113 protein-coding genes and 1 tRNA gene (1 of these 114 running past the window's edge) are annotated in these 115343 nt (G+C 37.0%); 66 read left to right on the forward strand and 48 right to left on the reverse strand.

What is annotated here, in order from left to right; translation table 11 throughout:
- Nucleotides 1-9 precede the first annotated feature (9 nt).
- The 4 genes from nusA (at nt 10) to rbfA (ending at nt 5533) form a co-directional block, all read left to right on the forward strand.
- Nucleotides 10-1542 carry a transcription termination factor NusA gene (gene nusA, locus QMN76_RS06315; RefSeq protein WP_034339532.1) on the forward strand — a complete coding sequence of 511 codons (1533 nt, stop codon included), beginning with the start codon at nt 10-12 and terminating at the stop codon, nt 1540-1542.
- A gap of 73 nt (nt 1543-1615) precedes the next feature.
- Nucleotides 1616-2194: an RNA-binding protein gene (locus tag QMN76_RS06320; RefSeq protein WP_282024040.1), complete on the forward strand. Its 579-nt coding sequence runs from the start codon at nt 1616-1618 to the stop codon at nt 2192-2194.
- A 52-nt stretch (nt 2195-2246) separates the two neighbouring features.
- A complete protein-coding gene (gene infB, locus QMN76_RS06325) occupies nt 2247-5114 on the forward strand; it encodes a translation initiation factor IF-2 (protein WP_282024039.1) in 2868 nt (955 codons plus the stop codon).
- Entirely contained in the window at nt 5114-5533 is a 420-nt protein-coding gene (gene rbfA, locus QMN76_RS06330) for a 30S ribosome-binding factor RbfA (RefSeq protein ID WP_282065860.1), read from the forward strand. Before infB ends, rbfA begins: the two co-directional genes overlap by 1 nt.
- A 4-nt stretch (nt 5534-5537) precedes the next feature.
- Here the strand turns inward: rbfA and QMN76_RS06335 are convergent, their stop codons facing one another.
- Genes QMN76_RS06335 through QMN76_RS06350 form a run of 4 tightly spaced genes read right to left on the reverse strand, consistent with a single transcriptional unit; the run spans nt 5538 to nt 9026 of the window.
- The gene (locus tag QMN76_RS06335; RefSeq protein ID WP_051462016.1) at nt 5538-6134 is read right to left on the reverse strand and encodes a PqiC family protein; all 597 of its coding nucleotides are present in this window, start codon (nt 6132-6134) and stop codon (nt 5538-5540) included.
- Nucleotides 6131-7081 carry an MlaD family protein gene (locus QMN76_RS06340; RefSeq protein WP_034339519.1) on the reverse strand — a complete coding sequence of 317 codons (951 nt, stop codon included), beginning with the start codon at nt 7079-7081 and terminating at the stop codon, nt 6131-6133. Before QMN76_RS06340 ends, QMN76_RS06335 begins: the two co-directional genes overlap by 4 nt.
- Before the next feature lie 14 nt (nt 7082-7095).
- Nucleotides 7096-7872, reverse strand: coding sequence for an ABC transporter ATP-binding protein (locus QMN76_RS06345; protein ID WP_034339517.1), 777 nt, complete (start codon nt 7870-7872; stop codon nt 7096-7098).
- A gap of 2 nt (nt 7873-7874) precedes the next feature.
- On the reverse strand, nt 7875-9026 hold the full coding sequence (locus tag QMN76_RS06350; protein ID WP_282024034.1) for an MlaE family ABC transporter permease: 1152 nt from the start codon (nt 9024-9026) through the stop codon (nt 7875-7877).
- Nucleotides 9027-9254: 228 nt separating this feature from the next.
- On the opposite strand from QMN76_RS06350, the gene truB reads away from it, so the two are divergent.
- The 5 genes from truB to QMN76_RS06375 all read left to right on the forward strand — a co-directional run bounded on the left by truB (nt 9255) and on the right by QMN76_RS06375 (nt 15076).
- Complete coding sequence (gene truB / locus QMN76_RS06355) at nt 9255-10175, forward strand: tRNA pseudouridine(55) synthase TruB (RefSeq protein ID WP_034339513.1); 921 nt, start codon at nt 9255-9257, stop codon at nt 10173-10175.
- 23 nt (nt 10176-10198) lie between these two features.
- Entirely contained in the window at nt 10199-10468 is a 270-nt protein-coding gene (gene rpsO / locus QMN76_RS06360; protein ID WP_034339510.1) for a 30S ribosomal protein S15, read from the forward strand.
- Nucleotides 10469-10714: 246 nt separating this feature from the next.
- On the forward strand, nt 10715-12883 hold the full coding sequence (pnp, locus tag QMN76_RS06365) for a polyribonucleotide nucleotidyltransferase (RefSeq protein WP_282024029.1): 2169 nt from the start codon (nt 10715-10717) through the stop codon (nt 12881-12883).
- A gap of 129 nt (nt 12884-13012) precedes the next feature.
- On the forward strand, nt 13013-14431 hold the full coding sequence (locus tag QMN76_RS06370; protein WP_282024027.1) for an NAD(P)H-dependent flavin oxidoreductase: 1419 nt from the start codon (nt 13013-13015) through the stop codon (nt 14429-14431).
- A gap of 129 nt (nt 14432-14560) precedes the next feature.
- Nucleotides 14561-15076, forward strand: coding sequence for a hypothetical protein (locus QMN76_RS06375; protein WP_282024025.1), 516 nt, complete (start codon nt 14561-14563; stop codon nt 15074-15076).
- Nucleotides 15077-15136: 60 nt separating this feature from the next.
- Here QMN76_RS06375 and purD read toward each other — a convergent pair whose 3' ends face one another.
- Nucleotides 15137-16408: a phosphoribosylamine--glycine ligase gene (gene purD / locus QMN76_RS06380; protein WP_282024023.1), complete on the reverse strand. Its 1272-nt coding sequence runs from the start codon at nt 16406-16408 to the stop codon at nt 15137-15139.
- 60 nt (nt 16409-16468) lie between these two features.
- Here purD and xseA point away from each other — a divergent pair, with 60 nt between their 5' ends.
- The 3 genes from xseA (at nt 16469) to QMN76_RS06395 (ending at nt 18795) form a co-directional block, all read left to right on the forward strand.
- Nucleotides 16469-17914, forward strand: coding sequence for an exodeoxyribonuclease VII large subunit (gene xseA, locus QMN76_RS06385; RefSeq protein ID WP_408869461.1), 1446 nt, complete (start codon nt 16469-16471; stop codon nt 17912-17914).
- 209 nt (nt 17915-18123) lie between these two features.
- Nucleotides 18124-18564 (forward strand): YcgN family cysteine cluster protein, encoded by a 441-nt coding sequence (locus QMN76_RS06390; protein ID WP_084051562.1) that lies wholly within the window; start codon nt 18124-18126, stop codon nt 18562-18564.
- 145 nt (nt 18565-18709) lie between these two features.
- Nucleotides 18710-18795 (forward strand) — tRNA-Leu (locus tag QMN76_RS06395).
- 574 nt (nt 18796-19369) lie between these two features.
- On the opposite strand, the gene QMN76_RS06400 is transcribed toward QMN76_RS06395, so the two are convergent.
- Nucleotides 19370-21058 (reverse strand): alginate export family protein, encoded by a 1689-nt coding sequence (locus QMN76_RS06400; protein ID WP_034339496.1) that lies wholly within the window; start codon nt 21056-21058, stop codon nt 19370-19372.
- Between the two features lie 208 nt (nt 21059-21266).
- Between QMN76_RS06400 and QMN76_RS06405 the strand changes: the two genes are divergently transcribed.
- Complete coding sequence (locus tag QMN76_RS06405; RefSeq protein WP_034339494.1) at nt 21267-22010, forward strand: HesA/MoeB/ThiF family protein; 744 nt, start codon at nt 21267-21269, stop codon at nt 22008-22010.
- Between the two features lies 1 nt (nt 22011).
- On the opposite strand, the gene QMN76_RS06410 is transcribed toward QMN76_RS06405, so the two are convergent.
- A complete protein-coding gene (locus QMN76_RS06410) occupies nt 22012-22674 on the reverse strand; it encodes a response regulator (protein WP_034339492.1) in 663 nt (220 codons plus the stop codon).
- Nucleotides 22675-22685: 11 nt separating this feature from the next.
- A complete protein-coding gene (locus QMN76_RS06415; protein WP_034339489.1) occupies nt 22686-24632 on the reverse strand; it encodes a histidine kinase in 1947 nt (648 codons plus the stop codon).
- Nucleotides 24633-25122: 490 nt separating this feature from the next.
- On the opposite strand from QMN76_RS06415, the gene QMN76_RS06420 reads away from it, so the two are divergent.
- The 9 genes from QMN76_RS06420 (at nt 25123) to moaA (ending at nt 36332) form a co-directional block, all read left to right on the forward strand.
- Nucleotides 25123-26502 (forward strand): NarK family nitrate/nitrite MFS transporter, encoded by a 1380-nt coding sequence (locus tag QMN76_RS06420; RefSeq protein WP_282024014.1) that lies wholly within the window; start codon nt 25123-25125, stop codon nt 26500-26502.
- Between the two features lie 32 nt (nt 26503-26534).
- Nucleotides 26535-30233: a nitrate reductase subunit alpha gene (locus tag QMN76_RS06425; protein WP_282024012.1), complete on the forward strand. Its 3699-nt coding sequence runs from the start codon at nt 26535-26537 to the stop codon at nt 30231-30233.
- 15 nt (nt 30234-30248) lie between these two features.
- The gene (gene narH / locus QMN76_RS06430) at nt 30249-31805 is read left to right on the forward strand and encodes a nitrate reductase subunit beta (protein ID WP_282024010.1); all 1557 of its coding nucleotides are present in this window, start codon (nt 30249-30251) and stop codon (nt 31803-31805) included.
- A complete protein-coding gene (narJ, locus tag QMN76_RS06435) occupies nt 31805-32461 on the forward strand; it encodes a nitrate reductase molybdenum cofactor assembly chaperone (RefSeq protein WP_034339478.1) in 657 nt (218 codons plus the stop codon). Before narH ends, narJ begins: the two co-directional genes overlap by 1 nt.
- A complete protein-coding gene (narI, locus tag QMN76_RS06440) occupies nt 32445-33128 on the forward strand; it encodes a respiratory nitrate reductase subunit gamma (protein ID WP_034339475.1) in 684 nt (227 codons plus the stop codon). The genes narJ and narI overlap by 17 nt, the downstream gene beginning before the upstream one ends.
- A 21-nt stretch (nt 33129-33149) precedes the next feature.
- Nucleotides 33150-33932, forward strand: a complete 783-nt coding sequence (gene modA, locus QMN76_RS06445; protein WP_034340155.1) for a molybdate ABC transporter substrate-binding protein — start codon at nt 33150-33152, stop codon at nt 33930-33932.
- Between the two features lie 9 nt (nt 33933-33941).
- Nucleotides 33942-34610, forward strand: a complete 669-nt coding sequence (modB, locus tag QMN76_RS06450) for a molybdate ABC transporter permease subunit (protein WP_282024007.1) — start codon at nt 33942-33944, stop codon at nt 34608-34610.
- A 9-nt stretch (nt 34611-34619) separates the two neighbouring features.
- On the forward strand, nt 34620-35285 hold the full coding sequence (locus QMN76_RS06455) for an ABC transporter ATP-binding protein (RefSeq protein WP_282024005.1): 666 nt from the start codon (nt 34620-34622) through the stop codon (nt 35283-35285).
- Between the two features lie 69 nt (nt 35286-35354).
- Nucleotides 35355-36332: a GTP 3',8-cyclase MoaA gene (gene moaA, locus QMN76_RS06460; RefSeq protein WP_282024003.1), complete on the forward strand. Its 978-nt coding sequence runs from the start codon at nt 35355-35357 to the stop codon at nt 36330-36332.
- Nucleotide 36333: 1 nt separating this feature from the next.
- Here moaA and mog read toward each other — a convergent pair whose 3' ends face one another.
- Genes mog through QMN76_RS06485 form a run of 5 tightly spaced genes read right to left on the reverse strand, consistent with a single transcriptional unit; the run spans nt 36334 to nt 39443 of the window.
- Nucleotides 36334-36900: a molybdopterin adenylyltransferase gene (gene mog / locus QMN76_RS06465; RefSeq protein WP_034339464.1), complete on the reverse strand. Its 567-nt coding sequence runs from the start codon at nt 36898-36900 to the stop codon at nt 36334-36336.
- Between the two features lie 19 nt (nt 36901-36919).
- The gene (locus QMN76_RS06470) at nt 36920-38131 is read right to left on the reverse strand and encodes a molybdopterin molybdotransferase MoeA (protein ID WP_282024001.1); all 1212 of its coding nucleotides are present in this window, start codon (nt 38129-38131) and stop codon (nt 36920-36922) included.
- A gap of 9 nt (nt 38132-38140) precedes the next feature.
- Complete coding sequence (gene mobA / locus QMN76_RS06475) at nt 38141-38731, reverse strand: molybdenum cofactor guanylyltransferase MobA (protein ID WP_282023999.1); 591 nt, start codon at nt 38729-38731, stop codon at nt 38141-38143.
- Entirely contained in the window at nt 38728-39192 is a 465-nt protein-coding gene (locus QMN76_RS06480; protein WP_282023997.1) for a molybdenum cofactor biosynthesis protein MoaE, read from the reverse strand. The genes mobA and QMN76_RS06480 overlap by 4 nt, the downstream gene beginning before the upstream one ends.
- 2 nt (nt 39193-39194) lie before the next feature.
- Nucleotides 39195-39443, reverse strand: coding sequence for a MoaD/ThiS family protein (locus QMN76_RS06485; protein ID WP_034339456.1), 249 nt, complete (start codon nt 39441-39443; stop codon nt 39195-39197).
- A 58-nt stretch (nt 39444-39501) separates the two neighbouring features.
- Between QMN76_RS06485 and moaC the strand changes: the two genes are divergently transcribed.
- Complete coding sequence (moaC, locus tag QMN76_RS06490) at nt 39502-39975, forward strand: cyclic pyranopterin monophosphate synthase MoaC (protein ID WP_034339453.1); 474 nt, start codon at nt 39502-39504, stop codon at nt 39973-39975.
- Nucleotides 39976-39990: 15 nt separating this feature from the next.
- Here the strand turns inward: moaC and QMN76_RS06495 are convergent, their stop codons facing one another.
- Nucleotides 39991-42129 (reverse strand): TonB-dependent receptor plug domain-containing protein, encoded by a 2139-nt coding sequence (locus tag QMN76_RS06495; RefSeq protein WP_282023994.1) that lies wholly within the window; start codon nt 42127-42129, stop codon nt 39991-39993.
- A gap of 165 nt (nt 42130-42294) precedes the next feature.
- On the opposite strand from QMN76_RS06495, the gene QMN76_RS06500 reads away from it, so the two are divergent.
- Nucleotides 42295-42822: a hypothetical protein gene (locus QMN76_RS06500; protein ID WP_051462012.1), complete on the forward strand. Its 528-nt coding sequence runs from the start codon at nt 42295-42297 to the stop codon at nt 42820-42822.
- A 26-nt stretch (nt 42823-42848) separates the two neighbouring features.
- Nucleotides 42849-43805 (forward strand): cytochrome-c peroxidase, encoded by a 957-nt coding sequence (locus QMN76_RS06505; protein WP_282023992.1) that lies wholly within the window; start codon nt 42849-42851, stop codon nt 43803-43805.
- Nucleotides 43806-43925: 120 nt separating this feature from the next.
- Here QMN76_RS06505 and QMN76_RS06510 read toward each other — a convergent pair whose 3' ends face one another.
- Entirely contained in the window at nt 43926-44957 is a 1032-nt protein-coding gene (locus QMN76_RS06510; protein ID WP_034339450.1) for a DUF475 domain-containing protein, read from the reverse strand.
- 200 nt (nt 44958-45157) lie between these two features.
- On the opposite strand from QMN76_RS06510, the gene QMN76_RS06515 reads away from it, so the two are divergent.
- On the forward strand, nt 45158-45376 hold the full coding sequence (locus tag QMN76_RS06515) for a hypothetical protein (RefSeq protein WP_034339447.1): 219 nt from the start codon (nt 45158-45160) through the stop codon (nt 45374-45376).
- A gap of 15 nt (nt 45377-45391) precedes the next feature.
- Here QMN76_RS06515 and QMN76_RS06520 read toward each other — a convergent pair whose 3' ends face one another.
- From QMN76_RS06520 to QMN76_RS06535, 4 genes are all read right to left on the reverse strand, one after another.
- Nucleotides 45392-46900 carry an efflux transporter outer membrane subunit gene (locus QMN76_RS06520; RefSeq protein ID WP_282023988.1) on the reverse strand — a complete coding sequence of 503 codons (1509 nt, stop codon included), beginning with the start codon at nt 46898-46900 and terminating at the stop codon, nt 45392-45394.
- Between the two features lie 11 nt (nt 46901-46911).
- On the reverse strand, nt 46912-47823 hold the full coding sequence (locus QMN76_RS06525; protein ID WP_034339445.1) for an efflux RND transporter periplasmic adaptor subunit: 912 nt from the start codon (nt 47821-47823) through the stop codon (nt 46912-46914).
- Nucleotides 47824-47856: 33 nt separating this feature from the next.
- Complete coding sequence (locus tag QMN76_RS06530) at nt 47857-48051, reverse strand: DUF1656 domain-containing protein (RefSeq protein WP_034339443.1); 195 nt, start codon at nt 48049-48051, stop codon at nt 47857-47859.
- 344 nt (nt 48052-48395) lie between these two features.
- The gene (locus QMN76_RS06535; protein WP_282023986.1) at nt 48396-49334 is read right to left on the reverse strand and encodes an extracellular solute-binding protein; all 939 of its coding nucleotides are present in this window, start codon (nt 49332-49334) and stop codon (nt 48396-48398) included.
- A gap of 211 nt (nt 49335-49545) precedes the next feature.
- Between QMN76_RS06535 and QMN76_RS06540 the strand changes: the two genes are divergently transcribed.
- From QMN76_RS06540 to QMN76_RS06550, 3 genes are all read left to right on the forward strand, one after another.
- A complete protein-coding gene (locus QMN76_RS06540; protein WP_051462009.1) occupies nt 49546-49827 on the forward strand; it encodes a hypothetical protein in 282 nt (93 codons plus the stop codon).
- A 33-nt stretch (nt 49828-49860) separates the two neighbouring features.
- Nucleotides 49861-50292: a hypothetical protein gene (locus QMN76_RS06545; RefSeq protein WP_034339440.1), complete on the forward strand. Its 432-nt coding sequence runs from the start codon at nt 49861-49863 to the stop codon at nt 50290-50292.
- 152 nt (nt 50293-50444) lie between these two features.
- Nucleotides 50445-51155 (forward strand): response regulator transcription factor, encoded by a 711-nt coding sequence (locus tag QMN76_RS06550; RefSeq protein WP_282023982.1) that lies wholly within the window; start codon nt 50445-50447, stop codon nt 51153-51155.
- 3 nt (nt 51156-51158) lie between these two features.
- Here QMN76_RS06550 and QMN76_RS06555 read toward each other — a convergent pair whose 3' ends face one another.
- Complete coding sequence (locus QMN76_RS06555; protein WP_034339435.1) at nt 51159-51947, reverse strand: NAD kinase; 789 nt, start codon at nt 51945-51947, stop codon at nt 51159-51161.
- Nucleotides 51948-52424: 477 nt separating this feature from the next.
- Here QMN76_RS06555 and QMN76_RS06560 point away from each other — a divergent pair, with 477 nt between their 5' ends.
- Nucleotides 52425-52937, forward strand: coding sequence for a helix-turn-helix domain-containing protein (locus QMN76_RS06560; RefSeq protein WP_051462008.1), 513 nt, complete (start codon nt 52425-52427; stop codon nt 52935-52937).
- 6 nt (nt 52938-52943) lie between these two features.
- Here the strand turns inward: QMN76_RS06560 and QMN76_RS06565 are convergent, their stop codons facing one another.
- The 6 genes from QMN76_RS06565 to QMN76_RS06590 form a co-directional block, all read right to left on the reverse strand.
- Nucleotides 52944-53621, reverse strand: a complete 678-nt coding sequence (locus QMN76_RS06565) for a fused DSP-PTPase phosphatase/NAD kinase-like protein (RefSeq protein WP_282023978.1) — start codon at nt 53619-53621, stop codon at nt 52944-52946.
- Nucleotides 53622-53639: 18 nt separating this feature from the next.
- Complete coding sequence (locus QMN76_RS06570) at nt 53640-54422, reverse strand: succinate dehydrogenase iron-sulfur subunit (RefSeq protein ID WP_034339433.1); 783 nt, start codon at nt 54420-54422, stop codon at nt 53640-53642.
- A 22-nt stretch (nt 54423-54444) separates the two neighbouring features.
- Nucleotides 54445-56256 carry a succinate dehydrogenase flavoprotein subunit gene (sdhA, locus tag QMN76_RS06575; RefSeq protein ID WP_034339430.1) on the reverse strand — a complete coding sequence of 604 codons (1812 nt, stop codon included), beginning with the start codon at nt 56254-56256 and terminating at the stop codon, nt 54445-54447.
- Between the two features lie 34 nt (nt 56257-56290).
- A complete protein-coding gene (sdhD, locus tag QMN76_RS06580; RefSeq protein WP_034339427.1) occupies nt 56291-56701 on the reverse strand; it encodes a succinate dehydrogenase, hydrophobic membrane anchor protein in 411 nt (136 codons plus the stop codon).
- A gap of 77 nt (nt 56702-56778) precedes the next feature.
- Nucleotides 56779-57231 (reverse strand): succinate dehydrogenase, cytochrome b556 subunit, encoded by a 453-nt coding sequence (gene sdhC / locus QMN76_RS06585; RefSeq protein ID WP_282065863.1) that lies wholly within the window; start codon nt 57229-57231, stop codon nt 56779-56781.
- 432 nt (nt 57232-57663) lie between these two features.
- The gene (locus QMN76_RS06590; RefSeq protein ID WP_034339421.1) at nt 57664-58686 is read right to left on the reverse strand and encodes an aspartate-semialdehyde dehydrogenase; all 1023 of its coding nucleotides are present in this window, start codon (nt 58684-58686) and stop codon (nt 57664-57666) included.
- A gap of 216 nt (nt 58687-58902) precedes the next feature.
- On the opposite strand from QMN76_RS06590, the gene zapE reads away from it, so the two are divergent.
- The 5 genes from zapE to QMN76_RS06615 all read left to right on the forward strand — a co-directional run bounded on the left by zapE (nt 58903) and on the right by QMN76_RS06615 (nt 67083).
- Complete coding sequence (zapE, locus tag QMN76_RS06595; RefSeq protein WP_282023974.1) at nt 58903-60021, forward strand: cell division protein ZapE; 1119 nt, start codon at nt 58903-58905, stop codon at nt 60019-60021.
- Between the two features lie 72 nt (nt 60022-60093).
- Nucleotides 60094-62976: a 2-oxoglutarate dehydrogenase E1 component gene (locus QMN76_RS06600; RefSeq protein ID WP_282023972.1), complete on the forward strand. Its 2883-nt coding sequence runs from the start codon at nt 60094-60096 to the stop codon at nt 62974-62976.
- Nucleotides 62977-63027: 51 nt separating this feature from the next.
- The gene (gene odhB, locus QMN76_RS06605) at nt 63028-64236 is read left to right on the forward strand and encodes a 2-oxoglutarate dehydrogenase complex dihydrolipoyllysine-residue succinyltransferase (protein WP_282023970.1); all 1209 of its coding nucleotides are present in this window, start codon (nt 63028-63030) and stop codon (nt 64234-64236) included.
- A gap of 53 nt (nt 64237-64289) precedes the next feature.
- Nucleotides 64290-66005: a dihydrolipoyl dehydrogenase gene (gene lpdA, locus QMN76_RS06610; RefSeq protein WP_282065870.1), complete on the forward strand. Its 1716-nt coding sequence runs from the start codon at nt 64290-64292 to the stop codon at nt 66003-66005.
- A gap of 88 nt (nt 66006-66093) precedes the next feature.
- Nucleotides 66094-67083, forward strand: coding sequence for a L,D-transpeptidase (locus tag QMN76_RS06615; protein WP_282065871.1), 990 nt, complete (start codon nt 66094-66096; stop codon nt 67081-67083).
- Nucleotides 67084-67088: 5 nt separating this feature from the next.
- Here the strand turns inward: QMN76_RS06615 and QMN76_RS06620 are convergent, their stop codons facing one another.
- Entirely contained in the window at nt 67089-67631 is a 543-nt protein-coding gene (locus QMN76_RS06620) for a hypothetical protein (RefSeq protein ID WP_152534194.1), read from the reverse strand.
- Nucleotides 67632-67818: 187 nt separating this feature from the next.
- Between QMN76_RS06620 and QMN76_RS06625 the strand changes: the two genes are divergently transcribed.
- Entirely contained in the window at nt 67819-68046 is a 228-nt protein-coding gene (locus tag QMN76_RS06625) for a DUF3126 family protein (protein WP_034339400.1), read from the forward strand.
- Nucleotides 68047-68058: 12 nt separating this feature from the next.
- Here QMN76_RS06625 and QMN76_RS06630 read toward each other — a convergent pair whose 3' ends face one another.
- On the reverse strand, nt 68059-68622 hold the full coding sequence (locus QMN76_RS06630) for a DUF2939 domain-containing protein (protein ID WP_282023966.1): 564 nt from the start codon (nt 68620-68622) through the stop codon (nt 68059-68061).
- A gap of 322 nt (nt 68623-68944) precedes the next feature.
- On the opposite strand from QMN76_RS06630, the gene QMN76_RS06635 reads away from it, so the two are divergent.
- Nucleotides 68945-69766: an SH3 domain-containing protein gene (locus QMN76_RS06635; RefSeq protein WP_051462005.1), complete on the forward strand. Its 822-nt coding sequence runs from the start codon at nt 68945-68947 to the stop codon at nt 69764-69766.
- A gap of 92 nt (nt 69767-69858) precedes the next feature.
- Complete coding sequence (pyk, locus tag QMN76_RS06640) at nt 69859-71304, forward strand: pyruvate kinase (protein WP_034339396.1); 1446 nt, start codon at nt 69859-69861, stop codon at nt 71302-71304.
- 25 nt (nt 71305-71329) lie between these two features.
- On the opposite strand, the gene QMN76_RS06645 is transcribed toward pyk, so the two are convergent.
- The 3 genes from QMN76_RS06645 to QMN76_RS06655 form a co-directional block, all read right to left on the reverse strand.
- Complete coding sequence (locus QMN76_RS06645; protein WP_282023962.1) at nt 71330-72964, reverse strand: PAS domain-containing sensor histidine kinase; 1635 nt, start codon at nt 72962-72964, stop codon at nt 71330-71332.
- A gap of 90 nt (nt 72965-73054) precedes the next feature.
- Nucleotides 73055-73945, reverse strand: a complete 891-nt coding sequence (locus QMN76_RS06650) for a prephenate/arogenate dehydrogenase family protein (protein ID WP_282023960.1) — start codon at nt 73943-73945, stop codon at nt 73055-73057.
- A gap of 41 nt (nt 73946-73986) precedes the next feature.
- Complete coding sequence (locus tag QMN76_RS06655; RefSeq protein ID WP_282023959.1) at nt 73987-75054, reverse strand: lysylphosphatidylglycerol synthase domain-containing protein; 1068 nt, start codon at nt 75052-75054, stop codon at nt 73987-73989.
- A gap of 144 nt (nt 75055-75198) precedes the next feature.
- On the opposite strand from QMN76_RS06655, the gene hpnA reads away from it, so the two are divergent.
- The 7 genes from hpnA to QMN76_RS06690 all read left to right on the forward strand — a co-directional run bounded on the left by hpnA (nt 75199) and on the right by QMN76_RS06690 (nt 83466).
- On the forward strand, nt 75199-76188 hold the full coding sequence (gene hpnA, locus QMN76_RS06660) for a hopanoid-associated sugar epimerase (protein ID WP_282023958.1): 990 nt from the start codon (nt 75199-75201) through the stop codon (nt 76186-76188).
- A 68-nt stretch (nt 76189-76256) separates the two neighbouring features.
- The gene (locus QMN76_RS06665; protein ID WP_282023956.1) at nt 76257-77522 is read left to right on the forward strand and encodes a glycosyltransferase; all 1266 of its coding nucleotides are present in this window, start codon (nt 76257-76259) and stop codon (nt 77520-77522) included.
- The gene (locus tag QMN76_RS06670; protein WP_282065872.1) at nt 77519-78406 is read left to right on the forward strand and encodes a squalene/phytoene synthase family protein; all 888 of its coding nucleotides are present in this window, start codon (nt 77519-77521) and stop codon (nt 78404-78406) included. Before QMN76_RS06665 ends, QMN76_RS06670 begins: the two co-directional genes overlap by 4 nt.
- Before the next feature lie 138 nt (nt 78407-78544).
- Nucleotides 78545-79441, forward strand: a complete 897-nt coding sequence (gene hpnD, locus QMN76_RS06675; RefSeq protein WP_282023952.1) for a presqualene diphosphate synthase HpnD — start codon at nt 78545-78547, stop codon at nt 79439-79441.
- A gap of 9 nt (nt 79442-79450) precedes the next feature.
- Nucleotides 79451-80755, forward strand: coding sequence for a hydroxysqualene dehydroxylase HpnE (hpnE, locus tag QMN76_RS06680; RefSeq protein WP_034339378.1), 1305 nt, complete (start codon nt 79451-79453; stop codon nt 80753-80755).
- A gap of 84 nt (nt 80756-80839) precedes the next feature.
- Nucleotides 80840-82804 carry a squalene--hopene cyclase gene (shc, locus tag QMN76_RS06685; RefSeq protein ID WP_282023951.1) on the forward strand — a complete coding sequence of 655 codons (1965 nt, stop codon included), beginning with the start codon at nt 80840-80842 and terminating at the stop codon, nt 82802-82804.
- A complete protein-coding gene (locus tag QMN76_RS06690; protein WP_282065874.1) occupies nt 82804-83466 on the forward strand; it encodes a phosphorylase family protein in 663 nt (220 codons plus the stop codon). The genes shc and QMN76_RS06690 overlap by 1 nt, the downstream gene beginning before the upstream one ends.
- A gap of 116 nt (nt 83467-83582) precedes the next feature.
- On the opposite strand, the gene QMN76_RS06695 is transcribed toward QMN76_RS06690, so the two are convergent.
- Together QMN76_RS06695 and QMN76_RS06700 are read right to left on the reverse strand one after the other, a co-directional pair.
- Nucleotides 83583-84143 (reverse strand): LOG family protein, encoded by a 561-nt coding sequence (locus QMN76_RS06695; RefSeq protein WP_034339368.1) that lies wholly within the window; start codon nt 84141-84143, stop codon nt 83583-83585.
- Nucleotides 84144-84168: 25 nt separating this feature from the next.
- Nucleotides 84169-85386, reverse strand: coding sequence for an MFS transporter (locus QMN76_RS06700; protein ID WP_282023948.1), 1218 nt, complete (start codon nt 85384-85386; stop codon nt 84169-84171).
- 132 nt (nt 85387-85518) lie between these two features.
- On the opposite strand from QMN76_RS06700, the gene QMN76_RS06705 reads away from it, so the two are divergent.
- Nucleotides 85519-86904 carry a M20/M25/M40 family metallo-hydrolase gene (locus QMN76_RS06705; RefSeq protein ID WP_282023946.1) on the forward strand — a complete coding sequence of 462 codons (1386 nt, stop codon included), beginning with the start codon at nt 85519-85521 and terminating at the stop codon, nt 86902-86904.
- Here QMN76_RS06705 and QMN76_RS06710 read toward each other — a convergent pair.
- Nucleotides 86899-87642 (reverse strand): methylenetetrahydrofolate reductase, encoded by a 744-nt coding sequence (locus tag QMN76_RS06710; protein WP_034339358.1) that lies wholly within the window; start codon nt 87640-87642, stop codon nt 86899-86901. The genes QMN76_RS06705 and QMN76_RS06710 overlap by 6 nt on opposite strands.
- A gap of 119 nt (nt 87643-87761) precedes the next feature.
- On the opposite strand from QMN76_RS06710, the gene QMN76_RS06715 reads away from it, so the two are divergent.
- Nucleotides 87762-88265, forward strand: a complete 504-nt coding sequence (locus tag QMN76_RS06715) for a lytic transglycosylase domain-containing protein (protein WP_084051557.1) — start codon at nt 87762-87764, stop codon at nt 88263-88265.
- 23 nt (nt 88266-88288) lie between these two features.
- On the opposite strand, the gene QMN76_RS06720 is transcribed toward QMN76_RS06715, so the two are convergent.
- The 6 genes from QMN76_RS06720 to QMN76_RS06745 all read right to left on the reverse strand — a co-directional run bounded on the left by QMN76_RS06720 (nt 88289) and on the right by QMN76_RS06745 (nt 92944).
- Entirely contained in the window at nt 88289-88825 is a 537-nt protein-coding gene (locus tag QMN76_RS06720; RefSeq protein WP_051462003.1) for a hypothetical protein, read from the reverse strand.
- A 121-nt stretch (nt 88826-88946) separates the two neighbouring features.
- Complete coding sequence (gene folD / locus QMN76_RS06725; protein WP_282023942.1) at nt 88947-89837, reverse strand: bifunctional methylenetetrahydrofolate dehydrogenase/methenyltetrahydrofolate cyclohydrolase FolD; 891 nt, start codon at nt 89835-89837, stop codon at nt 88947-88949.
- A gap of 230 nt (nt 89838-90067) precedes the next feature.
- Nucleotides 90068-91378, reverse strand: coding sequence for a dicarboxylate/amino acid:cation symporter (locus QMN76_RS06730; RefSeq protein ID WP_235176827.1), 1311 nt, complete (start codon nt 91376-91378; stop codon nt 90068-90070).
- A 60-nt stretch (nt 91379-91438) separates the two neighbouring features.
- Nucleotides 91439-92023 (reverse strand): NUDIX domain-containing protein, encoded by a 585-nt coding sequence (locus tag QMN76_RS06735; RefSeq protein WP_034339353.1) that lies wholly within the window; start codon nt 92021-92023, stop codon nt 91439-91441.
- Nucleotides 92024-92078: 55 nt separating this feature from the next.
- Complete coding sequence (locus tag QMN76_RS06740) at nt 92079-92558, reverse strand: protein-export chaperone SecB (RefSeq protein WP_282065875.1); 480 nt, start codon at nt 92556-92558, stop codon at nt 92079-92081.
- 95 nt (nt 92559-92653) lie between these two features.
- Nucleotides 92654-92944, reverse strand: a complete 291-nt coding sequence (locus tag QMN76_RS06745; RefSeq protein ID WP_282023939.1) for a hypothetical protein — start codon at nt 92942-92944, stop codon at nt 92654-92656.
- Between the two features lie 172 nt (nt 92945-93116).
- Between QMN76_RS06745 and QMN76_RS06750 the strand changes: the two genes are divergently transcribed.
- The 5 genes from QMN76_RS06750 (at nt 93117) to QMN76_RS06770 (ending at nt 96075) form a co-directional block, all read left to right on the forward strand.
- Entirely contained in the window at nt 93117-93503 is a 387-nt protein-coding gene (locus tag QMN76_RS06750) for a lipopolysaccharide assembly protein LapA domain-containing protein (protein WP_282023938.1), read from the forward strand.
- Between the two features lie 7 nt (nt 93504-93510).
- Nucleotides 93511-94215 (forward strand): orotidine-5'-phosphate decarboxylase, encoded by a 705-nt coding sequence (gene pyrF, locus QMN76_RS06755; protein WP_034339346.1) that lies wholly within the window; start codon nt 93511-93513, stop codon nt 94213-94215.
- Between the two features lie 4 nt (nt 94216-94219).
- Complete coding sequence (locus QMN76_RS06760; RefSeq protein ID WP_282023936.1) at nt 94220-94846, forward strand: phosphoribosylanthranilate isomerase; 627 nt, start codon at nt 94220-94222, stop codon at nt 94844-94846.
- Nucleotides 94847-94860: 14 nt separating this feature from the next.
- Complete coding sequence (locus QMN76_RS06765; protein WP_282023934.1) at nt 94861-95220, forward strand: hypothetical protein; 360 nt, start codon at nt 94861-94863, stop codon at nt 95218-95220.
- A 258-nt stretch (nt 95221-95478) separates the two neighbouring features.
- Nucleotides 95479-96075, forward strand: a complete 597-nt coding sequence (locus tag QMN76_RS06770) for a GNAT family N-acetyltransferase (RefSeq protein ID WP_034340118.1) — start codon at nt 95479-95481, stop codon at nt 96073-96075.
- A gap of 76 nt (nt 96076-96151) precedes the next feature.
- Here QMN76_RS06770 and QMN76_RS06775 read toward each other — a convergent pair whose 3' ends face one another.
- A complete protein-coding gene (locus QMN76_RS06775; protein WP_282023929.1) occupies nt 96152-96343 on the reverse strand; it encodes a heavy-metal-associated domain-containing protein in 192 nt (63 codons plus the stop codon).
- An 82-nt stretch (nt 96344-96425) separates the two neighbouring features.
- On the opposite strand from QMN76_RS06775, the gene QMN76_RS06780 reads away from it, so the two are divergent.
- Entirely contained in the window at nt 96426-98651 is a 2226-nt protein-coding gene (locus QMN76_RS06780) for a heavy metal translocating P-type ATPase (protein ID WP_282023928.1), read from the forward strand.
- A 111-nt stretch (nt 98652-98762) separates the two neighbouring features.
- Nucleotides 98763-99239, forward strand: coding sequence for a hypothetical protein (locus tag QMN76_RS06785; RefSeq protein WP_051462001.1), 477 nt, complete (start codon nt 98763-98765; stop codon nt 99237-99239).
- Between the two features lie 7 nt (nt 99240-99246).
- Here QMN76_RS06785 and QMN76_RS06790 read toward each other — a convergent pair whose 3' ends face one another.
- A complete protein-coding gene (locus QMN76_RS06790) occupies nt 99247-99633 on the reverse strand; it encodes a hypothetical protein (RefSeq protein WP_282023926.1) in 387 nt (128 codons plus the stop codon).
- Between the two features lie 197 nt (nt 99634-99830).
- The gene (gene bioB, locus QMN76_RS06795) at nt 99831-100844 is read right to left on the reverse strand and encodes a biotin synthase BioB (RefSeq protein ID WP_034339330.1); all 1014 of its coding nucleotides are present in this window, start codon (nt 100842-100844) and stop codon (nt 99831-99833) included.
- 229 nt (nt 100845-101073) lie between these two features.
- Between bioB and QMN76_RS06800 the strand changes: the two genes are divergently transcribed.
- From QMN76_RS06800 to mltG, 10 genes are all read left to right on the forward strand, one after another.
- Nucleotides 101074-102081: an enoyl-CoA hydratase/isomerase family protein gene (locus tag QMN76_RS06800; RefSeq protein ID WP_282065876.1), complete on the forward strand. Its 1008-nt coding sequence runs from the start codon at nt 101074-101076 to the stop codon at nt 102079-102081.
- Nucleotides 102082-102170: 89 nt separating this feature from the next.
- Nucleotides 102171-102998 (forward strand): acyl-ACP desaturase, encoded by an 828-nt coding sequence (locus QMN76_RS06805; protein WP_282023924.1) that lies wholly within the window; start codon nt 102171-102173, stop codon nt 102996-102998.
- Nucleotides 102999-103038: 40 nt separating this feature from the next.
- A complete protein-coding gene (locus tag QMN76_RS06810; protein ID WP_034339324.1) occupies nt 103039-103806 on the forward strand; it encodes a glycine betaine ABC transporter substrate-binding protein in 768 nt (255 codons plus the stop codon).
- A complete protein-coding gene (locus QMN76_RS06815; protein WP_282023923.1) occupies nt 103806-105059 on the forward strand; it encodes a class I SAM-dependent methyltransferase in 1254 nt (417 codons plus the stop codon). Before QMN76_RS06810 ends, QMN76_RS06815 begins: the two co-directional genes overlap by 1 nt.
- Nucleotides 105056-105553, forward strand: coding sequence for a YdcF family protein (locus QMN76_RS06820; RefSeq protein ID WP_034339319.1), 498 nt, complete (start codon nt 105056-105058; stop codon nt 105551-105553). The genes QMN76_RS06815 and QMN76_RS06820 overlap by 4 nt, the downstream gene beginning before the upstream one ends.
- Nucleotides 105554-105603: 50 nt before the next feature.
- Entirely contained in the window at nt 105604-106566 is a 963-nt protein-coding gene (fabD, locus tag QMN76_RS06825) for an ACP S-malonyltransferase (RefSeq protein WP_282023922.1), read from the forward strand.
- A gap of 14 nt (nt 106567-106580) precedes the next feature.
- On the forward strand, nt 106581-107327 hold the full coding sequence (gene fabG, locus QMN76_RS06830; RefSeq protein WP_282023921.1) for a 3-oxoacyl-[acyl-carrier-protein] reductase: 747 nt from the start codon (nt 106581-106583) through the stop codon (nt 107325-107327).
- A gap of 238 nt (nt 107328-107565) precedes the next feature.
- Nucleotides 107566-107808 carry an acyl carrier protein gene (locus tag QMN76_RS06835; protein ID WP_008854809.1) on the forward strand — a complete coding sequence of 81 codons (243 nt, stop codon included), beginning with the start codon at nt 107566-107568 and terminating at the stop codon, nt 107806-107808.
- Nucleotides 107809-107856: 48 nt separating this feature from the next.
- Complete coding sequence (gene fabF / locus QMN76_RS06840; protein ID WP_034339308.1) at nt 107857-109137, forward strand: beta-ketoacyl-ACP synthase II; 1281 nt, start codon at nt 107857-107859, stop codon at nt 109135-109137.
- A gap of 27 nt (nt 109138-109164) precedes the next feature.
- A complete protein-coding gene (gene mltG, locus QMN76_RS06845) occupies nt 109165-110127 on the forward strand; it encodes an endolytic transglycosylase MltG (protein WP_282023915.1) in 963 nt (320 codons plus the stop codon).
- A gap of 27 nt (nt 110128-110154) precedes the next feature.
- Here the strand turns inward: mltG and QMN76_RS06850 are convergent, their stop codons facing one another.
- Both QMN76_RS06850 and QMN76_RS06855 read right to left on the reverse strand, forming a co-directional pair.
- Nucleotides 110155-111000, reverse strand: coding sequence for a lipid-binding SYLF domain-containing protein (locus QMN76_RS06850; RefSeq protein WP_084051556.1), 846 nt, complete (start codon nt 110998-111000; stop codon nt 110155-110157).
- Between the two features lie 39 nt (nt 111001-111039).
- On the reverse strand, nt 111040-111834 hold the full coding sequence (locus QMN76_RS06855) for an inositol monophosphatase family protein (protein ID WP_034339303.1): 795 nt from the start codon (nt 111832-111834) through the stop codon (nt 111040-111042).
- A gap of 245 nt (nt 111835-112079) precedes the next feature.
- Here QMN76_RS06855 and QMN76_RS06860 point away from each other — a divergent pair, with 245 nt between their 5' ends.
- Both QMN76_RS06860 and QMN76_RS06865 read left to right on the forward strand, forming a co-directional pair.
- Nucleotides 112080-112379 (forward strand): putative quinol monooxygenase, encoded by a 300-nt coding sequence (locus QMN76_RS06860; protein ID WP_282023912.1) that lies wholly within the window; start codon nt 112080-112082, stop codon nt 112377-112379.
- A gap of 14 nt (nt 112380-112393) precedes the next feature.
- Nucleotides 112394-113305, forward strand: coding sequence for a glucosamine inositolphosphorylceramide transferase family protein (locus QMN76_RS06865; RefSeq protein WP_282023910.1), 912 nt, complete (start codon nt 112394-112396; stop codon nt 113303-113305).
- 42 nt (nt 113306-113347) lie between these two features.
- Here the strand turns inward: QMN76_RS06865 and QMN76_RS06870 are convergent, their stop codons facing one another.
- The 3 genes in view from QMN76_RS06870 to QMN76_RS06880 are tightly spaced (at most 8 nt apart) and all read right to left on the reverse strand, a layout consistent with a single transcriptional unit that may run on beyond the window.
- Entirely contained in the window at nt 113348-114436 is a 1089-nt protein-coding gene (locus QMN76_RS06870; RefSeq protein ID WP_282023909.1) for a glycosyltransferase, read from the reverse strand.
- Nucleotides 114437-114444: 8 nt separating this feature from the next.
- Nucleotides 114445-115209: a nucleotidyltransferase family protein gene (locus tag QMN76_RS06875; RefSeq protein WP_034339297.1), complete on the reverse strand. Its 765-nt coding sequence runs from the start codon at nt 115207-115209 to the stop codon at nt 114445-114447.
- A gap of 8 nt (nt 115210-115217) precedes the next feature.
- On the reverse strand, nt 115218-115343 hold the 3' portion of the coding sequence (locus QMN76_RS06880; protein ID WP_235176825.1) for a sterol desaturase family protein. It continues 699 nt past the right edge of the window; 126 of the gene's 825 nt are visible here — the last part of the coding sequence; the start codon falls outside the window, past its right edge; it ends in the stop codon at nt 115218-115220.

The following is a 115343-nucleotide window of genomic DNA, read 5'->3' on the forward strand; positions in this document are numbered from 1 at the left end:
GAGGTTTCAATGGATACGTCTGTTTCTCGTCCTGAGTTATTATTAGTTGCGGATGCGGTTGCTCGTGAAAAAGCAATCAGTCGAGATGAAGTGCTTGAGGCCATGGAACAGGCCATTCAAAAGGCTGGTCGTGCGAAATATGGTCATGAAAAAGATATTCGTGCAGTTATTGATCGTAAAACAGGTGAGGTGCGCCTTTCTCGTTGGACCGAAGTTGTCGAAGAAGTTGAGCACGAAGATTCTCAAATCCCTCATTATATTGCGATTAAAATTCAACCTAATATCCAAATTGGTGAATTTATTATTGATCCATTACCGCCTATTGATTTTGGACGAATCGCTGCGCAAACAGCTAAGCAAGTTATTGTGCAACGTGTTCGCGAATTTGAGCGTAATCGCCAATATGAAGATTTCAAAGATCGTGTAGGTGAAATTGTTAATGGTACCATTAAGCGTACTGAGTATGGTAATCTGTTGGTTGAAATTGGCAGTTCAGAGGCATTGTTACGTCGTGATGAGCTTATTCCTCGTGAAAATTTCCGCAACTCTGAACGGGTACGTGCTTATATTTATGATGTGCGTAAAGAGCCTCGTGGTCCACAAATTTTCTTATCTCGCTCTCATCCAGCATTTTTGGCAAAACTATTTGCTCAAGAAGTACCTGAAATTTATGATGGTATTATAGAGATTAAAGCAGTTGCTAGAGATCCAGGCTCTCGCGCTAAAATGGCTGTGACTTCTAAAGATGCTACTATTGATCCAGTGGGTGCATGCGTAGGTGTCAGAGGTTCTCGCGTTCAAGCTGTTGTGCAAGAGTTGCAAGGTGAAAAAATTGATATCGTTCCTTGGAGTGGTCAGGCAGCAACCTTTGTTGTGAACGCACTTGCTCCAGCTGAAGTAACTAAAGTGGTTATGGATGAGGAGGCTGGTCGAGTTGAAGTGGTTGTTCCAGATGATCAACTTAGTTTAGCGATTGGTCGCCGTGGTCAAAATGTCCGCTTAGCAAGTCAATTAACCCGTTGGGATATTGATATTCTAACGGAAACCGAAGAATCAGAACGCAGACAAGAAGAGTTCAAAACAAGAACGTCAGCACTTGTTAATGATTTAGATGTTGATGATGTTATTGCGGGTCTATTAGTTACAGAAGGTTTCCAAAATATTGACGAGCTCGCTTTTGCAGCACCAGAAGAAATTGCTGAGATTGATGGGTTTGATGAAAATATTGCTCAAGAGTTAGTGCAACGTGCAGAAGAGTTCTTGGTTAAACAGCAAGATTCTTTGGATCAACAACGTCAAGAGCTTGGTGTAACAGATGATATTGTTGAGCTTGATTGTTTTACTCCACAAATGTTAATATTATTAGGTGAAAAGGGTGTGAAAACACTTGATGACCTTGCTGACCTTGCTAGTGATGAGCTGATTGAGATCTTGGGTGCAGATTCTTTGGATGAAGAAACTGCAAATGCGATTATTATGAGTGCCAGAGAGCATTGGTTTGAAGATGAAGAAGTCGATAAAACACAGGAAGAAGAAAAGTAATTAAGTATATTGTCGTAATATTTAGTGCTGTTTTGATTAAACCTCTTTTAATTCTTGATGAACTGCGGTATTGATGAAGAAATCTGAAGCACCAAAAGAGCAACGATGTTGTTTGGTCACAAGAGAGAAAGGTCGTCCAGAAGAATTGATTCGTTTTGTTGTCTCACCCGATGAAATGGTGGTTCCTGATTTGACAGAACGTCTTCCTGGGCGTGGAATGTGGTTGCAAGCAAGTCAAAATGTGCTACATACGGCTATACAGCGTCGCGTGTTTTCTAGAGCAGCACAGTGCCAAGTAAAAATTCCTGATAATTTGTTATCGATGATCGTTGATGGGTTAAAGTTCAGGATAAAAGATGGCTTAGGTCTTGCAAGACGTGCTGGACAGATTACATATGGTTTTGTAAAAGTAAGGGAAAAGATTTCTCAAAATAATGTTGGGTTAATCATACAAGCCACAGATGGTAGTGAAGACGAAAAAAAACGTTTACTCTCTGGGGCTAAACATTTGCCAGTAGTAACAATTTTTACGAGTGAAGAATTAGGCAAGTTCTTTGGTCGTGATCATATAGTTCATGCGGCAATTCACGCAGGCCCGTTTACTGATCGTCTTTTAAATGACAGTAAACGTTTGGCAGGGTTTATTAATTAAGGGTTGGATTTAACGAGATTACTCGTTAATGGGATAAAGAACAGGCAGGTATATGAGCGAAGGCAACGATCAAGAACAAGGACAAGGTAAAAAACGTCTATCTTTACGTTCGTCAGTAAGGCAAGATTCAGGACATACTGTCGATGCCGGGTCAATTAGACAAAGTTTTAGTCACGGGCGGACTAAAGTTGTACAAGTTGAAGTGCGAAAAAAACGTGGTGCGTCTGGTGGTAATGAAAAAGCTCCAGGAAGCACAACTGGGGTTGCACGTAAACCCGCAGCAAAGAAAACGGCAGGTAGTGTTTCTGGTAAACGCGCATTAACAGCGTCTGAATTAGCAACACGTCAACGCGTATTAGATGAACAACGCCTTGATATACAACGCAAAGAAGTAGAGCGCAGAGAGCAAGAAAAAATTGCGATTCTATCTGCTGCTGAAGAAGCAAAGCGTCGTGAAGAAGAGAAGTTACAGCAAGAAACAGAAGCTGCTTTAGCTGCAAAAGAAGCCGAAAAAGCCCGTCTGGAAGCTGCAGCCGTAGCGGTGAAAGCCGAAGTTGAAAAAAGAAGTATAGCTAAAGAAGCAGCTACAAAGCAACAAACAGCACCTGAGGTAAGAAAACCTCAAGGTCAATCTTTGACAGCTCGCAGAACAAAAGTTTCACATACACCGATTCCTGGTGAGGTAACGCTTGCTCCGACTCCAAGAAGAGTTGAGCCGCTTGCAAAACGTGCTGTTATGTCAAGTAGGCCTGTTGCGAAAACAACCCCTGTTATTCCTGGTATGGAAAACGAGAAAAACGCAGGATATGGCGGACGCAATAAGGCGGATAAAGATGATAAAGTTGTAAAAAAATCTAACGACTTTGTGCGTGCCCGTCCTGAATTGCGTGGTGATGCAGAAGGTGAAGATAGTGATGGTCGTCGTGGAGCTCGCCGTGGCGCTGGCGCCGGGGCTGGTCCAGGTGCTGGTGTTGGTGCTGGACGTAAAGCAGGTAGTGGACGTGGAAAAAGCGGTGATAACCGCCGTTCAGGAAAAATTGATATTCAAGCAGCAATAGAGGGCGAAGATGATAAAGTTCGTTCTTTAGCATCTGTTCGTCGTCAAAGAGAACGTGAACGTCGTCAAGCTGAGCTTGAAAAGTTGCGTGCAGACCAAGTTAAAGTGGTTCGAGATGTAACATTGCCTGAAACAATTACTGTGCAAGAACTTGCTAACCGTATGGCTGCTCGTCAAGGGGATGTTATCAAAGCCTTGATGAAAATGGGCGTGATGGCTACAGTTAACCAGTCTTTGGATGCCGATACCGCTGAATTAGTGATTGAAGAATTTGGTCATCGTGTTCATAGGGTTGCAGATAGTGATGTTGAACTCGGTATTGAAAAATTTGCAGATACTGATGAAAATCAAGTTTCACGACCACCTGTAGTTACGGTCATGGGGCATGTTGATCATGGTAAAACGTCGCTATTAGATGCATTACGTACAACCGATACAGCCAGAGGCGAAGCAGGGGGAATTACCCAGCATATTGGTGCATACCAAATAAAATTACCTTCTGGTGCAAGAATTACATTCCTTGATACACCAGGTCACGAAGCCTTTACGGCAATGCGTTCTCGTGGTGCATCTGTGACGGATATTGTTGTGTTGGTTGTTGCTGCGGATGATGGTGTAATGCCCCAAACAATTGAAGCAATTAAACATGCTAAAGCTGCTGGGGTTCCAATTATTGTTGCAATCAACAAATGTGATCTTCCTGGTGCTAATCCTGATCGTGTTCGACAAGAATTATTGCAACATGAAATTGTTGTCGAGCAAATGGGTGGTGATACTCAGGATGTTGAAGTTTCAGCTAAAAAACGTATTGGTTTAGATAAACTTGAGGAAGCTATTATTTTATTAGCAGAATTGCAAGAGTTGAAGGCCAATCCAAATCGTATCGCCGAAGGTGCTGTTATTGAAAGTCGTTTGGACAAAGGACGTGGACCTGTTGCAACATTATTAGTACAAAAAGGAACCTTGAATAAAGGGGATGTGGTTGTTGCTGGTGCTGAATGGGGTCGTGTTCGTGCGATGCTTGACGATAAAAACGTTAATATGAAGCACGCGGGTCCATCTGCTCCTGTTGAGTTACTTGGGTTGACCGGGGTGCCTCGTGCAGGTGAGCCTTTTGTTGTCGTTGATAGTGAAAGTAAAGCCAGAGAGATTTCTGAGTTTAGACAACGCAAAGTTCGTGAAAAGCAAGCTGCTGTTCGTCTAGCTGCGCGTGGAACTTTGGATCAAATGTTAGAGCGTATTCAAGCTGGTGAACAAAAAGAAGTTGCTGTCTTGATTAAAGCTGACGTTCAAGGTTCTGCTGAAGCTATTCAAACAACTGTAATTAAATTAGAGCATGAAGAAATTAAGGTAAATGTAATTTCTGCAACAGTTGGGCAAATCACAGAAAGTGATGTTCAATTGGCAAAGGCTTCTAATGCAATTATTGTTGCCTTTAACGTTCGTGCGACTGTTCAAGCAAGAGAGCTTGCCCAACAAGAAAATGTTGGTATTCATTATTATTCTATTATTTATCAAGTTATTGATGATATCGAAAAAATAATTAAAGGACGTATTGCGCCTAAACAGCGTGAAAAATTCTTGGGTTATGCTGAAATCCGCAAAGTATTCTCTATTGGCAAGACTGTTAAGGTTGCAGGTTGTTATGTAACACAAGGCGTCGTCCGTCGTGGATGTGGTGTACGTTTGTTACGTGATAATGTGGTTATCCATGCAGGTAACTTAAGTCAATTGAAACGCTTTAAAGATGACGTTAAAGAAGTAACGCATGAATATGAATGCGGTCTTTCTTTCGCAGGATTTAATGATTTACGCGAAGGCGATGTTGTTGAGTGTTACGAAATGGAAACTATTGAAGCGTAATGAGTAAGCCTTTATTTACAGGAAAAGGTTCCTTAGGCAATATGCCTAAGGGGCCATCCCAAAGACAATTACGTGTTGCAGAAGAAGTGAGGCATGTGCTTTCTGATCTCTTTGCACGTACGGAGTTCCGAGATCCTGAGTTGCGCGATAAGCGTCTAACGGTAACCGAAGTAAGAATGACTCCTGATCTACGTAATGCAATTATTTATGTGGTTCGTTTGGGGCAAAGTAATGTAGAAGAATTACTACCTGCTTTGAAAAGAGTAGCACCTTTTCTTCGTACACAATTAAGTCAAAAATTACGAATGAAATTTTCCCCTGAGCTTCGTTTTCAAGCGGATACAGGGTTGGACTATGCTGCAAAAATCGATATTTTGTTACATAGCCCTGAAGTTTTAAGAGACTTAGATAAAGAATAAAGTTCTAACGTAGTTGCTGGATAGTATTATTAATATTACCTGCTAACTGCGTTAGCGCATTTTGTTCTAATTTCACAATATCATTATCAGTTTGTATTGTTCCTTGATTAACAAAGCTTATCCTTTGTTTTTGTACAGGGGCTTGTGCGTCTTGTGGAATAATAGACCACGATGCTTCTACGGTTAAAATTCCCGTTTGATTTGCTTGGGCTTGTAAATCAAAACGTCTGATGTTGATTCTGATTTGATAAGTAGGTGGGCTGACCGGAGCTTGATCTGTAATCCACAAATTAGGATTTTTATCGGTTAGAAGGTTTGTAATTAATCCTGTAGCACCAATGGATAAAATGCTGCTCATTCTTCCATTTACACTATGGTTTAATGCCGTTCCATTACGTGTCGTAATATCAGCTGTATTGAGATAGTCAGGTACCGTTACACGTGAGATATAAATCACAGATGTATTGTTTGTATTATATACCTGAGCAGGTTTTGGTGCTGTGACACCTTCTGTTAATGTATAATATTGTAACGCAGGAGCCGCACACCCAATCAATAAAGAAAAGGTGGCGATAGCACAGCAAGGTATTAATTTATTCATTGGCGACGACCTGTCAGTAAGATTTTAGGATTGCGTTCAATTTGAGTAGAAAATCCACGTAATGAGGTAGCGGCATCTGCTAGATTTTGCAAAATAATTTCTAAATTATTACGAGCTGTAGAACGAACAGATGTCATAGATTTTAAATTTTGTAAAACATCAGAAGCATTGGATAAAGTTTTATTGGTATTTATTAATACCTTGTGGATTTCAGCACCTTTACTCTTGATTTGTTGGTCTCCATCAATAAGTAATGTATTTAAATTAACAAATAATTTATCAAGTTTATGATCTACATTTGCAATTAATTTATTACTACTTTCTGATGTTTTGGTAACATTATTTAACAAAGGTGGGATTTGTTCATTTAATGTGTCTGCAAGTTTTCCAACTTTTAGAATTGTTTCATTTAAATCGTTAGACAATTTTTCTAATTGTAGATTCATCAATTCAGATTTGATTTGTTGAATCGTCGATGGATGAGATGGAATCTCAATTAATCCATTGATTAATTGCGGATGAAAAATAGGTTTATCATTCGGATAAAAATCTAAAAATATATTAGATGATCCAGTTACAAAACTTTCAGTGCTAATTTCAGCACGCAAGCCGTTTGCTATCATCGTATCCATAAAGTCTTTATAATTTTTATAGTGTGTATCAAGACGTATTTTTTTTGGATCAATACTGACGACAACAGGGATATAGGCTTGGTGATCTTTGGGATCAAATTGCAACGTAATAGAATTGACTGTTCCGACTTGCACCCCTCTAAAATTAACTGGAGCACCGATAGATAGCCCTGTCACAGACCCCGGAAATACAACAATTGCTTGTTTTTTAGAAGAAAATAAGTTGAAATTTCCAAAAAGGATAATCGCCGCCAAAGCAAGAATAATCCCTCCTAGAACAAATGCTCCAATAGATGTTTGTTTAGTGATTGCCATAATGGATAGTCTTTCTATTTCGGATTTTGAACGGTTTGGCGATGCATGAAATCATTGACCAATTCACAGGGTGGATTATCTCGTAATGCTCTGGGGGAACCATGAGCAATAGGTCTTTTCGTTTCTGCATCAAGGAATATCCCATCATCAGCAATGGTGAAAAGACTGGGTAATTCATGACTGACAATAATAATTGTTGTTCCCAACCCATCGCGCAGATTTAAAATTAGATCATCCAGCCGTTTTGAGGTAATAGGGTCTAATCCCGCAGAAGGTTCGTCAAAAAATAATATTTCTGGGTCTAATGCTAGTGCTCGAGCCAAGCCACATCGTTTTTTCATTCCGCCACTCAGTTCGGAGGGATATAAATTAACTGCATGGCTCATTCCAACAAGACCCAATTTCATTTCAACCAAGCGTTGTATCATAGTCGAAGAAAGTTTTGTGAATAGTTGTAGTGGTAAAGCAATATTTTCACCGACGGTCATGGAGCTCCATAAGGCAGCACTTTGAAATAAAACCCCAAATTTGCGCCCGATTTCAACACGATGATTTTTGTTTGCTCGCCAGTAATTTTCACCTTTAACTAAAAAATCACCGTTTTTGGGTGGTAGCAGACCAATCATGGATTTTAATAATGTGCTTTTACCACACCCGCTGCCGCCCATTAAAGCAAATATGCTGCCTTTTTTTACAGTGAAAGTAAGATCTTGTTGAATAATACGTTCGCCATAACCAACAGTTAGATTTTCAACCGATAATAAGATATTTTGAGGAGATGTTGCGTTCATAATTATATACCAATAATGTCGGCTAGAACTGCAAAAACAGCATCCAAAGCAATCACCCCAACAATACCCGCCACAACGGCTTTTGTTGCAGCAACACCCACATCAGCGGCACTGCGTCCAGATTTCATTCCTATGTAACAGCTACTAACCCCAATGAACATTGCAAAAGCAATAGTTTTAGTTCCACCAAAGATAAATTGGTTAAATGGAACGGCGCCAAATGTTTGGTATAAAAAGCCAATAACTGAGACTTTTAACATTAAAATAGAGACTATTAATCCACCGAAAATGCTCATCAAACATGCATATAAATACATGAATGGCATTGTGATGACTAATGATAACATAGAAGGTAAAATTAAATATTCAGTTACTGGAATACCAAATACTTTCAATGCATCAATCTCTTCATTCCCTTGCATAGTTGCAATACGAGCAGCATAAGCGCCACCTGTTCGACCAGAAATGACGATAGCCGTCATCACAGCAGCCAGTTCTCTGACCGTTGCAATCCCGACAAGGTTTGCCACATAAGCATCAGCCGAGAATTTGCGTAATTGCACTGCACCAACAAAGGCTAGAATAGAACCCATCAAGAAATTAACTACACTGATAATGATTAAAGCAGAAGGCCCAGCAGCTTTAATATCTCTGAGTAAATCATTGAGGCGCATATAAGAACGCCCCATAAAGAATTTAAAAACGCCTTTTAAAGCAAAAATAAAAAGTTGAAACGTCATGCCTAGACTATTTAAAGAGTTAATAGTCCATTCCCCTAGATCGTATATAGGACGGAATCTAGATTTTGGAGGTGATGTTGGTTCTGGCTTTCTGTCATTAAGAAGACCAACCAATTGCTGTGCGGCAACGGGTAAACTGTCTTTATCAATAGAAATTTCTTTGAGGGTTGCAAGATTTTTTACATCCCACAAAAAAACTACTAAACCGCTGTCCCATGATCCCAGTTGATCTGTATTCATTTGAACAGATACATTTACAGAACAGTTCTTGAAAATATCATCTGGTAATTGTGGTATGTTATTGTTTTTTGCCAGCCAATCCCCACTTATAACAAGTATTGGTTTATTATTTTCGAACTTTAACGTCCATTGAGGTGGTTGAGATGGAGAACTTGATTTATTATTAATCGTCAAGTGAAAACCTTACTGATATATATAATCCCATTGTAATAAATATGTTTATTATTAGAATAAACACAATCATTTGGTATTGCTTTTTCTGATTTCCCGTTACCATATTATAAAATTCTTGCTTTGTATAGAATATATCATTTTATTTTCATCGCTTACCGTGGTAATGAATACAAAAGATTAAGATGTTCTTGATTATTGAGTCAGGATATTAGGAGAGATATCGTATTCATGCGTAATAGGCGTGGACAAACTGTTGATGGTTGGTTGTTAATTGATAAGCCACTAGAGAAAACATCAGCTTTTATTGTAAATAAGGTAAAATATGCTTTTGATGCACGTAAAGTTGGACATAGTGGTACTCTTGACCCTTTGGCAACAGGGCTATTACCGATTGCTTTTGGAAAAGCGACTAAAACTATTCCTTATATTTTAGACAAAGAAAAAAAATATCATTTTACACTGACCTTTGGGGAATCACGGACAACGGATGATGCCGAGGGTGAAGTGCTTGCACGTTCTGATATCAGACCTAGTGATGAAGAAATCAATAAAGCCCTTGAGTTGTTTCAAGGTGAAATTTTACAAGTGCCTCCTATCTTTTCTGCGATAAAAGTAGAAGGGAAACGTTCTTATGATCTTGCCCGACAAGGGGAAATTCCAGAGCTTAAGAAACGTCCAGCGCGTATTGATTCTTTTCGTTTAATCAAGCGTTTGGACAAAGATCGTGCTAAATTTGAAGTTATTTCTGGAAAAGGCGTCTATATGCGCTCTTTAGCCAGAGATTTAGCGGTTGCATGTCGATCTGTTGGATATATATCCGAGTTGCGCCGTCTAAAAGTTGGTCCTTTTGATGTAGCAGATGCATTTTTACTGGACAAAATTGTCGGAAACGACAACAAAGGAGAAGCTTCTTTGGATTTGATTCTGCCTGTTGAGACTGCGCTGGACGACATCCCGGCTCTAGCCCTAACGTCAGATGAAGCCACAGAGCTTGGTTTTGGCCGTGTTCTAGAACGGGGTCAAATCGAGGATCGCGTTTCACAATTTACGAATATTCCTGATGGAATTGTTCGTGCTGTGGATGGGAAGCGTTTTGTTGGATTATGCCGTTTAGATAATGAATGTCTACGTCCAATTCGTATATTTTAATTTTTAGAAAAAAGGATATCACGATGTCGATTACAGCAGTACGTCGTACAGAGTTAATGAAAGAATACCAAACCAAAGAGAACGATACAGGTTCTCCAGAAGTTCAAGTGGCTTTATTAACTGAGAGAATTGTTAACTTAACCGAACATATGAAAGAACATGCAAAAGACTTTCATTCACGTCGTGGTTTGTTAAAATTGGTTGGACAACGTCGCCGTTTATTAAGCTATTTGCGTAATAAAGACCAAGGTCGTTATGAAAACTTAATCAAACGTCTAGGTTTACGCCGTTAGTTATTATTAGGGGCTGGCTTGATATATAATTAAGTCAGCTCCTATTTTGAAATTATACAAAGAGGATAGATAAAGGTTAAAGAGAAATATTTAGATCCCGTTTACAGCGTTTCAGGCCACATGGTGCGATTAATTAATAAATGCAAAATAAAGTTCCATGCCGTCCGAGACGCTGTCATTTGCAGCCTAAGGTGTAAGAGTGATTTAAATTTTTCCTATAATTTATCTTAAAATAGGACATAATTAATGTTTAAATATTATCGTAAAGAAATTGAATGGGGCGGTCGCCCTCTTATCCTGGAAACAGGAAAAATTGCTCGTCAGGCTGATGGTGCTGTTGTTGTGACTTATGGTGGAACGGTTGTTTTATGTACAGCTGTTGGGGATAAAAAAGCTAAACCAGGTCAGGATTTTTTTCCATTAACAGTGCACTATCAAGAAAAAGCATTTGCTGTTGGTAAAATTCCAGGTGGGTTCTTCAAACGCGAAGGACGTGCTTCTGAGGCAGAAACGTTAAACTCTCGTTTAATTGACCGTCCTATTCGTCCATTATTTCCTGAAAATTTCAAGAATGAAGTGCAAGTTATTGCAACCGTATTAAGTCATGACCTTGAAAATGATCCAGCGATTGTTGCTTTGATTGGTTGTTCTGCTGCATTGACTTTATCAGGTATTCCTTTCTTGGGTCCAATTGCAGGTTGTCGCGTTGGTTATAAAAATGGCGAGTACATTTTAAACCCAACGTTATCCGAAGTTGAAGATAGTGAACTTGATTTGGTGGTTGCTGGTACAACTGAAGGCGTTTTGATGGTTGAATCAGAAGCTAAAGAATTAAGTGAAGAAGTGATGTTGGGTGCGGTTAATTTCGGTCACCAAGCAGGACAAGCTGTGATTGACGCGATTATTGCATTGGCTGAACATGCAGCGCGTCAACCTTGGGATTTAATTGAACCTACTGCTGAAGAGAAAAAATTAAAAACACGTGTTGATAAAGTCGGTCGTAAGATTTTGGCAGATGCGTATAAAGAAAAAGAAAAACAAAAACGATATGCTGCCCTTGGTGAAGCTCGTGCTAAAATTATTGAGAAGATCACAGAAGAAGAGTTGGATGCAGAAAAAGCTGTTTCTGTGATTGATAATCTTGAAGCAGATATCGTTCGTACATCAGTGTTAAAAACAGGTATTCGTATTGATGGCCGTGATTTAACAACGGTTCGCCCTATTATTGGTGAAGTTGGTATTTTACCAAGAACACATGGTTCTGCACTATTTACTCGTGGTGAAACGCAAGCATTGGTGGTCACAACATTGGGTACTGCTCAAGATGAGCAAATTGTTGATGCATTAGAGGGTGAACATCGTTCTAACTTTATGTTGCACTATAATTTCCCTCCATACTCTGTTGGTGAATGTGGCCGTATGGGTGCGCCTGGTCGCCGTGAAATTGGCCATGGCAAGCTTGCTTGGCGTGCAATTCGCCCTTTACTCCCTAATAAAGAGCAATTCCCATATACAATGCGTGTTGTTTCAGAAATTACCGAAAGTAATGGCTCATCTTCTATGGCAACCGTTTGCGGTACATCCTTATCCTTGATGGATGCTGGGGTTCCTATGGCTCGTCCAGTTGCAGGGATTGCAATGGGGCTGATCAAAGAAGATAAAGGCGTTGCAGTCTTAACCGATATTCTTGGGGATGAAGATCATCTTGGGGATATGGATTTTAAAGTTGCAGGAACAGACCAGGGTATCACCGCGTTACAGATGGATATTAAAATTACGTCTATTACGCCTGATATTATGAAACAAGCATTGGCACAGGCCAAAGACGGTCGTATGCATATTCTTGGTGAAATGGCTAAAGCATTAACGGAAAGCCGTGCTGAAATTTCTGAAAATGCACCTCATGTTATTATTATGAATATTCCAAAAGAAAAAATCAGAGATCTGATTGGCGCTGGCGGAAAAACTATTCGTGAGATTGTTGAATATGCGGGTTGTAAGATCGATATTGAAGATGATGGTACGATAAAAATTGCGGTTACTTCAAGTGATCAAGAAGCAAGAGCAAGAGAACGTATCGAAGCTATTGTTGTTGAGCCAGAAGTGGGCCGTGTTTACTCTGGTAAAGTTGTAAAAGTTGCTGATTTTGGTGCCTTTGTAAACTTTATGGGTGCACGTGACGGATTGGTTCATATTTCTGAGCTTGCAGAAGGTCGTGTTGCCCGTACCAGCGATATTGTTAAAGTTGATGATATTGTTAAAGTTAAAGTGGTTGGTTTTGATGATCGTGGTAAGATTAAACTTTCTATGCGAGAAGTTGATCAAGAAACTGGAGCTGATATCAGCGAAAGTCTCCCTCCACGCGCGCCATCACCAAGCCGTAATAGAACAGATCGTCCTCAAAGAAGGTCATAAAATAAAAAAACTGGTGGGAAAAGGAATGAAAGTTTTTCTTTTTTCCACTAGAAAAAAATATTTTATATGAGTAAAAGACTTTACTTTAAGAATTTATGTTAGGTATTTGCATTGTGAGCTGGAGCAGTAATGAAATCAGTTAATCCAATTCTCATGGGTGGTAAAGAAGTTTTACCATTAATTGAAGGGGGCAAAGGGGTCGCAATTTCCACAGGAGTCTCTGCAGGACATTGGTCTGCTGCTGGTGGTGTTGGTACTGTTTCTATTGTGAATGCAGATAGCTATGATGTTCATGGACATATTATTCCCCAAGTTTATCATAAAAAAACACGACGCGAACGTCATGAGGAATTGATACAATACGCAATTTCTGGTGGTATTAACCAAGCTAAGATAGCACGTGAGATTGCAGGCCCTGATGCTCCTATTCATGCCAATGTAATGTGGGAAATGGGTGGGTGTGAGCCTGTTATTTCAGCAGTATTAGAGCAAGCCAAAGGAACGATTACGGGTGTTACCTGTGGTGCTGGTATGCCGTTCAGATTATCTGAAATTGCATCTCAATATGGTGTATATTATTACCCGATTATTTCTTCTGGCCGTGCGTTTAATGCGTTATGGCGCAGATCTTATAAAAAAAATCCTGAATGGTTGGGTGGGGTTGTGTATGAAGATCCTTGGCGGGCTGGCGGACATAATGGACTATCAAATAGTGAAGATCCATTAGTACCTCAAGATCCATTCCCAAGGGTTTTAGAGTTGAGACGCGTCATGCGTCAATATGGATTGGATAATACGCCTATTATTATGGCAGGAAGTGTTTGGTGGTTGTCAGAATATGAGGATTGGATCGATAATCCAGATCTTGGCCCGATTGCTTTTCAATTTGGAACGCGGCCTTTGTTAACCAAAGAAAGTCCTATTCCACAAGCATGGAAAAATCGGTTACGCACGCTAAAACAAGGTGATATTTATCTTAATCAATTCTCGCCAACTGGGTTTTACTCTTCTGCGGTTAAAAATAGCTTTTTGTTGGATTTAAAAGCACGTTCAGAACGTCAGGTTTCTTTTGCCAAAGAACCAGAAGGAGAGATGACTGTTCCTTATGAATATGGTGCACGAGGTCGTGTGATTTATGTGACCTCTACGGATCGTGAACATATTGAGCAATGGGAACAACAAGGGTTTAGACAAATGATGTTAACCCCAGACAATACTTATGTTTTTGTAACGCCTGAACAAGCGAAATCTATTCAAAAAGATCAAGCTGATTGTATGGGTTGTTTATCCATGTGTCGTTTTTCTAATTGGTCACAACATAGCCCAGAATATACAACAGGGAATCGTCCAGATCCTCGATCCTTTTGTATTCAAAGAACATTGCAAGATATTGCACATGCTTCTGGTGACAATGCAGATTACATCGTTGATAATAATTTGATGTTCAGTGGAACTCAAGGTTGGCGTTTTGGTTCTGATCCATTTTATGCGAATGGATTTACCCCGACGGTCAAAGAGTTAGTTGACCGTATTTTAACAGGATATTAAAAACGTTTGCAAAGCCCTCTAATAATTTAGAGGGCTTTTTTGATATCGAACAATAAATTTGGCATTTAGGAAAAATAACTTTTTATTAGGGAAAAAAAAGATAAATATATTTAAAATAAGTTCGATAAAATGAAGTTTATTACAGATAACACTTTTTCATTAAAACCTATTTTGAAATGGAACGGTTCATTTAGTGAGAAAAGTCGTGTTTTGATCAATGGACATCTTACTCGTTATAAAGTTTATGGAGAAATTTTATATAAGTGCATTCAAGTTTATTCTTATTATTTATTATTTATAACTTATGAAGAGGATATGATATATGTGTCGAATGTTTATTTGTTTAATAATAAAGAAAAGAAAATAGATAAAGCCAAAATTTATGCTTCTTATTTACAAGATGATTTAAATGCTCTTTTTGGTTTAATAGATGAAGACACATATTCTGGAGAGTTAACAGATTTTAAGTTTGTATCTTCTAATGAAATGACTTTTAAGTTTTTTAAAAGTATTTGGAAGTTAGAAATTTTAGAAAAACCACGTTGTTATTTATATTCAGATATGGTTGATAGATCTTGTGGTCGTTTATTAGAGAGACCACCAGGATTAAGGACATATCTAAAATTTAATATTGTTCACAATTAATCCCTTTAGTTTTGCCTACAAACTGTATTTTAGTTCATAGGCAATATTAAAAAAAAGTAATTATTTTCTTAACGCGCGATTACCAATATCATTGCGCCAAATGCCATCTTTCCATTCAATTTTACGAACAGCTTGATAAGCAATCTCTTGGGCTTTAGCTAGATCATCGTGTAAGACAGAGACGCATAATACACGTCCCCCCGCAGCACAAAGTTCGTTATTATTCATAGTCGTTCCAGCGTGAAATACTTTGACATTGGGTAATGCTTCTGCTGCTTCTATATTGGAAATAACACCACCTGTTGTTGGGGTTCCAGGATAGCCTTTGGCAGCCATAATAATACAAATCCCAGCTTGATCAGAGAATTTGATTTCTGATTGAGAAAGTTTGCCTTGGCTAAGGTTAAACAAAATTTCTAATAGATCAGATTGTAAACGCGGTAAAAGCACTTCGGCTTCTGGATCTCCAAAACGAGTATTATACTCGATTAATGCAGGTCCTTTTGCGGTTAACATCAACCCAGCAAAGATCACGCCACGGAATGGCGTGCCTCTGTTGCTCATTTCTTTAAGCATCGGACGAACGGTTAAATCCAAAGCATGTTCTTGAGCAGCTTTATCAAAGAAAGGTGGAGGAGATACCGCACCCATTCCGCCTGTATTGGGGCCAGTATCGCCATCACCAATACGTTTATGATCTTGCGCAGCACCAATAAGCACGGCTGTTTCTCCATCACAAAATGCGAATAGGGAAACTTCTTCACCCGTTAGGAATTCTTCAATAACGACCTTGTGCCCAGCTTGTCCGAAAGCAGAGCCTCCCAGCATATCTTTAACTGTTTGTTCGGCTTCTGTAAAATCAGCGGCGATAATAACACCTTTACCTGCGGCCAAGCCATCAGCCTTGATAACAATTGGGAAAGTTTGTGTTTTAAGATAGGAAATTGCGGCATCACAATTGGTAAATTCTTGCCATTGAGCTGTTGGTATATTGGCAGCATCACAAACGATTTTAGTAAAGCTTTTACTGCCTTCTAATTGTGCGGCTTCTTGCGTAGGCCCTGCGCAGAGTATATTGACAGCATTACACGCATCGGTTAACCCTTTGACAAGTGGTAATTCTGGGCCAGGAATGACAAGGTCAACATGATTTTCTTGTGCAAATTTTATTAAATCAGTGATATTATCGACTTTGATATCAATATTTTTACCATATTGAGCAGTACCTGGATTTCCTGGTGCGATAAATAGCTCTGTAAGTTTTGGGGAACGGGCAATAGCCATGGCAATGGCGTGTTCTCTGCCTCCTGAACCGACCAGTAAAACTCGCATTGTGATTTCTTTCCTTTTTTATATTCTTTACTTAAGTAAGGTTTATCATATTTTATGTCTATGAATGACCAACTTTCTGATTCGATGACTGATAATATACCAGAATTTACCGTAGGGGATATCTCTACAGCGATTAAACGTATTTTAGAAGGGAATTTTTCACGGGTAAAAGTTCGTGGAGAAGTTACAGAGTTAAAGCAATATCCTTCGGGTCATATTTATTTTTCATTGAAAGATGAGCAAGGGAAACTGACCGCAATTATTTGGCGCTTTACAGCCGCCAAATTGAAAATGCAGCTGGAAAATGGAATTGAAATTGTTGCCACAGGTAAAATCTCTTCTTATGGTGAGCGTTCTTCGTATCAGTTGATTGTGGATCAAGTCGATTATGCAGGTGAGGGAGCAATGCTTGCCCGAATCGAAAAGCTGCGTAAAAAATTAGAAGAAGAGGGACTTTTTGCTCAGGAACGAAAACGGTTAATTCCTTTATTGCCTCAAACGGTTGGTGTGATTACTTCTCCCAAAGGGGCGGTTTTACATGATATTAAAACAACGATTGCACGGCGCTTTCCCAGAGACATTATTATTTGGCCTGTTGCTGTTCAGGGAGATGGAGCTGCAGAGCAAATTGCTTTAGCGATTGAAGGGTTTAATCAGTTTAACTCGGAAACGCAAATTTCTCGTCCGGATATTCTTATCGTTGCCAGAGGGGGTGGTTCTCTTGAAGATTTGATGGCGTTTAATGATGAACGCGTCGTCAGAGCGGCTGCGAACTCGCAAATTCCGTTGATTTCTGCTGTGGGGCATGAAACAGATACAACTTTAATTGACTTTGCGTCTGATCGTAGAGCACCAACACCGACGGCTGCTGCTGAAATGGCTGTGCCATCAAAAGCGGATATGATCGCAGGATTGATGCAATATACCACACGGTTAAGTAAAGGATTGATTCATCTTAATCAGGCTTATCGTTTGCAGCTTAATAAAGCAGTTGCTAAACTTCCTGATATTCCTACCTTACTGGCACAAAGTCGGATGCGTTTGGATGATCGTTCATATCGCTTGGATTTGGCATTGCCTGCTTTGGTGATGAAACGCCGTCATCGCTTATCAGCTATAAAACCTGTAGATCAATATGTTGTTGGTCTAATTCATCGTTTTAAAAATTATCTAGAAATGAATAAGATGCAAATGGCGTCCTCTTGGCGACATTATGTGCAACAGCAGAAAAGCGCACTTCCATTTTTTTCTGTATCAACTATTAAAACATTATCTAGAGAGAAAACCTTGCGTTTGGAAGGTTTATCTGCACGTTTAGAAGCGTTATCACCTCATGCTGTGCTGTCGCGCGGTTATGTGTTTGTTAAAGATAAACATGGGAATACGGTTACTCAAGCTAGGAAATTGAGAGCAGGTTCTGAACTAAACTTGATTTTTTATGACGGAGAAAAAACAGTTCGGGTTGTTAAAGAGCAAGATAAACGTCAAGAAATGTTAGATATATAATAATTATTTGATGTAATTTAGGACAGGTAATTGATTGATTACGTGATCTTAAGAGGACAAATATAATTTTAATTTATATTATTTTGTTATAAGAGATTATTTTAAATCATACATATCCGATTAGATAATACAAAAGCTCTTTATTTAAATCTGGAATTGTATAGTACATATAAAAGATTGAGATTATATTTTTGGTGTTAATAAATAATATGGAAACATACTGGCAGGAACTATCTCTTGAGCAGATGGATAAAGAGCAATGGGAGGCTCTGTGTGATCGTTGTGGTCGCTGTTGTTTGCATAAATTACGTGATGAAGACACAAATGAAATTGCTTATACCAATGTTGCGTGTCGATTATTAGATACGCAAACAGGGCAATGTTCGGATTATTGTCGCAGAAAAATTCGTATTCCTGATTGCATTCAGCTGACTCAAGAAATGCTATCTGAAATTGATTGGTTGCCTCCTACATGTGCGTATCGTCTTGTTTCAGAAGGAAAAAATTTGCCTGAATGGCATTATTTGCGTTCTGGAAGTTTTGATACAGTCCATAGCTCAGGAATTTCCGTTAAGGGGCGCGTAATTAACGAACGAGATGCTGGTGATATAGAGGATTATATTGTTGATTGGCCAGCACAAGAATCGTAAGTTAAAGCAACATAAAGTGGCGGTTTAACCTTTACCCTTTGAAAATTTTAGTTTTTTTAATAGCAATAAAAAAAATTGTTTTTTTTGCAATTATTTATTTGACCTTTTAGATCTTCATGCTATTAATACCATACAAACATCAAGAGCGAGCTTGGCGGAATGGTAGACGCTCAAGACTTAAAATCTTGTGTCCAATTGGACGTGTGGGTTCAAGTCCCACAGTTCGCACCATTGATGTTTGTTTTAATCCATTGATAATGCTGGTTTTGTCAGGTTACTCATAACCTCAGCTTGCTTTTTGTCAGATCAACTTATAAAATATAAAAGTTCCGATATTTGCAAAAAGATCTGCAATAATTTCCTATATTAAAAAAATTTCTCATTATATTAAATAGTCGGAAAAAGTGTAATTCATTTTTTTAGTTATAAAAAATAATAAAGTTGCTGATAATTTAATATTGAACCTTATCGTTTAATGAATGAATAATTTGAAAGATTAAGACCTATCTCAATCAAAGTAATGAAATTGATAATGATATTATAATATCATTCGAGGAATTACTGAGTTTTGTGGTGAAAAAGAACCTCATTATTCAACAGGGCTGGGTGCAAGAAATTGTAAATAGTTGATTGAGTAGCTGCCTGACAATAATGGCAGCAACGCAAAAAATAAAAAAACAGCATATTTATGATATTAAAATAAAAGAGTTTTATAATAAAGCTGTTAATGTTTAAGATTAAATGGGGTTGCCTATTATAAAAAAACAGTAATCTATACCCCATAATCTATTGTTAAAACTTAAATCTAGAATCTAAAATCTAGGGTTTCCATAACAAAAGCACCATTTTTTGCACCAGCATTTCTTATTGATTTAGACCCAATAAACCCTGCAAAATCATTCGTTAAAACAAGATGAGGCGCAATGGCATAAGCAAAGGTAAATTGAGGTAAAGCACCAACAAATCCGCCTGAAAAATTTTCTCTGAGGGGATAATTAATACCAATACCATAAATCGTATCATTAGTGCTTGCTCTCCACATCACAGGAGCATGAAGTTTAAGTAAAGTTTTTGGTGTTGGGTTATAAGTAATTAAAGGCCCTGTACTAATAACGTTAGATAAATTCATATAAAGAGTCATATCTTGATAATTGGCTGTTGGGAAATAAGGGGAGGCAAAATTATGAATAGCACCTTTTGTTTTTTTATAATTTCCCCCAGAGTAATAGTCACTTTGTAACCCTAGGGTTGGTTTACCTGCAATGTTTGTAAAAGTGTAAGAAAACAACGTATTGAATGCAAAAGCACTTACAGGGCGTGAATCTCCTCCTTTTGCAGGTCTGAATTCTCCTCCTTGATAGATACCAATGATTTCAAGGTTAATATCTCCAATATTTCCACCTATTCTTCCACCAATATTATCTCGGCGGCTTGATCCCTTTTGCCAACCTCCAATACTTGATGTTGGAATAGAGGCCGGTGTTCCACTGTATAAATATCCCATAAAGAAACTATCAACATAAAGCTGGCTTTTTTTCCCAAAAGCAGTAAATGTTGGTAGGGCTAAGCTTGCATATCCACCATAAAGTCGAGCATTCCAGCTGGGACCGTATCCAAAAATTTTTCTATCGGTTAAATCTGTTTGCCAAAAATCAAAAAGGTCAACGCGAAAACGCTCCCATATGGCGTAACCTCTGACTCCATCCCAACTTTGCCTGACGTTTGTAATTTCGCGTGGTGAGGTTAGAGATAGTGGAGCATCCACAAAAAATTGTCTTCCCCCCATAACCCCCATCTTAGCCCCAAGCAAGTTTACTTTTAACTCTAAAAAACCTTGTTGAAGATCAAGCCTTTTACGTTGAAAACCTGTTTGATATCCAAAAGTATTGCTGCCTCCAGCAACGGCATTAATAAGCTCGGCATATGCACGAACATGTTGGCCAATATGTAGATCAGCACCATATAAACTGCGTAAAAGAAGCTTATTAGAATTCTTTTTGGTTGTATATCCTAGATAAGGCTGAGAATCATAAACATAACGTAAACGCTCATTTCCATTTAAACTTAGCCAAATTGTACCAGAATCATTAAGAGGAATATATTTTAAGCGATTAAACCAATCTTTGTTTCTATTGGGGTCATTGCATAATCCACTCCAGTCTTCAGCCCAGCGCGCTTGTGCATATGGTGCATTATTTCCAAAACCATACCATGAATAGTTACCGACGGCACCAAAACCAGCAGCAGCTCCTTTATTATTGTTAAAGGCACTTCCCCAATCTGGATGCCTGCTTTCTCCATATTTTCCTGCAGCAGTAACAACTTTTTTACAACGCTTATCAATCAATGTGTTATCATCAATGGAACTATTAGCAGAGGAGCTTATTTTTGTAACGGTTTGTGCAAAGCTAGGTGAAAAAGAGATAAAAGTACAAGATAGCAATAAAGTGATTGTTTTTAATTTTTTATAAATAAGCATTTGGTTATCATTCATGATATAACGTCGCTTTTTAATTAGAGTAACTTTATCTTATCTTATCTTTTTAAATTTTTAATCCTATTGGCTTGAAGTGTATAAATTATAGTTATTGAGCACAGACAAACTATATACTTTTGAATAATACGAACTACCTATTTTAGTAATAGAATATTCAAGAAAAAAAAGACTATAATTAAATTTTTATTTTTATAGTAATAACCAAATGGATGATTCTCAATTAATACGATATAGCCGACATATATTATTGCCCCAAATTGATTTAAAAGGGCAACGAACGCTATTGAACAGTAAAATACTCATCATCGGCTGTGGGGGATTAGGGTGTGCTGTTATTCCTTTACTAGCAGCTGCGGGTATTGGGGGTTTAACTTGTGTTGATGATGACAAAGTGGATTTATCAAATTTGCAAAGGCAAACACATTATATACATGCTGATATTGGGAAATATAAAGCAGAGGTAATGAAAGCCTTTATACAAAAGCAAAATCAAGATGTACAAGTCCATACCATAACTCAAAGATTAATCGTAGATGACTTGATTTTATTATGTAAACAGCATGATATCGTAATTGATTGCAGTGATAATTTACAAACTCGACATAATGTTAATCAGGCGGCTTTTACCAGTAAAACTCCACTGGTATTTGGCTCAGCACTTCGTTTTGAAGGACAGTTAAGCGTTTTTAATAGTCGCAATATATCGTCTCCATGTTATGCTTGTTTATTCGATGGACAGGATAATGGGCAAGATAGTTGTTCTTTTTCAGGTGTTTTTTCGCCGCTGGTCAGCGTTATTGGTTCAATGCAAGCTGCAGAAGCTTTGAAAATTATTTTAAATATTGGCGATATTGTTACAGGAAGATTACTTCATTATAATGCATTAAATGCACAGTTTTACCAAGTTGCTTTTGATCGTAATCCTAGCTGTAAAATCTGTGGTCATTAATTTATATTTTATTAAACCCGTGTTCAAGTGCAAAAACAGCTGCCTGAACGCGGCTATGTATATTTAATTTGCGTAAAATATTTTGCACATGCAATTTGATTGTGCTTTCGGACAAATTAAAAAAACGAGCAATTTCTTTATTGCTGACACCTTTGGTTAACCATGCCAGAATTTCTTTTTCTCTTGGCGTTAATGTTTCGTACAGGTTATAAGGTTCATCATTATGTTGTTTTGAGGATTTAAATTGCCCAATTAACTTCGTTGTCATTTCAGGGGATAAGATATTATTGCCCTCTAATGTTTTGCGAATGCTATTTAATAAAAAATCGGTATCGATATTTTTTAATAGATATCCTTTGGCTCCAATTTTCATACATTCCAACAAATCTTCATCATCTTCAGAAACAGTTAAAATTAATATTTTTAAAGTAGGATCAGTATTTAATAATTGTTGTAATGTTTCTTTACCAGCCATAACAGGCATGTCAAGGTCAAGTAAAATAATATCTGGATGGAGGGCTCCAGCAAGTTTTACCCCTTGCAGGCCATCTTGTGCTTCACCAACGATTTCAAAATCTTTTTCAGTTTCGAGTAAAAATTTTAATCCCGAGCGAAAAAGAGCATGATCGTCAATTAATAAAATTTTGATTATAGGATGGGTCATAGTTATTTCCATTATTGTTGTGGAATTATTAATTCAATGGTTGTTCCATGTTGTAAAATAGAGGTTATATTAATGATTCCACAGGCTTTTTCAGTTCTTTCTTTCATGATAGATAAACCTACATGACTTAATTTTTTCTTTTTAATTATCTCTATATCAAAACCAATACCATCATCTTCGATACGCATAATAAAGTTTTTTCCATTTTCAAAAGTAACTTTTGCTTGGCTGCAAGAGGAGTGTTTGCGGATATTGGACAATGCTTCTTGCAAAATAAAAACAACTTGTAATTGTTGTTGTTGGGTTAGAAAAAAATGTTGATTTAGATTATTGGTTTCAATTGGTATTGAAGTTTGAGCTTTAAAACGTTTTAAGACTTTTTGAACGACTTCTTGAAAATTTTCAGTATGGTTGATTTTAGTTCTGAAATTTAAAAGGAGCTCTCTGACATCTTCATAGGATTCTTGGATACCTTTTTGTATGAAATTTAGATTTTGTAGAATTCTATTATAATCTTTTTGATTAATTGCTTTTTCTAGCATTTGCGTTTGTAAATTCAAAAAGGAAAGGGATTGCGCTATACTGTCATGTAAGCCTTGTGCAATCATATTTCTTTCTTCGAGAATAGCAAGTTGTTTTTCTTTTAGTGTAAGTTGTTGATTTTCTATAGAAATTGCTAATTGCTTGGTTAGTGTTTTAATTAAATAATGATTTTGATTTTCTTTTTCAGAAGAAGTTCTTGGATTCTTAAAATACAAAACAACCATTCCTATTTCATTATTATTATGCCAAATAGGAAAAATAACAAAATGGTCAAAAGCTGCTTCTATACAATTTGGAATTGAAAGGTCTAATTTATTTTGTTGTTTGGTTTGAATATATATAGGGTTTGGATTTTTAGGTAATACAGTTACATCAAAAAAACAATGTGAAGAAAAATAGCATTTTTTTACAATGTCTGATTGTTTTGGCAGTCCTTGACTATATAGAAAATCAAGAGAGGTCTTATCCTTATTAAGAACCCCGATAAAACCACCATCTGCATATCCTAGTGAAATGATTTTATTTAGAAAACTTTCTAAAATAGTATCTTGCATATGACTTTCATGTAAAAAAATTGTCATATCATACAGAATCGCAAGTTCGTGGTTTTTTTCTTCTAATGCAATTGTTTTTTGAGATACTTTTTGTTCAAGATTATTATATAAATCTTGTAAATTATCTGCCATTTTATTGAAACCAGCTGATACAACGCTAAACTCATCTTTGTTTGTAATAACGATACGTTCAGATAAATTGCCAATGCTTAATTGTTGAATGGCATTTTGTAAGCGTGTTAAGGGACTTATTACAAACTTATATAAAAGATAAATGGCAGAAAAAGCAGTAAAAATAACCATAATAATTAAGATGGTTTGTATAAATCTTAACCAAATAATATTTTGAGTATTTTGATTTTCAATTAATTTTACGAGTTGATTAATATACCCTACAAACTGATCTGCAACTTGTAACTCTTTTGGGGATAAAATAGTATTAAAAGCATAGGGCTTGTTTAGTAAGGGTAAGACATTTTTTTGATAATATTGTTCTATAACCTCTATTTGTTTATCAATTTTGGCATTATTTGGAAAAATAAAATTATTTCTGTCTGATTTTAACAAATTATTCAGAATAAATACAAAATCATTTTGTTCAGATTGTAATGCTTTTTGATGATCAGGTTGAGAAACTAAGGTAATCATATGATAGATTTTCATGCGTAAACTACCTGCATAATTAATATCTTTACCTGCATTTTCTAGCTGCCAAAGTAAGGTAAGAGCATATCCTGTAAAAAAAATAGCTCCTGTTACCCATACAATAATTGAAATGAGTAATTTAAGAGAGAGGCTATGTCGTCTTGATATTTTTTTCATCTCATTTTTTGTATGGTTAATTTTTTGAGTAACTGTCATATTTTATTTGATATAAGTGTTCGTCAGTATATTTAAAGTCAAGTTTTGATGTAAATTGATGTGTTCACGTTAATTATGTATCGGTATTAATAGAACCTGTTGGACCTTGGTCTTTTCTTTATTGTGGAGAATAAGGCAATAGCATAAGCAATTTTTTTTATAGATTACAAGATACCAATAAACCCAATAAAAAATTAATTAATAACTGAGAGATATTGTTACTCTTAATTTATTTTATACTTTTCCAACCATTATACTAAATATGAATTTTAATCTATAACATTAAAAACAATAACAAAAACTAGTCCGAAAGTACTAGATAATACCTAGCCAAATATATGGTTTTTTTTGCCCCTTAGTTGAATAGGTTTACAATTTCAAATGTATTAAATTGATATGTAATTTTAAGCCAGAATAAGAAATATTAACTATATTGAATCCTTTATTTGGCAAATTACACAAGAAATTATCTTGTAATAGGAAATTATACATGTCCAAATATATAACCAACTGGGAGCCAGAAAATAAAGATTTTTGGCAAAAGCAAGGGAAAAAGATAGCAACACGAAATCTATGGATTTCAGTACCAGCACTTTTACTTGCTTTTGTCGTATGGTCTTTGTGGAGTGTAGTTGTCATTTATTTGCCCAAACTTGGTTTTAATTACGATTCAAATCAATTGATGTTATTAACTGCTTTACCTGCATTATCGGGTGCAACATTACGAATATTCTATGCATTTATGGTGCCTATTTTTGGTGGCAGAAAATGGACATTTTTTTCTACTGCATTGACAATAATTCCATTGGTTTGGTTTGGAATATGTGTTCAAAATCCAGAAACAAGTTTCACAACAATGGCGATTATCGCCTTACTATGTGGTTTTGGTGGTGGGAATTTTAGTTCATCTATGGCGAATATTGGATATTTCTTTCCAAAGACAGAAAAAGGGTATGCAACTGGGGTTAATGCAGGTTTAGGAAATCTTGGGGTTTCTGTATTGCAATTTGCAGCACCTTTAGTGATCGGTGTCGGAATTTTTGGTTCTTTTGGTGGTGATCCTAAAACAATCGTGCAACATGGGCATGAAACATCTATATGGTTACAAAATATAGGGTTCATATGGATTCCTATGATTGTATTAGCCTTAGTCTTTATTTGGTTTGGAATGAATGATCTGGCATCTGCAAAAGCATCCTTTTCCGAACAGTCTGCAATTTTTAAACGCAAAGATAATTGGCTTTTATGTTGGTTATATCTGGGAATGTTCGGGTCTTTTATTGGGTATTCTGCGGTATTTCCGATATTTGTTAAACATTCATTTCCTGATATTGATCCTTTGACATATGCATTTTTAGGACCTTTGCTTGGGTCAATCTTTAGAGTTGTTGGGGGAATGATTTCTGATAAAATTAGACCAACAATCGTTACACAAATTTCTTATGTAGGTGTGATTATTTTTACGGTTGCTGTGTTGTATTTCATTCCTCAAAACGGGCAGCCTGGGCATTTTATGGGTTTTTTCATAAGCTTTATGTTGATCTTTGTTTTTGTTGGGTTGGGAAATGGGTCGGTATTCGCGCAAACTCCGGTCGTTTTTGCACGCTTTCATCGTAAATTGGCAGCTTCAACAAATATGAATGCAGAAGATTCTGCTAAGATTGCTGTTAAAGAAACAGGTGCTGTTCTTGGGTTTATGGGTGCTATTGGTGCTTATGGTGGATTTATTATTCCAAAATTTTGTGGAACGGCAGTTGCTTACACTGGATCATTTAATCTGGCGTTTTACTGTTTTATTGCTTTTTACTGTACGTGTCTCTTGGTGAATTGGTGGTTCTATCTTCGTAAAAGCGCAACGAGTGCATGTTAATTGGTATTATAGCTTAAGGATTGGAAAAAATTATGAGTCACTTATTAGATCGTTTATCCTTTTTTAAAAGAACTAAAAGTAATTTCGCCAATGGTCATGGTGCTGTTGTTCAAGAAGATAGAAAATGGGAGGACGCATACCGTCAACGTTGGCAACATGATAAAATTGTTCGTTCAACACATGGTGTGAATTGCACGGGTTCTTGTAGCTGGCAAATTTATGTAAAAAGTGGATTGATTACATGGGAAACGCAACAAGTAAACTATCCTCGCACGCGCCCTGATTTACCCAATCATGAACCCAGGGGATGTCCTCGTGGTGCTTCCTATAGTTGGTATGTTTATTCAGCTCAACGCGTAAAATATCCAATGTTAAGAGGGAGGCTTGCTCAATTATGGCGTGAGGTTCGTAAGAGTAAAGATCCAATTGCAGCTTGGGAATATATTAGCCAAACTCCAGATATTGCGAAATCTTATAAATCTCGTCGTGGTTTGGGAGGGTTTGTTCGTTCTAACTGGGATGAAGTGAACGAGATTATAGCAGCTGCTAATAGTTTTACAGTCAAAGAATTTGGTCCTGATCGTGTTGTTGGTTTTTCTCCAATCCCTGCAATGTCAATGGTCAGTTATGCTTCTGGTTCCAGATATTTGTCTTTAATTGGTGGTGTTCCTTTATCTTTTTATGACTGGTATTGTGACTTACCTCCTGCTAGCCCTCAAGTTTGGGGAGAGCAAACGGATGTTCCAGAATCTGCAGATTGGTATAATTCTACTTATTTAATGGTTTGGGGATCAAATGTTCCTATGACCAGAACCCCTGATGCTCATTTTTATACAGAGGTTCGTTATAAAGGTACGAAAACTGTTGCTGTATCTTCTGATTATGGGGAAATGGTAAAATTTGGTGATATCTGGTTAGCACCAAAACAAGGAACAGATGCCGCCCTTGCGATGGCAATGGGGCATGTAATTTTTAAAGAGTTTCACTTAGATAAGCCTTCAGAATATTTTACAAATTATTGTCGTCAATATACAGATATGCCCATGTTGGTTATGTTGGACAATAAAGGGGATCATTATCTACCCAATTATTTCCTAAGAGCTAGTCATTTAGATGACAATTTAAATGAAAAAACGAACCCAGAATGGAAAACCCTAGTTATTGATGGTGCAACAGGGAATATTGTTGCTCCCAAAGGATCTATTGGGTTTAGATGGGGTGATGATGGTAAATGGAACTTGCAAGAGCAAGATAGTCAAGGAAGAGCTGTTGAAGCACAACTTTCCCTTTTAGATACGCATGATCAAGTTCTGGATGTTGCTTTTGACTATTTTGCTGGTGAGGGAAATAATGAGCAATTTGTGCGTAAAGTTCCTGTAAAAAAAATCAAATTAGCAGATGGGTCAGAAGCTTTTGTAACCACTGTCTTTGATTTAATGGCTGCAAATTACAGTATTGATCGTGGATTAGGAGATGGGGCAAAGGATTATTTTGATGACGTTCCTTATACTCCTGCATGGCAACAAAAACATACTGGGGTAAAGCCAGACCTTGTTATTCAAGTGGCTCGTGAATTTGCACAAAATGCAGACCAAACCCAGGGTAAAAGTATGGTTATCGTTGGGGCAGCTTTAAACCATTGGTATCATATGGATATGACCTATCGTGGTATTATTAATATGCTCATGATGTGTGGTTGTATTGGACAAAGTGGTGGGGGTTGGTGCCATTATGTGGGACAAGAAAAGTTAAGACCACAAACAGGGTGGACACCGCTTGCTTTTGGTTTGGATTGGTATCGCCCAGCACGTCAAATGAACGGAACCTCATTCTTTTATAACCATACCAGCCAATGGCGTCATGAAAAATTACATCTTGATGAAATTACCTCTTCAACAGCATTGAGTGATTTTGAAGGATTATCATTAATTGATTGTAATGCCAAAGCTGAACGGATGGGGTGGTTACCTTCTGCGCCACAATTAACAACTAACCCGTTACAAGTTACGCAACAGGCAATTGCTGCGTCAAAAGATCCAATTGCTTATGCCGTAGATGGATTAAAAGATGGTTCATTGGATATGTCTTGTAATGATCCTGACAATCCAAAGAATTTTCCAAGAAATATGTTTGTGTGGCGTTCAAATATATTGGGATCCTCTGGAAAAGGACATGAATATTTTCTGAAATATTTACTAGGCACACAAAATGCAGTGTTGAGTGAAGAGACACAATGTATTAAACCACAAGAAATCACAGTAAGACCTGCTGCTGAAGGCAAGTTAGATTTGATGGTTGTACTTGATTTCCGTATGTCCACGACGTGTTTATATGCTGATGTGATTTTACCAACAGCAACTTGGTATGAAAAAGACGACTTAAATACCTCAGATATGCATCCTTTTATTCACCCATTAAGTGAAGCTGTACAACCTTTATGGCAAAGCAAAAGTGATTGGGAAATCTTTAAAGGGATTTCCAAGAAATTCTCTGAATTAGCAGAAGATTACTTGGGTGTTCAAAAAGATTTAGTTTTAACCCCGTTAATGCATGATACGCCTCAAGAGCTCGGACAGCCTTTTGATGTTAAAGATTGGAAGAAAGGTGAATGTGATCCTATTCCAGGAAAAACAATGCCGGCAATGACGGTTGTTGAACGCAATTATGGTGCTGTTTACCAACAATTTACGTCTATTGGGCCTTTGCTAGAGAAAATAGGGAATGGTGGTAAAGGAATCAGTTGGGATACAAAACACGAAGTAGAAGTTTTACGTGGGCTAAATAAAACTGTTTCGGAAGGAATAGCCAAGGGGCAACCTAAGCTGGATACAGCAATTGATGCTGCAGAAATGATTTTGACGCTGGCACCTGAAACAAATGGTCATATTGCGGTGAAGGCATGGGGTGCTTTGTCTAAGATTACAGGCTTAGATCATACACCATTGGCTTTACCCAGAGAGCATGACACTATTCGCTTTAGAGATATACAAGCACAACCTCGTAAGATTATTTCGTCTCCTACTTGGTCTGGTTTGGAAAGTGAAACTGTCAGTTATAATGCTGGTTATACCAATGTTCATGAGTTAATACCCTGGAGAACTATTACAGGGCGTCAACAATTTTATCAAGATCATCAATGGATGCGTGCTTTTGGTGAAAGCTTATGTGTATATAAACCTGCTGTTGATCTCAAGACGACAAAACAAGTATTGGGCAAACATGGAAATGGCAATACCGAAATTGTATTGAACTTTATTACACCACACCAAAAATGGGGCATTCATAGTACTTATTCTGACAATATTAGAATGCTTACTTTATCACGTGGTGGGCCTCATGTTTGGATTTCTGAGATTGACGCTAGAAAAGCTGGAATTGTTGATAATGATTGGATTGAGGCCTTCAACCTAAATGGCACTTTAACTGCAAGAGCTGTGGTCAGCCAACGTGTTCCAGAAGGAATGACCTTGATGTACCATGCTCAAGAAAAAATTATTAATGTTCCAGGCGCTGAAGTTTCTAAAAAACGCGGCGGTATTCATAATTCTGTGACGAGAACTGTTTTGAAACCAACGCATATGATTGGTGGTTATGCTCAGCTTTCTTATGGATTTAACTATTATGGAACGGTTGGTTCTAATCGTGATGAATTCGTGGTTATTCGTAAAATGAAAAATGTTGATTGGTTACAAGAAACCGCTGATTTAGCTCAACAAAATGTCAAAGCGTAATAAGAGGTCAGTATTATGAAAATTAGAGCACAAATTGGTATGGTGTTAAATCTGGACAAATGTATTGGATGTCATACTTGTTCAGTAACTTGTAAAAATGTTTGGACCAGCCGTGATGGTGTTGAATATGCATGGTTTAACAATGTTGAAACAAAGCCTGGTGTTGGTTATCCAAAAGAGTGGGAGAATCAAGATAAATATAATGGTGGATGGGTTTTAAAAAATAATAAGTTAAAACCTCGCCAAGGGGGTAAGTTAAAAATTATGGCAAATATATTTGCCAATCCAGACTTGCCTCAAATTGATGATTATTATGAGCCATTTACGTATGATTATGAACATCTACAAAATGCTCCTGATATGAAAACCCCACCAACGGCACGCCCTGTTTCTGTCTTAACTGGCAAAAAAATGGATAAGATTAAATGGGGGCCAAACTGGGAAGATGATCTTGGAGGAGAATTTTCTAAAAGATCAAAAGATGCACTGTTTGAGGGCATTCAAAAGGAAATGATGTCCACATTCGAAAATACATTTATGATGTATTTACCAAGATTGTGTGAACATTGTTTAAATCCAGCTTGTGTTGCAAGTTGTCCTTCTGGATCTATTTATAAACGTGAAGATGACGGTATTGTTTTGATCGATCAAGATAAATGTCGTGGTTGGCGTATGTGCGTTTCTGGATGTCCATATAAAAAAATTTATTATAACTGGGTTTCTGGAAAATCTGAAAAATGTATTTTCTGCTATCCAAGAATTGAGGGCGGTCAACCAACAGTTTGTTCTGAAACTTGTGTAGGACGTATTCGTTACCTTGGTGTTTTATTGTATGATGCTGATAAAATTGAAGATGCAGCTTCTGCTGAAGATCCAAAAGATTTATATCAATCTCAATTAGATTTATTTTTGGATCCTAATGATCCAGAAGTGATTGCTGAAGCATTGAAGCAAGGAATTCCACAAAGTTGGTTGGACGCTGCAAAGAAATCACCTGTTTATAAAATGGCAGTGGATTGGAAAGTTGCTTTCCCACTACATCCCGAATATCGTACATTACCAATGGTTTGGTATATTCCACCTCTATCTCCGATTCAATCAGCTGTTGAACAAGGCGTCATTGGGGAAAAAGGAATTATTCCTGGTATTAAAGAGCTACGTATTCCTGTTCGCTATCTTGCTAATCTATTAACAGCTGGCAAAGAAGAACCAATTGTTGAAGCATTAGAAACAATGATTGCAATGCGTCGTTACATGCGTAGCAAATCAGTTGATTCTCAAGCAGATTTATCAACAATAGAAAATCTTCATGTATCTGAAGAACAAATTAATGAAATGTATCAAATTATGGCGATTGCCAATTATGAAGATCGTTTTGTTATTCCCTCCTCTCATAAAGAAATGGTTGAGGATGCGTTTAAAGATAAAGCTTCTTGTGGTTTTTCTTTTGGAAACGGATGCTCTGATGGCGTTAGTAAAGAAAATCTATTTGGTAAAAAACAATCTCCTATTATTTTCACAGATATGATGAATGATCGTAACCATAACAAAGAAAAAGAAAGTAATAGCTAATGGAAATTTTTAAAATCCTTTCAGTGCTTCTTTGTTATCCAGAGCAAGATCTTATTGATGCTGTTCCTGAGTTGGTTGCACGCTTGGAAAAACTAAAAATAGATCCTAATTTTCTTTCTCCTTTACTAAAAGAGTTAGGCGAGCAAGATTTGCTTGTTTTACAAGAAAATTATGTAAATATTTTTGACCGTAGTCGTAATCACTCTTTACATATGTTTGAGCATATTCATGGAGAGGATCGCATTCGCGGACAAGCTCTGGTTGATTTAATGAACGAATATAAAAATCATGGGTTTGAGCTTTCTGTGATAGATGAGCTTCCTGATTATTTACCTTTATTTTTGGAATATTTATCTGTTTGTGAAAAAAAACAAGCAATAGAACTATTAACATCAGCAATTGATGTCATTGGTCATATTGGTAAAAAGCTGCAAGAGACAAAATCTGCTTACATTGGTATTTTTTCACTCTTAGAGCAATATTCAACAGCAAAACCAGTTCCCTTGGTAACTCCTCCTATTCGAGATATGGATGAGGCATTAGAAAAATTTGGACCGAACATAGAAGGTGTAGAGCCTTTATTACAACCAAATGCTTGTAAAATTTGTCCAACCTATGATCAAAATAAAGGAGGAAGTCATGGATTATCTAGATAAATTTATTTTTGGAATTTATCCCTATATTGTATTAGTAATTTTTGTTGTTGGCTGCCTTGTTCGGTTTGAACGTGAACAGTATTCTTGGAAAAGTGATTCCAGCCAGTTATTATATCGTGGGCAATTACGTGTTGGCAGTATCTTATTTCATGTAGGCATATTAGGTTTATTTTTTGGTCATCTCGTAGGGTTATTAACCCCAGTGATTGTATGGGATACATTAGGGGTCAGCCACTCTTTAAAACAAATGGTGGCAATGACTGCTGGTGGAATTATGGGCAGCATGTGCTTTATTGGGTTGGTTATCTTAATACACAGACGTTTTTCTGTAGATCGATTGGTACAAAACAGCAACTGGCGTGATAAATTATTACTTTTATGGTTATTTGTTACGTTATGTCTTGGGCTATCAACGATTGTTGTTTCTGCTCAACATTTAGATGGTCATGAAATGGTGCGTTTGATGACATGGGCACAACATGTAGTGACAGTACGTGGGGATGCAGCAAATTATGTTATGAACGCATCTATTATTTTTAAAATTCACTTATTTATGGGAATGAGTTTATTTGCTATTTTCCCATTTACTCGACTAGTACATATTTTTAGTGGATTTGGGATGGTCACCTATATTACACGTAAATGGCAATTGGTAAGGCCTCGTTAATGTAAAGAGCAAATGAAAATTATGAAAAAATACTATTTTCTCCAAAGGGTTGTTCGACAATTTTTAGTTATAGCAACTATTCTTTTTAGTGGGTTACATTATGCGAAAGCAAATGAAATTAATGTTTCAGCTGCAATCAGTCTCAGTAATGCTTTTAAAGAAATAGCTGCTTTATATGAGGCAAAACACCCTATGGATAAAATTTTATTTAACTTTGGTGCTTCTGGCAGTTTGCTTCAGCAAATTGACCAAGGCGCACCAACGGATATTTTTGCTTCTGCTGATGAAGAAACCATGGATCAGGCTGTAAAAAAAGGCCTGATTATAGAGAATAGTCGAAAAGATTTTACTAATAATAGTCTTGTATTGATTGCTCCGATTCATAGTAATTTAGATATACACAATGCAGGAAATTTATTACAGCCTACCGTTCAAAAAATTGCTGTAGGTCAGCCAAAGATTGTTCCAGCAGGTAGATATACACAAAAATTTTTACAACAAAATCAGTTGTGGGATAAATTGCAAAATAAGTTAATTATTGGGCAAAATGTCAGACAAGTTTTGGATTATGTTGCGCGTGATGAGGTAAATGTTGGATTTGTTTACCACAGTGATGCTACGATTTTATCGAATAAGGTTAAAATCTTGCTAGATTTTCCTTTAAGCCATTCTATCCGCTATCCAATTGCATTGGTTAAACAAAAGACAGAAAATACAAAAGCTCAAGGGTTTATTGATTTTATTTTATCCTCTACAGGGCAAAATATTTTAAATAAATATGGTTTCACCAGTGTTTCTCGATAGAAAAATATAATGAATTTTGCTTGGGGTGCATTATTATTATCATTAAAAGTTGCTGGATGCTCAGTTGTTGTTAATTTTCTGATTGCTGTTCCAATTGGTTTTTTACTTGCTCGTAAAAAATTTGTTGGTAAAGAATTTTTAGATACAATTTTAACATTGCCTATGGTAATGCCGCCAACCGTTTTAGGATATTATTTATTGGTTCTTTTAGGTCGGCATGGCTGGGTTGGACAGATTTTAGAGATTTATTTTGATATTAATTTAATTTTCACATGGCAAGGGGCGGTAATCGCCGCAACAATTGTTACTTTTCCGTTGGTTTTTAAACCAACTCGAACCGCTTTTGAAAGTGTAAATCCTTGTTACGAGCAAGCGGCAAGAGTGCTTGGAGTATCAGATATTTCTATTTTCTTTCGAATTACCTTGCCACTTGCTTGGCGAGGAATTTTTGCAGGATTATTATTATCTTTTGCCAGAGCTTTGGGAGAATTTGGAGCAACCTTAATGGTCGCAGGAAGTATTCCAGGAAAGACAGAAACATTATCCATATCCATTTATGAAGCAGTTCAAGAGGGAAATGATCATGCTGCAAATATAGCTGTGATTATTTTATCTTTTGTTTGTATTGTTGTTTTATTTATTGCCAAAAAACTAACTGGCTATAAGATATTTTATTAAAGATTTAATATGAATTTTAATTGGAATATTCAAAAAACATTGTTGACCAATCAATCTTCTTTTCAATTAAACCTTGAATATGCTTCATCTTGCCAATCTATTGCGATTTTTGGTCCATCAGGTGCAGGAAAAACAACTTTAATTAAAATAATAGCAGGGTTAATGATCCCTGATGCAGGGTCTATTACAATTAAAAATAATGTTTTTTTTGACGATAAACAAAAGATTAATTTAAAACCACAACAAAGAAATTTAGCGTATTTTTTTCAAACTTATAGTTTATTTCCTCATTTGACAGTGCAACAAAATATTGCATTTTCTCTTAAAAAAGGGTTTTTAAATCCATGCAAACACCGATATAATACAGAGGTTTCTGAGTTATTAGAACAGTTTGAATTATCGAATTTAGCGCATCAATATCCTCATGAATTATCGGGTGGACAACAACAAAGAGTTGCCTTGGCAAGAGCATTAATAACTAAGCCTAAACTTCTCTTACTTGATGAACCTTTTTCAATGTTGGATTATCAGTTACGCCAACGGTTACGTGTTGAAGTAAAATACATTCAACAGCAAATAAATTGTTTATTACTTATTATTTCTCATGATCCAGAAGATATAAATTTTTTTGCTGATGACGTTTTGTCTTTAAAGAATGGAAAAATGGAACGTTAAAGATTAAATACTTAGTGTGAAAATGTAGAATATATATAATTTTAAAATATAGTTTTGAGAACGGTCTGTATGATGCTCATAGATGATTTTGGTAGAAAAATAGATTACTTAAGAATATCTGTTACAGATCGTTGTAATTTAAGATGTAATTATTGTATTCCTAAAGGTTTTAAGGGGTTTGAAGCCTCTGATAATTGGATATCTACTGAAGAAATTTTAAGAATTGTTTATAATTTCTCTGTATTAGGAACACATCATTTTCGCCTGACAGGTGGAGAGCCTTTACTTCGCAAAAATATTGTCGAATTGGTGCGTGATATGAAGGCAATGGATCAGGTCAAAGATTTGTCTATGACAACCAATGCGACTTTATTGGCAGATAAAGCCGAATCATTATTTGAAGCAGGTTTGGATCGATTAAATATTAGTCTTGATTCTCTTAGCTCTAAACATATGGAGGAAATAACAGGAAGTAATTGTTTAGATACTATTTTGGCTGGGTTATCTGCAGCTAAAAAAGCAGGGTTTCAAAAGGTTCGCATTAATATGGTTGTGATGCCAGATCGTAACTTTGATGAAGTCGAGGAAATGCTACGGTTTTGTATTCAACATCAATATATTTTATGTTTGATTGAAGTCATGCCGATGGGCGAAAGTGGGCGGAGTACAGCTTCTGTCTATTTGCAAGAGAGCGTTAAAAAACTAGAAATAAAGTTTAACCTACAGCCAACAACCAAGAAAATCGGGAATGGGCCTGCTCGGTATTGGGAAACAGCAAGCGGGTTTGTTAATCTAGGATTGATTACCCCATTATCTCAGCATTTTTGTGAAACTTGTAATCGCGTTCGATTAACTGTTGATGGCACATTATTGATGTGCTTAGGTCAAGATAGTAGTTTTCAGTTGAAACCTTTTCTAAGAAATCAATGTAGCGATGAGGAATTACAAAATGCTATAATGCAAGCAATTAAGTTAAAACCTCAATCTCATGATTTCCTAGAAAAGCCAAAAAAAATCAACCGTATAATGTCAATGACAGGGGGCTGATTTATATTTTAGGTAAAAAGGCTTTGACGATTTTTTCGTCTGTTTCCATTCTGGGGCCGCCAATGACTTCTATGCACATTGGAACAGAAGCAAAAACGCCATGAATTTTTATCTTTCCATTGTCGTCTTTAACGCCCTCTAAGGTTTCTTTGATGGCATTTGGACGGCCAGGAAGATTTAAGATTAAGCTTTGCTTACGAATAACCCCAACTTGTCTGGATAGAATTGCTGTCGGTACATAATATAAGCTTACTTGCCGCATTTGCTCACCAAATCCTGGCATAACTTTATCTGCAACAGCTAAGGTTGCATCTGGTGTTACGTCACGAATATAAGGGCCAGTTCCACCTGTTGTTAATACAAGAGGGCATTTTTCTTGGTCAACCAGTTCAATCAGTGTTTTCTCGATAAGATCTTGCTCATCTGGGATTAGATGCTCAACATATTCTTTGTCGTTTAAAACAGCAAGGTCAAGCCAGTCTTTCAGTGCAGGGAGGCCTTTATCTTCGTAGATGCCTTTGCTAGCTCTGTCACTGATAGAAATAAGACCAATTTTAATTTTTTCCATAATAAATACTCAGATAATTTTAAGCGTTGAAATTGTAAGAAAGAGGATAGACTTTGATATAGTCATTTTCATGAACCAGTGTATTTTCTGGTATTTCTGCCAAAGCATCGGCTTGAGTGAATGCAGATAGCATTGCAGACCCTTGATGTGAAAGCAGTTTTACATAAAGTCCAGTTGCACTCGGTTGTAATTGAACCCTAAGAAACTCTTTGCGGCTTTGTGTTTTCTTGGTAGAGAATGTTGCTTTGGCCATGATGGCTTTTGGCATACATTGTTCAATATCAATTCCTGATAATCTTTTTAGGGCTGGAACGACGAGCTGTTGGAAAGTCACAAAGGTACTGACAGGATTTCCAGGAAGCATAAAGACCGTTGTGTTATCAATTTCTCCCCATGCGAAAGGTTTTCCTGGTTTGATAGCAAGTTTCCATAAAGTAAGCTTACCTAATTTTGTAATCGCTGTATGGACGTGATCTTCCTCCCCAACAGAAACACCACCTGAAGTGATAATAATATCTGCTTTTTGACTGGCGTTGCTGAGTGCTTGTTCTGTTGCTTCTTTGTTATCAGGTAAAGTGCCTGCATCAATGATTTGATGAGGTGTTTGTTTTAACCATGACAATAGTAAATAGCGATTAGCATCATAAATTTTTCCAGCAGTTAGAGCTTCTCCTGGATTTAGCAGTTCATTTCCTGTTGAAAATACATAAATCGTTAACGGCTTAAATACAGGGATTTCAGCGTATCCTTGGCTGGCTAATAAAGCGATGACAGCAGGGGTAATATACTGGCCAGAAGATAGGAATACATCTCCCTTTTTTAACTCTTCCGCTTGATAGCGAATATTCTGCCCTTTTCTAAGTGCTGAAGTAACGGTTAAAACATTACCATTAACTTCAGTATTTTCTTGTTGAATAACAGCGGCTGTTCCCTCTGGGATGGGGGCTCCTGTAAATATTCTTGCTGCTTCGCCAGTTTTTAAAGTCATTGATTGTGCTGTATCGCCTGCTGCAATACGATGAATGATTGTCCATTCTTGACATGCGTCAATATCACCGCCTAGAGCATAACCATCCATTGCACTATTGCTAAAAAAAGGGGTGTCATATTGGACGGTTAAATTTTCAGCTAAAATAAGGCGATCCGCTTCGGTTAAAGGAACAGTTTGTTTTGTTAAAGAAGGGGTGTTTTGGGTTAATAAATTATGGAGTGCTTGATAATAATCGAGCATGATAGGTTCCTATTGGTTTTGGTGAAGTGTTTTCATGTCATTCATATTTGTAAATGCATGCTCATCTTCAAAAACAGTTTTAATTGCATTATGTTTAAAAATCCAAGATTTCAAACTATAGTGTTGTTGCCTTATATGCTCTGCTAATTGATTGTTAATTGTTGGCTTATATAGAAAGATGCTGGGATGAATCTGGGATGGTGTTGCAGCATACGCGATCTCATGTTCTGCTTGATTATATAAAGCATTTGTTAATGTAGATACTAGATGAATGGGTAGGAAAGGGGTATCACAAGGTACAGTTAGAATGGCATCAGTATCTTGGGGAATAAAAGGAGTGGTGCTGAGAATACCAGCAAGAGGTCCTTTGTTTTGCCATTCAGTTTGATCCGAAATAACAGGAAACCCAAAGTTTTGATATGTTGAAATGTCCTCATTAGCACTGATGATGATGTGATCTAGTTGAGGGCGTAATTGTTGAATAACATAGTGAATAAGAGGTAAGTTATTGAAAGGAATGAGCCCTTTATTTTTCCTTCCCATACGTTGTCCCTCACCGCCTGCTAGGATAATGCCTGTAATAACAAGTTTTGGTTTCATGACGGAAGTTGCCAGCGTTTTTTTTGTTCTATGTCTGACTCTTTGGCTTTAACCCAACGAGATGTTTCATTTTGAAAAAATTCCTTTTTCCAGAATGGTGCTTCTGTTTTTAAATAATCCATAATAAATTGAGATGCTTCAAAGGCCGCTTTACGATGAGAAGCCGCAACCATAACCAGCACAATGCTTTCCCCTATGTTTAGTCTGCCAACACGGTGGATTACAATTGCACTTTCTATTGCCCAATATTCTTTTGCTTGTTGTAAAATACGTTCAATTTCCTGTTCGGTAACTCCAGGAAAATGTTCCAAATAAAGGTGGCTTAATGGTTCTTGTTCATCATACCCACGGACAATGCCTTTAAAACTGACGATTGCGCCACAATTATTAATTTGGATTTGTTGATCTAGAACTGGAATTTCTGCATCAAAAGGGGACTCTTGGATTTTTATCCAAAACATTTTTATCCTCCTGTAACGGGAGGGAGGATAGCGACTTCATCTCCTGAAGAAATGGGGGAAGTCTGATAAATAATTTTTTGATTAATGGCCAAGCGGAAAATATTTTGTTCAGAAAGGCTTTCTGCCCAAAAATCGCTGCGGGATCTTAAATAGGTTAATAAAGCTTGTGAATCGCCCTGTGGCCATTCTATTTGTTCTTCTTCAAGGTTTAAAATTTCTTTTAAAAATCCAAAATAACGAATTTTAATCATGGTTTCCTTCGTATCATATGTTTATGATGGTTAAAGCAAATTATAATAGGAAAAACACATGACTAAGTTATCTCATTTTGATGCTTCAGGGCAAGCGCATATGGTCGATATTGCGAATAAAGAAGCAACAAAACGTACAGCGATTGCTACTGGTACAATTATAATGTGTGCAGAGGCATTTCAATTATTAGAATTCAATGCCAGCCATAAAGGAGATGTATTGGGGATTGCTCGTATTGCAGCAATTCAGGGGACAAAGATGACTGCCACTATTATTCCTTTATGTCATCCTTTGTCTTTAAGTCATGTGCATGTTGAGTTTTACAAAGATGAAATCAACTCAAGCGTCACCATTGAGGTCACTGCTGAAACGGTTGGTAAAACAGGTGTTGAAATGGAAGCTTTAACAGGAGCGTCTGCAGGGTTATTAACAATTTATGATATGTTAAAAGCAGTAGATAAAAAAATGATCATTCAAGATATTCATTTAGTTAAAAAGCAAGGGGGAAAAAGTGGAGAGTTTAATTTTTAAATTAGAACGCTGCACCTAATATACAAATCTCAATTTAACATAGAAATTCCGTCCTTGCTCTGGGTATCCTGCGGCGAGTTGATAGTTTTGATCAAGCAAGTTTTTAGCACCAACCCCAAGCTCTAGTTGATCTGTGACTTGATAGAGAGCATTCATGGATAGATTCACATAATGACCTGTTTTAAAGTAATCTATCCCTGTGCTATCAGTAGTCCAACGATTTGAGGCGATATCCAACGTGGGTAAAAATTGTAATTTCTTAATGGGTTTCCATGTCGCATAAACAAAGGCTTTATGTTTTGGCACATCAGTAGGGTGATAATTTTGAATATTGGGATCATTCAAGTTGCGATGAATATAGGTATAGTTACCACCCACTGATAAATTCTTTAAAATTTCAATTTCGGTAGAAATCTCGAACCCATAATAATCTCCGTGTCCTACATTACGGTTTTGGTTGACTGAAACACCTTCGTACAGCATCGGAAAAGCAACAATTGCATTGGTTAATTGAGAATAAAATAAAGCTGCTGTAATGTTAACTCGATTGAAATTATGACTTATTCCAATTTCATAATTTTTGGCTCGTTCTGGCTTTAATGCTGGGTTGGAAACTGCGCCACCAAAACGCGTGCTGAATCGCTCAAACAAAGAGGGAAATCTTACCCTATCGGAAAAACTGATATAAGAACTAGTTTTGGTATTTATTTGCCATGCTAATCTTGCCTGACCGTTCAAAGCGCCTTTGTTTTTGGTTGGATAAGAAATAATATTTTTTGTATCTGAGGAGAAACCCTCCGCTTGATCTAACTTTCGCCAATCGTAACTGCCTCCTGTAGTTAATTTTAACTCTGGTAGAATATAGAACGTATTTTCAAGGGCAGTACTATAACTTTCTTCGATTGATTTTTGGTTTGGTTGATTATATCCCCCAGGAAAATTTTGAGTATGTTCGTTATGTTGATCCAGACGGCCATAAAATGCAAAATTAAGTGAATCTCGCTGGCTGATATCCCATGTTAAACGTGTGTCCCCACCATATCCTACATCGTAGTAATAGCTGTTAAATGATTTTTTCATATTTTGAGTAGTCTGAGAAATATTATCAAAACTACGTAAAAGATTGTCAAATGTATTTCGATAAAGGCGGAATTTAAGAGTTAAATTATCTTTTAATTTTGTATTCGTCATAATTGATAATGAATCGATATTCCAGGTTGGCCATGACCAAACCTTTTGATATGACGGCGGGTCGATCGTGTTTAATGGAGCGTTTTTTTGTCCTTCTTGCCTAGTATAACTTAATACATACTCATCGGTATCATTGGGGGTAATACCAATTTTTGTATTAATTCTCCAATCCAAAGAATCAGACAGTAATCGCCTACCTTTGCCTTGTGAGGCAGTTGGGGTATATTTAGATGATACATCTGTATGATCAATATTATTCTCATCAAAGCTGAATTGAGTATACCATTTTTCCTGACGAGTACCGATAAAGCCAAAAACATTATATCCACCATATTCAGCGTTATGGCCAAGATTGACGTTGCTTCGAACTTCGGCATCAATTTCTTTTTTTGGCTTACGGGTAACGAGGTTGATTAATCCGCCCATGCCATCTGGTCCATCAATGACTGAGGCATATCCTTTGCTAATTTGAATTTCACTAATATCAGGGGTTACGAAACGACCAAAATCTAGTCGATTATCATAAGGTAAATAAATCCTAATTCCATCAAGTAGCAAAGGGACCTGCAAACGACTGAAACCACGTACATAAATTGTACGTTCATTACGTGAGTTTCCTGTTGATCCTATATTGACACCAGGCAAAATATTAACAGCTTCATCTAATGTGTTTAAGTTCAGCTTATCCATAGCCTTTTGTGTTACAACAGAGTTACCAATGAGTGTTTTATTCTGTTTTCCATAGACTGTTATTTCCTCAGAAGATGGTTGTGGGGAATCTGTCTTCACATCAGAAATATTTTTGTACTGATCATTCGAGGGAATTAATTTTTTATTCTTTTCTTTTGTTGATACAGAATCTGTATCTTTAGATCTTGTAGTTTCTTCTGCGATTGCATTAGAGGATGCAATTAAAAATAATGAACATGTCGAAATACAAAAAAATCTAAAAGTATTATTCATAATAATTCTACGTTCAAATAATTCGTTGGTGCATACTCTGAGATGTAATGAATATTATGTATATGGTTTCAGTCAATACACCAAAAGGATTAGTCCAAAAGGGGTATTTCCTATATTCATATTTTTTGTAAAATCGTTTTATATAAAAATATTGAAGGGTTTTTTATGTCATACCGTCATTATCTATTTTTACTTGTTTCATTCACAACTTATTTAGCTATAGGTTCTGCAACTGTATATGCTCATGAAGATCATTCTTGTACGCCACTTACTGGAAATTTGGCATCATGGAATAAACCTCTTATAGTAAAAACCTCTCAAACGATTGCAAATTTAAAACAAGCAAATCCTGTTCCTATTTCACAAACTGTTGAAGCCTCTTTGTTTCCTGCACGTTCAGTAGAATTTCCTGTTTCACCACAAGAGCGTGGAGGAAGTGTGAGTTTTGCGGGAACTTTAAAATTCGATATTACTAAGAAATCAACCTATCGCATTATTACTAATGGTCGTCCTTGGGTAGAAATTGTTCAAAATGGTAAAATTATAGACTCTAGTAAACATCAGCATGGTGAAAAATGTTGGGGAATGGAAAAAGTATTAGATTTTCCTCTTACTCCTGGCCGTTATGTGATTGAATTAACAGCCAATGGTAAAGAGACTATTAAATTCATGATTATCCCAGTCACTCAATAACCATTAAAAAAGCTAGCTTTGTTACAATGAACCTCAAAATAATATTCGCAACTTTTTGTATCATAGGCACAAGCACAGGCGCTTTGCTTTATGCACAACCAAGAAAAACAGAGATTCATTCAGCACAGGTTCCTGCTGATCAAGAAAAAATAAAGCTGGGGCGTTATCTGTTTTATGATGGTGATTTGTCTAAGGATGGCAGCATGTCATGTGGCACCTGTCACAGGCAAAAACACGCCTTCACTGATGGAAATAAAACACATCCCGGAGTGAATAATGATGAGGGGATTTTCAATGTTCCTACATTGGGAAATATAGGTGAGTTCAACCATCTTACGTGGGAAAATCAAAATGTAAGAACTCTTGAACAACATGCTGTTATTCCAATTACAGGAACTATTCCTGTTGAAATGGGAATGAATCAACAAGAAAAAGAAATTGAACGGCGTATTGCTGCTAATCCTTGTTATGTTGAGTTGTTTAATAAGACTTTTCCTGATGCTCAAGGGGATAGTAAAAACAAGGTTACCATAGATCACATTATACAGGCCATTAGTGATTTTGAGCGAACTTTAATTACAAATCAGAGTATTTGGGATACAAAAAAAGGATTCTCCTTTGAAATGCAACAGGGTGAAACAATCTTTTTTGGTAAAGGACAATGTACAAATTGTCATACGCCACCCCTTTTTACAGATCAAAAATTTTATAAGATTAATGATCACATAAAATCAGAAATTCGCACTCCAACTTTACGTAATATTGAATTAACAGCTCCATATTTTCACGATGGCTCTATAGCAACGATACAAGAGGCCATTATAGGTCACAGCCCAAGCAAAACAAATGTCCCAAAACTTTCTCAGCAAGAAATAAATGAATTAATCGCGTTTTTAAACTCTCTCACTGATCAGAATTTTATTACCAATCCTAACTTTTCACTTCCTCCAGATGTTTGTGAAAAAACAAAAAGTAGTAAATAAAAAGTAATAAATAAAAAGTAATAAATAAATTGAGTGGGCCTATTTTTGGAATAAAGTGATTTTGATACCAATGCTTGCATTTATAATTGATTAAAACCCTTTTCAATGCCTACAGAGTTATTATTTTGTCTTGTCTGGATTTAACTTGTTCCAGCGTATGGAGGTGAGCAAAGCAAGGATAATGAAAGCAGCCCCAATTAAGCCCGTTACAACTTCAGGGATTTCTTTACAGACGCTGGCGAACATTAATCCTGACAAAGCCAAGATCGCCCAAAAAGCACCATGTTCTAAATAGCGATATTTGGTTAAGGTATTTAACTGTACTAACATAATGGTCAAGGATCGTACAAACATTGCTCCAATACTGAGACCCAGTACAATAATAAATAAATTATTAGACAATGCAAACGCCCCAATAACCCCATCAAAGCTAAAGGATGCATCAAGGATTTCAAGATAAATAAATGTTCCTAAGCCAGCTTTGGCAACTGTCGTTGTTGTGTTTTCTTTTTCAAGTAAAACTCCCAAAGCTTCAACCAACACAAATACGATAATTCCAAAAATACCCGCAGTGATAAAAGTCAGAGCTTCTTCATTGGGGATGAATTTTGCAACCCCTAATAGAGACAAAAGTACAACGACGACTTCAATAGATTGGACTCTTGAAAATTTTGTTAAAAATTGCTCGATATATGCAACCCAATGTACATCTTTCTCTGCGTTAAAAAAGAATTTTAATCCGACTAGTCCTAAGAAAGAACCTCCAAATCCCATAATACCAATATGTGCCCCAGACAAAATCTGAGCATATTGACTAGGTTGTTCAATAGCCAGTTTTAAAGCGGAAATTGGATTAAGATGTGCTGCAATCCCCACGATAATCAATGGGAATAATAATCGCATTCCAAATACAGCAATTAAAATCCCCCAGGTTAAAAAACGTCTTTGCCATAATGGGCTCATATCTCTTAAAACCGTAGCATTCACTACCGCATTATCAAATGATAATGAGACTTCTAAGACACCTAAGATTGCACAGATAAACACGGTTGATAATGTACCTGATAACGTGCCCGTCATATTGTATCCAAGCACTGCGGCCAAGCCCAGGCAAATAAATGTAAAGACAAAAGAGCCTTTAAAATATTTCATTTGTGCATATCCAGTAAGTGAGGTCGATAAAAGTTGGTAATAAGCGTTTATTAATGAAATTACCAGCATTATTCACAATTTCTATCGTAATAGAATATTAAAGACGATTATTAAATTATAGAGAAATATAAAGATTTTGTATTTGTTTCTTATAATTTACATCATATATACTATTTAAGAAGATTGAAAGAAAAGGTAAAATGGAAGATTATTTTTTATTAAAAAGCTTATCTCATGCTTTAATTGCATTACTACTAGGTATTATTTTAACTTTTACAGATCTTGTGTATATAGCAATGCATATTTATGTAGATGGTTATTCTTTGACTATTCCAATTATTCTAACAATTATAGGAATTGTTTTAATTGCTTGGTCGAGTTATCGGATTGCAATTATGGGGCGTGATAACGAAATATAATCGTTATCAGTGCTGTTATTGTTTAATAGCCTTTGCCCATATATTTTGTTGTTCCAAAGTAACCGGCAGTTCTGTTTTAGTGATATCCACTCCTTGCCATCCTGCACCTAATGCAGTGAATAAGTTAACAGCATCTTGGAAGCGATCTAAAATTGCAACTGCTTCTGCATTGGCAGCTGTGGTAGCTGTTCTTTGAGAGGTAAGAACGTCCAAATATCCTGTCAAACCCGCTTTATAAAGTTTTTGAGCGCGCTCTAAAGCTAATTGGCTGCTTAACTTTGATTTGTGCAACAGTTCTACATGCTCTGAATCATCACCCCATGCCGCGATGACATCTTCAACTTCTTTCAGAGCGTTTAGGATGGTTTGGCGATATTGTAACCTTGCTGCTTCTGCATCAGCTTGCGCACCTTTAACCTGGGCACTTAAACGACCACCATGTAATCCTGGAATGGACATGTTAATAAAGCTGCTTGATACTAAGCTGGCAATGTTAGCCATTTGACTGGTAAAAGAAGTCGTCGGCATTGCGCTCATATCAATAGAGAATTGTGGATAGAGTTGAGAAACCGCAACACCAATATTAGCTGTAGCCATTGCGTATTGCCGCTCTGCCATTCTAACGTCAGGACGGTTGGCAAGGGCAATGGAGGGTATAGAGGGTGGATAAGGAGGAAGATCAGGCTGAGGTTTTTCTTCTTTAAGTAAAGCCTCGGTTGTTCCTGGAACTTGCCCAATCAGAACGTCAATGGCATGTGTAATTTGTGTAATGCTGGTTTTAATTGGCTCTCTGGATGCTCTTTGAGCTTCCAACTCGGCCTGAGCTTGCGCTGTGCTTAGTGTTGTACCAGTACCTTCAAGATATTGTTTTTGGGCTAAATTGTAAACATATTGAGCAATAGCAACATTTTCATCTGCAATTCTAAGGCGAAGTTGCATATTGCGTAACGTTACGTAATTATTTGCCAATTGAGAAAGCATCGTTAATAAAATAGAGCGTCTTTCTTCAATAGAAACTTTAACAGCTTCTTCTTGAGATTGAACCATACGCCTTATTTGTCCAAAAGCATCAATCTGCCAACTGAAAGTGGCGCCATAACGTCTGATAGCAGCGTTATTCGCATTACCGTTTTGTGCAATGGTTTGCGATGTTGTATAGGAAGTTGTTTGATAGCCATATCCTGCAGAGCCATCTAATTGCGGGTACCAACTGGCTGCATTTTTATCTCTTAAGGCCTGAGCCGATAAGATACGTTGCCCCGCCGTTTTAAGATCATAGTTATTATTGATGGCTTCTTCAACAAGGTGGTTTAACAACGGATCATGAAATTGTTCCCACCAACGTTTCATATCATTGGTTGCTTGAGCAATTTGTTCCGCGGTAGCAGGTTTTTTCCAAACTTTTTCTGTCCATTGGTCTGGGATCTTCATGTGATCTCGACGAAAATCAGGGCCGACTGTACATGCTGCTAATCCACATAAAAGAACAATTGGCGTTGTATAACGAAGAAATTGTTTATACATAAAATTGTTCCTTATAAATGATTTTGCAACCATGAGGCCAAAATACCTCTGCGCCCTTTGGTTTCAGGGCCAATACTGACGGTTGCAGTCATACCAGCAGACAAGTGCATAGTATCAGGAACATGATCAATATGAATTCTAACGGGAATACGTTGGGCTAATCTGACCCAAGTAAAGATTGGGTTAACATTTTGCAATCCAAAAGCATCCGTATCAGCATTGGCATCATTAATACCGCGAGCAATACTGACTACATGCCCAGGCAGAATTTGTTTATATCCCATTAATTTGATCCGGGCGACGTCACCTACGTGAATACCCCACATCTTGGTTTCTTCAAAATATCCATAAACCCAAAAAGAATCGGCATCGACAACTGATAAATAGGATTGTCCTGTACTGACGTAATCCCCAACCCGTAAGTTCAAGTTGGTAATATAGCCATTAACAGGCGAGTACAAAATAGAGCGCTGCAAATTCAATTTAGCTTCGTCTAATGAAGCTTTTGCACTATCAACGCTGGCCTGCGCGGTTGCAACTTTAGTATTAAAATCTTCTTTTTCTTCAGTTGATACGATGCCTTCAAGCCCTTTACGACGCATTGCGTTACGACGTTGTAAGGTTAGGTTTGCTTCTGCATTTTCCAAGCTTGCCTGTGCTTGCTGAATAGCAATCCTGAAACGTGCAGGATCAATAATAAATAAAGGCTCGCCTTTACGGACATATTGGTTATCTTTAACAGGAACTTGAACAACAGTCCCAGCAACTTCGGGGGCGATTTTAACAACATAAACCCTGACCCGTCCGTCACGTGTCCATGGGGCAATCATATACGTATCCCAAAGGGTAACCCCTAGAATAATGGCAATGATAACAACAATAAGTGTTAAACTGATACGGATGATATTGCTAAGAGAAAACATGATATAGGATCAAAACTTATAGGAATAAAAGGGTTATACGTAAAGAATAAGCAAACATAGAATACAAAAATATAAGGCTACTTCAAACAAAGCAAGGTGCCAAAACATTTTTATTAAACCCGTTCTCCATAAAATAGAGCGTATAATCATTGTCACCACCAAGGCAAGCAATGCGTATACAATAAAAGGGGCAATAAAAATGCCAAAAAAATCAAATTCTGCGATCATTTCATAGGAACTAACAGGGTATTTTTATGGTTTTTTATAATATGAATTATTTCAAAAAAAGTAAGAATACAGTTTACAGACAACGTAACATAAGAAAAGAAGATAACTACGATAGAGGAAGTAATAGATAATAATCTACATACCTTTACTAGCAAAGATAATTGAAAAAAACTTGCGATAAGATTATGTATAAAAGACATAAGAAGCATCATAAAACTGTTTCGATATATCTGTTTTTTTAAAAGGTGCAGATATATATTCCATTTTTCTAAATATACTATGCGAATAAGTCTTTGTTCTTTTTCAGTCAAGAGATTTTCATCACTTTTAGTTAATTAATTGACTTATTGTTTTGTTAAATGAAGCCACTCATCAAATATTTCATCTAAAGAAACAGAAGATTGTTGAGGGGAGATGGATTCCTGTGGAATGCTTGTATGCCATATGCGATGTTTTGGATTAGAAGTGGAAAATGGATGTAAAGGATGTGTTTTTAGTAAATCATTAATCATTTTAATTCGATGTGTCTGTATAGTAACAGGAATACTTAATACAATGGGACTTTCAACGGTATTTTGATGTTGAAATTGAAAGTGTGATAATGGGTGCTGTTGTTGAAACGCATTGATACTTAGGACAGAGGCGCTGGTCATTAATACTTGGTTTTTATATAATAAAAAATTAGCTTCATTGGGAGTTGTCCACCAAACAATATAAGGACGAAGCTGATTTAATTTTTTGAAAGCGCGTAGAATCCCCGATGGGGTCGATAAAACCTCTATAACATCCTCAGAAGAGACCCCATCAGCTAATAGCGCGATGGATAAAGCACTAAGTGCGTCTTTTTGTAATCCTCTTTTTCCTGGATATTGTGTGATATTCCAGAAATCTTTCCAAGTAGGGTTAAAATGTAATTTTTGTGTATCCCATGCAAGAGCAATATGATCAGTGAATGTTTGAAAATCACATTGTTTATTATTAGACGATAGTAAATCATCATGAAGAGGTATTAGTAATCCTAGATTACATGCCTGTTCTGCTGTTTTTTTGTTTAATAGCAAAAGATCTATAATTTTATTATTTAATGAAAGTGCTTGTTGTAGTGTCTGAATATTACCATCCCAAGTGATGAAATGATATCTGTTTGAATATTTTTTAAAATAAAATTGATAACCATTTAATACACCTAAACTCGCTCTTTTTTCTCTGGTATTTCCAAAGCAAAAAGAAGGGGTTAATATTATTGAAACTAAAAATAAAAGCAAAAATCGAGATGAGAACATGTAAAGTTTATAAATATTACGTGAAAATAATTTTTAAACTATAAATTGTTTATGTTAGTATGTAAAATTAATTTATAAAAAAACAAAGAAACATTCATTTTTTATATATAAATTATTAAAATATAGTTATACTAGGTTCGTAAGATAATTGTAATGAGTGTTTTGTTGTAAGTAATTGAGATTTTCAGTATTCAATATAAAGGAAACGGCAATGTTTTTTAGTAAAAAAGATAAGAAAAAAGTGGCTGCATTGCAAAAAAATGCACAAGAAGAAATCAAATCTTTGAAAAATCAAGTTGAAGAGTTGCTAAATGATCGTGTAACACCAGCAATTGTTCAAGCAGCGGATAAAGCTGATCAGGTTGTTCACAATACAAAAGAAATGACCGATCATCAAATTAAGCACGTTTCTGATAAAGTTCAATCAAAGCCTTTAATTGCTATTGTTCTATCTATTGTCATTGGGTATTTATTAGGAAGAGTTATTCGTTAATTTCATCCTAATTAGAAAGTGATTTTAAAAACCATGAAGATTGCTGAATACGGTAAGGCCGCAGTCGATGCTGAGGTTATGCTTCTTAAGAAAAAGTCAATTAGAATTAGCAAGCAAGTTATTTTATGTTTGGTTGGAGCCCTTTTTGGTTTATTTGCTTTGATTTCTATTCATGCCGTTGTGGCAGCACTTTGTTTGAGTTTGCTTCATACAGGATTTTTGGGAACATCTTTAATTGTTTTTGCTTTTGATCTTGTATGTATGTTGCTTTTATTTTTGTGCGCATTCAGACAAAGAATTGGTGAAGCAGAGATTGAGGCAAAAATTGTTCGTAATCATAATTTAAAAGAATTACGGAATTCGTTGGCTATTACAGCATTAATAGGTGCACTTAGTGGTCCTTTAGGTGGTTATCTACGAGGATTTATTTGGCAATTTATTAAAAAAATATTTGGAAAAAGTTAATTCTTAACGAGTATTATTGAGGTTATAAAGTAACCTTAATAATACTCTATAAATAATAGATTCATATTTATTATAACTTTATTAAGTTTTAATTGATTTATTTTCAACCTATGGTAGTAATTAATTATAAAGAACTATCTGGAGTAGATATAATGCATGTTCTTCTTATGGGCGAAATATTTTTTTCCGAACATGATTTCTATCAAGAGTTGAAGGCAACTGGTTTTTCTATCGATCGTGTCGGATATGATCCACAGATTTTGTCAGCCTCTCGGTTTTATGATTATGATATGATTATTGTTGAGCTAGATGCTTTAGACAAGCAGTTTTTCGCGACAATTAAGTTGTTAAGATCAATCAATGATAAACTGCCTATGCTTGTTGTCTCTAAAAAAGCAGACGTAGAATTAAAAGTGCAAGCATTTCAAGCTGGAGTCGATGATTATGTTGTTATCCCTTTTGCGACGCAAGAGTTATTAGCTCGGTGTAAGGCTGTTTTAAGACGCTCAGATAAAGTTGTTGCTGATCGTATTATTAAGGTTGATCAATTACAGATCAATTTAGAAACACGTGAAGTTTTCGTGAATGGTAATATTGTTCGTCTAACGGGTAAAGAATATGCCATTTTAGAAATGTTGATTTTAAGACGTGGTGTTTTAATTAGTAAAATAACAATTTTAAATTATTTATATCCTGAGGGTGTAGACGAGCCAGATATGAAAATTATTGATGTTTTTGTTTGTAAGCTTAGAAAAAAGCTACAAAATGCTGGTGCAGGAGATTTGATTTCAACCATGTGGGGGCAGGGCTATATTTTCCGTCAATCTAACCCTGCTGTAAAAGATAATTTGCATCAAGCATAATTATTAAGCAGTAAATTGTTCTGCTACAATCCTATCGGATAATTCATGTCCTGGATTAAATAAAATCTGAGATTTGATATATCGATTTTCTCTGACAAAAACTTTGGTAACATCTCTTATTTCTGTAAAGTCAGCAACAGCTGCAATAGGACGCTTTTGTTCTTCAATTGTTAAAAATTGAATTGAAGTATTAGATGGTAATAATGCCCCTCTCCATCGACGAGGGCGGAAAGGACAGATAGGTGTTAATGGTAAAAGGCCTGAGTTAAGCGGAACAATAGGGCCATGTGCTGATAAGTTGTAAGCTGTTGACCCGGCTGGAGTTGATACAATAATGCCATCACAAATTAACTCAGATAATCTTATTTCATCATTAGTTATAATTTGAATTTTTGCAGCCTGCCTCGTTTGTCGATAAAGGAAAATATCATTAAAGGCTAATGCTGTATGTGTTTTCCCGTCTGCCGTATAAGCGGTCATCGATAAAGGATGCAGACAGGTTGGTTGGGCTTCATGTAAAATAAGTGGCAAATCTTTTTCTAAGGTCACGATGGGATTGGTTAAAAAACCAACAGAGCCAAAATTAATACTATAAATAGGTATTTGATAATTCAGATAATTATGCAATGTTTCAAGCATAAAACCATCACCACCAATGCAAATGATGACTTCTGTATTATTAATATCTGAATTTCCATATTTTTTAATCAAGTTTCTTTTGTATTGTACCGCTTTTGGATTAGCTACAGATAAGAAATGTATTTTTTTTGGTGGATCAATTGGTGGCCACATAATATTTCCAAAATTAATTTAGATGAGTGCGTTATTATTTATATAAAGATATGTTGAACAAATGATTCTACAAAAAATATTTACAACGGAAAAACTATAATACTTAGTTTTTAAAATAATCATAGATAGGTAGACTAAATTAGTCCTTTTGGAAAGAAATAAAATATCAAAAACAAAAAATGATTATTAGGTATGGTTATTATTTATTAAGTCATTATAAATAACTAACTGTTACAAAATCTATTTGTAAGCACCGATAAAATACAATTTATAGTTTTATTTTTCAACCTTTAGTAAATATAATAAATATTTTTAATGTATATTTTATTTTTGAGATAAGTAGATCAAATTAAACTAACTATACTTGAATTTATTTTCCATTGCTGTTAATTATTAATTTATTAATATTCAGTTATTATTCAAATGAAATTTTTTTTTTGTTTAACAATTCTTTTCGCTATGAGAGTAAGTGTTTTTATGACTACAAATCAAGAATCTCCGAATCTTCATTCGAAAGAAAATAATACGGACTCTAGTTCAATTGATAAAAGAGTCGGGGGGCGGATTCGTTTAAGAAGAAGATTGTTAGGATACTCTCAAGAAAAATTGGCTTTAGCCTTAGGGCTTTCTTTTCAGCAAGTTCAAAAATATGAAAAGGGCAGTAATCGTGTAGGTGCTTCAAGGCTGTTTGATATTGCACAAATATTACAAGTGCCTATTAATTTTTTCTTTGATGAGTTATTAAACCCTATTTATATAGAAGAAAAAATATTACCTACAAACTCTACTTCTGCCGCTACAGCACAAGACGTAGAAAATATTATAGATGATACAATAGTTGATATGTCTTTATGTCATAATGAAAATACTTTCGATTTGATGAATAATAAAGAAACGACAAACTTGTTAAAGGCTTATTATGCTATTCAAGAACCAGAAGTGCGTCAAAAACTTTTACATTTAATTCATGTTATGGGTCATCAGAAATAAAACAAGTTATTCTCTGTGAAGAATTTTATCTGTTATAAAAGAAAAAGTTTTTTTTGCTTTAAATTGTTCTCTTAAAGCATCTTCATGATAATGATGTTGAACCCAAGTTAAAAAATTACTTTTACCGTGGGTTTCTTGAAAATAATAAACAAAAAACTGATCTAAAATTCCAGTTTTGGCTTGTTTAAAGTGACCATATTTCCAAGAAAGTTGGCTAATAGCCTTTTCTATCGTTTTATGCTCAAATAACATGATTAAAGCTGAGACCAAACCTGCACGATCTGCGCCAGATTTACAATGAATTAAAATTGGAAATTCGAGTGTTGGATAAATTGCAGCAAGATTCAAGATACGATCTTTATGAGGAGCGCCACGGCTTTCAAATGGTAAATCAAGCTGTGTTATCCCAAGTTGTTTTGCAGCATTACGAGATAAAGCATCTGATCCACAATCTCGTTGACCACGTAGATTAATAATCGTTTTTATATGATATTTTTGCGAAAATTTGCGTAATCGGCTGGGCGTTGGATGGTTACAACGATATACTTTATTTGGGATTACGGTGTTAAAATTTGTCCATACCAGTCTAAAAATTGAATGATCAATAAATAGGCTGTCTAACCATGCTTTAAAATGGTCAGAGAAACGTATAAGGGATGGATCAAATGGAATTTTCTTGCTCATGATCCATCCTTATAGGATTTACATCTTACGTTCAACCTGTAAATGCTTTAACTCAGCAATTGCTTTTGCAGGGTTTAATCCTTTTGGACAGGTTTGTGTACAGTTCATAATTGTACGACAAGCATATAAACGCATAGAATCTTCTAACTCACTTAGACGCTCTCCAGCGTATTCATCACGGCTATCTGAAACCCAACGCATGGCAGCCAATAAAACTGCTGGGCCTAAATACTTGTCACCATTCCACCAATAAGATGGGCAGGATGTTGAACAACAAAAACATAAAACGCATTCATAAAGACCATCAAGCTTTTTGCGTTCATCTTCACTTTGCAAACGCTCTTTATCAGGTGGAGGAGGCGTATCTGCTTTTAACCAAGGATCGATTTCGCGTAATTGCGCATAGGGGCCACTAAGATCCGGGATAAGATCTTTGACTACAGGCATATGAGGCAAAGGATAAATTGGCACGTCAGAGTTAATATCTTTGATATATTTCAAACATGCCAGCGTGTTATGCCCGTCAATATTCATTGCACATGAACCACAAACCCCTTCGCGACAAGAACGGCGGAATGATAGAGTGGGGTCAATTTCATTTTTGATATAAATCAGTGCATCCAATACCATAGGGCCGATTTTATCTAAATCAACTTCATAAGTATCTGTAACAGGATTACGATCATCGTCAGGACTCCAACGATAGATTTTAAACCGTTTAACATTTTTTGCATCAGGCGCCGCGTGGAAAGTTTTACCAACACCAATACGGCTATTTTGAGGTAATCTTAATTCAACCATAATTTTTTAGCCTTTCTTTATCTTAATATACCCGTTTTTTTGGTGGAAAGGTTTGAACCTCATCCGTCAGTGTGTTCATATGAACAGGACGATAGCTTAAGGAAACTTCACCCTTGTTATTAAGGAAAGAAACAGTGTGTTTTAACCAATCTTTGTCATCACGTTCTTCATAATCATCATGAGCGTGCGCACCACGGCTTTCTTTGCGAGCTTCAGCACTGACCATGGTTACGGTTGCATTGGCTAGAAGGTTTTCGAATTCAAGCGCCTCCATTAAATCTGTATTCCAAATTAATGATTCATCTGCAACAGAAATATCAGCAAGCTCAGGCCAAAGTTTTTCGATTTTCTCAACACCGCCTTTGAGGTTTTCATTATTACGGAAAACAGCTGCATGGCGTTGCATAGTGCGTTGTAATGAATCGCGCATTTGTGCCACTCTGGTATTGCCTTTGGCATATCGAAGCGCATCTAAACGTGCGATTGCGTCTTCACCAGCTTTTTCGGGTAATGGAGCAATATGGCTATTTGGTTTTACGATTTCTTTGGCACGTAATGCAGCAGCACGACCGAATACGATCAAATCAAGCAAAGAGTTTGTCCCAAGACGGTTTGCACCATGAACCGAAACGCAGGCAGCTTCACCAACGGCCATTAGGCCTGGAACTGTTGCATCAGGATTCTCTTTGGTTGGGCGGATAACTTCGGCATGGATATTGGTTGGAATTCCGCCCATATTATAATGTACGGTTGGTAATACAGGAACAGGATCTTTGGTTACATCAATCCCAGCAAAAACTTTCGACGTTTCAACGATACTAGGTAGGCGTTCATGTAAAATATCAGCACCAAGATGCTCCAAATGCAGCATAATATGGTCTTTATTTGGACCACAACCACGCCCCTCGTTAATTTCAACGATCATAGCTCGAGATACAACATCACGAGAAGCAAGATCTTTGGCGTGTGGAGCATAGCGTTCCATGAAACGTTCACCTTCAGAGTTGGTCAGATATCCACCTTCACCACGACAACCTTCGGTTAATAGACAACCTGCTGGGAAAATACCTGTTGGATGGAATTGTACGAATTCCATATCTTGAGTTGGAATGCCAGCGCGCATTGCCATTGCATTACCGTCACCAGTACAAGTATGCGCAGAAGTACAAGATTGAAAAGCACGTCCATAACCACCTGTGGCAAGCACAACGAGATTAGCACGGAAACGGTGCATAGTGCCATCATCAAGGCACCAAGCCATAACGCCTTTACAAGCCCCTTTGTCATCCATAATTAAATCAATGGCAAAATACTCAATAAAGAATTCAACATCGTGTTTTAAGCTTTGTTGGTATAAAGTGTGTAAAATTGCATGCCCTGTTCTATCTGCGGCAGCACAAGCACGTTGCACAGGCTCTTTACCGAAATCGCGCATATGCCCACCAAAAGGACGTTGATAAATTCTTCCGTCTTCGGTGCGGGTAAAAGGAACTCCCATATGTTCAAGTTCATAAACAGCAGGAACCGCCTCGCGGCACAAATATTCAATAGCGTCTTGGTCGCCCAGCCAGTCTGATCCTTTGATGGTATCATACATATGCCATTGCCAATGATCCTCTGCCATATTTCCCAAAGATGCAGCAATTCCCCCTTGGGCAGCAGTTGTATGGCTGCGTGTCGGGAAAACTTTGGTAATACAAGCAGTTTTCAGCCCAGCAGCACCCATTCCTAGTGTAGCACGAAGTCCAGAGCCACCAGCGCCAACAACAATAACGTCATATGCATGATCAACAATGCGATAACTGCGTTGTGAAGGTAAGGTTATGGTATTCATTATTTAATATATCCTGTTTCTTTTATTTTTTTGATTATTTTTTTGCAGGGGCCAAAGCAAGCTTTAGAATGGAAATAACGGATAATAACCCCAAAAAGAAAGTTCCGCCTTTGATAATTAAGTCAAGGATAGTTTTGTTTTTACCACGAGAATAGTCGCTGGTGATGACTTGTAAACCCATTTGCATATGATGAAAGGTTAAGATCATCAAAGAAAGTAAAAGAACAGTATTAACAGGTTTACCAGCCCATTGCACAACAGTTTTATGGTCTGCATCAGCTAGTCTTAACATTTGAATGACAAACCAAATGGACAAAGGTGCACTGCCAATAGCGGTAAGGCGTTCTGCTTTCCAATGCTCAACAATATGGTGGCTGGCACCTAGTTGGCGCATACGACCTAAGTTCGAGCGTAAAATTTTTGGGTGATCGAAAGAATTAGTCACTAATATTTTCTCCTAAGAAAATAAGTAATAAATTAAAGAATTATGGATGTTGAGTGATAATATAATTAAAGAATTTATTACTTTTTCTTTTTACGTAAACGCTTGCCTATAATAATGGTCCATAACCCAAGGGTTAACGCAGTAATGCTGATAATATCTATTTTACTGTCTTTGTTAATTTCTTCTTTTTCCAAACGTTTAGCAGTGCTATCCCAAACTAGATGACGGATGCCTCGGATAAAGTGCAAAAAGAATGAAACAGAAAAACCAAAAAGAACCAGTTGCCCAGGAAAACTGCCTGTTAGTTTTTGAACTTTTTTAAAGGGTTTAGGCCCCTTAGCAGCAGAAGCCAGCCATACAACCATAATGGCTGATCCAAAAGATAAGGCAGCCCCTGTGACACGATTTAAAATAGACAGTGTCATTGACGGGATTGGTTTGTAAACTTGCAAATGTGGTGACATAGGTCGTTTTTTAAGAGAGCCGTCGCTGGTATGGCCAACATAAAAAGTTTCGCGTATATCCGACATAATTAATTCCTAATGTATCATTTTCGACATGGTGCCGAGAAAAACTATTTTGATGCCAAAGTATACCGCGTAATTAAATCGGTCTAGTCAATTAATTAGGAGAAACAGGTTTTTTTGATCAAAAAATGATAATTTCTTGCATGAAAGATATTATTTGAGTTTTATCTAATTTATTTGATGATGTGACTGTTATTGTTCAATAATCTGATGAGGAAGCATTGCAGGTAATTGAGCAGTTATTTTTAAAACATGAACCAACAAACAATGTAATTTATAATATAAATAGTTCAGTGACTCATATTCCAGCACAAAATAATTTTTATATAATTATAAAAATATATGCTAGCTATAGATGGTTTTCAGACTAATTAGACAGTAAAAAAGGCGAGAATAAACTCGCCTTTAATTAATCTATAAACTTCTGAGGAGTAATTATTTTTTGGAAACTAAATTCTGTTCAACCATTGATTCTGCAATTTGCACAGTATTTAACGCAGCCCCTTTACGAAGGTTATCGGATACGCACCAAAAAGCTAAACCATTAGGAACGGTTGGATCAACGCGTAATCTGGAAACATAAGATGCGTCTTCACCAGCAGCTTCGATTTGGGTAACATAGCCTTCATCTTGGCGTTCATCGTACAAAATTACACCATCAGCATTACGCAGTGCTTTGCGCGCTTTTTCAAGATCAACAGGGCGCTCACACTCAATGGTGATTGCTTCACCATGACCAATGAAAACGGGAACACGAACACAGGTTGCAACAACAGCAATATCTGGATCCAGAATTTTTCTGGTCTCAACTGTCATTTTCCATTCTTCTTTGGTAAACCCATCATCCATAAATTTATCAATATGAGGAATACAGTTAAATGCGATTTGTTTGGTAAAATTACCGCGTGTAATGCTTTCTCCAATTAAAGAAGCTTTGGTTTGATTAAAGAGCTCATCCATCCCTTTTTTACCTGCACCACCTGTTGCTTGATAAGTAGAGACCACGACTCTTTTGATTTTAAAAAGCTCATGTAAAGGTTTTAATGCCACTACCATTTGAATGGTAGAGCAGTTGGGATTCGCAATAATATTCCGTTTTGCTTTTTTTAAAGCTTCTGGATTGACCTCTGGAACCACCAAAGGAACATCGGGTTCCATACGGAAATAAGAGGTGTTATCAACGACAATACATCCAGCTTCAGCAGCTTTGGGTGCATAAATGGCTGAAACAGAGGCTCCAGCAGAAGCTAATACGAAATCCCATCCCTTAAAGTCAAAGGTTTCAAGATTTTGAATCTTAAGAACTTTTTTATCGCCAAAAGAAATTTCTTTGCCAGTAGAACGAGGAGAGGCAAGCGCTGCAATATCATCAATTGGAAAGTCCCGTTCAGCAAGAATTTTTAAAATTTCTCTGCCAACAGCTCCTGTGGCGCCCATAACGGCTACGCGATAACCCATAGTTCTTTTATCCTTAGATTTAGGTTCTTAAATTTTAAAACGGAATTTAATACTTTACCTGTTTATTTTTGGATGTAAACGAAGAAAACCAAATTCATAAAAATAGATCACGATTGTAGGAGATATGCAAAAAAAACTATGAATTTTTATAGTTCCCTTTAAAAAGGAAAAGACAAAGTTTAACGAGTTTTGACCTAAGAATATAAAGAGTAGCGTATGAATTTGCCAAGCAATGTTTATCAGGCAAGAGTAAAGGCAGGAATTTTAAAACAAGATAATGCGCAACAAAATGTTGTTATGTTATTGGATCAGTTATGTAAATCATTAGCCACGTATCAACCATCAGTGCATTCTAGTGGAGGTATGTTTGGCTCTTTTAAAAGTCTATGGCAAAAGCCTCTTCCCCCTCCAAAAGGGATTTATTTGGTAGGTTCTGTTGGGCGGGGTAAGTCTATGTTGATGGATCTTTTTTATGAGCAGGTTCCAGTTCAGCATAAACTTAGAACTCATTTTCATATCTTTATGCAAGACACTTACAAAAGATTTCATACGTTAAAACAACAATCGGGAAAAGGGGGCGATCCAATTCCTGATTTAGCCAAAGAGTTGGCGCAAAAAGCATGGTTACTTTGTTTTGATGAGTTTCAAATTAATGATATTGCGGATGCGGTTTTATTAGGGCGTTTATTTGAGCAACTTTTTGCACTAGGTGTTGTGGTTGTTGCGACCTCTAATGTAAAAATAGAGGGGCTTTTTCAAAATAGACCTGGGTCTGATGCGTTTAAACCCTTTATAAAAGTGTTATCTCAACAAATGACTCAGATAGAACTGAATGCAGCTCAAGATTATCGTCTGGGTCGTCCCGAGGATGAAAAGCGTTGGTTGGTGCCTTGTAATCAAGAAAATAAAGAACGTTTAGATCATGTGTTTTTAAATGAAACTCATGGTCGGCCCGTCAAAGAAGAAACCTTAATGGTTATGGGTAGAGCACTTCATGTTCCTTGTGCCTGCGGGGTTGTGGCACGGTTTTCATTCCAAGATTTATGTGATGTTGCCTTGGGTGTTGGGGATTATTTGGTTCTTGCTCAACGCTTTAAAACAATTATTTTAGATGATATTCCACAGTTCAATCCTGAAAATATGAACGTTATAGAGCGTTTTACGATGTTAATTGACGTGTTATATGAGCAAAATGTTAAATTATATGTTTCTGCAGAAGCTGACTTAGAAGAGATTTATCGTAAAGAAGATCGCAGAGCTTTTTTTGAGCGTACAATTTCCCGCTTGAATGAAATGCAGGGACAAAACTGGGGAATTACAATGCGGGGCCGCTAACTATTATTACCTTGTTCATTATAATGAGGTATATAAGCGGTTGATAAAAGCTTAAAGTAAGGAAGAAAAAAGATGGCGATGAAAGATCATATTGCAAGTGTGTTCAGCGGATCGAACAGTGCCTATCTTGCGGATTTGTATGCACAGTGGGTAGAAGACCCTCACAGTGTTGATCCTTCATTTTCTGAATTGTTTGTGGCAATGGATGATGCCCAACATATTATCACAAAAGATGCCAGAGGGGCTTCTTGGTCTCCACGTCCTTTGACCGAAGTTGAGATTGAAGGAGATGAAGCTGTTAATACTGATGCTCCTAAAACCGAGAAATCTATAAAAGGACAGATCACTCAAGCCGCATATGATAGTATACGTGCTATACAGTTGATTAATGCTTATCGTGTTTTTGGACATCAATATGCACAACTTGACCCTTTACAACTTGAACAAAGACCTTTGGTTGTAGAGCTGGATCCTCAAAGATATGGTTTTACTGCTCAAGATATGAACCGCCTTATTTTTATAGGGAATAATGCGGCTCCTTTTTTATCTAAAGAGATTCATCCGTTACGTGAAATTATTGCAGGATTACAGAAAGTATATTGTCGTTCTATTGCTTGGGAATATATGTATTTGCAAGATAATGAGCAGCGTCAATGGTTAAAACAAAAAATAGAGAAACTCGGTTCTGTTACGCTGGTTAGTGATGATAAGAAAAGAATCTTACAACAACTTACCGAAGCGGTGGGGTTTGAGGCATTTTGCCAAAAAAGATATGTGGGGGTAAAGCGTTTTGGTCTTGATGGTGGTGAAGTAACGATTCCTGCATTGCATGCCTTAATTCGCCAGGCCGTTACGCAATATGATGTAAAATCAATTGCTATGGGAATGGCTCATCGTGGACGATTAAATGTATTAACCAATGTGATCGGTAAGCCTTTTGTTGCTTTGTTCCATGAGTTTTCGGGTGGTTCTTATAAACCAGATGGAATCCCTGGTGCAGCGGATGTGAAGTATCATCTGGGCTATCGTAAAAAAGTGGAAGTGGCAGGAAAAGAGGTGGAGCTTTCATTAGCTTTTAATCCATCTCATCTTGAAGCTGTTGGTGCGGTTGTCGAAGGGCAAGTTCGAGCAGAGCAAGATCGTGATCATCAAAAACATTTAGCTGTTCTTTTGCATGGTGATGCGGCTTTTGCTGGACAAGGGGTCGTATATGAGATTTTGGCAATGTCCCAATTGCCAGGTTATGAAACGGGTGGAACAATTCACGTTGTCACGAATAACCAAATTGGGTTTACAACACAACCTGATGTTGCGTTCTCAGGATATTATGGCACTGATGTTGGTAAAGTAGCGCGTGCACCGATTATTCATGTGAATGGGGATGATCCAGAGGCAGTTGTCAAGGTGATGCAATTAGCGGTGGATTTCCAAGCACAATTTGCAACAGATGTTATTATTGATTTGGTTTGTTATCGTAGGAATGGTCATAATGAATCAGACGAGCCTGCGTTTACACAACCTTTAATGTATCAAGCTATTCGTAAACGCGAAACAATTTACAAAATTTATGCAGATAAGCTTGCCCGTGAAGGGATTTTGGTCACATCAGAGAGTGAGAAAAATTGGAATTTATTTCAAGAATATTTGCAATCAAGTTATAAAGCTTCTGAAGATTACCGTGTAAATGAAATGCAATGGGTTACTTCAGAATGGCGAGAAATGAAATGGCGCGGCCAAGATCGTCAAGAAACGCCTACAGCTATTTCTGAGGAAATTGCACAAACAATAGGTAAGGCGCTTTCTTCTTATGCAGAAGGGTTTGAGTGTCACCCTAAATTAATACGTCAATTAGAGGCTAAGGCACAAATGTTTGCCAGTAAAGGCGGAATTGATTGGGCAACGGGTGAGGCTTTAGCATTCGGTAGTTTGTTGATAGAAGGCCATCCTGTGCGTATGACAGGTCAGGATTGCCAAAGGGGCACTTTCAGTCATCGAAATGCCGTATTATTTGATCAAATAACACAACAACCTTATATCTTATTAAACCATATTCAACCAGAACAGGCCAAGTTGGATATTTATAATTCATTTCTTTCTGAATTTGCCGTACTTGGGTTTGAATATGGTTATAGTTGCACCAACCCAAATACATTAGTGCTGTGGGAGGCTCAGTTTGGTGATTTTGCCAATGGGGCTCAGATCATCATTGATCAATTCATCAGTGCAGGTGAGAGTAAATGGTTGCAAATGTCTGGTCTGGTATTGTTATTGCCGCACTCTCAAGAAGGGCAAGGGGCTGAGCATTCTTCTGCTCGCTTGGAACGTTTTTTACAACTTTGTGGAGATGATAATATGCAGGTTTGTAATATCACAACGCCTGCGAATTATTTCCATGCATTACGCCGTCAGATGAAACGCAATTATCGTCAACCTTTGGTAATTATGTCTCCTAAATCTTTGTTACGACATAAATTGGCACAATCACCTTTATCAGCTTTTACAGATAATACATGTTTTATGCCTGTAATTAACGAGGTTGATCCAGTGGTTAGTGATAAGAGCAAAGTCAAACGGGTCGTTTTATGTTCGGGTAAAGTTTATTATGATTTATGGATGCGTCGTCTTGATATGCGCTGTGAGCTACAATTCGAACAAGTAGCTTTGGTACGTATAGAGCAGCTTTATCCTTTCCCAGAGCGTGAATTATCCGATATTTTGTCACAATATCCGAATGCTGAGATTGTTTGGTGTCAAGAAGAGCCCGAAAATATGGGGGCATGGAATTTTGTGGATCGTAAAATTGAAAAAATTTTACGAATACTTAATCATAAATCGCCTTGTGTACAATATACAGGAAGATTGCCTGCTGCCAGTCCTGCAACAGGATTATCTTCTGTTTATAAAACAGAGCAAGAAACTCTGATTGATGAGGCCTTAGGTCATAAAAAAGCTTAAATTTGTTACGATAAAAATCTATGCAAGACAGAATAAGAAAGTAAGTTAATAATGTCAGTAGAAATTAAAGTACCACAACTTGGAGAAAGTATCTCTGTAGCGACAATTGCTAAATGGTTGAAACAACCAGGTGAGCATGTTGAAATGGATGAAGCAGTTGTTGAGCTGGAAACAGATAAGGTAAGTGTTGAAGTGGCAGCACCCCAAGCAGGCGCTTTGGGCAATCATTTGGTTTCAGAAGGAGACGAGGTAGAGGTTGGTGCTATACTGACAACAATTGAGGCGGGTGGTTCTAAACCTGTGGCTGCACCAACAGCACCAAAGTCCGTAGAACCTCCTAAGGTCTTAGAGGTCGAAGCTCAGATAACAGAAACACATCAACCTATGCCTGCTGCACGTAAAATGATGGAAGAAAAACAAATTGCAGCATCTCAGATTGGGCATGGTACAGGTAAAGATGGCCGTATTACGCGTGATGATGTGGTTAATTTTGTTGCTGGTGGTGGTTCTAAACCAGCAGTTGCAAATGTTGCGGCGGTTTCTACACGTCGAGATGATCCTCGTGAAGAACGTGTAAAAATGACTCGCTTACGTCGTACAATTGCACGGCGTTTAAAAGATGCCCAAGAGACAGCAGCGATGCTGACCACTTTTAATGAAGTGAACATGTCTGCGGTTATGAAATTGCGTAGTCAGTATAAAGATGCATTTAATAAAAAACACGAAGGTGCGCGCCTTGGGTTTATGTCATTTTTCGTAAAAGCAACAATTTCTGCTTTACAAGAATATCCAGCTATTAATGCTCAAATTGATGGGGAAGATGTGATTTATCGCAATTTTGTTAATATGGGAATTGCGGTTGGTGGCCCTAATGGTTTGGTTGTACCAGTATTACGTGATGCTGATCAAATGAGTTTTGCGGACATCGAAAGCAATATTATTGGTTTTGCGCAAAAAGCTAAAAATAATCAGTTAAAGTTAGATGATTTATCAGGAGGTACTTTTTCCATAACCAATGGTGGAATATATGGGTCGTTGATGTCTACCCCGATTATTAATATGCCTCAATCAGGTATTTTGGGTATGCATGCGATCAAAGAGCGCCCTATTGCTGAAAATGGTCAAGTGGTCATTCGTCCCATGATGTATTTGGCACTTTCTTATGATCATCGTATTGTTGATGGTAAAGAGGCGGTGAGTTTCTTGGTCCATATTAAGGACAGAATTGAGCATCCAGAGCGTTTATTACTTGATGTCTAATCATTTCATATATCCGATATTATTCTTATTGTAAAAGAAGGAAATTGATCCTGATGGCTGAGAAAATCGTAGTTCCTGTTCTAGGCGAAAGTATTACTTCTGCTGTTGTTTCTAAATGGTTAAAGCAACCAGGAGAGTCGATCAGTGCTGATGAAGCTTTGATAGAGTTGGAAACGGATAAGGTGAATGTTGAAGTTCCAGCCCCTGTTGCAGGGATCGTTGGGCAGCATCAAGTCGCTGTTGGTGATGAGGTTGCGGTAGGTGCATTATTGGTAACGATTGGAGATACAGCTGAAGCTGGGGCTTCTATTAATACTGCGGTAGAGGTTCCCTCTGTTACTGAAGTAAAGCAGGAGTCTATTACTGCAAATCAAAATAATGATGCTGAATATGATTTAATTGTCATTGGTGCGGGCCCTGGTGGATACGTGGCGGCTATTCGTGCTGCACAGTTAGGCATGAAGGTGGCTTGTGTTGAAAAAAAGAAAACACTGGGTGGAACATGTTTAAATGTTGGATGTATTCCATCCAAAGCTTTGCTTTATGCTTCTGAACAATATGAAGCTGCGCACAAACGATTGGCTGATCTTGGTGTCATTGTCAAAGATGTAAAGCTTGATCTAGCCAAGATGCAATCTCATAAAGATGCTGTGATTAATGCCAATGTTGCTGGGATAGAATTTCTGTTAAAGAAAAACAAAATTACATGGTTAAAGGGTTCTGCAACGATTACAGCCCCAGGTCAAGTAAGCATTGATGGTAAAGAACATACAGCGCGTACCATTGTTATTGCGACAGGCAGTGAATCTGTATCTTTGCCTAACGTAGATGTTGATGAAAAGCACGTTGTTACGTCTACTGGTGCTTTGAGTCTTGAAAAAGTGCCAGAGCATATGGTTGTGATTGGTGGTGGTGTTATTGGTGTAGAGCTTGGCAGTGTATGGCATCGTTTGGGTGCCAAGGTGACTATTGTAGAGTATTTTGATCGTCTTTTGCCTGGTTTTGATAAAGAAGTATCTCTTAGTTTTGCCAAAATTTTAGAAAAGCAAGGAATGCAGTTGAAACTTGCGCATAAAGTTGAAAAGCTTGAGAGAAAAGGCAAAGAGTCCCAAATTACGATCAGCAATATTGGAGGTGATCACAAAGAAACCCTTTCTGCGGATGTGGTTTTGGTTTCAGTGGGTCGTAAACCGGTTACTCAAGGGCTAGGATTAGAAGCTTTAGGTGTGGCTTTGGACGAAAAAGGACGTATTCAAACGAATGCACAGTTCCAAACCAATATTGCTGGGATTTATGCGATTGGCGACGTTATAGCTGGCCCAATGTTGGCGCATAAAGCTGAAGAAGAGGGTGTTGCAATTGCCGAGCTTTTGGCTGGGAAAAAACCGCATATTGACTATGGGCTTATTCCGGGTGTGGTTTATACTGACCCAGAAATTGCGATGGTCGGGAAAACCGAGGAAGTATTAAAAGCGGAATCTGTTGAATATAGTGTTGGTAAATTTCCATTTAGTGCCAATGGCCGTGCCAGAGCGATGAATCAAACTGAGGGCTTTGTTAAAATTTTGGCTGATAAACGTACAAACAAAGTATTAGGTGCGCATCTTATTGGTCCTCATTGCAGTGAATTGATTGCTGAGATTGTATTGGCAATGAATTTTGGGGCTTCTGCGGAAGATATTGCGTTAACTTGTCACGCGCATCCGACATTGACAGAATCGATCAAAGAAGCGGCTTTGGGAACACAGAAAAGATCAATTCACATGTAATCTTATAGAATATTGTTTTCTTTGCTTTTACATTCTATTAAGCTACATTTTTTAAAGTTTGACCGAATAGATTTAAGGAGAAGCAGGGATGAAGCATAGTGTTATTGCTGTCAGTATGATTGGTGGATTAGCCATCTTGGCACAAATACAAACGCATGCAGTCCCTGCTTCTTTTGATATCAGAGACGATATTAAAGGTCTGGAAGATAGTTTGCCTCAAAGTTCTATTCCTGATCCGCAAGCCAATCGTTCTTATGTTCATTTTTATGAATATGCTGATCCAAATATTTCTTTATTTAAGAAGGATCATGAATTGCATGGCTTGCCTCCTTTACCTTCTTTAACTGAAGAGCAAGCCTATCAAGAGGCAGAAAAAATTACAGCACAGCTTAAAAAATCAGTGCCGAATGCTATTATTTATTCTGCTCAGCGTAATAAAAAATGGGTCGCTCTTGCCAAAGAAGAAATGGAGCGTAAAGGCCCTCCCGTCAAAAGAGCTCAGTTGTTGATTGTTGTTGATCGTAATCCCAAAGTGCAAGAGTTGTGTTTTGTCTTGGCTTTGCCTAAAGGGCAGGGGGAATGGAAAGCTTTGGGTGGAGGAAAGGTTTCTACGGGTAATACTGGGCGCAAGCTTTATTATATTACACCAACGGGTGTATTTTATAATACAATTGAGCGTATTGGTTATCGTGCCTTGGGCACCAAGAATAAAAATGGTATTCGTGGTAATGGTATCAAAGGAATGCGAGTTTGGGATTTTGGATGGCAGTGGGCAGAGAAAGGTTGGTTGCCAAGCAGAGAAAAAGGACAAATTCGTTTAGAAATGCATGCAACAGATCCTGATTATTTAGAGCAACGTCTGGGGCATCCTGCGTCCGAGGGTTGTATAAGAGTTGCTACCAAAATGAATGAATTTATTGATCAGAATGGTATCATTGACGTGCTATATAATCAAGCAGCACACAAAGATAAGCGTTTTAGCTCAGTTTTGTTAAGACAACGACAATCAACTCCACTAGCAGGGGACAAGCTGGTTGTAGTAGATTCTTCTCAGAGTATTGATCTACAAGGTAACTAATTCATTCAAGATAAGTTTGGTTGTTTATGTTTTATGGTGCCTAATAATGTATGTAAGCAGCTTTGTTGTTGATAAATAAAAGATGGATTATGTACTGATTTCAAAATAGTCGCTAAATGGAGTTTTTCATTTTTATCAAGGCTAGGCGCCTTACAAATCATATCGATATTGTTTAATGTTGAATCAGTTAAGGATAAATTTTGTAAGATAATACTAGGATTGATGAATAACGCATGTGCTATTGCATGATTTAGCTGTGTTTTCAGTCTGGTAGGGGTATGAGGAAGAATATTGGGAATTAAATTAGCCCATTCTTTGTTACCTTTGTAAATTTCATGAATAATGTTTTTCCACTCGTAATAATTTGTAATTTGCTTTGCGATTAATTGTGGAGTTTGTTGATCTACCGTTTTGTAAGGTTGATTATAGGATAAAGTTTGCTTTTGCTGATATTGTTTAGTAGAGAAATGAGCAGCAAAATTTTTATTTTGATTAGTATAGTAATGTGTATGTGTGAGTACAACTATTAAGAATATTATAGGAAACAAAATTATTATGGATCGAACGAAGTGAAATAATGGTTTTTTCATAAGCTTTTCAATATAATCACATGAATAATAAAATTATTTAAATTGTTGGATTAAAAAATGGCAGAATAATGGTATAAACTTAGCAAAAGATTGTTTTTAATCTAAGCCATTTTTCTTGTTGCTAAATTAGAGGAGTAAAATAGGGATGCCTATACAACCAAAAGAAGCTGAAACCTTAGAAAGTTATTTACAAAAAAAATTAGGAAGTAATTGTTTGAAAGTAGTTTTGCCCAAACGTGTTGGGCAACCTGTCGAATTATGTATTCAAAATAGCAAAGCCTTAGAGTCAATTGGTACGATTTACCGTGATGAAGATGAAGGCGAAGTTTCTTATGCGATCTCTCTGACTGTTTTAGAAGAAGATTTGACTTAGGATAACTTTGTTTTATTGATCTGATTGTTTAAAAAGTTGGAAAGTACGCTGTTCTGAAAATCTAAAGGAGGTTACTTTCCACTTCCAATCTTCAAGGCGTAATGTCATTTGAATTGGGTCATCCTTTGCTTCTCCTGGAATTACGATCACTGCACGCAATGACGTTGGGGATAAAAAACGGATTTGAGTTGCCATAAAAGATTGTAATAATGCTCGAGCCGTTGATATATTTTGTCGAGATGCATCTTGTTTGATTCGATTAATAAATTTGGTTAAATTATCAGGGGTCAAATTGTGATCAACAGCGTTGGAAACCGCTGTGACCGCAAAAGAATTTCCAAAATCTGGCAAATCGTCCTCTGAAGAAGGGATGTTTTGAATTGCTTTGGCAAGGTCAGTTTGTAGGTTGTTTTTGATCGAGTGCCAGTCTAAATAGGTTAATAATTTTTTTGTATCATGCGTTTCAATGGCTTTGGTAATAGACCATAATGTCATATAAGGATATGCAATATAAAGTCCACCTAGAAAAGCGAGTATAAAAATAAGCTTCCATTTTTTTAAAAATGAAAAAAACATTGAGTATTCCTTGAGCGTAAAGTTATATCTTTTAAGGTGGCGATATAATAAAATGAATATGTATAATGGTATAGCATATATTTTATCAAAAGGATGATATAGTAATATATACCAAAAGTGTTATAGTAATTCTGGTGAAAATGATACGATTTATAATCTTTTTACAAAAATCGATCTCTAGGATAATGGAATGTGTATATAAATAATCTTAAGATGTAATATTAACATTAGATCATTTTTATATTATTAATAAAGAGGCCTATAAAATTATTTATTCACTTTTCGAAATAAAAAAATTTATATCTGTGAAAGATAGGATCGTATGAAATATTGTTTTTCTAAATACTCTATACCTAAAATTGTGACCCAATATAAAACTGGTGCAGCTTTTGTACTGGCTTTATTAGCTGGAGGTTTGACTTTTCCTTTTTCTGGACATGCACAAACCCAACAAGAAAAACAATATATACCTGCAGCCCCTGCATCATCTCAGGCTGTAACACCACAAAATGGTAATTTACCTGCGGTAAGTGGTAATGGGCAAATTCTTCCTTCTGCGGGAGATGCTGCTGAAAAAGGTGCTGTTTCTGGAAAACCCATACCTTATTTTTTGTCTCTACGCGCAGATGAAGTCAATATGCGAGCAGGGCCAGGATCACGTTACCCAATTATTTGGACGTATCATCGTCGCAATATGCCAGTTAAAGTCACAAGAGAGTTTGATATCTGGCGTTTAGTTGAAGATGCTGATGGTCAGAAAGGCTGGATTCAGCAAGCTATTTTATCTGGAGGCCGTTCTTTTATTATTTTAGGAGAGCCCCTGTCTGTTGGTCAGGAAGTTCCTGACCAAAACAAGGACAAGGATAAAGATAAAAAGAAAAGTGAACACATGGACAGTCGTATTGTTGGATATATTGCCGATGCTCAATCGATACAGCCAGGTAAAAACAGTATTATTGTCAGAGCTGAACCCAAAGATACAGCAGCACCTGTAGCTGTTTTAAAGCCAGGGGTTGTTGGTAATATTAAATCATGTCCATCAGGTTCACAGTGGTGCAATGTTGCCATTAAAGGATACAATGGTTGGATACCACGAGATAGTTTTTGGGGAATTACACCTCAAGAAGTGATTGAAGCACATTAAGTTATTTGAGAATCAATTTTTATCTATGTTTATTGTTATAAAAACAAAATAACTATGATTCATTAATTTAGAATATATAAGGAATTAGATACATGGCTGATAAAATTAATTTATTAAGAAGTCGTCGTACAAAGATTGTTTCTACTTTGGGACCAGCATCTTCAACAAAAGAAATGATTAAGACTTTATTTATCGCTGGTGTGGATGTTTTTCGCCTGAATTTTTCTCATGGTTCTCATGAGGAGCAAGCTGCACGTTATCATATTATTCGTGAACTTGAAAAAGAGACAGGCAAAGTTATCGGTGTTCTTGCTGATATTCAAGGACCAAAATTACGCGTTGGTGATTTCAAAGAAGGTAAAGTTATCCTTAAAACTGGCGCAACATTCCGTTTGGATTTAGATAAAACCTTGGGAAATGAAGAGCGCGTTTGTTTACCTCATCCAGAAATTATCAATAGTGCAGAGCCTGGATGTCGTTTATTACTTGATGATGGTAAGCTATGTTTGATCGTTCGTAAAGTTGGTAAAGATTTCCTAGAAACAGAAGTTCTCGTTGGTGGTCCTTTATCTAATCATAAAGGGGTTAATGTTCCTGATATGATTTTACCAATTCCTGCATTAACTGAAAAAGATCATAAAGATCTTAAATTTGCATTGGAATTAGGGGTTGATTTCATTGGACTTTCTTTTGTTCAACGTCCAGAAGATGTTCAAGAAGCCAAAGATATTTCCAATGGTCGTGCGTGGATTGTGACCAAAATGGAAAAACCACAAGCAATGCAAAATATCGATGCGATTTTAGAATTAACTGATGGTGTTATGGTTGCTCGTGGTGATCTTGGGGTTGAAATGCCTCCTGAAGAAGTGCCATTGGCTCAAATTAAAATTATTCGTAAAGCACGTAGTTTGGGTAAACCGGTTATTGTTGCAACGCAAATGTTGGAAAGTATGATTAGTTCTCCTACACCAACACGTGCTGAGGCTTCTGATATTGCAACAGCTGTATTTGAAGGGGCGGACGCTGTGATGCTTTCTGCAGAAAGTGCTGCTGGTCAATACCCAAAAGAAGCTGTTGCTATTATGGATCGTATTATTTCTCGTGTTGAAAAAGACGAAGAGTGGCGTAAATTAATGGAAGCAACTCGTGAACAGCCTCGTCATAATGTTGCTGATGCGATTGTGGCTGCTGCTCAAACTATTTGTAATACTTTGGAAACACCTGCTGTTGTTGCTTTTACAAGAAGAGGAAAAACAGCTCAACGTATGTCAAGAGAACGTCCTAATTCAGTAATTTTCGGCGTAACACCTACAATGGATTCAGCAAGAAAGCTCGCTTTGGTTTGGGGTGTGCATCCATATCATTCTATTACAGTTGATAATCCAGCTTGTAGTGTTGAAGATATGGTATCAGAAGCTTCTCGTATTGTTGAAAGTTACCAAGTGGTGAAAAAAGGTGATCATATGGTTGTGATTGCTGGTATGCCTTTTGGTCAAGCTGGCAGTACAAATCTTATTCGTGTTATTGATATCAATTAATTAACCAGATTAAAAAAGAGAGGGGCTACTCCTCTCTTTTTGCATTCGCCTGTTTGGAATCCTCGATTGCTTTAATAGAATCCGCAATCATTGTATGGGTTATTGGTTTGCGAATAACAAAACTTTGTTCTTTAATAAATGATTTTAACATAATTGGTGTTTCCTCATATCCTGTAATAAATAAAATAGGAAGATCGGGATAATTTTCATTAATAGCGGACAAGAAATTTGTTTGTGCGTCAGATAGCAAGCGTGTATCAACAGCAATAAAACAAAAATTATTGCAGCTTTTTAATAAAGTAAAAGTTTCTTTTTCAGTTTGTGCGATTGTCATTGAATAGCCTAGATTTTCTAGGTTTTCACTTAGCAACATACATAAATGATTATCTTGTGAAATTAATAATGTTTTAAGAGTATTGGTTTTTGCAGGGTTATTATAGAGTTTTTGAATAATTAAAGGGCGGTAATAACGCGGCAAAAACAGGCTGACAATTGTTCCTGTTTTTGGGTCGGAATCAATGGTTAAATGTCCACTGGATTGTTTTGTAAAACCATAAGCCATAGATAATCCAAGTCCAGCACGTTTTCCCAAGGGTTTTGTTGTAAAGAATGGATCAGTGGCTCTGCTGATCATATCAGGGGACATCCCTGTACCATTATCTTGAATAGTAATAACAATATAATCATTAGGCTTAATAAATTTACGCAAATGATGAGCAGACGTAATTGTTATATTTTGTGTTTTAATTAAAATTGTTCCATTTGAAGCGTGAATAGCTTCGCAGGAATTTTTAAAAATATGTAAAATAGCATTTTTTAAATGTTCTGGATCACAGAATATAGACCAAATTTCGGGTTCAAGTTGTATTTGTATATTGATTGTTTGTTTAATATTATCTTCTTTAATAAGATTATTAAAACTGTCGAGTAAAGCCTGTATTGTGTGGTTTGGATCAATGACATGTGGGACAAGCGTTTGCCTTCTGGAAAAAGAAAGGAGCTGATGTGTAATATCTGTAGCTTGTGTTGTGGCTTTTTGTGCGGCTTCAATGTAACGGGGTAACATATCAAGTTTATTTTGCTTGATGCGCATTTGCATAAGCTCTAGATTACCAATAATTCCAGCCAGTAATGTATTAAAATCATGGGCTAATCCCCCAATAAGTTGTTCTATTGTTTGTGCAGGGGAAAGATTTGCTTCATGTGTCTGTGTGATTATACTTAACATTCCCTGCACTTGGTTATTTTTATCCAGAATAGGGCTAAATGCTACTTCGATTTGTGTTTGTATAGAATTAGGGTTTTGTGTTCCTGGAATTTGATAATCCGTAGTGTAACGAATGGTTTCTTTTTGATAAATAGCACTAACAATTTGATTGAAATGTGCTTTACGTTCAGGCCACATTTGAATTAATGGTCTTCCAAGTAAAGCAGGGTGTTTGACGCCAATCAGTTTTGCATAGGCATCATTATATAAAGCAATATTTTGCTTTCCCCAATAAATGACCATTGGTAAGGATGTATTTAAAATCAAGGATAATAAGGCTTGCAAGTTTGGTGACCAAGAATCTGGATCACCCAAAGAAGTGTTATTCCAGTCAAAACTGTTAATCAGTTGTTTGACAGTTAATGGCTCTGAAATGAGTATAGTCTTTGTCATTACGATAACTTTGCGAGTTTAAACACTGAATTATTATAACATCAAAGTACAGGACAAATAGCCTCAATGGCTAGTTTATTATTCTATTTATTATTGCACTTGTTTGTTATCAATCAAGGATTTACGGATACGCCGCCCTTTTTGAATAGTTTCAGTGATATACTCTTCATCTTTCCATCTGATTGCTTTGGCCATAGCTTGAGCGTCTTCGGTAAAGCGTGCTAGCATTTCTAAAATGGCTTCACGATTATTAATGAATACATCACGCCACATGGTTGGGTCCGAGGATGCGACGCGTGTAAAATCCCGAAATCCAGAAGCTGCATAGTCAAGGACTTCAGACCTTGTTTCCTCTTCTAGGCTATCGGCAGTATTACAAATTGTAAAAGCAATAAGGTGAGGTAAATGGCTGACAATGGCGCAGACTTTATCATGATGTTTAATGTCTAGGATGCGGATATTAGAACCCATTTTTTGCCAAAATTCGGTAATTTTATCGATCGCCTCTTGGGTTGTGTTTGGAGTAGGAGTGATAAGGCACCAACGATTCTCAAACAAGCTTTCGAATCCAGCATCAGGACCAGAAAATTCGGTTCCTGCCATAGGATGCGTTGGAACAAAAACAACATCAGGAGGCAAATGCGGTTCAATAGCAGCAATCACAGATGCTTTGGTAGAACCTGTATCGGTTAGGATAGCCCCTTTTTGTAAATAAGGTGCAATTTGCTTGGTCACTTCTCCCATAACACCTACAGGGACGGCTAAAATCACACAATCAGCATCTTTAACCGCAGTTTCAGGATCAGAACAAACTTCATCGGCGATTTGTAACTCTTTTACGCGATTACAAACATCTGGGTTATTATCATAAGCCACTGTATAAGTCGCAAGAGAACGATCTTTTTGGATACGTCTTAAAATAGAAGAGCCAATGAGCCCTGGTCCAATAACAGTAACACGATGGAATATTGAAGATGTCATGATGAGTAATCGATATAAAAAGGTTAAAAAGAACGAAGAGGCTAAGTTGACGTTACATCAAGTTTTTTATTTTTGTCAGGATTTTTTCGTAAATATTGAATCTCGCTGAATTGCCACAAAAGCAAAGCTGGAATACCGATAATTAAATCTCTTGCTCGGCGTAATATGGATAGGCCAAAAGATAATGAAGGATCAATTCCAAAAATGGCACCAATAAGAACATAGGCGCCTTCTTGGATACCAACACTGGCGGGAACAATAAATCCTATTGTTAAAACAACACAGACCAAAGCTTCAATGGTAATGGCTTCCATTAAGTTAATATCAGCACCCAGAAAGTGGTAACATATCCAAGTTCCGATACCGCTACCCATCCAACCAGCAAAATGAATAAAACAGCTATAGATGATTCGTGTGGGGTTAGCCCAAATTTGATCTAGTGATTCTTGTAACGATTCCGCACTGGATGCGATTTTACCATTCCATTGTTGGGCGATATTAGAGCTGAGTGAGTTGAAGATTTTTCGAAATAAGAGACTTCCTTGCCTTTGTGTCCAAATGAAAGGAATCAGTCCTAATATTAATAAAAGGATACTAAGAATAATAAACCATTTTAAGTTTACATGAATACCGAACAAAGGGAAGTCAGGTAAATGAGTATGATACCCGCCGATAAGTAGGGTAATAATTCCAATAATAATAAATAAAACCTGTCCCAGCGTTTCGGTTGTAATATCAACAATATTAGAGCTTATCCCTTGGGAAACTGATAAATCAGAAGGGTTTTTAATATATTTATATCCTTTAAAACAAACAGCACGTACTCCGAGGACAATGCCACCAATTTGTGAAAACGGTAAGCATGTTGCTGCAGATTCCCTTAGAGTTCTTGCCCAAAATAATCTGACCAACCCTAATTGTGGACAAATACAGTGCCATGCCCAACCCAGGACTACAATAATCATTAATTGCCATAAAGACAGGATTAAGAGCTTTCCAACACCTATGGAAAAGACGGACTTAAAGATACTGTCTGCACCTATCCAAGCTGCACCAGCAATAATGAGGCTGAGCCCCAAAAAGAATAGAATAATTGAAATTTTTTTCAAAATAGACCGTGTATCTTTGTAAAAGAGAAGTTATTATCTGATTTATTGGAATGCATAGTAATGATATAAAAGCCATTACTATTATGTTTGAATAACAGATTCAACGTTCTATGTGAAATTTTTATAATTTTGATCGGGGGCTTTATGACTACCTCAACTTTTATCACTGGGGTTACAGGGTTTGTTGGTTCAGCAGTTGCACGTAAACTGATTGAGAATGGACATCGTTTGAAAGTCCTGGCACGTCCCAGCAGTAATAAATCAAATTTACAGAGCTTGAACGCAGAAATTGTTGAGGGGGATTTATTGAATCCTGAAGCTTTTACGCAATCTTTACGTGGATGCAAATATCTGTTTCATGTGGCGGCAGATTATCGTCTGTGGGTTCCTGATCCCAAGCGCATGATGGAAATTAATGTTGAGGGAACACGCCGTTTAATGTTGGCCGCACAACAGGCAGGTGTTGAGAAGATCGTATATTGCTCTTCTGTTGCAGCGTTGGGATTGGTGGGCGACGGCAGTATTGCAGACGAGACAACACCTGTACATAAAATTATTGGTGTTTACAAACAATCAAAATATGAAGCAGAACAAGCGGTATTAAAATTAATTAAAGAAAATAAATTGCCAGCGGTTATTGTTAATCCGTCAACACCAATTGGTCCCAGAGATATTAAACCAACACCAACTGGTCAAATGATACTTGATTGTATCAAGGGAAAAATGCCAGCTTATGTTGATACAGGGTTGAATATAGTGCATGTTGATGATGTTGCTCAGGGGCATTTATTAGCTCTTGAAAAAGGTATCATTGGTGAAAAGTATATTCTTGGAGGTGAAAATATGTCTCTTCGAGATTTATTTGCGATGACCTCCAAGATTGCGAATGTCAGGCCTCCTTTGGTACGGTTAAATCAAAAAGTGATATGGCCCGTGGCAGTGGTTTCTGAATGGATGGCTAATCAATTCAACATTCAACCGCGCGTTACGCGTGAGATGTTATTAATGTCATATAAGAAAATGTTTTTTTCTTCTGCAAAGGCAGAAAAAGAATTGGGATATACGCATAGACCTGCACATGAGGCAATAAAAGATGCGGTTGATTGGTTTCGCCAGCAAAGATATGTAAGCTAGTGCATGAGTTTGTTATTTATATATAAAGGGTTTACGAGTTAATTTACTAATTAGAGAATTTTAAAATTATGACTATTATTGCTATTTGCTCTTTTGTGATTTGGATTTATTTATTTTTTTTGCATGGACGTTTTTGGGGAAGAGGACCTATTTTACACTCTTTTTCTCAATCAACTTTAGAGACAATGCCTGAAAAATGGCCTGATATTTATGTGGTTATTCCCGCCCGAGATGAGGCTGAGACTATAGAATGTGTTACGAACTCTTTGCTCCATCAAGATTATGTTGGTGACTATAAGGTTCTCGTTGTAGATGATGCTAGTGTTGATCATACAGGCGATATTGTTAAAAATTATAAACAAAATTTACCAGCATCCTTTCAAAACCGTTTGGACGTTATTGAAACAACCGAACGTCCCGAAGGATGGAGTGGAAAATTATGGGCATTATCCACTGGGGTTGATTATATTAAAAAAAAATACACAACGGAAAATGCTTTTTTCTTTTTTACGGATGCAGATATAGAACATGAGCCATCTCATTTAACGACCTTAGCTTGTAAGGCGTTAAAGGATCAATTAGATCAAGTCTCTGAGATGGTTAAATTAAGATGTAAGAATCTCTATGAAAAAGCGCTTATCCCAGCTTTTGTTTATTTTTTTTGTATGCTTTATCCTTTTTCCAAGGTGAATAAAAAGAGTTCTCCTGTCGCTGCGGGTGCGGGGGGAACGGTTTTACTTCGTAGCCGTATGTTAACTAAAATTGGTGGTGTTGCAGCATTAAAAAATGCTTTGATTGATGATGTTACTTTGGCTTTTTTAGTTAAAAGGAACGGTGGTAATATTTACCTAGGGCATAGCAGTTTGGCTCGCTCATTAAGACCTTATGACAAATTAAGTGATATTTGGAATATGATTACACGCACAGCTTATGTGCAGTTGCGCTATTCTTTTGCTATGCTATTAGTGACAGTTATTTTAATGTCATTGATGTGGTTTGTTCCTTTTATACAAATATTAATAGCCCATGGAACAGCTCAAAAATTTGCAATTGTTACATATGTTATTTCGATTTGCTCTTTTATTCCAACTTTATCGAGATTCAACCTATCCTTTTTATGGATGATTGCACTGCCAATTGTGGCTTTATTTTATTTACTGGCAACGATTGGGTCTGCGTTAAATTATTATCTTGGCAAAGGAATGATGTGGAAGGGACGGGCTTATGTTACCCCTGCGATTGGGGGGGATAAAAAAGAATTACAAATCGAATTAGAAAATATGGTAAGCTCTGAAGACAATAATCAAACTATAGAGCAAAAGGATAATTCATGACGGCTGCCAAGCAAAGTAAATCGTATTTATATGATTCTTCTCTTTGGGGGGATAAGGATGTTTCCTCTGGAAAAGCGGCCAAAGATGAAAATTTTCCTGTTGGCTCACTGTTAATTAGCCGTCAACTAAGGCCCCATGTGCAAGCGTATTATGATTTTGCTAGGGTTATAGATGATATTGCTGATGCAGAAACGTTGTCTTCTGAGGAAAAAATTAACCGTTTAAATGCGATGGAAGCTGTTGTATGTAAGGATGTCCCTGCGCCTGATCGTGCTGATGTTTTAACGGCTCGATATTTGTATAACAGTTTTATTGAAACGGGCGTTCCTGTTGATACAGCAACCGATCTGCTGATTGCTTTTCGTCAAGATGCGGTAAAAAATCGTTATGAAACTATGGATGAATTGATGCAGTATTGTTGCTATTCTGCTAATCCTGTGGGGCGTTTTTTACTTCATTTACATAAAGAGGGACCAGATACCTTTCCTGCTTCTGATGCATTATGTACTTCATTACAAATTTTAAACCATTTGCAAGATTGCAAGACAGATTTAATTAAATTAGATCGCTGTTATATACCTCTTGAGTTAATGAAAAAATATAATGTTAAGGTAGAGGATTTGCTTGCCCCTCAAATGAGTTTTTCTTTGAGAAAAGTATTTCACGTTTTATTAGATCATGTTGATGTGCTTAATAGAGAGGCTGAGTTTTTGCCACGGTTAACACAAGATCGACGCTTGCGTCTAGAAGCAGCAGTCATCGTATATTTAGCCAAATTTTTGGCACAAAGATTACGGAATGAAGATCCTTTGGCGGCTGATGTTAAATTAAGCAAAAAAAATGTTTTATATTCTGTTTTAAAGTCATTTCGTTATTTTATGTAAAAATATGTGATGAGATAGATGATATTTGTTTGTATCCAATTAAAAGAAAAGGATATATAGCTTAAAGCTGTATTTTTTTTCAAAATTGACAGTTGTGCACTGAGTTTTATTGTCATTAAAGAAAGGTCTGATCAAATTATGCCTAAGCCGTTAGCTGAAGCAGCACAGATAATGGGGTGCAGCGCACTTGATTTGACTGAGGTAGAAAAGATTGTTCGCAAATCCAAGACCTCTTTTGCTACGGGGATGCAAATATTACCCCCAGAGCGTCGTTATGGAATGTATGCGCTTTATAGTTTTTGTCGTATTGTTGATGATATTGCAGATGAAGACGGAGATGTCCCAACAAAACATCGTTTGTTACAAGAATGGCGTGACAGGCTTGATGGTTTATACGCAGGACAAGCTACAGATGCAGTTGAACGAGTATTATTAGCAACGATTCAGCGTTTTAATTTAAAGCAACAGGATTTTATCGATATCATTAATGGTATGGAGATGGATGTTGAACATCCTATTGTTGCCCCAGATGAACAGACTTTCGATCTTTATTGCGATCGTGTTGCTTCTGCTGTGGGTCGTCTGGCTGTACGTATTTTTGGTGATAGCTCTGATGCTGCCCAAAAAGTAGCGTATCATTTAGGCAGAGCTTTGCAAATCACGAATATTTTGCGTGATATACAAGAAGATGCAGAGCGTGGCCGTTTATATTTACCAAAAGAGTTGTTGGAACGCTTTCACCTTCCTTTAACACCCAAAGAATGTGTTAACAGCGTTTATGTTGATCATGTATGTCATATTTTGGCGTATAGAGCTTTGGATCATTTTAGGTTATCACGTGAGTTTATGGCACAATGTAGTCCAACGGCCTTACGTCCAGCCAAAATTATGGCAATTACGTATAAATTTTTACTGGCTAAGCAAAAAAAAGTTGGGTGGAAACCACCCTTTAAGAGAGTCTCTTTGTCTTTGATTGAAAAAATCGGAGTTGCAGGAGTTGGAGTACTCATGAGTTATATTGGTTTGAAGAGATAGATTTTTGGGATGGCAAAAAAACATATTCATATTATTGGTGGCGGGTTAGCAGGGCTGGCAGCTGCGGTTTCTTTATCTCAAAGATCTGATGCTCAGGTTATTCTATATGAAAGCAGTCCGTCTTTGGGGGGCAGAGCACGTTCTTTTTATGATGCTAATCTAGATCGTACGATCGATAATGGTAATCATCTGATTTTATCAGGCAATGACGCTGTTTTTAAATATTTAAATTTAATTGACGCAACCAATAGTTTGACTGGATCTGGGTATCCTTTATTTCCTTTCGTTGATTTAGAAGAAGGAAAACGTTGGGATTTATTATTATCAAAAGGTCGTTTTCCTTGGTGGTTATTTTTTGCCAAACATCGCGTGCCAGATTTTAAATTTCCAGAATTGTTGGCGTTATGGAAATTATTAAAAGCGGATACTCAAAAAACTGTTGCTGATTGTTTGGTAAATGGACAGCTATCACGTCGGTTATTACAACCTTTTGCAGTTTCTGCATTAAATACGTCTTGTGATGCTGGCAGTGCTTTATTAATGGGCTCTGTGGTGCGTCAGTCTTTGATGAAAGGTGGGAAGGGATGTATTCCTTATTTTCCTAAAATAGGCCTTTCTGAAAGTTTCGTGCAGCCAGCAGTATCTTTGATTGCTTTGCAAGGTGGTATAATTAATACTAAATCAAGGCTTTCAGAGTTACATGTCCAAGACGGTAAGATTGATTATTTTATTATGAATAATAATAAAATAGATGTGGGCCCAGAAGATACTGTTATCCTAGCATTAAGTGCGCATGTCGCAGAGCAAATACTTGGTGCTGTGTGTCCTAAGGTTAAAGTTCCTAATCAATTTGAAAGTATATTAAATCTACATTACGCAGTAGATCCAAATTTGCGGATTAAAGGTAGTATAGATAAAGCTAAATTTGTGGGTGTCATTGGTGGTATAAGCGAATGGATTTTTGTAAGGCCTGGTGTCATTTCAATTACGGTCAGTGCGGCTAATCGTTTTACAGGATGTCAGCATGAAAATCTTGCCTCGTTAATTTGGCAAGAAGTTTGTGAGGTTTTATCTCCTGTTATAGAAACACCTTTACCTCAAGCCATCCCTAATCATCGTTTATTATGGGAAAAAAGGGCAAGTTTTGTTGCTACAGTTGAGCAAAATCATCGCAGGCCTTCTTGTTACACACCATATCAAAATCTATTTTTGGCGGGTGATTGGGTTGCAACGGGGCTTCCTGCAACAATTGAGGGGGCTATTCGTTCTGGGTTTGGGGCTGCTGAAGCAGTTTTTTCTTCTAAAATCGTTTAAGAATATATATGATTATAATTGTTGAAAGATGTTCATTCGCTTTCAACACTTTGTATTGAATCAATAAAAAGGAAATATTTGACTATGCTGAATCATGTTGACTCTTTAGAAAAGCCAATAAAAGACGAAGCATTGGATCGTGCTATTTTGCAGGCACAAAATATCTTAGCAAATCGTCAAAACGAGGATGGACATTGGGTTTTTGAATTAGAAGCTGACGCAACAATTCCTGCAGAATATGTATTATTAGAACATTTTCTTGATCGTATTGATACAGAATTACAAGAAAAAATAGGTGTATATTTACGTCGAATTCAAGGGGATCATGGCGGATGGCCACTTTATTATGGTGGTAAATTCGATATTTCAGCCTCTGTCAAAGCATATTTTGCATTAAAAGCGATTGGCGATGATGTTGATGCACCGCATATGATACGTGCCAGAACGGCAATTTTGGCTCATGGTGGCGCGGAAACGGCAAATGTTTTTACACGTACTCAGTTAGCCTTGTTTGGTGAAGTCCCTTGGCATGCAACCCCTGCAATGCCTATTGAATTGATGTTAATGCCAAAATGGGCTTTATTCTCAGTCTGGAATATGTCTTACTGGTCCAGAGCAGTGATTGCACCATTGGTTTTGTTGGTTTCTTTGAAGGGTAGAGCTGTTAATCGTTATAATATTCATGTTCAAGAACTTTTTATAACACCACCTGATCAAATTAAAGAATGGATTAAAGGTCCATTTCGTTCTCAATGGGGATATTTATTTAAATATCTTGATAAAGTTGTTCGTCCTATGGAAAAACTATTTCCTATTTTTTTACGTAAACATGCACAAAAGAAAACAGTAGAATTTATTGAAAAACGTTTGAACGGCGAGGATGGATTGGGTGCGATTTATCCAGCAATGGCGAATTCTGTGATGGCATTTCGTTGTATGGGTATGCGTGATGATGATCCTCGCGCAGTAATTGCCTGGAAATCAGTAAAAAAACTGATGGTTGTCAAGGATGATGAGGCATATTGCCAACCTTGTGTTTCTCCAGTTTGGGATACAGCATTGACAGGGCATGCCATGATGGAAACGGCTTCTGGTATTCGTGCAGAAGATCGTGAAAAAACAATGGATAAGCTTGCCAAGGCATCTAAGTGGTTAAAAGAGCGTCAGATTTTGGATGTAAAGGGCGATTGGGCAATTAATTGTCCAGATGTTGCCCCTGGTGGATGGGCATTCCAATATAATAACGATTATTATCCGGATGTTGATGATACTGCTGTTGTTGGGATGTTATTACATCGAGAAGGAAAACCAGAGCATCAAGAATCAATTGAACGTGCGCGTCATTGGATTATTGGAATGCAAAGCTCTAATGGTGGCTGGGGTGCATTTGATATTGATAATGATAAAATGCTGTTGAATCATATACCATTCTCAGATCATGGTGCATTGCTTGACCCACCAACAGTGGATGTTGCAGCACGTTGTATTTCTTTTCTTGCGCAATTGGGACATCCAGAGGATAAGGCAGTCATTGATCGGGGAATGAATTTTTTACGTGCTGAACAAGAGAGTTTTGGTGCGTGGTTTGGTCGTTGGGGAACGAATTATATTTATGGAACCTGGTCCGCATTATGTGCTTTCAATGCGGTCGGTATTTCTAATCAAGATCCCGCGGTAAAGAAAGCTGTTGATTGGCTGCTTTGTGTTCAGCGTCCTGATGGTGGTTGGGGTGAAGGTGAAGAATCCTATGAAGGTGGTACTCCGGGACAATATCATACCAGCCTTCCTTCTCAAACAGCTTGGGCTCTGCTTGGATTAATGGCAGCAGGTCAACATAACCATCCAGCAGTACAAAAAGGTATTCAATGGTTGATGGAAAACCAAGAGGAAGATGGGCAATGGGATGAAAAACCATATAATGCGATTGGTTTCCCAAGGGTGTTTTACCTACGTTATCATGGATATCGTCAATTTTTTCCTTTATTTGCGTTATCTCGTTTTCGTAATCTACAATCTAGTAATACTGGTAAAGTCGAGGTTGGTTTCTAATGCAACGTATTGGTGTTTTGGTTGGAATGCAATCAGAGGCGAAGTTAGCTCGTCATTTATATCCAGCAGCTATTGAAGCAAGTGGTGCAACCAAAGAAGGTGCAAAATCTGCATTAAAGCGTTTGGTTGCAGCAAAAGTTACCTCGATTGTGTCTTTTGGTCTCGCAGCAGGATTAGATCCGTTAATTAAAGCTGGAACGATTTTACTTCCTAATGTTATTCACGTAAGGGGTAAAGATTATGTTTCGGATCCTGCTTTACGGTTAAAGCTAGGTGCCGAAAAATCCCGAATTAAAGTTGGCGCTTTATTGCACAGCGATGAGATTATTACGGCATCTGCTGAAAAGCAAAAGCTTTTTGTGCAGACGGGTTGTGTGGCTCTGGATATGGAAAGTGGTATTGTTGCGCAATATTGTGAAGATCATAAAATCCCCTTTGCAGTTTTAAGAGTTGTTTGTGATTCTGCGGCAAGGGATTTGCCTCCGTTAGCTTGTTTGGCTTTATCTCATGACGGTAATTTAAAAATATCTCAGATGGCTAAGAGTTTACTTGTCAATCCAGCACAGATTTCTGGATTAATTAAATTAGGGGTGGATGCTGGACTTGCCTATAGGCAATTAAATAACTTTGTTCACCAAAAAAATATGTTTGAAAGTGTTTGATATTTTTAGAATATAGGCATTTATTGTTTTATTTTAAAAGATGATTGAGAATCCTGTCGTTAAATAGTGATAATTAAAATTGATAGAATTCTCAATCGATTATTTACTCAGAGAGTTTATTTTGCAAATAGTTCGGTCAAACGATTTAATGTTGTTGGAATATCGTCAATAACTTCGAATAGCTCTAGCATAGAGGGGTCGGCAAACCCTTCATCAACAATAGTTTTAAGTTGATTACAAACCGCTTCTGCCCAGTTTTGGATGTTTATAATAATAATTGGTTTTGTATGAAGATGAAGCTGTTTCCACGTTAAAATTTCAAAGAATTCATCAAAAGTTCCAATACCTCCAGGTAAACACAAAAAAGCATCAGCTTCATTATATAGGATTTCTTTACGTTGATGCATGTCTTCGGTAATAACAAGATCTTTAACGCGAGAATGTTGTCCTTCTTTTTTTTGTAAGAATTTTGGAATAATCCCTTTTACAGCACCATTCAAATCTAATACCGTATTAGAAACTGTACCCATAATACCAACATTTCCTCCTCCAAAAACGAGGCGGAAATTATTATGTACTAGCCCAATACCAAGATCCTTCCCCGCTTGTTCATAAGCAGGATGATTCCCTAGATGGGAACCACAAAAAACAGTAATAGAATGCGTATATGTAGACATTAATTTTAACTTTTTAATATTTGTTTTAATAAGATTGGGGAAGGTTACGATATTTTGATTGATAGTGCAAAATATAGGTTAAAATAGTTCCTGTAAGGGTAAAGACAGCTGCGCTAAGAAATAACCAATAATAACCCCAATGTAGGTGAATAAACCCTAATAATGGTCCGGCTATAAAAAGGGCTATATCAAGAAAAAGTCCAAAACAGGCAAGTGCCGAACCGCGATTTTCTGCACCTACGGTAGAAATAGCAATAATTCCTAAAGCAGGAAAAATCAAAGAAAATCCACATCCAGTTAGGCCTGCACCGATATAGGTGCCCACAACAGAATGACTAAATGCAATTAAGCATAATCCAATCGTTTCAACGCTCAAAGAAACAATAGAAACAATATATCCTCCAAATTTATCAATAGAGCTTTTAAAGATAAAACGGATAAGGACAAAACATCCTCCAAAAAGAGAAATAGCATAAGCAGACCCATTCCACCCATTATAAACGAAATATAATGCCATAAAAGCTTGGATACTGCCAAAGCCGATGGTTCCTAGTCCCAGACCTGCACCTGTAGGTAAAACGCGCATAAAGACTTTGGCAAAAGAAAGGCGCGGGGCGGTTGATGGGTTGGGGGGAATATTTTGAAAGGTTAATGCTAGTAATGCTCCTCCTGCGGCGAGAACTGTCGTTAAAATTGCAATACTATTTAGCCCTCCCCAAAAGCCAGGAAGTTTTGTAAGAAAAATTCCCAAAGGTGCTCCGATTGCCATTCCACCATAAGAAGTGACACCATTCCAAGAAATGACTTGAGTAGCATTTTCAACACCGACACGACTAATATTCCAAAGATTGGTTCCTGTGGATGCCCAACTTTCAGAAGCGCCCATACAAAAACGTCCTAGTATAATAATTAAAAGTGCGATTAATGGCTGACTGAGGAAGAATGAAGAACCAAGTGTAAATAATCCACCACAAGCACTGACAATAAGACCTATCACAACAGAGCTTTTAGCACCCTTGGTATCAATCCATTTACCTGCGCCTGGTCTGCTAAGGAAAGTTGCAATATATGCAATAGAAACAGCCATCCCAGCAATGACAGAGTTATAGCCTAGTTGTTGATTAACAAATAAAGGAATAACCGCAAAAGGCATTCCAACATTGATGTAACAAATCAAATTAAAAATAACAACAGAGAGGATTTTAAGCGTAATTTTACTGGGTTTAAGGCTATTAATAGGCATTTTATGGAGGCACAATTCTTCGATTTAATTATTATGTTGATTATAAAGATAGCTATAAGAGAGATTAGTTTATATTTTAAGTAAACAGCTACGATGATAAAATGATTGTGTGGATAAGGAAAGGAAATATTTGTGCAAACAATTTTAAGTGTTGTTGATCAAGAGCTACCCCAATCTTTGGATAAATTATTTGAAATTCTAAGAATACCCAGTGTTTCAGCTGATCCTGCTTATGTTCACGAGTGTCGAAATGCGGCGAATTGGTTTAAAAACTATTTAGAGTCTTTTAATTTTACAACTAAAATTTGTGAAACAGAAGGCCATCCTATTGTCTTAGCACAAGACCTCTCAGCAACAAATGCGCCACATATTTTATTTTATGGTCATTATGATGTGCAGCCTGTTGATCCAATTGAGTTATGGAAGATACCCCCATTTGAGCCTTGTCTACGTAAAGATTCAGAAGGTCGTGAAATTATTCATGGCCGAGGTTCTTCTGACGATAAAGGACAGATTTTAACATTCCTTGAGGCTTGTCGCAGAATATACCAGCAAACAGGTCAGTTTCCTGTTCGTATTACCGTGATTTTAGAAGGTGAAGAAGAAAGTGGCGGGGAGCATTTGCCAGGTTTTCTTGCTGAACAAAAAGCAAATCTTCATCCAGATATGGCTTTTATTTGTGATACGGATATGGCAACACCTGATGTGCCAGCCATTACCGCAATGGTGAGAGGTTTGGTGGGTGAAGAAGTCACCATTTATGCAGCTAATCGTGATTTACATTCAGGCCTCTATGGCAATGCCGCGCGTAACCCTATTCAAGTATTAGCAGAGATCATTACCTCTTTAAGAGATGATCAAGGTCGTGTAACAGTGCCAGATTTTTATGAAGGTGTTCCAGAAATACCCGTTAATATTAGGACCAAATGGCAAGAAATTGGGAAAACGAATGACAATCTTTTGACTCCTATCGGATTAAAAGAGCCTGCAGGTGAAAAACAGTTTAATGCTATAGAGCAAACATGGTGTCGCCCTAGTTGTGAAATCAATGGGATAAGTGGTGGTTATGAAGGTGCGGGATTTAAAACGGTTATCCCTGCCAAAGCCACAGCAAAGATTTCTTTTCGTTTGGTAGGAAAACAAGATCCAATAAAAATTAGAAAGAATTTTCGTAATTTTGTCAGCAACATTATCCCAAAAGACAGTACAGTGGAATTTGAATCACACGGAGCCTCTCGGGCAGGAATGGTGTCTTTAGATGGTCCTGTCCTAGAAACTGTATGCAATGCTTTGAAAGATGAGTGGAATTGTGAAACAGCCATTGTTGGTAGTGGTGGGGCTATTCCTGTTGTGAATGATTTGCAAAAAATATTTGGAATAGAATCTTTTTTGGTTGGGTTTGCAAATGTGGATGATTGTATTCACTCCCCTAATGAAAAATATAATCTGCGTTCTTTTCACAAGGGGATACGTTCTTGGGTACGTATTTTATATGCATTACAAGAGGTAAAGTTATAACAATACGTCTAATAAAGGAGGTAAGTATTTTTCAAGCTTAACGCGTAAAGGCATTAAATAGGTGTGATTGTTTGTTTGTTTAATGAGGGTTAATGCGCGTTTAGCAAAAGCAATATTAGCTTCTAAGGTTGGTTCAAAACGATGAGGAAAAATGACACGATTAGTGACTTCCCAATAAGATTTCGATTTTGGACCAACGACTGGAGATAACCCCCAGAAAACAGTTTTTTCGTGTAGCCAATCCATACAGAGTTCCAGCAATTTTTCATCAAAGATAGGTTGTGTAAAAAAACCTGTTGCTCCCGAAGCTTCTTTCGATTCAATATATTCCAGCTCTTCTTTGGGAGAACGGCGATAAGGATCAAAAGCTGCATATAAAGTTAAGTGTGGCAGTTCTTTTTTATAACGGCGTAAAATCGTTTCTGTAGTATTGGGATAAGTAACTTTATGTAAATCAGCTGGTGGATCTCCTTGAATAATCAAAATTTCTTTAAGGTCGTTTTGATTATGTCCAGGTAACGGGGCATCAGGATTAATATCAATGGCTCTGATATGAGGAATAGTATTAGGGTATAAGGGTGCTGTAATATCGAAAGCTTCCCAACTTCGCAAAGGAAAACGCATTAAATCAGGAATATTAATCGTATCAGCAACGGGGAAGTATTGTTTGATTAATTGGGTATCGATCAAAAGGCTTTCATTGTCCCGAGGGATTAATTCAATTGAAATGCGTGTCATTTTTTATCCTTTATTGTTTGATTTATAGTATAAAGGTTTGATAATGACTGCAAGCCACCTTGATTAAGTTTATTTTTTATTACTAATGATGATAAAGAGTATTGAAATAGGTTTTTATTATGGTTTCCCCATATCTTCATTGTATGATGATGGTTTCATCATTTCATCACTTACCCCCTAATGTTTTACCTTCCATACAACAAGTGGAAGGGGGGCGTCCTAATCTGGTTTCCGAGAATAAAAATGGAACTCAAGATCTGGGGGTAATGCAAATTAATACAAGATGGATAGAACCACTAAAGCGTACCACAGGGGAAACTGGTGCGACAATTTATAAAAGATTGAAAGAAGATACCTGTTATAATATTGCAGTGGCAGGTGCTATTATGAAGTTGTATCTTCGTGAAACAAATGGGGATATGATGCAGGCTATTGGAAATTACCATTCTCATACTCCGTATTTAAATAATCAATACCAATTAAAAATTATTAAGGCATCCTACCAAACAAACGCTTCAGCTGTTTCTTTGGGTAATCATCTATCGCCTTATCAAAGACGCTTATTAAAAGCTAAACAAAAATCAAACAAACATTATAATCGGAAGATAAAAAAACGATCATAATGTTTGTTTGGTTGTAATAATTGTTAAACTTTTATTGCTTTTTTTCTTTTTTGAGCAAGAGCAGCAGCTTTGGTCTGAGGAGCGGGTTTTCTAACTGACTTTTTACTTGTTTCGGTTTTAGGTTTGGCTTCTTTTTTAATAATTTCTTTTAGATCAGGGGCAACCAATTCCTCTTTTGTGCTTTCAATATCTTGTGAAAGTTCAGTTTCTGAATATTCTTCTTCAACTAACTCAGTTTCAAGATCTTTATTTTCGTCTTGAAGAAAGATATCAAATATAATAGCGGGTTGAGGCGGTTGATGAGAAGGACGAGGTAATCTTCCTTCTGAAGCGCCATACAGAATATAATGGACAAAAGGATTTAAATGGCATGATACAATATCAGGATAAGTTGTTAAATAAAAATCAGTATCAAAAAAACGATTAGGATTACGCCTTTCTTTATATCCAAAGGCCAGATAATGTTCTAAAGGGTCACAATTGGCTGCTGCTACATCTTGGTAAGTGGCTAAATACCAAGCAGAGTCAAATAAAAGAGAGAGAGTTTCAATTTCAGACATCGCTATTTTTGATCCGTTAATAAAGTTGTAGTTGTAACGATTAATTTAATTTTGTTGGTTCATAGATGGATAGCGTAATATTACTTTACAAGGTTTTCGACGTCAGTTTGTATAATTTTTATTACGAAATGCATTTTATATGCTTTTCAGTGGCACTTAACGTATTGTGTAATAAACATGATATTGTGACTGGTCCCACGCCTCCCGGAACAGGGGTAATTTTGCTGGCAATGCCTAGAGCCTCTTGAAAATTAACGTCTCCAACTAATTTTAGTTTTCCACTCTCTGTAATAATACGATTTATTCCTACATCAATAACCACTGCACCTTTTTTAATCCAAGAACCTTTAACAAGTTCTTTACATCCTGTCGCAACAATTAGAATATCTGCTTGTTGAGCAAGTTCAGCGGTATTACGTGTATCAATATGGGCTATAGTTACCGTACATCCTTGATTTAAAAGTAGTTGAGCCATCGGTTTTCCCATAAGATTAGAAGCACCAATTACCAAGGCATTTAATCCGCGTAGATTAGGTAACTCTTGTTGTAATAACAGTAAGCATCCTAAGGGGGTGCATGGGATAAATCCATCCATATGTCCAAGACTTACTTTCCCTGCATTATAAACGGTTAATCCATCAACGTCTTTTTGGGGTAAAATTGCCTGGATAATAGGGTCTGGATTTAGATGTTTAGGGAGCGGCAATTGTACCAAAATACCATGAATATCAGGATCATTATTCAATCTATGAATCAGGTTTAACAACTCCTGCTGGGTCGTTGTTTCTGGTAGTAAGTGCATAAAAGAACGCATACCCACTTTATGTGTTTGTTTTGTTTTATTACGAACATAAACTTCACTGGCTGGGTCATTACCAACAAGAATGACAGCAAGGCCAGGGGTTATGCCAGTCGCCTTTTGTAACTCTGCGACTTTGGATGCGACATCTTTTGTCATTTTCTCTGCAAAAGCTTTGCCGTCAATTAGTTGTGTTTTTATAGGTGTATTCATGATGTTTAATCTTTAATAAATTTAAAGAATTTAATATAAAAAGTAATTATGTCTTAGAAATGGCTTTGTTTTTATTTATATTTTTGATTAAAAGTTATAGTAACATTTTTACTTTAATACAGCTTTCTCTCTTAAAGTATCAAGAGTTTTATTAATAAAAATCATAAATAACTGATAATGAAACATTATCAGCTATTTATTATATTCTAAGATTACAATTTTATGAGAAATTATGTTGTTTTTTTGTTTCTTTTGGCTTGTTCTTTTTGGTCCCACTCTTCCGCAATTCCTGCAACAATACCATTGCCTAAAACACTAGTCGCTGTTCTTGCCATATCAAGGAATTGATCAACGGCTATAATTAAGGTCATTCCTGATGCGGGAATACCAAATCCAGGCATAACGGATTGTAGCATAACGGTTGAAGCCCTAGGAACCCCTGCGATCCCTTTGCTACTGATCATCATGACTAGTAACATCATGATTTGTTTATCCCAAGGCATATCAATATGATAAATTTGTGCAATAAAAAGAGCAGCAAAAGAGAGGAAAACCATTGTTCCACAGAGATTAAATGTATAACCTAATGGCAAAACAAAGCCAGAAATTTTCGGTGAAACACCAAATTTAGTTAGTTGTTCTAATGAACGAGGATACGCTGATTCACTGCTGGCTGTTGCAAATCCAATCATAATAGGTTCAGAAATATAAGACAATAAACTAAATATTTTTTTGCCTAATATTAAGTATCCTGTACCAATAAGTAAGGCCCACATAATAAGTACAAGAACGTAAAATTCAAATAAAAATATACCATATTGTGGAATAATTTGTATGCCATTTTTGGTTGAAATCGAAAGTAAAGAAGCAAAAACAACCAAAGGAACAATTTTCATAACCATGTCAGTGATTTTTAACATGACTTTGGCTAAAGCATCAATACCATCGCGTAAAACTTGTGCAGATTTTCCAGGTAGTTTTGCCAGAGCTAGCCCAAAAAATAATGAGAAAACAACTACCTGTATGATTTTATCATTTTTAACCATTGCACCAATGATACTGTCTGGCACAATATGCAGAATGAATTCAACAATATTAAAATGATAGTTAGAGTGTACATCTGTAATAGGTGGGGGATTTTCCATAAAGCCTACACCAGGTTTAACAATATTGGCATAAACCATACCCACAGCTAAAGAGATAAAAGAGGCTGCTATAAACCACAAAACGACTTTAATACCAATAGTTTTGAAAGTGCTGGTATCTTGAACATTGCTGATTCCAGAAATCAAAGTAGCCAGAACCAATGGTCCAACAATCATGCCAATTAATCTTAGAAAAATTTGGACGATTAGATTTGCAGTTTCTATAATAAAAGTACTTAGATCCGTAGTCTGCGTAATGAGGACATATTTACCATAAGTATGACAGATAATACCCAAAACAAGTCCGGATATCATAGCAATTCCGATAATAAGTGAATGTCTTAATAAAGAATTGGATGAAGATGGAGGAGTGTGTTCGGCTTGTTCTGTTGCCATACTTTATATACCTTTATCAAGATTAAGTGTCTTAGAAAACTATAAATTAAAATTTAAATGTCAAATTAATCTTTTACTACGCAATAAACAAAACGCAGCAATAGTGACCATACATTTTATTTCACCAGTTTCTATCATCTTTTCAAATTGTATTAATGGTACCGTATGGCAAGTCATATTTTGTTCAGTGGCTTCACGTTTTGTTGTGTGCTGTGTTAAATTTGTTGCCAAGAATACATGACCTTTTTGTGTAGAATAACCAGCACCTTGATAAAAACTGCCTGCGTGAATCATGTTTTTTGCACGAAGTCCTGTTTCTTCTTCTAATTCTCCAGCAGCAACCATTTCAGGAGTGGCATCAGGTTTTAATTCCCACATACCCATAGGTAATTCCCACATAAATTCACCAACAGGGTATCGATACTGGCGAATAAGGGTAACCATTTTCTCGCTATTTTCATTGTTCAAAGGTAAAATAACAGCAAATTCATTGCGCTCTACAACACCGAACATTCCGTCTAAATGATTAGGATATTTGATAATATCTTCTCGTATTTTAAGCCAGCGATTTTCATACGCAATTCTAGATGATATAGGTGTAATCCCTCCAGCATCAGGTTGGCCAATAATCTTGTTTGCAGTCATAATTACATATCCTGTCATGATGATAAGAAGGGAGGGGTATACCTAAAAATTTTATTCAGAGATAGTTTCTTTTTTTTTCTTTCCACATATTGTAAAAATCAATACGTTGTAAAATAACAGGGGGTAAGTTTGCATCTTTGGTGGTGTTTAAAATTATATTTCTGATTTCAGGAAATAATAAATCAGGTGTATTCACCATTAAAAGTTCCTCTAGATTAGAAGTTTCCAATGCTGGAAAAGTAACCAGTGCAGCATATTGTAGGTGCAGAGAAAAAATAGTTACCGCGTCTTCATCTTGAGAATTTTGATTTGTACTAACACAAGAGATAAAAACAGTTACATCAAAATTGGCTTCCCCTTCAATGAGCTGTTGAGCATTGACATCTACAGTAACGGTTAAATTTGGAGAAGAGGGCATATTTGTAAAAATATGAGGAGCATCAGGCGTTTTAAGGCTTATTTCTTTGATATATTGTGTTTTAAGAATAAGGTCTGATAATTTTGTTTTTGGGAGTGTTTGTTCATTGTCAGGCATGGTAATTATTTCTCTTGATAATAGTAGTAGTATAAATTGTTCTCTATTAGGTATATAGCAAGAATTACGCTTAAGTTAAAACTAAAGAATTTATTTTACGATAATTTTGTTTTTAATAAAAAACCTAAAGCAGGTAAAGGCTTCCAATTCTTGGGTAATTCTGATTGATGAACGGTGGTAACGTAATATTCAGGGATGGGTTGTTGAGCACTGATTAAAAGTTGCTTGTAGGCCTGAACTTCTTTTTGTCTCCATATACAATCCTCTATAGCTTGTTGATGAGAGCTATAGATATTTGTCACATATCTTTTCCCTTTAAGATAAAAAGCAGTTGCCCATAGTTTATTTTTACTGATCGTTTTTGCGAAGAGGATAATCTTGCTCATAATCTTTAAATCTTTATTTTGTTGAATGTAATAGAGATTAAAATTGATTTCTTAAAGTTTAAGATTACTATTTATAATTTTCTTATAAAAAATTGCTTATATATCTACAAAGATATATTATATACTATTTTGTAAGCGATACCTAATTGAATAATTAAGGAGATCTTTGTAAGTGTTGCGTTTAATAATTGTTGTACCGTTTTTAGCGGTTCTGGGTGTTTTTTTATTATTTAATGAAGAACCTGTACAAATGTATTTTCCTTTACTAAGTTGGAAGATATCTATTGGAATTTTCGCTTTATTATTAGGTCTAGCTTCTTTTGTGATTGGGGCTTTGACGATTTTTATTTCACTGGTAAAACAGTGGCGCAAAGTGAGAGCGGCAAATAAACAAATACTAGAGTTAGAGAAAAAATTAAATGAGTTGCGTGAGCAATATATTAATAATTTAACTCAACCTGTTCCTGGGCATACCCCTGCTCAAGCACCTCAAGACCCTGTTACTGTGATTGGGCAGTCAGCAGAAAAAGATGCAGAAGTATTGACATTAAGTAAATAGTAAAAAAATGGCAAAAGATACTGGATTAATCCTTGCGCTTGATACCAAAGACCTTACTCAGGCAAAGAAATGGGCAGCAATTGCTGATGCTACGGGTCAAATGATCAAAATCGGTATGGAGTTTACCTATGCTTGTGGTTTTGATGCTATAATGCAGCTAGCTAAAGGCAGAAAGATTTTTCTTGATTTAAAGCTTCATGATATTCCCAATACAGTTGCATCAGCAATTGCTAGTTTGGCACTTGTGAAACCTGCGATGCTTACCATTCATGCTTCGGGTGGCAAGGATATGATTGCTGCTGCACGAAAAGCAGTTAATGAACATTTCTCAAGTGAAAATAAACCCATTTTACTGGCTGTGACGGTGTTAACCAGCATGACCCAAGAGAATTTAAATTCTATTGGAATTGAATCCTCTCCTTTAGAACAGGTGTTATTATTGGGAAAAATGGCTTTGGCAGCAGGGGCAGATGGCCTGGTATGTTCTCCTCAAGAGGTTTCATATTTACGTCAGCATTTGGGCGAGGAAGTTATTTTAGTTGTTCCTGGTATTCGCATGCAAGATGCGGTTGCTGATGATCAGCAACGTATCATGACACCATCACAAGCCCATCAAGCAGGAGCCAGTTGGATTGTGGTTGGCCGTCCAATTACCAGAGCAGATAATCCTATGGCTATGGCAAAACGTATTATGCAGGAATTACAAGGGTAACAATGTGTCGGCGATTAAGGTCTGTGGCATTAAAACAGCTGAAACTTATGATTTACTCTTAGAACTTAAAGTAAATTGGGCAGGTTTAGTCTTTTATCCACCTTCACCTAGGTATATTACTCTGGATCAAGCACGTCAGTTGCCTGATTATAAAAATCATGGATTATTAAAAGTAGGGTTATTTGTCAAACCCACTTTGGACGATATTGCCAAAGTGCTGGATCATGTGCATTTGGATATTTTGCAGTTATATACATCAACACAAATGATTAAGACTATTCGGAATCATTTTGGGTTACCTGTATGGTTGGCTCAGGGCATTCGAACGGTTTGTGATCTTCCAGATAATTATGACGTTGATGGGTTGGTGATCGAAGCACCCTCTCATCAATCTGATTTGCATCCTGGCGGAAATGGTCGAACTTTTGATTGGCAATTAACCTCTGGATGGCAAGCGCCACGGCCTTGGTTATTGGCTGGGGGATTAACACCAACGAATGTTACTCAAGCAATTAAACAATCTGGTGCTAGAGCTGTTGATGTTTCCTCTGGTGTAGAACGTCAAAAAGGTGAGAAAGATCATGCTTTAATTCGAGAGTTTGTTAGAAATATTAATAATTTTGATTTTTAAAAAGGAGCAATATAATGCAGAGTGATCTTAGTCATCCATTAAAAACGATTGAGTTTTTTATTGAGAGTAAAAATTCAAAATTAAACATTGAAAATGTTAATGCCTTAATAAAGAATATAGAAGGGGTGATATCTGTTGGGGTTCATCCTTCATCGGGGCAAGTTACAACTGCATTAAAAGATGATTCTTTGTTCGATAAAAAATTTATTGAGATACAGAGGGCTCTTTTAATAGCAGGCTATACAGTAAAGATAAAAAATACTGATGGTGTGCAAGCTGTTTTATTCTTTGGAACAATGGCATTAGGGTTTTTGTTTGTAGCTGTTGTTATAACGCTTTGGTACTATTTTGGTTCTTTGCCGTCTTGGGTTTAAAATATTTTATCAAGACAAATAAAAAAGCTTCTTACTTAGTATTAGGTAAGGGGCTTTTTTTTAATTCTAATATTCTTTAAGATCAAGAGTAATGAACGTTATAAAGTGTAGATCAAGCCGTCAAACTATTTGCTTGCTAAGGTAATGAACGAGTTTGTAATCTCTTTCTAAGATTGTTGCTTTATTGCGTTTTAAGCACCAAAGATTATAAATTTTTTTCGTCGTATTTCATGTTTAATATTATTAGGTTCTTTTATTATGAATTCTCAATTTTTCCCTGATCCCTTTGTAAAATTACAAAAGAATAATATTCATCTGGAACCATTATCTTTGGTTCATGAAGAAGGATTGCAACAAGCATGTAAAGATGGTGAGTTATGGAATCTAAGAATTACCTCAACCCCTCATTATTCTCAAGTAAATCATTATATTCAAACAGCATTAGAAACAAGAAAACGCTTTGCTTTTGCAGTGATTAATAGCGAAAAAAAACAGGTAATTGGAACGACTAGTTATCATGATATTTTACCAGATGTTCAACGATTGGAAATTGGATATACATGGTATGCCAAGTCAGTGCAAAAAACGAGCGTGAATACAATTTGTAAATTGTTGTTACTGGAATATGCTTTTGAGCATTTACAAGCAAAAACGGTTGGATGGCGCACGGATATTTTTAACTTAAAAAGCCAACGGGCAATTGAACGGTTAGGTGCAAAAAAAGATGGTATTATCCGCGGAGATGCTTTGCGTAAAGATGGTACTATTCGGGATACAGTGATGTATAGTGTGGTTGCTGGTGAATGGTTAAATATCAAAGAACATTTAATTGGTTTACTAGAGCGTAGGTATTAAAGTAGTTCTGTATAAAGCTTGATTTTTTTATCTTTGAAATAAAAACCTCTTAATAAAGTTTAAGAGGTTTTCTTGCTTAAACTAATTCATATCCCTCTTCTTCAATCGCAGCTTTAAGCGCTGCATGATCAGGATTTCCTTTTACGGTAACGGTTTTTGCATCTAAGTTAACAGTTGCCTCATCAACATTCGGAAGAGCTTCAACAGCCTCTTTAACTGCTTTGGCACAATGTTGGCAGGTCATACCTTCAACTTTATATGTTTGCATTATCTTAACTCCGTTATTAAATTATAAATATGATAATAAGAATTATTTGTATATTAAGCTATAAAAACGGGACGAAGTAAAGATGTCTGATGAATCCTCTATGACACAAATGGTTGACTTTTCAATTTCAGGAATGACCTGTGCCTCGTGTGTAAGGCGTGTTGAAAAAGTAATCAAAAAAGTTGAGGGGATAGATGAGGTCAGTGTAAATTTAACATTAGAGCAAGCCAGAGTTGGTTTGCATGATCCCAAGTTATTGCAACAAAAAATCGGTGAAATAGAAACTGCTGTTACAAATGCGGGCTACAAAGCAACATGGATTAATCCAGAACAAAAATTAGAAGATCATTCAGAATCTGATCAAAACAAAGATTTTTGGCAATGGGTGATAGCTGGGGCATTTTCATTGCCTTTGGTCATTTCTATGATCATGGATATGGTTCATCCTGGATGGATGTTGCCGGGCTGGATACAGTTTGCGTTGGCGACCCCTGTGCAGTTTTGGTTGGGCAGGCATTTTTACGTTGCAGGGTTCCGTGCAGTTAAAGCAGGTGCGGGGAATATGGATTTGCTGGTTGCGTTGGGCTCTAGTGCTGCTTGGATTCTTAGTACAGTTTTACTAATAAATTATTACTTTTCCCCCACAACGCACATGGAGCCTCATTTATATTATGAGAGTTCTTCTTTAATTATTACTTTTATTCTGTTTGGTCACTGGTTGGAAAAAAGGGCCCGTCACAAAGCGGCATCCTCTATCCGAGCATTACAAGCATTACGTCCTGATACTGTTTGTAAACTTGTGAATGGTGAGGAGATAATTGTATCCAGTGATGCAATGATGGTGGGTGATTTTGTTGTTGTGCGCCCAGGTGAACGTATTCCTTGTGATGGTATTGTCTCTGAAGGGGAAAGTGCGGTTGATGAATCAATGTTGACGGGTGAGGCTGTTCCTGTTGAAAAAGCCAAAGGAGATGGTGTTACAGGGGGATCTTTGAATGCAAATGGTCGACTAGTTATTCAGGTGGAAAAAACAGGTAAAGAAACGCGCCTAGCAAGCATTGTCCAATTGGTTGAAAATGCCCAAGCATCTAAAGCTCCTATTCAAAAACTGGTTGATCGTATTAGTGCTGTTTTTGTACCTATTGTTATCATTGTAGCTTTGATTACTTTTTTTGGTTGGTGGGCGAATGGGTATCTAGTTGAAGGATTATTACATAGTGCAGCAGTCTTAGTAATTGCGTGTCCTTGCGCTTTGGGGTTAGCGACACCAACAGCACTGGCTACAGGATGTGGGGCTGCGGCGCGTTCGGGAATCTTAATTCGTGATGCCGAAGCCTTAGAGAGAGCAGCGCATATTCAAGTGGTAGGATTTGACAAAACAGGAACACTGACCCAAGGAAAATTATCGGTTGTTTTGGTTGTCCCAGCCAAAGATTTTAATGAACTACAGGTTTTAAAGTGGACTGCCAGTTTGTCTTTAAGTAGTGAGCACCCTTTGGCTAAGGCATTACTTCATAAAGCACAGGAGGAAAATTTAAGCTTAATTACTCCAGAATCTTTTCGAGTGATCAAAGAGCAAGGTAGAGGTATTAGTGGCCTAATAGATGGAATCCCTTATCTTTTTGGTAACCAAAAAATGCTGGAAAGTTTTGGTCTGGCGGCAAATTTATTGCCTATGGATGCTCAAGGGGCAACGCTTTCTTGGCTCGTTCGTTATCATAATAACCAGTATGAGTTATTGGGCGGGGTGGCTTTTGAAGATCATCTTCGTGAAGGGGCAAAAAAAGCTATTGCTGAGTTACAAGCCAAGCAGGTTGAAGCTGTCATCTTAACAGGAGATAATGCACAGGCCGCGCAAAAAGTGGCTGATGCGGTGGGGATACACGAATTTTATGCTAATTTAAGTCCTGAAGATAAACAGACTTATATTGTAAAATTAGGTCAAAAAAACGGTCAAAAACGCTCGGTTGCAATGGTTGGGGATGGGATTAATGATGCACCTGCTTTGGCTGCTGCGGATCTGGGTATTGCGATTGGAGAGGGCACGGATGTTGCTGCTGAGGTCGCAGGCGTTGTCTTAATGCGTAACCATCCAGGATTAGTTGCCGCTACCATAGACATTGCTCAAAAAACCCGTAAGCGGATTAAAGAGGGTTTGTTTTGGGCTTTCTTCTATAATATTATCGGTATTCCTTTGGCGGTCTTTGGATTACTCAGTCCCGCGGTAGCTGGTGGAGCTATGGCGCTTAGTAGTGTCTGTGTTGTAATGAATGCCTTGCGGTTGTTGCGTTGGAAAGCCCATATTTAATCAATCAGAAGTTTGCCAAGAGCATGGTAAAACGATAATGAAAGTGATTAATAGCAATATATTTTGGCAAATAGCAAAGGTGATAAAGCGTATGATTGGTAGGCTAAGATAATGATCAGAAAAACTGCTCTAGTAATTCTTGCACTTTTAGGTATGTTAATACTGTCTTATAGTGCTTTCGCGCTTCAACCTGATGAGATTAAAACAACCGAGCAAATGAATGCTCGATTGGATTTCTTGTATGGATCTCATGATAAATATCATGCCTTTATTGATCAATTAAAGAAAGATGTTGCACAAGAAAATAAAAAAGCTGTGGCAGGTGTTGTCAAATATCCTTTAAAAGTAGATATCCAAGGCAAGCGCATAGCAATTCAAAACCAACAGCAATTTATTCAATATTACGATAAAATCATAACGCCTAAGATTAAGCAAGCTGTGACTGATCAACAATTTGTTGGGATATTTGCCAATTATCAAGGGATTATGTTTGGCAGTGGTCAAATTTGGCTTTCTGGGATTTGTTTAGATAAAAGTTGTAGAGACCCTAAAAAATTAGTGGTTCGTATCATTGCGATTAATAACTGAAATGGCTTTATTTACAACTCGCATTTGCTTTATCAAAAAATGCTTTTACAGATTGTTCCTGATAATCTGTTTTTTGTTTGTCAGTAAAGTTTTTATATTTAGGATAAGCATTGATTTCGTCGGCCCTGTTAAGAATTGCTTCGGTCGAGTAAAATGCCATATCATCAAGAGGCTTTGGTTGCCCCATTGCTCCTGAGATGGCGCGCATTGGTTGAATGATGGAGGTAAGCACTTCATCTCCCAAGATACATTGCTCATAATCATTACTGTCTTTAGGGGTTTGTTGATAACAATTCTGTATACGGTTTGCTGTTACTCTAAGCCCTTTGATCGTTTTATCACAGAAACTAGGGCCAAATTTCTTTACAACAGCATCAATAGTTGTATCAATCATCTTTTCTGATTTATCAGTAGCTATCGCAGTGAGTGGAAGAGAAATAAAAGATAAAATAAGTATAGTTTTTTTTCATGACAAATTTCATTTATTAAAAGAAATAATTATATATTAATGCGGTATAACTCATAATCAACACATAATAACAAGCCATAACAAAAATAACAGGATCTTGGTTTTAATCAAGATCCTCTAACTTAAACAGATGCGTTAACGTTTTGATCCGCGATTTGTAATCCCAGTTTCTTGAACAGTGTTAAATCACTGCTTTTTTCTGGATTAGGACAGGTTAATAGACGTTGTCCAAGAAAGATCGAGTTAACGCCAGCTAAATAACATAATGTTTGCATTTCAGCACTCATTTCTGTGCGCCCAGCAGCAAGGCGTACGTAACTTTTTGGCATGACGATGCGAGTGACTGCAATGGTGCGTACAAAATCCAAAGGATCAATGGTTTCGGCATTTTCCAAAGGTGTCCCTTTTACTCGGATAAGCAAATTAATGGGAACGCTTTCTGGATGTTTAGGCAGATTTGCAAGACTTTTAATCATGCTGGCACGATCAATTTCATCCTCGTTCATTCCTAATATTCCACCACAACAGACTTTGATGCCTGCATCTCGAACAAAAGCCAACGTATCCAAACGATCTTGATAGGTGCGTGTAGAGATGATCTTTTCGTAATGTTCTTCGGAAGTATCTAAATTATGGTTATAATAATCTAGCCCAGCTTTTTTAAGTTTTAATGTTTGCTCTAGATTTAACATGCCTAAGGTAACACAAGTTTCAAGGCCGAGCTCTTTGACCCCTTCAATCATTGCACAAACAGTTTCAAGATCATGATCTTTGGGTGAACGCCAGGCGGCACCCATACAAAAACGTGTTGCGCCTTCGGCTTTTGCTTCTTGTGCTCTTTTTAGAACTTCATCAACGGCCATTAAACGATCAGCTTTGATTTTTTCTTCATGTTTTGCACTCTGGGGACAATAAGCACAATCTTCAGGACATCCGCCACTTTTAATAGAAAGCAGAGTCGATACTTGTATTTTTGTAGGGTCAAAGTGAAGGCGATGTGCCGATTGGGCTCTGAACATTAATTCAGGTAAAGGTAAAGCAAAAAGAGCGGTTACTTCCTCTTTGGTCCAATCATGGCGAATAGGAAAAGCCTCTGTGGTTGTAAGATCGTCAGAGGGGGGTTCGTGGGCAAGCATTGGGATATCCTTAAATGATATGATGTTGATTTGCTTTGATCAAATAGTGCTTTATATGGTTTTAAGATAACTTAAGAAAATATTTATTAAAATAAATAGCTAAAATAAAGTAAAATATAAAATATATGTTTTTATAGGCTAAGGGATAGTAAAATTTAATTCATTCTATATAAGGCTAGTTTTATGACTAAGATATATAAAGTTAGTAATAAAACGGGCAGAGGGTTGTATGAATCGGTTGATTATAATTCAGCAAAAAGGATGTTTAGGGATTTTAACCTTAAATCGTTCTAAAACATTGAATGCAATCAATGCAGAGCTTCAGCAAGAGATTATTACCAAGTTAGAAGATTGGAAAACTAATCGTTTAATAAAATCTGTTGTTATTAACAGCTCTCATTCAAAAGCTTTTTGTGCAGGTGGTGATATTCGCCAAGTAGCTTCTTTTGTAAAAGCAGGTCAATACGAACAGGCTGTTGATATATTTTTACATAATTATCAATTGGTTGATTATATTGCTCGTTATCCCAAACCTATTATCAGTATAATGGATGGTATTACGATGGGGGGAGGGGTTGGTATTGGCTGTTTTTCCTCTCATCGAATAGTTACAGAACGTGCTGTTCTGGCTATGCCAGAGGTTAAAATAGGCCTTACTCCAGATGCAGGCAGTAACTGTTTATTTGCTAAATCACCTGGTTATTCTGGGTTGCGTATGATGTTAACAGGAAAATCATTTCATGCAGAAGAAGCTGTTATTCTTGGTTTTGCGGATTATATAGTTTCTTCTTCTATTATTCAGGTTTTGTTAACACAGCTTGAAAAAAGAGAGGTTGATGATGTTCTTGGTTCTCTAAAACGTGATAAAGAATACAAACCAGCTTTATTGCAAGAAATTAATACAATTTATAATTCCCCTGATGTTGAAACTATTATTGCTAGATTAAAGCGAAGCCAGCTGTCTTGGGCTAAAGAAGATTTAAAAGAAATTTTGAAAGCTTGTCCTTTTTCTTTACAGGTTACTTATCGAGTTTGGCATAAAAAACCTGCTAATTTAAGGAATGCTTTGCAACAAGATTTAAATATTATCAGTCATTTAATATGGTGTCCTGATTTTATAGAAGGGGTCAGGGCTAGCGTTATCGATAAAGATCGTTGCCCCCAGTGGGATAAAACGCCTGTTTCCCCTCAAAAAGTTGAGACCTGCTTTGTTTCGTCTTATAAATTATACGCTTAATTATTTTCGATATTTTCTTTTGCCCTATAGCTTTCAAAATTATATAGTTTAAAGAATAAAAATATCATTAATTTTCAAGGTATGAAATTATGAAACATTGGGATATTGAGCAAATCAAATGGGATCGGTTTGATCCGTCTCTTATTGATCCAAAAATTGTGCCTTTAATCAAAGCGGCTTCGGTGGTTGAGCGCAACAGCGTAGATTATACAGTTTATTTAAATAATGTCTTTGCCCATGATGCCGAGTTGATGGAACTGTTCCAACAATGGGAAACAGAAGAAGTTCAACATGGTGAGGTATTGGGTCGATGGGCGATGATGGCTGATCCAAATTGGGATTATCATAAAAGCTTTGATCGATTTAAAGATTTTTATAAAATTGACCTGAACACCGATAACTCTATTCGTGGTTCTTATACTGGAGAGTTCATTGCTCGTGCAATGGTAGAGGTTGGGACATCATCATATTATAGTGCTTTGGCAGATTATGTAAAGGAACCCGTATTAAAGGAAATTTGTCGTAAAATTGCAGGGGACGAGTTTCGTCATTATAAATTATTCTATGATTGTATGAAACGATTTTTGTATCAAGATAATTTATCAAAATGGGCGCGTGCAAAAATTGCATTGGGGCGTATCGTTGAAAGTCAAGATGATGAATTAGCATCAGCATATCATATTACGAATGAACCCGAGGGAATGCCCTATAATCATAAACGTTGTATAGCACTTTATATGGATAAAGCGGCGCCATTATATCAACGTCATCACGTAACGCGTGTCGTGAATATGGTGTTTAAAACAATTGGCTGGATGCCTTCGACAAAGTTTCAAGAATTTTTTGCCAAAGTGATGATGACGATCATAAAGTTTCAGCATAAATCATATTCCAAACAAATTTCGGGCTTAGTTTAAAGTCCATAAGTATCAATTTTAAAAGCGAGGTAGAGACACAGTGGATCAAGAATGTTTGGCATTAGGTTTTTTTGATATTCCTGTTCATGAAGCAGCAGCAGCAGCTGTTTTGCGTGTATTAGAGGCTCATGGCATTATGGATATAGAGCTGATCACAGGTGAAAATGCAGCTATGTTCCAAGAGTTGAGTTCTGGAGGGATAGATATATTCACGACGCTATGGACACCTGATGTGCATCAAGATACGCTAAATTCTGCTTCTTCTATGAAAGCTATTGGAAATTTGTATCAACCCTCTTTATTCCTTGCTTTACCAACAAAATTCAAAGATCGAGCGACTTTTATTGACCAATTGGGGTTACTCTCTGAAATTGATCGACAGGTTACTGTGCCAGAAACTATTTATAATCGTTTACAGTTGGTTTTTGAAAGTTACGGGTTAATAAATGCAGGGTATAGTTTAAAAGCCATCCCTGATGAAGAGGCGATCAGTCAATATAAAGATATTATGAGTTCTCAAGAGAATAAAATAATAGCCTTATACTCCCCAAGTTTTATCGAAGATTCCGATATGATGTATAAATTGCAGGATCCCAAGAATTTATTAAGTGAGGAACAAAAGGCCGTAATTTTGGTTAAAAAAGATCTTATTGATTCTTTGGGGGCTGACTTGATTGATGAGCTTGAAGAAATGACTCTGGGAAATCAAGTGATTAAACTTATGGAACAAGCAATGCGTGTTGATGGTATGGATGCACATGAAGCTGCAGAAGCTTGGCAACGTGGAAAGTTGGTAGTAAGAACATAATGACAACAGAACATGATCAACAAGATATCAGTCTTGCACAACAATACGAAGCGTATCCTTACCCAGAACGTAATCCACTAGATGAGAAGAAACGTCTATTTATTGGCAGTCCTAGTCATTTGAACGAGATTGATTATTGGGTTTTTGGTGGTTACAGAAAAGCAACAGACCCATTGAAAATATTAGTTGCTGGATGTGGCACTGGGGATGCAGCCATTATGATGGCTCAACAAATAAGCCGTCAAAATTGTGCTGGTGAAGTAGTTTGTCTTGATCGTGCCGAGGCTGTTTTAAATATTGTCAAAGAACGTGCTAAGGTGCGTGAGTTAACAAACTTACGCTTTGTGCAGGGGTCTATTTTTGATTTGCCTAGTCTTGATCTGGGCAAGTTTGATTATATTGATTGTTGCGGCGTATTGCACCATTTACCTGATCCTGACAAAGCATTACGTATTTTAAAAGGGACATTGAATATTGGTGGTGGCATAGGTTTAATGGTTTATGCTCCACATGGTCGTACTGGCGTATATATGCTTCAAGATGCGCTTTCATATCTTGCTCCAATTCAAGAAAAACCAGCTCAACGTTTAGAGATGGCGAAACGGATTATGCGTCATCTTCCGCAAACAGCGTGGTTGCGTGCTAATCAAAATTTTGGCGATCATTTAACAGGTGGTGATGCTGGGTTGTATGACTTGCTCCTTAATCCAAGAGATCGTGCTTATACTGTTGATGCGTTGTGGGATCTTATTCAGCAAACGGGTTTTGAAATTAATGCTTTTATTGAGCCTGCTCGTTATGATCCCAAATATCTCATTACCGATCCTAAATTCCGTGAAAGAGTAGAACAACTTGATTTGCGTACGCAAGCGGTTGTTGCCGAAGGGTTGGTAGGCAATATGGCAACACATGTTGTTTATATTCGTAGGTCTGAAGATGAGTTATCTTTTGTGGATCCATTAGATCTAGAATCGATTCCTTTTATGCGGGAAATGCCAGGAGACATCTTGGCCAATCAAATATTACCCTCTAATTTACTGCCATTTTCTTTTGGTACATTAACAGTGATGATTCCATTGCCTGCTCAAGCCAGGGGATTTTTGGGACTCATTGATGGGAAGCGTTCTTTGGGTGAAATTATAGAAGTTGTTCGAGCTAGAGGTGTGCCAGAGAAAAAAATATTGCCATTGTGGCAAGAAACCTTTGAAAAATTACGATCTATTAACCAATTATTTGTCAGAGTTTCTGAATGAACAGGCAGCCGATCCTTGTTTTTGGTGCAGCATTAAAAGCGGATGGAACGCCACAAAATGTTTTGATTGCCAGGGTTAAGGCTGCGGTTGCCTATGGAAATTCATCCTTGTCATCTTTATATATTGTCACTGGTGGAAATCCAAAACAAGGAATAACTGAAGCAGAAATGATGAAGCGTCTTTTGATACAAAGTGGCGTAAATGAAGATCAGATTATTTGTGAAGATAAAGCAGCTAAAACAATTGAATCTGTTATTTTGTGCAGTGCTTTATTAATTAAATTGGGTTTCTCACAAAAGAAAACGCGTATTGTTGTTGTTTCAAATGCATATCATCTGCCTCGATGTTGTTGGTTGCTCTATTTATCAGGGTGGCGTACGCGCTCTGTGGCAGCATTAGGAAATGCTTCTCGAAATTTTTATAAATGCTGGAGCTGGCGTTTACGTGAAATTCCTGCAATAGTATGGAATAGTTTTCGTATTTTACTTTATTGATTTTGGTTTTTAATAATTTATTATTTTATAGTTGAATTTAGGAATAATTAATGACGGTTTGTGCTTTTCTTTTCCCTGGTCAGGGTAGCCAATATGTTGGAATGGGTAAAGAGCTTGCTAAAGCTTTTCCGATAGCACGTGAGGTTTTTCAAGAGCTTGATGAAACTTTAAAACAACCTTTATCTAAAATAATGATGGACGGACCAGAGGATGAGTTGATGCTGACGCAAAATGCTCAGCCCGCATTAATGGCGCATTCAATGGCTGTAATTCGTGTTTTGGAAAAAGAGGCAGGGTTAAATCTTGCTCAAAATATAGCTTTTGCAGCAGGGCATTCTTTGGGAGAATATTCTGCTTTATGTATGGCAGGTGTATTTGATTTTGCGACAACAGCATCCTTGTTACGTTTGCGCGGAGATGCCATGCAAAATGCGCTTGCCAAAGGTACGGGCGGAATGGCAGCGCTACTAGGTACAGATATGGAGCAAGCCCAAATGATTTGCCTTCATAGTAGTGAACCTAATTCTATAGTTGCTGTTGCAAATGATAATGGTGCAGGTCAGGTGGTTATTTCTGGGCATATTGATGCGATTGATCGTGCAATAACTTTTGCAGCAGAACAAGGGATTCGCAGAGTCGTTAAGTTGACCGTTTCAGCACCTTTTCATAGTCCCTTGATGCGCCCAGCAGCAGAAAAAATGCAAGAGGCACTCTCTGATACTTTGTTAAAACCGTATAATTGTTCTGTTTTGGCAAATGTAACTGCTCAACCTTATACGAGCCTTCCAGAAATTCAAGAACTATTGGTTAAGCAAGTAACAGCACCAGTTCGTTGGGCCGAGACAATGCAGTTTATGATCGATAAAGAGGTAGAAGTTTTTTTTGAAATAGGGTCAGGTAAAGTATTATCCAATCTGATGCGCCGTACTGCCAAAGATCGTCAAGTATATTCCATAGGGGAACCTGCTGATATTGATCAATTTGTTTCTATTTTTTCAAATTCTAAAAGCTAATCAGAGGAATTGTTATGTTTAGATTAGAAGGTAAAGTTGCATTAGTTACCGGGGCATCTGGTGGTATTGGTAGTGCTATTGCAAAAGCATTTATTGTTCAAGGGGCAAAAGTTGTTTTGTCAGGCACCAGAGAAAGCGTGCTTAAAGAAGTGCAACAACAGTTGGGTGGCGAAGAAAAAGCTAAAATCCAAGTGGCGAATTTGACAGATTCAGAATCTGTCGCTGCGTTAATCCCCAACGCTGAAACTCTTTTTGATGCTCCTATTGATATTTTGGTAAATAACGCGGGATTAACCAGAGATGCATTGGCATTGCGAATGAAAGAGGCTGATTGGCAAACTGTTTTAGATGTGGATTTATCAGTTCCTTTTCGTTTAAGTCAGATTGCGGTTAAAGGGATGATGCGTCGTCGTTATGGACGTATTATAAATATTGCCTCTATTGTGGGTGTAACAGGCAATGCAGGGCAAACTAATTATTCTGCTGCGAAAGCAGGGCTGATTGGGATGAGTAAATCTTTGGCTTTAGAGGTGGCCAGTCGTGGAATCACAGTAAATGTGGTAGCCCCTGGCTTTATTGAAACGGCCATGACCGATCAATTGGCAGAAGCACAACGCGACAAACTATTGGAAAAAATTCCTTGTACGCGTATGGGTAAAGTTGAAGATATTGCTGCAGCTGTTATTTACTTGGCTTCTGATGAAGCACAATGGGTTACAGGTTCAACACTTCATGTGAATGGAGGGATGGCAATGATTTAAGCAACCAGGTGTTGTAAAAATCATATATTGACGTTATCTTAATAAAGAATTATTGGGTTACTTATAGACTAAGGATATGTAAATATTAAGTTTGGCTTGGCTATTTATCATTAATGTGATATGCCCCTTGCTGATATGTTGCATAATAAAGATTTGCTATGACAGCAAGCCTTTGAAATATAACAGAGTTAAGACCACTATAATCATTGCTTATAACAAGCAGAAGGAATTAAATTAGATGAGCGATATCGCCGATAAAGTTAAAAAAATCGTTGTTGAACATCTTGGTGTTGAAGAAGCAAAAGTAACACCAGAAGCTTCTTTTATTGATGATTTGGGCGCAGATAGCTTGGATACAGTTGAATTAGTTATGGCTTTTGAAGAAGCATTCAGTGTTGAAATTCCAGAAGATGCAGCTGAAAAAATTGCAACTGTTAAAGATGCTATTGATTATATCGAAAAACAAAAGCAATCAGCTTAGTTTTCAAGATAATTACACTTAATTTCAAGAGGCGTATAGGTTAACCAGATGGCAGAAAATAAATCAATTTTTCAGCGTCGAGTAGTAGTTACTGGTATGGGGATCGTTAGTCCTCTTGGAATTGGTATTGATAACGTATGGAATCGTCTGATTGCTGGTCAAAGCGGTATTAACGCTATTTCCAGCTTTGACGCATCTAACCTTCCTGCCCGTGTTGCGGGTGAAGTGCCTGTCGGGACGAAAAGTGAAGGTAAGCTGGATCTTGGGGAATGGATCCCCGTTAAAGATCAAAAAAAGATGGATCGTTTTATTCATTTAGGTCTTGTTGCAGCGATGCAAGCTGTTGAGGATTCTGGATGGATGCCACAAACAGAAGACGAACGTTGTGCGACAGGCGTAATGATTGGTTCTGGTATTGGTGGATTACAAACGATTTATGAAGCCTCAGTGAAGGTTCATGAAGGAGAAAGCCGCCGAATTTCTCCGTTTTTCATACCATCTTCTTTAATTAATTTAGTTTCAGGCTATGTTTCTATAAAATATGGCTTTAAAGGTCCTAATCATGCTGCTGCAACGGCGTGTGCTTCTGGTGTTCATGCTATTGGGGATGCGAGCCGATTAATTGCTTTGGGTGATGCTGATGTAATGGTTGCTGGTGGTGCCGAAGCTGCAGTGTGTCCGTTGGGAATCGCTGGTTTTGCTTCTGCAAGGGCATTATCAACGGGATTTAATGATACCCCAACAAAAGCTTCTCGTACTTGGGATAAGGACAGAGATGGTTTTGTTATGGGTGAAGGTTCAGGCATTGTTGTACTAGAAGAATATGAACATGCCAAAGCGCGTGGTGCAAAGATTTATGGAGAAGTCATTGGATATGGAATGTCTGGTGATGCCTACCATATTACTGCACCAGCCGAGGGTCATGATGGTGCTTATAGAGCAATGCGTGCAGCTATTAAAAATGCAGGGATTTCAGTCGAAGATATTAACTATGTTAATGCTCATGGAACCTCTACCAAAGCTGATGATTTAGAGCTAGAGGCTGTTGAACGTCTTTTTGGTGATGCTGGAAAAAAACTAGCAATGTCATCCACTAAGACATCTACGGGTCATTTATTAGGTGCAGCAGGGGCAGTAGAAGCAATTTTCTCATTACTTGCTATTCGTGATAATGTAGTGCCGCCCACGTTGAACCTTGATAACCCATCACAGGAAACTGTTATCGATCGTGTCGCACATGAAGCTCAACAACGCCAAGTGAATATTGCTTTATCGAATAGCTTTGGTTTTGGCGGAACAAATGCTTCTTTGTTGTTTAAAAAAGTTTAAAAAATAACTACTTCAAGGATAATCAGTATGCGTAAATTCGTCATTGTTTTGGGCGCGTTGCTGGTTTTCCTTGGGGTTGTTTTTGTCTTTGGTAAAAGTATTTATTCTAAACCAGGAATATTAGAAGCAACTAAAAATGTTGTTATTCCAAAAGGAAATACTAATACTGTTTTAAGCCATTTGCAAAAAGAGCATGTGCTTGCTCAAGGTTTTCTTAATAAATTTGTCTTTCAAGCCGCTGTTCGAATAACGGCGGATCAGGGTGCATTACGTGCAGCTGAATTTTCTATTCCTAAGCAAGCTTCTATACAACAAATTTTACAAATTTTGCGTCATGCAAAGCCTGTACAACATGAATTAATGATTCCTGAGGGATTAACTAGATATCAAGTTGTAGATTTAATCAATCAAGCCCCTTTTTTAGTAGGAAAGATAGAGGTTCCAGCGGAGGGGAGTATTTTACCACAAACATATGCATATGAGTTTGGCTATTCTAGAGAAAAGCTATTGGCACATATGCAAGATGCTCTACAAAAAACTTTAAATCAGGTTTGGAAAGATAGAAAGCCCTTAGAGGCAGTTAAAACGCCGCAAGATTTATTAACCATTGCATCTATTGTGGAAAAAGAAACAGCTGTTTCTAGGGAACGACCAATGATTGCACGTGTTTTTATTAATCGTTTGCAAAAAAAGATGCGGTTACAGTCTGACCCTACAGTAATTTATGCTTTAACTGATGGTCATGGTAAACTAGATCGATTGTTGACGCGAAAAGATTGGGAAATAGAAAGTCCTTATAATACTTATTGGACGGATGCCTTACCTCCAACTCCAATTTGCTCTCCTGGTAAAGCAGCGTTAGAGGCTGTCGCGCATCCTGCAGATGGGAATATGATATATTTTGTTGCTAATGGAACAGGAGGGCATAGTTTTTCAAGTTCTTTAAGTGAACATAATCATAATGTTGCTTTGCGTAAGCAAAAAAAATAGCCAAGACTACCTTGGCTATCGATCAAATTAATATTTTTTTGTAGCTGGGGGTGGTGCTAGATTTTCTGATTTTATGCTGCCACTACCTCCGCTAGGTGCCAGTTTAATGGCACCAGAATCTATGTCATTGTTATCACTATCATTTTTTTTGCTTACGTTTGTTTTTGTAGCTTTTGTTGATGTAGTTGCTTCGCTGCTCAGTTTCATTAAAATTCGACGCAGCGGATCTGCCCCAGAATTATTGACGCGCATAGCAATTACAATGTCTTCTGGCCCTACAGTTTCATTGTAATAATTATGATTAGATTTACTGTTGATTTTAAGCTTAGACCCTTTCAAAGAAGCACCGGCAAATAATCCAGAACTTTTTTGAATTGTATAAATATTGGATGCACCACTATCAGCACTGCTATTGGCGTTTGCAGCCGTTGCAGCAGCAGCGGCACCCATTGTAAATTGGCTATCTAAAAGAGAGCGTAAGCTGGTCTCGTTCATAATAAATAGCATAATTTCTGTATTTTCGACACCTAGTTGTATTCCAAAAGACCCACTGGACATCTGATAAAATGCAGGGCTAGACCAAGAGCCTTGCGCATCTCTGGATAAAAGAACACATTTTCCACCAGAGCCACCAAAAACTAGAGAAATATGCGTAATAGATGGACATATCATGACAGCTCTTGCTTCTTTAAGTCTATTATAAAGCTTGTCATCAGTAGAGACACCACTATAAATGTCTTGAACGGCCAAGGTTGCATGATCAACTAGGGATTGTTCTGATTTTGTGCTTGCATATGCGCCATTTCCCAACATCAGACCAAGGGTTGCGGTAAAGCAAAGAGAAAGATATTTATAAGAATTAATGTGTTTCATCTTTTAAAGTAACGTAAATAAGGTTCAAGATAATATGAATTAAGAAGAACTTAATGGCATATTTATGGTGCTTGATAGTAAATCAGCTAAACCAGGGGCTGCGGTTAATAAAGGTGTTGGTTGATGTAATCCCCCGTCTTTTAAGAATGGAGAAACTTTTGCTCCTGCTTCTTGCAGTAAAACCAGTGCCGCAGCAACGTCCCATAAATTAATAGACATTTCAAAATGCCCATCCAGCCTGCCGCTTGCAACATCGACCAAAGACATTGTTCCTGATCCTAGGGTGCGGATCATAGCACCTGTTTCAAGAATAGCATTGGCGTATTTTAAAAAATCTTCTTTTTTACTGACGTGACTCCAACCTAATTCCACCATAGATATTTTAGGATCGGTAACTGGTGAAGCGTGGATTTGTTTACCGTTCATAAAGGCACCATGTCCAAGTCTAGCAGTGTAAAATTCTTTTACAGGTGGTGCTGAAATAATACCTAATATTGGGGTATTGCCTTCCATGAGCCCCAAGGAAACACACCATCGGTTACGGCCTCTGGCATAATTCGACGTACCATCAATTGGATCAACAATCCATCTTAAAGCACCAGTTCTTGTTTCACCTTCTTCTTCACCTTGAAACCCATCTTCAGGAAAAAGTTTTTTTATTTCAGCAGAAATAAAGGCTTCAACCTTGCCATCAGTTTCAGTTAACCAGTCTTGTGCATGTTTCAGCGATCCTTGAGGGCCTCCTGGAGGAGGGCGCATTGTCAAGGCCATTTCAGCGGCTTTTTGAACAATAGCTTGTGCTGCTTCAAAGCGATGAGAAAGGGCGTCCGTCATAATAAGTTAACCTTCAAGATGAGCATTTCAAAAAAATATAGAATGGAAGTAATCATTATATATAGTTTCTGTTATGCTAAAAAAATGTTAAAAGTGAATGAAATTTACAAGTTCATTTTGAATAAATGATGGCGTATATCAATTTTAAACATAAAGTTTATGCTTTTTAAAGTTGGATATCAATAGAAGATAGGTGTTTAATAGAAAAACACTGTGTTAAATTAAATATTGAGAAGGAATAAATAATGTCACAAGAATTTAAATTAATCGCCACGCTAGATTTAAAACAAGATGTATGGGAAAAGATCTCTGCTGTTGTTAATGAATGTGTTGCTTTAACCCGTCAAGAAGAGGGTAACCAATTTTATGCAGCTCATTTTGAACGAGGCAATCAAAATCGTGTTGTATTTATTGAGCATTGGGCCAATCAAGAAGCTTTTGATTTACATATGCAAACAGATCATTTTTTAAATCTTTCTAAAACGGTTGAGCCTTACTTAGAGCGTCCTATGCAAATTTTGTTTTTAACCGAGATTAAAGAGTAATAGGGTTATTAAGCGTGTCGATTTATGAGACAGATATCTGGCGTTTAGGCATTATCAAAGCGCCAATGGCTGAGGTCGTGACAAAAGGCGTTGATCATGTGCATTGGCTGGATGAAGAACCAGCCTTTCAGTTTTTAGCAGATCCTTTTGGTTTATGTTTAGATGAAAAACTTTACGTTTTTGCAGAAAGTTATAATTACAGGGATCGGCACGGACGTATAGAAGTCCTGGTTTATAATAAATCAATGCAGCTGTTAGATAGAGCCTTGGTTCTTGAGGAAGCTTGGCACTTGTCTTATCCAATTTTAATAGAAGATAAAGGCAATATCTATATGTTGCCTGAGGCATTTAAATCTGGAAAAACGACATTATACAAAGCGACTTTATTTCCTTATCAATGGCAACCAGTTCAAGAATTTTCTTTCCCAGACATTGTTATTGATCCGAGTGTCTTTTTCCATAATGGTCTTTGGTGGATGTTTTATACGCCTGCCGATTCAGGTTATAGTCGTCAAAGTGTATTATCTGTTGCGTATTCTGAAAGTCTAGTAGGTCCATGGCAGTTACATCCATGTAATCCTGTTCGAATAACACCCTCTAGCTCTCGACCAGGGGGTAGTGTTTTAGTAATTAATGGTGACATTATTTTACCAACCCAAGATTGTACAAAGACTTATGGAGGAAGTTTATCTTTTCTGAGAATATCAAAATTAACACCAGATGATTTTGAAGCTCATGTTATAAATCAATTATTTCCACAGGCTTCAATATTTCAAGATTACTGCCAAGGTGTTCATACATTAAGTGCTATGGGGGAATATACTTTGATCGATGCCAAGAAGATGGCAGTATCTCCAATAGAGCGATTAAAGATAGATATTGGTTATCACGCAAAAAAGAAATTGGGATTATTGCGGGGCTTATAATTTTGAGCAAATAAAAGATTAGCGTTATTAATATTGCATATTTTATGTAGATGTAAAACTTTGCATACGGTTAAAAACTTCAAATCCGATCGTATTAAAATGTTTTGTTGAAAATTGTGTGATTACGGTTTCTCTGGCTAGCTGTCCCATCGCATAAAGATCTTGTGGTTGAAGAAGCAACTTGTATAACGCATCAGCTAACGCAGACGGATTCTCTGGAGAAATAGTTAGGCCTGATTTATGGTTTTCAATAGTAAAAGGTAACTCACCAACAGCACTGGCTACGACAGGTAACCCAGCTTGCATAGCTTCATGAGCAGCAACACAAAAACCTTCTGAACGAGAAGGCTGAACATAAAGGTTATATTGGGAGAGAGTTTGCGCCACACAAGAGGTAAATCCCCTTAACTCAATATGGTTTTGTAATTGATATTGATGGATAAGATTATATAAATTTTTATATTCAATCCCTTCCCCATAAATAGAAATATGATAAGCAGGAACGTTTGAGTATTGATTTAATAAATGACAAGCTTGGATTAAAATATCATAGCCTTTGACAGGATGTAATCGTCCCATAGAAACGATTTTTACAGTATGATCTGATTGGCAAACTTTTGCCTTCAAAACATTTGGATTTGCCTTGAAAATAGGCCAAGTCATTATTTTTTCTTTAGGAATATGTAGGCGTTGTTGTGTAAATTGTGTAACTCTTTGAGAATCACCTAACCATAATTTAGAGAAAGAGCGAGTTGTTTTGAGAAGTCGAAGATTCCAAGGTTTTAAATAGGCTGCATGTTGCCAACTTATAACTGGAATATTGTGTCTCAATCCTACAAGTTGCCCTAACAAAGTGGCTCTGGTTAAAGAGGTCCATAAGTGAGTAGGTTTATAGTTGCGAATCTGCTGGTTAAGCCAAAGTAATGTTTGAAAGTGATCTTTGATACCACCCTCTCTTATTGAGACAGGTATATTTGCTTTGTGTATAGCAGGTAAAGCTTTACCATTTTTTTGCGTCAAAGCAAAGACTTTCACCTCAGCGCCATAGTCACGCATCAAAGACAAAATAGAAGGGACGGGAAAGGCTGCTCCACCACCTTCAAGAGAGTTAATAATATATGCGATGCGCATCAAAGCATTTAATCTTGAATAAGTTTATTTACGAGAATTAAATCTTCGGGTTTGTCGACATCAACAGCGGCTTGCCCCCAAGGCATAAATATAAAATGTGTTTTCGCTTTGGTTAATTTATAAATTCTTTTTTTAAGTGCATTGCGCGTAAGGCATTTTAATAGATACCGTAAAATAATTGGGTATCCTAACAAACATCCCATTTTGATGGGTTTTTTACGATGTTGCTCAAGTTTTTGCCATAATCGTGCGACTTGTATGGCTTGGGGTGTTCTGAATAAGAATAAGTTACATCCTGAAAAAGAACCATCAGCAAGATTGATATAAGTTCTTTTTGTATCGGGCACGTCGGCTTCGATTTGCTCTTTTAATGCAACACCAACAGCAACATCACATTGTGCCCGTTCTGCTTCTTTTAAGAAAAAATCAGCCCATTCAGGCTTTAATAACGGATTATCGGCTGTTGTTACTAGTAAAGGAGTCCCTAATTCCTTAATAGCCTCAATTACACTGTCACTGGGGCCAAGAGCCGCAGGTAAATAGTGAATATATTCAGGTAGGATATCTTTGACAATTGATTTGTTTTCAATAATAACAGCAATTTTGTCAACTTGGCTGATTTGAGACAAAGCTTGGACGACGTAATGAATCATTGGTCGTCCCAATATAGGAAGAATAGCTTTGTGAGAAACGTGGGCTTGTTTTGCCAGAGGATCTTGTTTGCCTTCTCTGGATCCAGCTAAAATTAAAACATTAACAGTTTCACGTTTCATATTTTATCCTAAGCAGCCTTTTGGTTTTCTTCAGCTGCGGCTTTTTTCTGACCACGAAAATTAGAGCCTGCAGGGCGATCACGAGGGGGTGCACCCGTTTTAAGCATTACCCAAGGATAGTGTTCAGCCTGTTT

Source organism: Commensalibacter papalotli (ex Botero et al. 2024) (genome assembly GCF_947179115.1).
Lineage (GTDB): Bacteria > Pseudomonadota > Alphaproteobacteria > Acetobacterales > Acetobacteraceae > Commensalibacter > Commensalibacter papalotli.

What these genes read in the sequence shown, in the direction of transcription:
- fabG (WP_282023921.1), top strand. Translation starts at nt 106,581, where the DNA reads ATGTTTAGATTAGAAGGTAAAGTTGCATTAGTTACCGGGGCATCTGGT.
- QMN76_RS06405 (WP_034339494.1), top strand. Translation starts at nt 21,267, where the DNA reads ATGGATGATTCTCAATTAATACGATATAGCCGACATATATTATTGCCC.
- moaC (WP_034339453.1), top strand. Translation starts at nt 39,502, where the DNA reads ATGACTAAGTTATCTCATTTTGATGCTTCAGGGCAAGCGCATATGGTC.
- pyk (WP_034339396.1), top strand. Translation starts at nt 69,859, where the DNA reads ATGGCTGATAAAATTAATTTATTAAGAAGTCGTCGTACAAAGATTGTT.
- pnp (WP_282024029.1), top strand. Translation starts at nt 10,715, where the DNA reads ATGTTTAAATATTATCGTAAAGAAATTGAATGGGGCGGTCGCCCTCTT.
- QMN76_RS06470 (WP_282024001.1), bottom strand. Translation starts at nt 38,131, where the DNA reads ATGCTCGATTATTATCAAGCACTCCATAATTTATTAACCCAAAACACC.
- rpsO (WP_034339510.1), top strand. Translation starts at nt 10,199, where the DNA reads ATGTCGATTACAGCAGTACGTCGTACAGAGTTAATGAAAGAATACCAA.
- mog (WP_034339464.1), bottom strand. Translation starts at nt 36,900, where the DNA reads ATGGAAAAAATTAAAATTGGTCTTATTTCTATCAGTGACAGAGCTAGC.
- QMN76_RS06515 (WP_034339447.1), top strand. Translation starts at nt 45,158, where the DNA reads ATGGAAGATTATTTTTTATTAAAAAGCTTATCTCATGCTTTAATTGCA.
- QMN76_RS06505 (WP_282023992.1), top strand. Translation starts at nt 42,849, where the DNA reads ATGAACCTCAAAATAATATTCGCAACTTTTTGTATCATAGGCACAAGC.
- sdhA (WP_034339430.1), bottom strand. Translation starts at nt 56,256, where the DNA reads ATGAATACCATAACCTTACCTTCACAACGCAGTTATCGCATTGTTGAT.
- QMN76_RS06820 (WP_034339319.1), top strand. Translation starts at nt 105,056, where the DNA reads ATGAACAGGCAGCCGATCCTTGTTTTTGGTGCAGCATTAAAAGCGGAT.
- QMN76_RS06720 (WP_051462003.1), bottom strand. Translation starts at nt 88,825, where the DNA reads ATGTCTGAAATTGAAACTCTCTCTCTTTTATTTGACTCTGCTTGGTAT.
- pyrF (WP_034339346.1), top strand. Translation starts at nt 93,511, where the DNA reads ATGGCAAAAGATACTGGATTAATCCTTGCGCTTGATACCAAAGACCTT.
- xseA (WP_408869461.1), top strand. Translation starts at nt 16,469, where the DNA reads ATGAATGACCAACTTTCTGATTCGATGACTGATAATATACCAGAATTT.
- QMN76_RS06710 (WP_034339358.1), bottom strand. Translation starts at nt 87,642, where the DNA reads ATGACACGCATTTCAATTGAATTAATCCCTCGGGACAATGAAAGCCTT.
- QMN76_RS06630 (WP_282023966.1), bottom strand. Translation starts at nt 68,622, where the DNA reads ATGTTTTTTTCATTTTTAAAAAAATGGAAGCTTATTTTTATACTCGCT.
- rbfA (WP_282065860.1), top strand. Translation starts at nt 5,114, where the DNA reads ATGAGTAAGCCTTTATTTACAGGAAAAGGTTCCTTAGGCAATATGCCT.
- QMN76_RS06530 (WP_034339443.1), bottom strand. Translation starts at nt 48,051, where the DNA reads ATGATCGCAGAATTTGATTTTTTTGGCATTTTTATTGCCCCTTTTATT.
- QMN76_RS06785 (WP_051462001.1), top strand. Translation starts at nt 98,763, where the DNA reads ATGATCAGAAAAACTGCTCTAGTAATTCTTGCACTTTTAGGTATGTTA.
- QMN76_RS06565 (WP_282023978.1), bottom strand. Translation starts at nt 53,621, where the DNA reads ATGAGCAAGAAAATTCCATTTGATCCATCCCTTATACGTTTCTCTGAC.
- QMN76_RS06485 (WP_034339456.1), bottom strand. Translation starts at nt 39,443, where the DNA reads ATGATTAAAATTCGTTATTTTGGATTTTTAAAAGAAATTTTAAACCTT.
- mobA (WP_282023999.1), bottom strand. Translation starts at nt 38,731, where the DNA reads ATGAAACCAAAACTTGTTATTACAGGCATTATCCTAGCAGGCGGTGAG.
- QMN76_RS06535 (WP_282023986.1), bottom strand. Translation starts at nt 49,334, where the DNA reads ATGTTCTCATCTCGATTTTTGCTTTTATTTTTAGTTTCAATAATATTA.
- QMN76_RS06745 (WP_282023939.1), bottom strand. Translation starts at nt 92,944, where the DNA reads ATGAGCAAGATTATCCTCTTCGCAAAAACGATCAGTAAAAATAAACTA.
- QMN76_RS06375 (WP_282024025.1), top strand. Translation starts at nt 14,561, where the DNA reads ATGAAGTTTATTACAGATAACACTTTTTCATTAAAACCTATTTTGAAA.
- QMN76_RS06690 (WP_282065874.1), top strand. Translation starts at nt 82,804, where the DNA reads ATGCAACGTATTGGTGTTTTGGTTGGAATGCAATCAGAGGCGAAGTTA.
- modB (WP_282024007.1), top strand. Translation starts at nt 33,942, where the DNA reads ATGAATTTTGCTTGGGGTGCATTATTATTATCATTAAAAGTTGCTGGA.
- QMN76_RS06600 (WP_282023972.1), top strand. Translation starts at nt 60,094, where the DNA reads ATGGCGATGAAAGATCATATTGCAAGTGTGTTCAGCGGATCGAACAGT.
- QMN76_RS06420 (WP_282024014.1), top strand. Translation starts at nt 25,123, where the DNA reads ATGTCCAAATATATAACCAACTGGGAGCCAGAAAATAAAGATTTTTGG.
- fabF (WP_034339308.1), top strand. Translation starts at nt 107,857, where the DNA reads ATGGCAGAAAATAAATCAATTTTTCAGCGTCGAGTAGTAGTTACTGGT.
- QMN76_RS06665 (WP_282023956.1), top strand. Translation starts at nt 76,257, where the DNA reads ATGACTATTATTGCTATTTGCTCTTTTGTGATTTGGATTTATTTATTT.
- narH (WP_282024010.1), top strand. Translation starts at nt 30,249, where the DNA reads ATGAAAATTAGAGCACAAATTGGTATGGTGTTAAATCTGGACAAATGT.
- QMN76_RS06775 (WP_282023929.1), bottom strand. Translation starts at nt 96,343, where the DNA reads ATGCAAACATATAAAGTTGAAGGTATGACCTGCCAACATTGTGCCAAA.
- modA (WP_034340155.1), top strand. Translation starts at nt 33,150, where the DNA reads ATGAAAAAATACTATTTTCTCCAAAGGGTTGTTCGACAATTTTTAGTT.
- purD (WP_282024023.1), bottom strand. Translation starts at nt 16,408, where the DNA reads ATGCGAGTTTTACTGGTCGGTTCAGGAGGCAGAGAACACGCCATTGCC.
- QMN76_RS06670 (WP_282065872.1), top strand. Translation starts at nt 77,519, where the DNA reads ATGACGGCTGCCAAGCAAAGTAAATCGTATTTATATGATTCTTCTCTT.
- QMN76_RS06740 (WP_282065875.1), bottom strand. Translation starts at nt 92,558, where the DNA reads ATGCCTGACAATGAACAAACACTCCCAAAAACAAAATTATCAGACCTT.
- QMN76_RS06805 (WP_282023924.1), top strand. Translation starts at nt 102,171, where the DNA reads ATGAAACATTGGGATATTGAGCAAATCAAATGGGATCGGTTTGATCCG.
- QMN76_RS06770 (WP_034340118.1), top strand. Translation starts at nt 95,479, where the DNA reads ATGAATTCTCAATTTTTCCCTGATCCCTTTGTAAAATTACAAAAGAAT.
- odhB (WP_282023970.1), top strand. Translation starts at nt 63,028, where the DNA reads ATGTCAGTAGAAATTAAAGTACCACAACTTGGAGAAAGTATCTCTGTA.
- QMN76_RS06320 (WP_282024040.1), top strand. Translation starts at nt 1,616, where the DNA reads ATGAAGAAATCTGAAGCACCAAAAGAGCAACGATGTTGTTTGGTCACA.
- sdhC (WP_282065863.1), bottom strand. Translation starts at nt 57,231, where the DNA reads ATGTCGGATATACGCGAAACTTTTTATGTTGGCCATACCAGCGACGGC.
- QMN76_RS06590 (WP_034339421.1), bottom strand. Translation starts at nt 58,686, where the DNA reads ATGGGTTATCGCGTAGCCGTTATGGGCGCCACAGGAGCTGTTGGCAGA.
- QMN76_RS06615 (WP_282065871.1), top strand. Translation starts at nt 66,094, where the DNA reads ATGAAGCATAGTGTTATTGCTGTCAGTATGATTGGTGGATTAGCCATC.
- QMN76_RS06520 (WP_282023988.1), bottom strand. Translation starts at nt 46,900, where the DNA reads ATGTATAAACAATTTCTTCGTTATACAACGCCAATTGTTCTTTTATGT.
- QMN76_RS06650 (WP_282023960.1), bottom strand. Translation starts at nt 73,945, where the DNA reads ATGACATCTTCAATATTCCATCGTGTTACTGTTATTGGACCAGGGCTC.
- QMN76_RS06870 (WP_282023909.1), bottom strand. Translation starts at nt 114,436, where the DNA reads ATGCGCATCGCATATATTATTAACTCTCTTGAAGGTGGTGGAGCAGCC.
- QMN76_RS06850 (WP_084051556.1), bottom strand. Translation starts at nt 111,000, where the DNA reads ATGAAACACATTAATTCTTATAAATATCTTTCTCTTTGCTTTACCGCA.
- fabD (WP_282023922.1), top strand. Translation starts at nt 105,604, where the DNA reads ATGACGGTTTGTGCTTTTCTTTTCCCTGGTCAGGGTAGCCAATATGTT.
- QMN76_RS06425 (WP_282024012.1), top strand. Translation starts at nt 26,535, where the DNA reads ATGAGTCACTTATTAGATCGTTTATCCTTTTTTAAAAGAACTAAAAGT.
- hpnE (WP_034339378.1), top strand. Translation starts at nt 79,451, where the DNA reads ATGGCAAAAAAACATATTCATATTATTGGTGGCGGGTTAGCAGGGCTG.
- QMN76_RS06790 (WP_282023926.1), bottom strand. Translation starts at nt 99,633, where the DNA reads ATGATTGATACAACTATTGATGCTGTTGTAAAGAAATTTGGCCCTAGT.
- QMN76_RS06780 (WP_282023928.1), top strand. Translation starts at nt 96,426, where the DNA reads ATGTCTGATGAATCCTCTATGACACAAATGGTTGACTTTTCAATTTCA.
- QMN76_RS06835 (WP_008854809.1), top strand. Translation starts at nt 107,566, where the DNA reads ATGAGCGATATCGCCGATAAAGTTAAAAAAATCGTTGTTGAACATCTT.
- QMN76_RS06570 (WP_034339433.1), bottom strand. Translation starts at nt 54,422, where the DNA reads ATGGTTGAATTAAGATTACCTCAAAATAGCCGTATTGGTGTTGGTAAA.
- QMN76_RS06415 (WP_034339489.1), bottom strand. Translation starts at nt 24,632, where the DNA reads ATGACAGTTACTCAAAAAATTAACCATACAAAAAATGAGATGAAAAAA.
- nusA (WP_034339532.1), top strand. Translation starts at nt 10, where the DNA reads ATGGATACGTCTGTTTCTCGTCCTGAGTTATTATTAGTTGCGGATGCG.
- narI (WP_034339475.1), top strand. Translation starts at nt 32,445, where the DNA reads ATGGATTATCTAGATAAATTTATTTTTGGAATTTATCCCTATATTGTA.
- QMN76_RS06370 (WP_282024027.1), top strand. Translation starts at nt 13,013, where the DNA reads ATGAAATCAGTTAATCCAATTCTCATGGGTGGTAAAGAAGTTTTACCA.
- QMN76_RS06700 (WP_282023948.1), bottom strand. Translation starts at nt 85,386, where the DNA reads ATGCCTATTAATAGCCTTAAACCCAGTAAAATTACGCTTAAAATCCTC.
- QMN76_RS06735 (WP_034339353.1), bottom strand. Translation starts at nt 92,023, where the DNA reads ATGACTGCAAACAAGATTATTGGCCAACCTGATGCTGGAGGGATTACA.
- QMN76_RS06815 (WP_282023923.1), top strand. Translation starts at nt 103,806, where the DNA reads ATGACAACAGAACATGATCAACAAGATATCAGTCTTGCACAACAATAC.
- mltG (WP_282023915.1), top strand. Translation starts at nt 109,165, where the DNA reads ATGCGTAAATTCGTCATTGTTTTGGGCGCGTTGCTGGTTTTCCTTGGG.
- QMN76_RS06635 (WP_051462005.1), top strand. Translation starts at nt 68,945, where the DNA reads ATGAAATATTGTTTTTCTAAATACTCTATACCTAAAATTGTGACCCAA.
- bioB (WP_034339330.1), bottom strand. Translation starts at nt 100,844, where the DNA reads ATGCTTGCCCACGAACCCCCCTCTGACGATCTTACAACCACAGAGGCT.
- QMN76_RS06510 (WP_034339450.1), bottom strand. Translation starts at nt 44,957, where the DNA reads ATGAAATATTTTAAAGGCTCTTTTGTCTTTACATTTATTTGCCTGGGC.
- QMN76_RS06495 (WP_282023994.1), bottom strand. Translation starts at nt 42,129, where the DNA reads ATGAATAATACTTTTAGATTTTTTTGTATTTCGACATGTTCATTATTT.
- QMN76_RS06555 (WP_034339435.1), bottom strand. Translation starts at nt 51,947, where the DNA reads ATGTGGCCACCAATTGATCCACCAAAAAAAATACATTTCTTATCTGTA.
- moaA (WP_282024003.1), top strand. Translation starts at nt 35,355, where the DNA reads ATGATGCTCATAGATGATTTTGGTAGAAAAATAGATTACTTAAGAATA.
- QMN76_RS06800 (WP_282065876.1), top strand. Translation starts at nt 101,074, where the DNA reads ATGAATCGGTTGATTATAATTCAGCAAAAAGGATGTTTAGGGATTTTA.
- QMN76_RS06545 (WP_034339440.1), top strand. Translation starts at nt 49,861, where the DNA reads ATGAAGATTGCTGAATACGGTAAGGCCGCAGTCGATGCTGAGGTTATG.
- QMN76_RS06410 (WP_034339492.1), bottom strand. Translation starts at nt 22,674, where the DNA reads ATGACCCATCCTATAATCAAAATTTTATTAATTGACGATCATGCTCTT.
- QMN76_RS06400 (WP_034339496.1), bottom strand. Translation starts at nt 21,058, where the DNA reads ATGAATGATAACCAAATGCTTATTTATAAAAAATTAAAAACAATCACT.
- QMN76_RS06540 (WP_051462009.1), top strand. Translation starts at nt 49,546, where the DNA reads ATGTTTTTTAGTAAAAAAGATAAGAAAAAAGTGGCTGCATTGCAAAAA.
- QMN76_RS06550 (WP_282023982.1), top strand. Translation starts at nt 50,445, where the DNA reads ATGCATGTTCTTCTTATGGGCGAAATATTTTTTTCCGAACATGATTTC.
- folD (WP_282023942.1), bottom strand. Translation starts at nt 89,837, where the DNA reads ATGAATACACCTATAAAAACACAACTAATTGACGGCAAAGCTTTTGCA.
- QMN76_RS06645 (WP_282023962.1), bottom strand. Translation starts at nt 72,964, where the DNA reads ATGACAAAGACTATACTCATTTCAGAGCCATTAACTGTCAAACAACTG.
- QMN76_RS06730 (WP_235176827.1), bottom strand. Translation starts at nt 91,378, where the DNA reads ATGGCAACAGAACAAGCCGAACACACTCCTCCATCTTCATCCAATTCT.
- truB (WP_034339513.1), top strand. Translation starts at nt 9,255, where the DNA reads ATGCGTAATAGGCGTGGACAAACTGTTGATGGTTGGTTGTTAATTGAT.
- QMN76_RS06500 (WP_051462012.1), top strand. Translation starts at nt 42,295, where the DNA reads ATGTCATACCGTCATTATCTATTTTTACTTGTTTCATTCACAACTTAT.
- QMN76_RS06855 (WP_034339303.1), bottom strand. Translation starts at nt 111,834, where the DNA reads ATGACGGACGCCCTTTCTCATCGCTTTGAAGCAGCACAAGCTATTGTT.
- QMN76_RS06875 (WP_034339297.1), bottom strand. Translation starts at nt 115,209, where the DNA reads ATGAAACGTGAAACTGTTAATGTTTTAATTTTAGCTGGATCCAGAGAA.
- QMN76_RS06715 (WP_084051557.1), top strand. Translation starts at nt 87,762, where the DNA reads ATGGTTTCCCCATATCTTCATTGTATGATGATGGTTTCATCATTTCAT.
- QMN76_RS06345 (WP_034339517.1), bottom strand. Translation starts at nt 7,872, where the DNA reads ATGAACGCAACATCTCCTCAAAATATCTTATTATCGGTTGAAAATCTA.
- shc (WP_282023951.1), top strand. Translation starts at nt 80,840, where the DNA reads ATGCTGAATCATGTTGACTCTTTAGAAAAGCCAATAAAAGACGAAGCA.
- QMN76_RS06480 (WP_282023997.1), bottom strand. Translation starts at nt 39,192, where the DNA reads ATGTTTTGGATAAAAATCCAAGAGTCCCCTTTTGATGCAGAAATTCCA.
- QMN76_RS06340 (WP_034339519.1), bottom strand. Translation starts at nt 7,081, where the DNA reads ATGGCAATCACTAAACAAACATCTATTGGAGCATTTGTTCTAGGAGGG.
- QMN76_RS06765 (WP_282023934.1), top strand. Translation starts at nt 94,861, where the DNA reads ATGCAGAGTGATCTTAGTCATCCATTAAAAACGATTGAGTTTTTTATT.
- zapE (WP_282023974.1), top strand. Translation starts at nt 58,903, where the DNA reads ATGAATTTGCCAAGCAATGTTTATCAGGCAAGAGTAAAGGCAGGAATT.
- QMN76_RS06455 (WP_282024005.1), top strand. Translation starts at nt 34,620, where the DNA reads ATGAATTTTAATTGGAATATTCAAAAAACATTGTTGACCAATCAATCT.
- hpnA (WP_282023958.1), top strand. Translation starts at nt 75,199, where the DNA reads ATGACTACCTCAACTTTTATCACTGGGGTTACAGGGTTTGTTGGTTCA.
- hpnD (WP_282023952.1), top strand. Translation starts at nt 78,545, where the DNA reads ATGCCTAAGCCGTTAGCTGAAGCAGCACAGATAATGGGGTGCAGCGCA.
- QMN76_RS06390 (WP_084051562.1), top strand. Translation starts at nt 18,124, where the DNA reads ATGGAAACATACTGGCAGGAACTATCTCTTGAGCAGATGGATAAAGAG.
- QMN76_RS06695 (WP_034339368.1), bottom strand. Translation starts at nt 84,143, where the DNA reads ATGTCTACATATACGCATTCTATTACTGTTTTTTGTGGTTCCCATCTA.
- QMN76_RS06560 (WP_051462008.1), top strand. Translation starts at nt 52,425, where the DNA reads ATGACTACAAATCAAGAATCTCCGAATCTTCATTCGAAAGAAAATAAT.
- QMN76_RS06335 (WP_051462016.1), bottom strand. Translation starts at nt 6,134, where the DNA reads ATGAATAAATTAATACCTTGCTGTGCTATCGCCACCTTTTCTTTATTG.
- lpdA (WP_282065870.1), top strand. Translation starts at nt 64,290, where the DNA reads ATGGCTGAGAAAATCGTAGTTCCTGTTCTAGGCGAAAGTATTACTTCT.
- QMN76_RS06860 (WP_282023912.1), top strand. Translation starts at nt 112,080, where the DNA reads ATGTCACAAGAATTTAAATTAATCGCCACGCTAGATTTAAAACAAGAT.
- narJ (WP_034339478.1), top strand. Translation starts at nt 31,805, where the DNA reads ATGGAAATTTTTAAAATCCTTTCAGTGCTTCTTTGTTATCCAGAGCAA.
- QMN76_RS06625 (WP_034339400.1), top strand. Translation starts at nt 67,819, where the DNA reads ATGCCTATACAACCAAAAGAAGCTGAAACCTTAGAAAGTTATTTACAA.
- infB (WP_282024039.1), top strand. Translation starts at nt 2,247, where the DNA reads ATGAGCGAAGGCAACGATCAAGAACAAGGACAAGGTAAAAAACGTCTA.
- QMN76_RS06525 (WP_034339445.1), bottom strand. Translation starts at nt 47,823, where the DNA reads ATGTTTTCTCTTAGCAATATCATCCGTATCAGTTTAACACTTATTGTT.